This is a genomic window from Ligilactobacillus sp. LYQ135 (assembly GCF_053711055.1).
The window spans coordinates 1-99,274 of the sequence record NZ_JBSJYT010000006.1 but is presented as its reverse complement, the minus strand read 5'-3'; the positions used below and the strand labels follow the sequence as shown (position 1 = coordinate 99,274).

Below are 99,274 nucleotides of genomic sequence, written 5' to 3'. Positions count from 1 at the left end.
TTTAAAAAGTTTTGTGACTCATTTACTAGCGAATTGACTTCGCAAATATGTTTGCATTTCATTTTCATGAATTGCCCTGCACATTTGTTTATCGAAACGTTATTCAGTTTTCAAAGATCTACAATTATCTGTTTCAAAGACAACTATTTAATTATATCATCAACTGATAAAGCTGTCAATAATTTTTTTATCGCTCATCAATAATTTATTAATCATCACTTGCGAACAAGTTATATATTACCAGGATTAAAAGTATTGGTCAATGCTTTTTTCAAAAAAATTTAATAAATTACAATTTTAGGTCATCCTATTAAATTTAATTAACATAAAAAAGAAACTGTAACTTATATTACAATTTCTTTTCCATAACTGTTATTTTTCTTTAGTAATTTTCTCTAGTCCATTCATGTATGGTCGTAATGCTTCTGGAACTGTAACACTTCCATCTTCATTTTGATAATTTTCTAAAATAGCAGCAACCGTTCTTCCTACTGCTAATCCTGAACCATTCAAAGTATGAACAAATTGCAACTTACCATCTTCATCACGATATTGAATATGTGCGCGGCGTGCTTGGAATGCTTCACAATTTGAACAACTTGAAATTTCTCTATATTTATTTTGAGCTGGCATCCATACCTCTAAGTCATGAGTCATTGCTGCACTAAAGCCCATATCTCCAGTTGATAATGTAATTACGTGATATGGCAATCCTAATTTTTCAAGAATATCACATGCATTGTTTGTCATTTTTTCTAATTCGTCATATGAAGTTTCCGGCTTTACATATTTAACCATTTCTACTTTGTTAAATTGGTGCATTCGAATTAAACCACGAGTATCTCTTCCGGCACTTCCTGCTTCAGAACGAAATGATGGTGATAGTGCAGTAAAGTACACTGGTAATTTCTCTGTTGGAATGACTTCATCACGATAATAGTTAGTTAATGGCACTTCTGCTGTTGGAATTAATGTCATGTCCTCTCCATTTACTTGATATACATCTTCTTTAAATTTAGGGAATTGTCCAGTCCCATACATAGAATTAGCATTTACAATATATGGTGGGATAACTTCTGTGTATCCTTCTTTAGCGTGTTGATCTAACATAAAGTTATAAACTGCTCGTTCTAATTTTGCACCGACACCAACATAATAAACAAAACGTGCACCTGAAACTTTAGCTGCTCTTTCAAAGTCTAAAATCCCTAAATTTTCACCAATTTCCCAGTGATTTTTAGGTTCAAAACTAAATTTTTTAGGAGTACCAACTCTACGTAACTCTACATTTTCTTTTTCATCTTCTCCAACTGGAATTGTAGGATTTGGAAGATTAGGTAAGCGTGAAGCCATATCATTTTCTTCAGCTTCTACTCGATTTAAATCTTCATCTAAAGTCTTAATTTTTGCACCTACTTCGCGCATTTTTACAATTTGTTCAGTTGCATCTTCTTTATTCCGTTTTGCTTGTGCAATTTTTGCTGAAACTTCATTCCGTTGTTTCTTTAATGATTCAGCTTCAACTAATAAGTCACGACGTTCCTTGTCCTTTTCTAATAATACATCAATTTGTTCAGGCTTAACTCCCCGAGTTCCTAAACGTTTTTTATATTCATCAGGATTTTTTCTAATATCACGAATATCTAACATATCCTTGCCTCCTACTATATTTTTTAAAATAATTAAAAAAATAGCCTTTCATCCCCTCTGGGACGAAAGACTATTTCGCGGTACCACCCAAATTTACACAAAAATTGTGTACACTTTAAAATGATAACGGTCAAATCCCGTGCAGCATTACCTGCCCATTCAACAAATCGCTGGAGTTTCAGCAACGGTTTACACCACCCACCGCTTCTCTTAATGCTTACTTATGGCGATCTATGCTGTTTAATTATTTCATTAATATTTTAATCTTTTCCACTTTATTCTGCAAGTCATTTTAATGATCTTCAATTAAAGTTTGGTCTTCTTCATCAAAATCATTTTTAATATCAACTGTCGATAAATTAACTTCTTCTAATGGAATCAAGTGAGTATGATGTTTAATTTTATAATAGCAAAATAGAATTAATACAAGTGGAATTGACATGTAAGTAACTAGCATTGCCTTCCAATCAAAATTAGCAACTGCTTGTAAATCTTGACCAATAATAACTAAAATACATAAAATCAATGCCAAAATTGGGCCTAATGGGAACCATTTCGCTTTATAAACAAGGTCATCTAGACTTTTACCTTGAGCAAGATATGCTTTTCTAAAACGATAATGTGAAACGGCAATCCCAATCCAAGCAATAAAGCCAGTCAAACCACTAGCAGCTACTAACCATTGATATAGTTGATTTCCGAAAATACTTGTTAAAAATGTTAATAATCCAACAAAGGTTGTTCCTAATAAAGCTGCAAAAGGAACTCCTCTTTTATTGACTTTCCCAAAAATTTTAGGAGCATCTCCATCTTGTGCCATTGAATAAAGCATCCGGGTAGAAGCATACATTCCAGAATTAGCAGAGGATAATACCGATGTTAAAATAACCGCATTCATTACACTAGCTGCCGCCGCTAACCCGGCTCTTTTGAAAACTAAAGTAAATGGACTAATTGCTACATCGGTTGCACTTGATCCTAAAAGATACTTGCTAGTATATGGAATAATTGCGGCAATCACAAAGATTGAACAAATATAAAAAAGTAAAATCCGCCAAAAAACTTGTTTAATTGCTTTAGGAACACTTTCAGCCGGATTTTCAGATTCACCGGCTGTAACACCAACTAATTCAGTTCCTTGAAATGAAAACCCAGCCACAACAAAAACGCTCAAAATTGCCGGAATTCCACCTACAAAAGGCGCCTTTTTATACGTAAAGTTTTCTAAATAAACTGCATGACCACCTAAAATTCCAAAAATTGTTAACACTCCAACTGCCAAAAAGATAATGACAGTAATAATTTTAATTAATGATAACCAGTATTCTGTTTCGCCAAAAGATTTAACTGAAATTGCGTTAATTAAAAAAACAAGTCCCAATGCAAATAAACTAAAAATCCAACTTGGAATATGTGGAAACCAAAATTTCAAAACCAATGCACATGTTGATACATCAACTGCAACTGTAATTGCCCAGTTAAACCAATAGTTCCATCCCATTGCAAATCCTAATGCAGGATCAACAAACTTCCGTGCATAAGTTGCAAATGAACCTGATACAGGCATGTAAGTTGCCATTTCACCAAGTGAAGTCATTAAAAAATATACCATTGCGCCAATTCCGATATAAGCAATAATTGCTCCTCCCGGACCGGCTTTAGCAATTGCTGATCCACTTGCAACAAATAACCCCGTTCCAATACTTCCACCTAAGGCAATCATCGATAAGTGCCGTGTTTTCAATGATCGCTTAATTTGATTGTCTTCTGCCATAATTCAGACCTCCTAATTTTTCGATCAAAGAGCACAACTCAAATCACTACAAAGCAAAATAAAAAGCACACCATATAAAGTGCGCTATTGAAATTCTACTAAGATAATTGTTAGATTAAATGATATCTTTCAAAAAATAATAGACTCTCGATAGCGCTCCGCAATGTTTTAACTGCGACAGTCCATGATCTCTTAAATCATGTCCCAGAAATGATCTTCTAAAGCAAATCACTTCTTCGGCGAATCACCCTTTCGCTAAATTTCCTTGCTACTTTAGTAGCTCCATTTAGTTACTATTGATCTTCGCGACCTCTCTTCGATATTATCTATTATCACGTTTATTACTCAAAAAAGCAAGTTCATTTTTATCGATTACGATTATTATAATCTTTTACATCAAATGTATATGGGTTATTATCTAAATTTGGACCTAAAAGACAAATCAAACAAAGCATTATTGAACCAAACGGAATCAATATTAATAACATTATCCAATTTGGTAAGTTAATATCATGAATTCGTCGCCAAATGGCTGTCGTCAAAATAAAGTTATAAGCAACTGCAATAACCATTGCAATTGCTGTCAAGTGTTTCATTGTCAAGTGAAGCCCACTAATTGCAATTATTTCTCCTGTAGCTATTGATGTGGCAATCATAATTAAAGTTAATCCGGCTACACCCCACCAAAAGTCATTGATTCCAAGCCGTTTATTAATTTTAAACATATCCTTAAAGATTAACTTAGTTGAGACAATTAATCCTGGGTGAGCATTTTCATTTCGATCCTTAGTTTTTTCAACCTTATATTTTATACCTGCATCTGTTAATTGCTTTAAAAATTCTCCTAACTGTTCTTGATCATTAAGAAATTGTTTTTGAGCTTCTTTTTGTTGTGCAGTTAAATTTTCAGCATTATTATGATCGGTTTCTTCGTCGTCATTTTTTACTGAAAGATCTTTATTTAAATCTAAAATTGCCTGATCAGTACCACAATATGGGCAAAAATTGGCATTTACATAAATTTTTTTCCCACATTTTTTACATGACTTAGTTTCATAATCATCTGATGTTAGCCGTTTTTGAACTGCTCCGCAAAATGAACAAACCTTTTGATTTTCGTCAATTTTATGACCACATTTTTCGCAATAATAAGTCATTTAATCCTTCATCCCTTCTCTGATTCGATTGTATCATTTTTATAACAATTTATAAATTTTTTTAGGATTGAAGGAATACTTTTACGTTTGTTCCACACTAATGCAAGTTGAGTTTTCCACGCCTCATGTGCAATTGGAATTAATTTTACACCTTTATCGGCGTAACTTTGAGCACAAGTTTGGGGAACAAGTGCTACCCCCATATTCTTTTGTGCCCAATTAATACATGTTCTGCCATCATCACATTCCATCGCAATAAATGGTTGAATACCTCGATGTTCAAATGAATCTGTAATAATGACTTTAAATCTTCGATATACAATTAATGGCAAATGACTTAATTTTTCAATATTTAAACTCGTTAATCCAACTACTTCGTTTTGCCATGCACTTGGCACTACTGCCACCATTGGTTCTGAATCAAAATAACGCACTTGTAATTCTTCAGTATTAAATGGAGTTCTTACAACTGCAATATCAATTAAATGTTGATGCAATAAATCAAGTAATTCATACGTATTTCCTTCTTGAATTTCAAAACGTACATTGGGATATGAAGCCGTTAATTCCGGCAAACTTTTATTTGGAATAACTCCTCCACTTGTTGAGGTCATCCCAATTCTTAATAGTCCTAAATAACCGTCATTAACTTGCTTAACTTTTTGTTCTGTAATTTTGGTTAAGTCTAAAATTTGATGTGCGTATTTTTCAAGAGTAGTTCCTGCTGGAGTCAATCGAATTCCATGAGAAGTTCGCTGAATCAATTGTACTCCCAGTTCTTTTTCCAACTGTTTAAGTTGGTAACTTAATGGTGGTTGGGCAATATCTAATCGCTTCGCTGCGGCCGTAATTTGCTTTTCTTCAGCAACAGTTGCAAAGTATTTTAATTGTTTTAAATTCATAACATATCTCCAAATATTATTTTTTACCTCTCCATTTTACTTATATAATTTTTGAATAACACTTTCAATGAATTAATATTTTTCTTTGCGAAAATTTAATGTTACGATTTACTTATAATAATTGAGGGAAGGATTTTTATGTATACTGCTTTGTTGATGCTCCTTGTTGGTTTATTTGCCGGCACAATGGGAGCTATTTTAGGAATTGGTGGAGGAATGATTATTACACCAATTATTACCTTAGGAATGGGACTAAATATTAAATATGCAATTGGAGCAAGTATTATTGCAGTTATTGCAACTAGTTCAGGCTCTACAATTGCCTTTTTAAAAGATGATGTTTTAAATTTACGCGTTGCCATGTTTCTTGAAATTGCAACAAGTATTGGAGCAATCGTAGGTGCTTTGCTTACAGGTGTTTTCAATCCAGCAGTTTTATACTTTTTATTTGGCTGTTTACTTTTATTTTCAAGTTTCAATATGATTCGCAAATTACGTAGCGGACAAGAGGTACTCCATCGAGCAGCACCTGACAAATGGGCACAAAAATTAAATTTGAATAGTTCTTACTATGATAAAAATTTACATCAACAAATTGATTATGAAGTTGAAAATATTCCTGGAGGCGTAGCCATCATGTTTGGTGCCGGGTTAGCTTCTGGACTACTTGGAATTGGTTCGGGTGCATTTAAAGTCATGGCCTTAGATAATGCCATGAAAATGCCTTTGAAACCTTCAAGTGCAACAAGTAATTTAATGATGGGAGTAACTGCGGCTGCAAGTGCCACTATTTACTTTTTTAATGGCTCAATTCGGCCTGAAATTGCAGTTCCGCTTTCTCTTGGAATTATCGTAGGTTCAGCAATTGGAAGTCGAATTATGCAACACTTACCGTCTCGTTGGATTAGAATTATTTTTATTCCAATTTTACTTTATTTAGGATTACAAATGGCACTTAAAGCGTTTGGGGTGACAATATAATGAATAATAAAATTGACAAATCTGCTACAAAACAAGAAATTGATCATCTAGAAATTGCAATCGGTAAAATTATGCGCATTGGAGTAGCAATTGCCGCAATTGTTATGTTGATTGGATACATTTTACTTTTTGTAACCCACTCTACGGGATATTCTGGCAATACTTTTCCAACTACATTAACCGCAATTTTTCATGGGATGCTTCAACTTAGGCCGTATGCTTTTATGATGGGAGGAATCTTCCTTTTAATTTTGACACCGGTACTACGAATAGCCACTTCAATATATGCTTTTTTTAAGGCAAATGACCGTTTCTATACTTTGATTACAACAATTGTTTTAGTAATCTTACTAGTTAGCTTTTTCTTAGGACATGCTGATCACTAAAAATTAACAATATTGCGAAAGGAAACACAAATGAAAAGAGCCCAACACGAAGAATTCGAAAGTGAAGAGTTTCAACCAAATCAAGTCAGCGATGAGCATTCAAAAAAGAAAACCATTTTCTTTTGGACCTTATTAACTGTAATTATCTTTTTGTGTGTTGGTGGTAATTATGTGTATAAACGTTATGTTAAAGCACGCAAAGCCGCTGATACTGTTTATGCTCCTAATTCAGTCAAAAAAACACGTGATGTGGAAGAATTATTAAAAAAAGGAAAACCTATTTCTATTTTATTAATGGGAACTGATACTGGTGCTTTGGGGCGAACCTTTAAGGGAAGAACAGATACAATGATGGTAGCCGTTTTAAACCCACAAGATAAAACCATGACACTTGTAAGTTTACCTCGGGATGCACTTGTAGCTGTCAATGGTTATGAACAATACTATCCAAGTAAATTGAACTCTGCGTATTCTTATGGCGGTTCAGCAACCGCGGTTAAAACCGTTGAAAAATATTTAAATGTTCCCATTGATTTTTATGCCACAATCAATATGGGCGGACTTGAAGGTTTAATTAACGCTGTAGGTGGGTTAGATGTTAAACCATTACTTAGTTTTTCATATGGAGGCTATAGTTTTACTAAAGATAAAGAAACCCATATGAATGGTAAAATGGCACTTCAATATTGTCGTATGCGTGATGACGATCCAGCAGGAGATTATGGCCGCCAAAATCGTCAGCGACAAATCATTATGACATTAGCATTTAAAGGCATTAAAGTTCAAAGTTTAATGAATGATACTTTTTTAAATTCTCTTTCAAAACAACTTAAAACGGACTTATCCTTTAATGACTTGATTTTATTAAATATGAAATATCGGGTTGCTACTCATCATATGAAATCTACGCATCTTCAAGGAACTACTAAAAAAATTGGTGATTCTGATTTTGAAGTTGTTAGTTACGATGAAAAGCAAAAAATTACGAATACTTTGCGCTCAGCATTAGATTTGCCTAAAGCTGAAACTGGCAATACTTTAAGTGGAATTACCAATAGTTCTCCTCAATATTCTAGTTCAAATTCTTATAATTACGGATACTAAAAAAGCTGCAGTTATGCAGCTTTTTTATGTGCTTTTTTGTTTAAATTTTTTTCTAATTTTAAAATACATTCGCGTAATCATTTCAGCTAAGAAAAAGCCCATGGCAATTGCACCAGCAATCATTGCAACTTGAACTAAATAATGTAGTGCAACGCTATTTCTTCCAAATGCGAAATTATAAATAGCCTTATAAGATTGACTTCCAGGAACCAGTGGAACCATTCCCGGAACGTTAAACAAGATCATTGGCATTTTTTTCACTCGTGCCATAATCGCTGCCCCCAAGCCAACTACTAAGGCCCCACTTAAATTAGATAACATCGTTCCTAAATGAAAGTTATAAATTAAAATATATGTCATCCATCCAATACTGCCAACCGCACCGCAAGCAACTAACGCATTGCGCGGAATGTTAATTAAAATTCCAAATCCCATCGTAGCTAAATAACTAAAAATAAAGTTGACTAAAATATTGGTAGGAGTAATTGGTAACATATTCATCTTTTTCTCCTAACTAAATCGTAAAACAAGTGCAATTCCCATTCCAAGCGCACACGCCGTCATAAACCCTTCAATAATTCGGGCAGCTCCACTTAAAATGTGTCCTGCAAGTAGATCTCTCACTGCATTTGTAAGCAATACTCCAGGAACCAATGGCATAATTCCACCAATTATAATCATTCCCATCCGTGTTCCTAAATGTATTTTAGTAACTATCAGTGCACAAATCCCAATAATTACTGCCGCCACAAACTCACTTGCAAATTCAGTATGAAAAAATCGATTTAATGCATAGTAACTTGCATATCCAATTCCACTAATGACTATTGTTGGCAGCATATCAGACCACAAACCACCATAAACAACTTCCAAGGTTCCCCCAATTAAGGCAGCCGCAATAATCTTGAGAAATGGCCCAAAATCACGAGTGGTTTGATCAATAATTTGTAATTTTTCATGCATTTCTGTTAATGTAATTTTCTTTGCTTGAAATGCACGTGAAGCATCATTTACGCGCGAAATCCTTTCAAGATCAATTCGCCGTTTATTAATTGATTCTACTTGGGCATTTTTTTCACCTTGAATTGACATCATTATTCCCGTTGTGGTTTCAAAAATTCTCGGTTTCTCAATCCCTGCATTGCGCGCAATTCGACATAAAGTATCATCAACCCGCGACATATTAGCACCATTTTCAATCATAATTTTTCCTGCTAATAAAACGGTGTCAATGATTAAGTCACTTCTTTCCAAGATTATCACCTCTTTATTGTCTTAACATAAAATATAGCCGAGGAAAGATGCACTTTCAACCCAGCTATATAGAATTAGTATTCAAAATTATTTTACAAAAATATAATGTGCAGCTTTATAGCCAATTTCCATTTTTTCGCCAGTATTCTCAACTTGAATTTCAATTGGTCCTTCAAATGGTTGGTGAGATAATACTTTAATTTTTTCACCTAATTTTAATTCCACACCTGCTAAATAAATAAGTAAATCATGATTATCAATAAAACGATCAACTTCAACTGTGGAACCATCTGGCACATCTACTAAAATATCATGACTATCTTCTTCATAGTCACCATTTTTGCTTGGGATAATTCCCCCATGAGGACATCTTTTAGGATGCCCTAAAAAATCATCTAAATGATCCATTAAATTATCACTTGTAGTATGTTCAAGAATTTCAGCATCTTCATGCACATCTTGTAAAGAATAATTTAACTTAGTTACTAAAAATGTTTCCCACAAGCGGTGCCGTCGAATTAATCCCTCAGCAATTTTCACCCCATTAGCAGTTAATGAAATGCCCGCATAGGGTGCATGGTGAACTAAGCCACCCCGAACTAATTTACGTACCATTTCAGTTACAGAACCAGCTGCGACATTTAGGCTCATCGAAATTTGTTTATTAGAGATCTTCTTTTTACGACCGCCTAGTTCAAAGATGATTTTTAAATAGTCTTCTTTTTTAGGTGTCATTTATTTCACCTCATTTTTTTGATACGACTACATTATATCAGAAATTTAATCAAAATGAACTCTAATTTTTAGTTATCCTAAATTAAATTTTAATTCGTTTAGAACTGTTCTAAAATCAGATGGCATCTTTGCCTTAAAAGTTTGCAATTCTGCTGTAAAAGGATTAAAAAGACTAACTTGATAAGCATGAAGCATTTGCCGCTGAATAAAGTCAGTCGAACCTCCATACAACTGATCACCAACTAATGGATGTCCAAGATGAGCAAAATGGGCTCGAATTTGATGAGTTCTTCCTGTATGCAACTGGATCTTTACCAAACTTTTTTGCAGATTGCTTTGAACTACCCAATATTCCGTTTGGGCAGTTTTGCCAGTTGGTTTCACCACTCTTTTTGCACTTTCAAAACTTTCTTTTTCTAATGGCAAATCAATTATTTTATGCTCATTAGGAGGCAAAAATCCTTCTACTAATGCAATGTATTCTTTTTTCATCGTATGATTAGTAATTTGTTCTTGAATCATACTTTGAACAAAATTACTTTTAGCAAACAAAACTACTCCGCTAGTATCATAGTCTAACCGAGTTAATATATGGGGCACAAAAACCTCTTTTTGTTTTTGGCCATAACCTAATGCACGGTTAGCTAAAGTTGTTTGTTGATTTTTGGGTCCCGGAACACTTGATAAATTTCCAGGCTTATTAACAGCTAAAAAATAATCATTTTCTGCAATAATATCAATTGGCAGATCACTTTGAAAAACATTTGGATCAGTTTTTTCAGGAAACAGATTTAAGGTAACCCTTGCCTTTTTGATTTTTTGATTCTGATTTGCCTTGCATCCATTTATTAATATTTGTCCTTGCCCTTGCCTGATTTTTTTTAAAGTTCTTCCACTAATTTGTTTACTTCGCAAAAAATCACTGATTTTCATTTGAGTAGAATCTTTTTTTTCCCATGTAATTTGCATTTTTTTATCCTCAATTATTTAATAATTTCATCATAATTCAAAGATTAGTAAAAAAACAACTAATTTTAAAAAAATTTTGGCAATAAAATGGTAATATAGAACATGTACATTTGAATATCGCTGTAGAGGTGAGAAATTTGAACATAAAAGAAAATAAGAACCGGCCAATCTGGGCTTCAGTATATGCAATTCTTTTTCTTTTACTATTTATTTTAGTAAAAATTAACAGTCCAATTGTACAAGGAATCGACAACTTTGTACGTTCATTAGTTCTTCCAATTACTAATGAACATCTAACCGTAATTATCAGCATCTTAACTAATTTAGGTGCTCCTAAGGCATGTTTAATTCTTTCATGTTTGGTAATTGCATTTGTATTCTTAAAAAGAGAATATGCCACTGCCATTTGGGGCTTTGGAACGTTAATTGTTGGAAATGGATTAGCATATGTTTTTAAACACTTAGCTGCTCGTCCTCGTCCAGCTTTCTCTGAAAGACTTGCTCTTGCTGATGGTTACAGTTTCCCAAGTGGTCATACTTTTGGAACAGCATTATTAGCATTATTTGTTGTTTATTTAATTGTTCCAAGAATTAAAAATCAAACTGCACAAATTGTGATTAAAGTACTTGCCGTTTTGTGGGTAATTATCATTATGCTTTCACGGATTTATTTACGCGTGCATTATCCAACAGACACATTTGGCAGCTTACTTCTCGCTGGTGCAGTATGGGAATTTGCTTTAATGATTTGGTTGCGTTTCTTTAAAGGAAAAGATCCTGTTCAAAATTAATTTTACAAATAAAAAAGCTATGATATACATCATAGCTTTTTTATTATGCAATCTGTGCTTATTTTTCTGACATTGGTGGTTTAGGAGTTTTATGAGGATGACTTGCCATATACTGATCATTGGCCTTTTTTAAGTCTTGAACTTTTTGTCGAATTGAATTATAGTACGTTTCGTTGATTTTTGAATACTCTAAAATTGGTAATAGTTTATCATTTGATTCAACATACTGTTCTTTTTCATTCAACTTAACTGCTTGTTGATACAGTTGGTTAAATGAATCAAGTTGACTCGTAACTTCTTCCAATTTCGTTTGGTATGAACTTGCTCTGCGAACTAAAGTACTTAAGCCGTTATCAACGTTTGCAACTTCTGCAAATTTTTTTTTAGCTTCAGCATAATTACCATTTTTTAATTGTTTTTTAGCTTCCTGATACTTTTTCACTTGTTTTAAATCGCATGAAGCCTGCGAATCTTCTTGTTTCTTTTTTAAAGCATCTTGAAAATCAATTTCTGCTTTTGCATATTTACATTGTTCAACTGCTTTAATTCCTCTATTCATTGCTCTTTGGTAATCCTTATTAACTTCTAGATTCTTAGTAAAACCAAACCCAATAAAAATAATTGCGATAATACAGATTACTAATCCGGTTAAAATGTTCTTTTTCAACCTATTTCCTCACTTTTTAAAAGTTTTCATTCAACCATTCTTTCAATAATTTTGGCCAAATTTGTAATGCTGGAACAATTTGTGCATTAGTTTTGGCAGTTTCTTTAGTTGCTAAACTATGACCATGTTGTCCATGCGGGAAAACATGAAATTCAAAATTAATGCCATTTTTACGTAATGCTTCCACCATCATTAAACTGTTTTCCATTGGAACCACTGTATCTTCAGTTGTAGTCCAAATAAAGGTCATTGGAGTATCTTTTGAAACTAATTTTTGCAATGAAAGCTTTTCACGTTCTGCTTGTGAAGCATCTTCACCCAATAAATGATCAAATGATCCTTGATGACCAAATTGTTTATCAGCAGTCACTACAGAGTAACCCATAATCAATCCATTTGGTTGGATTTCTTTTGGATCGTATTCTAAATCAATTAAGGTTTTTGAGTTCCACATAGTTGCAAGCATTCCTGCTAAATGACCACCAGCAGAAGTTCCCATTACAATAATTTTGTTTGGATCAACATGCCATTTATTCGCATTTTGACGAATTAATCGTACTGAACTAGCTAATTCTGCTAATTGAGCGGGGTGATGAATTGGAGTAACTGAATAGTTTAATACAAAAGCATGTACTCCCATTGCTAAAAATTGTACCGCAATTGGTTCACCTTCACGTTCAGAAACCATCTTATAACCACCACCAGGACAAATTACCACAGCTGGACGTACTCTATTTTCATCAATTTCTGGAGTATTATCCAAAACATAGCCTGTTAATTGTGCATCATTTGTGAGTGGCGTTTGAATTTTCTCTTTTAAATATTGCATTGCCAAAACCTTCTTTATTCGTAAAATCTATTATTATTATACAACAAAAGCCACTGTAAAATCTGAGATAAACCTCTCAAAATACAGTGGCATAAATATTAAGCAGGAATTGCAATTGATAAAAGTGCAACCGCTGCTAATCCTAAAATTACTGAAAGTCCCATTGAACGAGACTTGTAAGCAACAATCATTACAATAACTGCTGCCAGCACTTTTGCAAGATGACCTAAGCCAACAAAAACATAGGTATTAGAATTAATAAATAAATCTTTGACAACTAACGCGGTAAATAAAGATACCGGAACATATTTCATCCATTCATTAAACCATTCTGGAATCTTCCGTGTAGTAAAGAATTTCATTGGCAACAACCGTGGTCCCAATGCAACTAACATCGATAAAATGATCAAAATAAAATGATCCATACTAGACATATGCATAATTTAATGTTCTCCTACTTATTTTGCTTCTTTACTGTTTATTTGGTTTTATTTTCTTTAATAAAAATCCTTTTTCACGACCATGTTTACGTAAATAATCTTCAATTGCAAAACCTGTGAAAGATGCAATTAAAGTCGCAACAACTAAGCCCATTGTACTTTTTATTAAACACATGAAAAAGACTGCCAAACATCCTGAAAAAATACTAATAACAATTGTTAATTTATTTCGTACTTGCATTACAATCATGTATAAGAACAATGATGTAAGCGCAAAATCAACAATTTCTAAATTAATTTTTGGCAGTATTCCACCAATTAAACTCCCAATAATATTGGCAACTGTCCAAAAAAGTAACGAGTAATGTTCAACCATTAATGCATCTTCTGGAGTCCAATTTTTATCGGTTGCAAATTTTAAATAGTTAACCGCATAGTTTTCATCGTTCAAAGAAATTGCGAAGAAATAAATAAATTTCTTACTTGTTCCGCGAACATATTGTGATAGACTTGAACCTAATAACGCATAACGAAGTTCAAGGAAAAACAGCATAATTAAAATCGTATGCATTGGCGCATTTGCCGTTAACATGGATGCAATCAAAAACTGCGCTCCACCTGAAAAAACTAGTAACGAAACTAGCCCTGTCAAAAGTGTGGTAAATCCAGCCGCATGTAGTAACACACCACATGCTAATCCGATTGGAATATAACTAAGACAAAGAGGAAGTGCTACCTTTAGTACTTCCAGCCAACGTGGTTGTTTTTTAGTCACAATAAACCTCCATTTATAAAAGTACTTACTTTGAAAGTGTAACACAATTAATGAGATTATTTGTAATTAAACTCCTAAAATATCTTGATTTGTTTAATTACTTAATTAAAAATGCCAGTTATTTTACGCCACATAAGCTGAAAAAGATTAGCTTTTTCAGTATTTTGAGCAGATTGAGCGATTACTTGGCATCCTTTATCATCAAAAATTGTTGGCACTTTTTGACCATTTACTTCAAAAGTTAATTTACCAATAACTTTATTTTTCTTAACTGGAGCTTTTAAAGCTCCTTTTTCTGTAGCATTTTTATTAAGAGCAATCTTTGCTTTAATTTCTTTTTGAGATTGATCTTTTTTAATCCACAAACCAATTTGCTTGGCAGACTTAACATTCACTTTTTCTGCTTTCCCCTGATAAACTGAAACTTTCGCTAGATTGGTCCCTTTGTCTAAAGTGACATACTTATATGTATCATAAACATATGACATCATTTTTTGAGTTTGAATGAAACGGGAATTATCTTCATCATTTTTATGCTGTGCACCTAAAACAACTGTGATAATTCGATGACCATCCTTATTAGTAGTCCCCACAAAACAAGCTTGAGCAGCATCTGAAGTTCCGGTTTTAAGCCCATCAACAGGTAAATTTGCATAAGAGCTAGATCCGCCTGGAAGCATCCAATTCCAATTTTGCATCTCTGTTTCGCCATTACCATTATTAAAGTTCAATTTTTTAATACTGGTTGTTTTCAATACTTCTGGATATTTTTGCAATAACTTACTTGCAATAAGCGCAACATCTTTAGCAGAAAATTTATTTTCCGCATTATCTGCTGCTCCTGGATAAGCATCATTCTTAACTTGTGAATTAGTTAATCCACAAGTTGTATAAATTTGAGCATCCTTAATTCCAAACTTTTCAGCCTGTTTTTTCATTAAATCCACAAAGACTTTTTGACTTCCAGCAACTGCTTGAGCTAATGCCATCGTAGCGCCATTAGCAGAGTAAATCAACATTGCTTCATACAGTGATTTAACTGTATATTGCTTATCTGCACTTAAAGGTACATTACTTAACGATGTATCTTGACTGACATTTACAATATTTTGTGTAGGAGTTATTTTTTGGTCCCATGATAACTTACCACTTTTAATTGCATCCAATATAATATATGTGGTGAGTAATTTTGTAACTGATGCTACTGGTAAAGGTTGATTCGCATTTTGTTGAAATAAAATCTGTCCTGTTTTTTCATCAACTGCAATTCCACCTTTAATGTCCAGTTGCAATTGTTGATTTTTAGTTTGAGTCAATTTACTTGTAGAAACTGATGCAGATGAAGAATTATCAGCTGAAATAATGCTTGAACTTACACCAGCAAAAAGAGTGATTGCTGTTACACTTGCAACCATAATTTTTTTAATCTTCTTCGAAAATTCCATCTTGATATCTCCTTAAATTTTGATATCCTCTGTTTCCTTTATATCTTCCGTTTTGGCAGGCTGTTCAATTGGAAAATGCATAATAAAACTGGTTAGTTCATTATCTGACCTAACTTTAATATTTCCATGATGCAAATCAACAATGCGTTGCGTAATTGCCAATCCTAAGCCAGTTCCTCCTGTTTTTGTGTTTCTAGATTTTTCAACCCGATAAAAGCGATCAAAAATTTGTGGTAATGAATCTTGCGGAATCGGCTCACCATCGTTAGCAACTTGAATTTCAATTTCATCATTACTAACTTTATGTGCTTCAAGATAAATATGCTTAGCACCTTTCCCGTATTTAATTGCATTAGTAATCAAGTTGTTAAAAATCCGGGCAAATTTTTCAGGATCAACTTCAATCATAATATCTTCCGCTGGCATTTTAGTTATAATTTTCATTCCTTTTTGCCGAGTTTCAAGTTCAAAACTAGTTTCAAGCTGTTCAAATAATGAAGCAATTGAAACTTCCATTAAATTTAATGGTGTATCGATTTGGCGTACTTTAGTATATTCAAACAAATCATCAACTAAAGATTTCATTTGATTAGATTTTAAATATGCAATATGTGCATACTTAATTAAATCATCCTCACTTCGATACTGATGATTTTCAATTAATCCTAAATATCCAATAATTGAAGTCAAGGGTGTGCGAATGTCATGACTGACATTTGTAATTAATTCATCTTTTGATTTTTCAATTGCTCGTTCTTCTTCCATTGCTTGAATTGTACTATCTACCAAAGTATTAATGCTTTCAATTACTCGTTGCATTTGTCCTGAAACTGTAAAAGGAATTCGATGATCAAAATGTCCTGCTGCAATATAATGTAGTTCAGCAATCACATGAAGTAATTGGATTTGGTGATAATGACGAACAAAACGCCAATAAATAACAAAACTATCAATCACGCATGATAAAAAGACAAATAAAATCCCCCAATTCCCAACCTGAAGATCATTGGGACCTAATGCCAATGACATCTTCACTTGGAAGATTCCTTCACTAAATCCTGGATTTTGTTTGATCCATTCATTAATCAAGATAAAAATAGCGATGTTTGAAGTTACTAACAAAATTAACGTCAGAAAACCTTCAATTAATAAATCTCTTTTCTCACGTGTCGTTAGCTTTAATTTCATCATCGCTCGCCTTCTTTACGTTGATCAAAATTAGTGAGTTTCAATTTTATATCCTACGCCCCACACAGTTTGGATAACTTTTTCTCCATTAGTAGCTTCTTCAATTTTATCGCGCAAATGACTTACGTGAACCATAACTGTTTTAGCTGAAACAACTGATTCTTGTTGCCATACACGTTCAAAAATTTCATCTGCTGAAAATACTCGGTTGGGATGACTGGCAAGTAAGTATAAAATACCAAATTCTAAAGCTGTTAATTGAATTGGTTTTCCATCTGAAGTTGTAACTTCATGTGAATCTTTTTTAATTACAAGTGGTCCAATTTCAATTTGATCTGGTTCAACATTCCGCACTTCATGTTGAGAACGACGTAACAATGATTTAACACGTGCCATTACTTCAAGTGGATTAAATGGTTTAGTAACATAATCGTCTGCTCCTTGGATTAATCCTTGAATTTTATCTAAATCATCAGTTTTAGCCGAAAGCATCAACACTGGAATTTGTGAGTCTTTACGAACTTCACGCAATACTGCTAACCCATCCATTTGAGGCATCATGATATCTAAAATCATCAAGCTGATGTCTGGATTTGTGTTAAGTTTAGTAATTGCTTCTTTCCCATTATATGCTTTTTCAACATCATATCCTTCATTCGTGATATAAATACTCATCAATTCAACAATGTCTTTATCATCATCTACGATTAAGATTTTCATGTCGCATCTTTCTCCTATTCTTACCGAAAATATTTAGGTAATTTTACAAAGTTTCTTGCTAGATATTCCAGCCCACTGTATCTATTTTAACAAAAATTTTAGCATAAACGAATAAAATATGTACATAATCATAATAAAATCATTATTTTCCTAAGGAATTTATTTTAAAAATTTTGAAATTTAGCATAAAATAAAGATATATGATTATTAAGGAGGCTTTTTGATGCTAGTCAAAGACTTTATCGATGATACTTTAACATCTGAAAATTTTAATAAAATGGTTATAAATTTAATCGGGCATTTCGGATCAATGGTTAAAGAAATCGAGCATAACCGCCCAGGATTTAGCCAGATCATGGAAAGTCATCTTTTATGGACCCATGATAATGCTATTTTGGGAGCAAAAGATTTTCCTGCTAAGTACAATCCAACTTACAAAATGTACTTTTCGACTGAAGTTGTTGAAGATAATCCCACTTTCTTAGCATTTAAAGAAAAACTAACTCAATTTCAAGAAGCGGTTAAACAACTTCCTAATGAAATTGATGAAACTGAACACCAACTATTAGATAACTCTACTTTGCGTAATCTTTTTCCTGTTGAAAAAGAAAATGACAATGTTGAAGTCCCTCAATTGTTTATTGATCAAAATAGTAATGTTCAAATTTTAACTCAAGAAGATTATGGCTTTAATGGTAAACGTGATTTAGACTTTTACAATATGTTTAATACTGGAGTTTACTCATTTGAAGAAATTGCATACTATGAGTTAAATAAAGCAGATGGAAGTACCTTCACTAAAGCTGATTTCAACGACTACGATACTAATGTTGTATTAGGACATATTCTCGTATTCATGACTCGCTATGGTTATACTGAAAATGATTTTGAAAACTTTGTAGAACATTTTGATATTATTAGTTAATAATCAGTAATAAAAAATAAGGGATTGTGATTTAAATCACAATCCCTTATTTTTTAACGTACTGTAAAGACTTCATCTCTAATAAAGTCAAATGGTCGGTGATTACAATTTAACATAAATGGTTTAGTTAATTGCGCTTCTTCCCAAAACTTAGCAGAATTAGTTGCACCATTAGGTTCACCAATCACAATAAAATTTCCTTGAAAGTTGCTACGACGCAATTCTTTTAAAATTTTCCAATCAATTTCATCATGATCAGGTGACCATGCCATAATAATATTGTCTACATACATCGAATATTTTTGAACTGCCTTTAATGCATCAATTTGCTCAATTTGAGTCCATGGATGAGGCTTTTCAACATCTTGACCATGCCAGTTTAAATTATCAGTCGCAATTGTATGAGGAAGAAATGTACTAATAACTGCATTGCCAGCCATAATTTCAACATTATGACTATTCTTTCCACAAAAAATTTTTAAATCTTCAATCCAAGTTTTGGAAAAGATATGCCAAATACCAAAATTTTCAATTACAATTTGACGAAAATTTTCTAAAATTCCAGAATCTTCCATTAATCCTGGATAATCAATCAAATGATCATAAATAAATTGATTACTCATTCCTAATTTGGGTAATGGATATTTAGGTAAGTCGTGTTTTTGTAACCGACTTAATGTGTCTAGAACTGCATTGATTTGAATTCTAAACTCCCCTAGATTCTCATATTGGTCAGCCATAACTTCCAATTTATCCGTATATTTATATAAATCCATTAATAATTACTCCCACTTCTCCTTGAATCTTTGTATAATTAGATTATACCAATACATATTTTTTTACAAAAGGAATTTATTTTATGAAATTGCCCACAATTAATTCATCAAAAAATCACTGGACTATTCACGATGTTATTTTATTATCACTAATTGCAATTTTTTTTGGTATTATCTATCAAGTTTGGAACTATGCATATTATGCACTCGCTGCAACTCCGTTTAAACCTTATGCTAATGATTTAACGCTTGGAGTATGGTTAATGGCTGGCCCATTATCTGCACTTTTATTAAAAAAAAGAAATGCTTGCTTTATTGGAGAAATTTTAGCAGCAATTATTGAAATGTTTATTTTTTCAAGTTGGGGAGTCAATGCAATTTTAGCTGGTGCAATTCAAGGATTAGGATCAGAAATTGGTTTTGCATTATGTAAGTACCATCATTTTGATAAATTTGGATTATTTATTTCTACAATTACTGCTACCATTGTTACCTTTACTTGGGATTTATTTCAAAGTGGCTATGCAAATTATCCATTAAAAATGCTTGAAATTTTATTTTTAATCCGTTTTATTTCCATTGGAATTTTCGCTGCAATTTTAGTTGCATTGATTCAACGACTCTTAATTAGAACGAAGGTGCTACAATAATGCTTTCATATGAAATAAAAAATGTATCTTTCGCGTACCATTCATCGACTCGTTTGCTTGATAATATTTCTTTTAACTTAAATTCAAATTCAACTTTTCTTTTGCAAGGAGAAAATGGGAGTGGAAAATCAACACTTTTAAAATTAATGGCGGGATTAATTTCTCCAACTAAAGGGCAGGTTTTACTTAATAACCAATCAATTTCACAAATTGTACCTGCTGTCCGTACAAAATATGTGGCTTATCTTCCACAAAATGTTCGTCATTTTTTTACTTTTTCCACGGGAAAACAACAGTTTGAATTTGTTTTTGCAAATCTTGGTTTATCTCCTACTGATATTCATAAAGTTTATCACCAAACTGTTACTCGGTTTAAATTAACAAATATCATCACTACTCCCATTCAACTTTTGTCTGGTGGAGAATTGCAACGCATGGCACTAGCATTAATTTTAAGCATTGATGCTGAATACCTATTTTTAGATGAACCTTTTGCTAATTTAGATACTCAAAACCGTCAATTTTTCATTGAACAACTCCTGCAGTTAAAGCAACATAAAACAATTTTTTTTATTGAACATAATCTTACTGGCTTAAATTCACTCGTGGATAACGTTTTTTATTTAAATCAAAATGGAAAAATTATCCACAATGAAACTACATCATTATCTCAAGTTAAAACTAAAGTTTCACGTGTAACTGCTTCTTTATCTGGGGATAACTTACCAACTAAATTTCAAATGCACGCATTAACACTTAAATTTACCAACAAATTATTAGTAAATAATCAAAGTTTTGCTTTTCCTGCCGGGAAAATGGGATTGATTTGTGGAAAAAATGGTATTGGTAAAACAACTTTATTTAACTCATTCACAAAACAGCAGTCTTATTGTGGAGAAGTTTTTTTCAACCATTTAGAAGAAAAGTCTCTTTCAACTAAAAAATGGTTTTGCTATGTTAATCTTGGATTTCAAAATGCAGAAGATCAATTTATAAAAACTACTGTTAAGGCTGAACTAAATTCTGCTCAAAAAGTTTCACATCATCCTGAATTTTGGACAAATCAAGTTATCCACCACTGGTGTGATAAACTTAATCTGTTATCTGTTTTAAATGAAAGTCCCTACTATATTTCAGGAGGACAACAAAAAAAAGTGCAACTATTAATCTTAGCGATTATTAGTGCACCTGTAATTCTACTTGATGAAACTTTTACTGGATTAGATCAGGCCTCGCTTACTAGTAGTTTTGAATTAATTGAAACTTTAAAAAAATTCAACATTACAATTTTAGTAATTGATCATGACTTAACCCAATTAAATCACTTTGATTATGTACTTCAACTTCAAAATCAAGCTTTAACACTACTAAAGAAAGGAACCAATGTGCATGACTACTAAAAAGCTTAATCCTTCAATTGCCATCATTCTTATGCTTATTTGTGGATTAATCATGACTTTTGCACATAAAATTTGGTTAAACTTACTTATTTTTAGCATTTGTCTACTCTATTTAAGTTATCAACATGTGAATTGGAAAAAAATGGGGATTGCTTTGCTCATTGCTTTTCCATTTGCACTTGGAAGTTGGCTTTCCTTTGCCACTTTTAGCCATAACTATACTGCTGCTTGGTTATATAGTACGCGGATTTATGTTTACTTCGCACTTGGAGCACTCGTTACTTTAATGTATCCACTATCTCAAATCTTATTTAGTTTACATCAGCACTTTCATTTACCAAACACCTTTGTGTATGGCATTTTAACTGCAAGTAAAATGTTTGCGAACGTTAATGCTCAAATTAAAAAAATCCGAATTTCAGCTAATATGCGTCAAAAAAGTTTATATTGGTGGAACCCAATGCTTTATTTAAAAATCATTGTGAGCTGCTTAAACTGGTCCAATGATTTGTCCACAAGTTTAATTGCTCAAGGTTTTTCTGATAATTATCCCCGTACATCATTATATGCTGATTCAATCTCCCAAACAGAGTGGCTTATTTGCATTAGTATTATTTTACTTGTAGGACTACTCGCTATCATTTAATAATTTATTGATGAGTTCCCAATCATACTGAATTGCTGACGTTAAACTGCGATTATAAAAAACAGCAGCCGGATGAAACGTAGGAACTACTCGATAATTTTTTTCTCCCAAAATATATCCATCTTTGGTTTGATTTAATTGCTGAATTGGACCATCAAACACTTTGCCATGAGCCTTACCAACGCTAAACTTAGGTCCTAATAATCGTTGTAAACTTATATTTCCAACTGTTACGATCATTTTAGGATTAACTTGTGCTAACTCCCAATCAAATAATGGTGCATATGCTAAGACTTCTTTTTTACTTGGAGTTCGATTAGGTGTCTTGACCTCAAGTTCACCTGTTTTTTTATTTTTGACTTGTTTTATAGAATAAGGTCGACTACGCACAACACTTGTGATATACACATCATCACGTTTTAATCCTGTAATGGCTAATGATTTCATTAATTCCTGTCCTGATTGTCCAGAAAATGGAATATGTTGAGTAATTTCTTTTCTTCCAGGAGCTTCTCCTACAATCATAATTGGTGGATTAAGCTTTCCTTGCCCAGATAAAAATCCTTCCAGTTTATAACCTTTTGCTCTTTTTTTCACCATATCAACTAAATTTTGTGGATATTCCATTCAAACACCTTCTTAAATAATCAACTCGTAAGCAAAGCGCGTTGGATCCATCAGTTCATCTACTTTAATTATGCCACGTTTTTCAAATCCTTATTTTTCAGCTAAATGTTGCATAATTTTATTTTGAGGATGAGTATCACACCGAATAACATTAAATCCCTTATCAAGTGCAAGGGTAATTAAATTTGACATAAAAAATGCTGATAAATTTTTGCCACGAAAATCTGCAGATACTGCCAAGCGATGTAATGTTGCATATGATTTTGAACTTTTCCACGCTCCTTTTTCAATCACACTATATGTTGACTCAGGAGTGGTTTGCAAAACTGCATAACCCACGATTTGGTTATCATAAATTAGGACATAACCGTTTTGATTATTAAGATCTGTTTGAATATCTTTTCTTGCTGGATATTCATCTTGCCATTGTGGAACGTGATTTTTATGAAGAAAAATGCGTGCCTCGTCAATAATTATCATGATCTTATCAAGATCATTGGTGGTTGCTTTTCGTACATATATCATCATTATATGATATGCTACTCCCTTCAACTAAAAAAGTCTGTTAGACCTCAAAAGAGCCTAACAGACCTAAAATAATCGTTATGTAGGATTATTTTTCAAGTACTGAATCAAGAACTTCTTTAAGTTCTGAAGCTGATTTGTGTAAACCAGCTTTTTCTTCATCAGTGATGTTCATTTCAACAATGCGTTGTACACCGTTTTCTGTAACGATTGCTGGGATACCTGTAAAGATATCTTTCAAGCCATATTCACCGTTAAAGTATGCTGAAACTGGTAAGATTGAGTGTTCGTCGTTTAAGATTGCACGAACAACACGTGCTGTACTTAAACCAATACCCCAGTTTGTGATTTGCTTACGATCAATGATGTAGTAAGCAGCGTCACGAACATCTTGGCGGATGCTTTCAAGTTCGTCTTCTTTAATAGCACCTTCATCACCATCTTTGATCCAGTCCATTAATGGCTTACCACCAATTGTAGCTTGTGACCATAATGGTTGTTCTGAATCACCGTGTTCACCAACAATGTATGCTGAAATATCATGTGGGTCAACACCTGTGCGTTTTGATAATTGCATACGTAAACGAGTTGAGTCAAGTGATGTACCTGTACCGATAACGCGATTTTGTGGTAAACCTGATTCATCCCATGCAACATATGTTAAAACGTCAACTGGGTTTGATACGATTACTAAGTTGCCATCGAAACCTGAAGCCATAACTTCTTTAACGATTGAACGCATGATCTTAGCGTTTGTACCAACTAATTCCAAACGTGATTGACCTGGTTTTTGGTTGATACCAGCTGTAATGATTACCATTTGAGCATCTTTACAATCTGAGTAGTCACCATGGTATACTTTGCAGTTTTCTCTAGCGTATGTAACCCCATCCATTAAGTCGCGTGCTTCACCATCTGCTTTGTCGCTCGCAACGTCAATTAATACCATTTCATCTAAAAGACCTTGGTTTAAGATTGAGTATGCACAACCCATACCTACACCACCGACACCGACAATAGCAGCTTTTCTTGCTGTTTTTGTAGACATTTAAAATCACCTCTTAAATAATTTAGAAAAGATCTTAATAATTTAAGACCCTCAACGTTTTATATTTTACCAAAACAATGGCATAAATGAAAACATTTACTATAGAAAATTTACATAATTACTTAATTTATTTTTTTATTTCCATTACCAAAACTTATCAAGTATTCTCATAATCATGTACAAATTCATTTATTTTCCCTTTTAAATTGCCATATGATCTTTGATATATGTTAAAAAGCGAATGATTGCATCTAATTCTACTTCTGAAAATTCAGTGCTAATTTTATCTTGTAATTCCCAATAAAGATTTTTATCCATTTCTTGGTGCAATTTTGCTAATTTTATTCCTTTATTAGTGAGCTTATAATAAATATTTTTCTTATTATCATCATGTTGGGTAGTAATAAGCAACTCTTGAATAAGCATTTTTTGTGCCGCACGGGTAATGGTACTGCGAGTAACTCCTAGTTTTTGAGCAATTTTGGCGCCAGTTAATTCAGTTTGTTCATCTAAAAGATCTAACATATGGAATCCAACAACTGTTAATGTTGGAATAATTTGCTTTAACTTTGAATCATCTACATGCTCACTCATCCAAGTTTGAGCAGTGGTTAACTTACTGGTGCGTGCATTTTGAATTTGTGAAACCAGAATTGTAATTTGATTAATTTTGCTATCCATAATTAAAATTCCTTTGCAATTTTAGCGGCATCATACATTGCATCTGCTTTAATTTGTTGTCTTTGATTAAAATGTTGATCAACACCTTCAATATAAAGACTTGTAAAATCGGTTATTCCAAAAAGTTGCAATGCTAATTTCAAATAATTTCCTCCAAAATCAAATTTTTCTAAATCCGTTCCGTGATAAACGCTTCCCGCTGATTGAATATGCAAAGCTTTCCTATTCTCTAAAAGTCCAACTGGACCATTTTCTGTGTATTTAAAAGTCTTTCTTGGAACTGCAATAATATCAAGATATTGTTTCATTTCCGCAGGGATAAAGAAATTATACATTGGATTAACAAATACATATTTATCGGCTCCCAAAAATTCATTTAACCACTGATTGTGTTTTTCCAAAATATCCTTTTCTCCATCTGAAAGTGGTTGACCGTTTCTTTGATGTTTCCAAGCTTGCATCGTCAAATCATTTAAAGGCGGAACTTTTTCACTAAATAAATCGTGAATAATAATCTCATCTTCAGGATGAAGTTTTTGATATTCCTCAATAAAATAATCACTTACGCTAATCGAAATACTTTCCTCAACGTGAGGATGAGCTTTAATCATTAATACTTTTGCCATAATAATTACCTCCAAAATTAATTTCAATAATTATTATAATCATTTTTGTTGTCCACGCAACAAAAATAGATTTAATATATTTCAATTAACTTTTAAAGACAAAAAAAGGTTACGTTATAACCGCAACCTTTATCCATATTAATTAAGCTTTGTAGCGTGACTTTCCATCAAGATATGTTTCACTTAATGTCATATCAGGATTTAAAATTAAGAAATCCGCATCTGCTCCTGGAATAATGGAACCAACTTGATTTTCCATATTCATACTTTTAGCAGGAATTAAACTTCCCATTTTAACTGCTTCTTCTGGAGTAGCAACTTCCCAGTCAACTACATTTTTCAAAGCATCCTTCATTAATAAAATACTTCCTGCTAAGTTGTTACCTTCTTTTAAGCGAGCCATACCATCTTGAACATAAACTTCAAGTTCACCAAGCATATAATCACCGTCAGGCATTAAACCTGCACGCATACAGTCTGTTACCAATTCAACATTGTCAGTTGTTTTTTGATCGATTAATACTCGAACGACTGCAGGAACATTGTGATGCCCATCACAAATAATTTCACAATATGTATCATCCATTGTGTAAGCTGCACCAACCATTCCTGGTTCCCGATGTCCCATGTCACTCATTCCATTATATGTATGAGTAAACATAGTTGCACCGGCTTCAATACATCTTTTAGCTTGTTCATAAGTAGCACTACTATGTCCAATCGATACTACAACGCCATCTTGAACAGCTTGCTTAGTAAATTCAGCTGCACCCTTACGTTCTGGAGCAATTGAGATTTTATTCAACAATCCATTCGCTGATTCTTCCCATTTACGGAATTCTTTAATATCTGGATCGCGTAAATATTTAGGATCTTGAGCGCCTTTATGTTCTTCAGTAAAGTAAGGTCCTTCAAAATGAATTCCCCGAATTTTAGCACCGGTTTCTTGTCCTTTATGATTCCCAATTACTTTGCATACTGCATCTAGTTGATCAAATGAAGCGGTTACTGTAGTTGGAAGCCATGAAGTTACTCCTGCTTTAAGTAATCCTTCTGACATTTCATTAATTGCATCCCAATCTCCATCAGTAACATCATGTCCTAACAAACCATGAATATGAGTATCAAATAATCCTGGGGCTACCCACTTATCACCATATTCCACAATTTTTCCTGTTGGTTTATTATTTTCTGGAATATATGTACCAAACTTGCCATCATCTGTGATCTCTAAATAACCATTGTTTTCAGTCGTATTCTTTAAAAAGAATTTTGCTGCATGAATATAGTAACTCATTTTAAGTCTCCTTCTATACCATAACATAATTGATCTACCAAAATTGGAATAGACCATTTCTAATTACTATTCTTTCATATTTTGTTATCGCTTGCAAATATTTTTTCTATTATTAAAAAACTTTAATCAAGTCGTTTATTTAATTGCAAATAATTTTTCTAAAGTTACTAATACGCCTTCATCTTCATTTGAAGGACAAACGTTTTTAGCAGCGTTTTTAACTTTTGTTGAAGCATTTTCCATAGCATAGCTATGGGTACAAAATTCAAGCATTTCAATATCATTTTCGCCGTCTCCAAATGCAGCACATTGTTCTGGAATAATATTCCAAAGTTGAACCAATCGTTTCAATGCAGCTGCTTTATGACATCCAGGCATAATTAAATCAATTGCACCAAAACCACTTGAAGTTGGCTCAACTTTCCCAGAAAATTCCGTTTTAAACTTCGCTAAATATTCTTCAGTTTCCTTAGGAGGCACATTAGAAGCAAACTTCAAAATCTGATCATCAACATCATTAAAATCATCAACCCACTCTAAGTGATGATAGTAAAAGTTAGTTAACTTGAAGAAATCATCATCAACCCTATTACGTTCACAATAAGCACTTTTAGCACCACACATTACCATTTTGATTTCAGAATGTGCATGCGCAAAAGCAATCATTTCTTTAACAATTGATTTAGGCATCTCATTTATATAAATCATTTCACCATGACTTTCAACTAGTGCACCATTTTCTGAAATAAAAGTTAGTTGATCAGCACATTGAGCAAATAAATCACGTAACGTAAAATATTGACTTCCACTTGCAACTACAAAGTTAGCGCCTTGTTTATTCATTTCTGTTAAAATTTTTTGAAAACGTTCAACATTATATTGATGTTTATCATCCGTAAATGTGCCATCAATATCTGTTGCTACAAGTTTAATGTCATTTTTCATTTATAAGCCTACTTTCATTTTCAAGTTATAATGCTACTCCCAACTATTATTTTATTATACTTAAGTCATTCAGCCTATCTTTTTTGAAAAGTATTTAATAACTGATAATACTAAAAAAGCGCCAATCAAATTGACGCTTTTTACTTTATTTTTCTACTGTTAACTTTTTAAATCCTGGAAGTAAGTTCATAACAATAAAACTAATAATATAAAGTCCTGAAAGAAACATCATTGTTACTGTTAAGTTAAAATACTGCATTAATAATCCAATCACAACCGATGAAAATCCTCCAATTGCCCGACCAACATTCATAATTAAGTTGTTTGCAGTTGAGCGGATTTCAGTTGGATATAAGCGACTAATGACTGCTCCATATCCTCCAAACATTCCATTTGAAAAGAAACCGATAAGCATTCCAGCTAAAATCATTGTAAATGCAGTTGTCGCTTTTAAAATTACAAATAATACACATGCAGAGCCAATTAGAAAAATGCTAAATGCTACTTTGACACCAAATTTATCCATGATATATCCAAATACAACCATTCCACAGCTCATCCCAACAATTGTTGCAATCATCCAAATTGATGACTTAGAAACTGAAAGTCCTTGTTGTTTTTGAACAATTGAAGGTAACCAGTTCATTAAACCAAAGTAACCGGCAATTTGCACAATCGTCATCACCATTAATCCTAATGTTTGGAAGCAAAGGTACGGCGTTTCAAATAACCGTTTAAATGAAATTTTAGTTTTATTTGCTTTAACTGCTTGTTTAGTTTGTAAAAACTCATCACTTTCATGTAAATGCCGCCGAATAAAATAAGCTAAAATCACTGGAATAATTCCTACTAAGAATAATGTATTCCAGCCAAATCGTGGAATAATAAATGAAGCACTTAATGCTGCTAAAATTGCTCCAATTTGACCGCCAATGGCTGCAATTGAAGTCATTTTACCAACTTGAGACGTTTTGAAATTTTCAGCAATCAATGCCATTCCTACTCCATACTCACCACCTGCACCAATTCCAGCAATAAAGCGTAATAAGTAAATTACTGGAAGTGAATGGGCTAAGTACATTAATCCAGTCGCAAATGCAAAAATAAAAACAGTGTGGGTAAAAGTTTTTACACGGCCAATTTTATCACCTAAGATACCAAAAATCGCACCGCCAACAAGCATCCCCAGATTAGTAATTGTTCCAATGAAACCCGCTTGTCCTTGTGAAATATGTAAACTTGAAATCATTGGTGTTAATGCAAATGATAAAAACATTACATCCATATTTTCCAAAGCAAACCCTGCAGATGTTGAAGCAATTACTTGTTTTTGATCCTTCGACAACTTTGTGACAGTACGCATCTGTGTATTTTCCATATTCAATTCCTCCAAAATTGATGCTCACAGGCATCATTTATTTCTTACATAGCATTTTACACTTTTAAACAAGTTTTAACAAGATAAGGTACAGAAGCTGGCAAAAAATAAGAGACTGGAACTTACGTCCCAGTCTCCTATCTTCTAATTAATTATTTATGAGTCTTTTCAAATGCTTTTTCAAAAAGGGCATAACTGAAATCATCTGTTGTTGGTACAATCACATCAGCTTTAGCTAATTCGGTTGGATCCCCAACAGCTACGGCTGTCATTCCTGCATCTTTAATTGCTTGAACCCCAGCAACTGCATCTTCAACCCCAACACATTGTGATGGTTTCAAATCAACTGCAGCTGCACCAGCTAAGAAAATATCTGGAGCTGGCTTACCATGAGCAACTTTTGATGGATCAGCAATTGCATCAAAGGCTTCAAATAACCCTAATTTCTTCAAAATTGCAGGTGCATTCTTTGAAGCTGATGCTAATGACATCTTAACACTGTGTTCTTTTAATTGTTTAATTAATTCTGGAATACCAGGTAAAATATCTTTTTCAGTTAATCCTTCAATTGCTTTCAAGTAGTAGCCATTTTTTTCAGCTGCTAACTTTTCAATATCTTCGTCAGTATATTGATCTAACAAGTTACCATATTCTAAAATGCGTTTTAATGAATCAATTCGGCTAACCCCTTTTAATTCAACTTCAAACTTAGCAGGTAAATCTAAGTTTAACTTTTCTTTTGCTAATTGACGCCATGCATCAAAGTGATATTTAGCTGTATCTGTGATTACACCATCTAAATCAAAAACAGCACCTTGCATTGTTTCCATATCTCGTTTTTCCTCCATTTTCCTTATGTACACCAAAACGCCAAAGGTTTCCCTCGGCGTTTTAGTTTCTAATCAAATCTTATTTGATTTCTGTATCTTCACCATTAAGCTTAATTGTTAATGGTTCACCCTTCAACAATTTAACTTCTGTGTTTTCTTTTGTAACGTTAATTTCCAATAAACGATCACGGAAGTATAAGCGGAACTTGTAGCCATTCCAAGCTTTTGGTACAAATGGCTTGAATTGTAATTGGTCATCATTTACACGCATACCTGCAAAACCTTCAACAATTGCTAACCAACCACCTGACATTGCAGTGATGTGTAAGCCATCTTCTGTATCGTTGTTGTAGTTATCTAAGTCTAAACGAGCTGTCCGTTCATATAATTCAACTGATTTTTCTTCGTAACGTAAATCAGCAGCCATGATTGCGTAAATTGAAGCTGATAAACTTGATTCATGAACTGTCAATGGTTCGTAGAAGTCAAAGTTGCGTTTCTTTTGTTCTTCTGTAAAGTCATCCATGAAGTACCACATTGCTTGTAATACATCAGCTTGTTTTACGTATGGAGAACGTAAAATCTTATCCCATGACCAGTTTTGGTTAATTGGTAATTCATCAGCTGGAATTGTGTTAATTGGGTTATTGTTTTCATCTAATGTGATGTCTTTATCTAAGAAACCATCATGTTGTACGAAAATTCCCAATTCTTTATCTTCTGGTAAGTACATCTTATCAACGATATCTTGCCACTTAGCTTTTTCATCATCTGTAACGTTTAACTTAGCAGCTTGTTCGCTTGAAACTTCTTTTAAGATATCTAATGTGTATTGTAATTCCCACTTAGCTGTAACGTTTGTGTACCAGTTATTGTCAACGTTATTTTCATATTCATCCGCACCAGTTACACCGTGAATCATGTATTGACCATGACGTTGTGAGAAATGTACTCGATCTGCCCAGAAACGTGCAATCGCTACTAATACTTCACTACCTTCGTTTAATACATAACTCTTGTCGCCAGTTGTCTTTGTGTAGTTGTAAATTGCATATGCAATATCACTGTTACGGTGAATTTCTTCGAATGTAATTTCCCATTCGTTATGGCATTCAACCCCATTAAATGTAACCATTGGGTATAATGCACCCTTTAAGCCTTGTTGTTGAGCATTATGGAATGCACCATCTAATTGGTTATGACGATATTTCAACAAGTTCTTTGGAACTTGTGGATCACTTGTACCTAAGTATACTGGTAAGCAGAATGCTTCTGTATCCCAGTATGTAGCACCACCGTATTTTTCACCAGTGAATCCTTTAGGACCAATGTTTAGGCGTGCATCGTTACCATAGTATGTTGAGAATAATTGGAATAAGTTAAAACGAATTCCTTGTTGTGCAGCTTCATCACCGTCAATTGTGATGTCTGATTTTTCCCAACGTTTTGCCCATGCGTTTGCTTGAGCTTCTACTAATTGGTCATATGTTTGTTCGCCTGCTTTATTCATCAATTCTGTTGTAGCAGCGTCTAAATCTTCGCGAGTTTCATAGTCACGAGATGTTGTTACAATTACACGTTTTTCAAATGAAACTGTTTTGTCTGGATCAAGTGTGCCTTCAAAGTTATTAGCAACTGCTTTTTCCATATTTTCTGACTTAGCTGCTTCTAATTGTGTTTCATGGCTCATTACCATTTCAACTGTAAAGCGTGGGATGTCGAAGTTATTTTCAGCTGTTTTACCAACTAAACGACCAGTCTTGTCAGCAACTTCCTTATCCAATACACCCCAGAATTGTTCACCATAGTTTGAATCTTCATTATAAACATCAGCGTTAATCAATGATTGTACTTCGATCTTAACTGGTTCATCACTCAAGTTTGTGAATGTTAATTTGTTTGCATATAATTCCTTGAAATCAATGCTTACAAAGCGTTCTGATGTAACTTGAATCTTGTGACCATCTTTTTCAACAATAAATGAACGATCTAAAACGCCACGTTTCATGTCTAAGCAAAGTTCAAAGTCTGTGTATGAATCTTTTGCTAAGTCAATTGATTCGCCATTGATTTTAATATCAAGACTTACAAAGTCAATCGCATTTGGAATTTTACCAAAGTATTCTGGGTAACCATTTTTCCACCAACCAACACGTGTTTTATCTGGATACCAAACTCCACCTAAGTAAATACCTTGATGTGTATCGCCAGAATATTTTTCTTCAAACATTCCACGCATACCCATGTATTCGTTACCGATACTTGTCATACTTTCTTGGAGACGTTTATCTTCAGGATTTAATTCATGAGTGATAACTTTCCAAGGATCAATTTCAAATGTTCTTTTCATGTGTTTCACCTCTATATTTAATAAGTTTCAACTTGGTAAGCAATTTTAATGCTTTTATGTTCGCCAGCCATTAACCGAACATTTCCAAATTCATCATGATGCAATGCATCAGGTAATGTCTGCACTTCAGTGGCCAGCGAGTTAAATACGCCTTGTTGATCATTTTCACTATTTTTAGGATCAGCAGTAAAGATTACTAAACCATTGCGATCACTGAAAACTCTAATTTTTACATGTGATTCTTTTTCGTCAATTTCGACCACTGGTTCAGTTAAACTTTCTTGTACTTGATATGCTGTATCAAAGCCTTTTTGATTTTCACTTGAACGTAACTTTTCAACTGCATCTGCTAAATTTTGTGCTGTTGTAAAATCATATGCAGTTTGTTTTACATCTAATAGTTTTCCAGTTGGGATCTTTTCTTCATCAACATCTAAAATTTGTGAACCATTGATTTTAATGGTTGTATCTTTTAAGCCTGTTGGTAAAGCCCAGTAAATGTGAATTGTAGGATCATAAACTGTGTTGCTTTTAGCAACAATATCATATGTGACATCTAAGCGGTTATCATCATGTAATAAATAATCGATTTGCAATGTCATTTCTCCTGGAAAACCATCCATTGGATAATCAAGATTTAAACTTAAAATGACTTCATTATCTGCTACTTGGTAACCGTCAAATACTTGCGTACCAATTCCGTTATCTCCACCGTGTAAAGTATTGTGATTTTCGTTAATTGGTACTTGAATTTCTTGACCAGCTAATTCAAAGCGACCATCATGGATGCGCCCAGCAATCCGGCCAATTTGTTTACAAATTTGATATGGATTATCAACATAATCTTGTGCATTTTCAAAATTCACAACTGTATTTTGACGTTTGCCATCATTTAAGATCGAAAACTCTTGAATAATTCCACCTAAAGTCAATACTGTAACTTTAGTTTGTTGTTGATTTGTTAAGGTAAAGCGTTCAACTTTTTTTCCCTGAATAACTTCTTTTTTCATAGTTTCACCTACTTAAATTAGATTTCACCATCAGTTTCATCGGGTTGAACTGGACCTTCTGCACTTGTTTCTTTAATTGCAAATACTGAAAGTGCACCAATTGCCATTGCAATTCCAGCTAAAAGAAGCATGTGAGTTTGTTGCCCACCTAACATTGGGAAGATAACGAAACTTGCTAATGAAGCCACGATTTGTGGTAAGCAAATTGAACCGTTGAATAATCCCAAGTATGTTCCCATGTGCTTTCCTGATAAAGCATTTGTAACAATTGTTAATGGATAAGTATTCATTGCAGCCCATGCCATTCCAACTAATGTGAATGAAACAATTAATACCCATTTGCTGTGAACAAAGAAAATTGAAGCAAAACCAGCTGCACCTAATAATAAACTACCAGCATAACCAACACGGTGGTATTTGTTTGGCATCTTAGCTAATACATATGACCAAATTACAGCAGCAATTGATTGTACCGCTGATAATACTCCATACCAGTTACCAGCAGCTTGGAAACCTTTTGAAGCTGCATCTGTTGTGTGCCATACGTTAACAGCAATTGCACCATTTGAGTATGTCCATAAGTATTGGAAAGCAAACCAACAGAAGAATTGAACTAATGTAACAGTCCAAAATGCTTTTGGAGCTTTCTTCAATAATGTGAACATTCCAACTTTTTCTTCATTGTCTTCTTCAGAAATTCCATGATATTGTGCATATGTTTTAGGATCATATTCATGAACACGGAAAACTGTAAATAAACTTGTAATAATTAAAACAATTGCACCAATGTAAAATGCCCACTTAACTGAATCAGGAACTTCACCTTTAATAGCTTCGTTATGAACACCAATCCATGTAAGTAAGAATGGAAAAATAGCCGCTAAAACGGCACCTGTATTTGATAAGAAACTTTGAATACCATATGCATAACTTTTTTGTTCATCATTAACCATATCACCAATCATCATTTTGAATGGTTGCATTGCAATGTTTGAAGATAAGTCAAGAAATGCAACAGTTATTGCTGCAAAAATCATCGCAGCCATTGAAGCATATCCTAAGCCTAAGTTACCTGAGTTAGGTAATAAACACATTACGATTACGGCAATGGTTGCACCTAATAAAAGATATGGTAACCGCCGTCCACCTAATTTTGGTGCCCATGTTCGATCTGAAAAGTAACCTACTAAAGGTTGTACAATTAAACCAGCTAATGGTGGTAAAATGAAGAACCAACCTAAACTATTAGGATCTGCCCCGATTGTTTGAAAAATTCGACTCATTTGCGAACTTTGCAATGTAAATGCCATTTGAACTCCTAAAAAGCCAAAGTTAATCATCCAGATTGTACTTGGTTTTAAATTAGGAAGTCCAGATTTTGGTTTGTTATTATCCATAACACGAATCCTCCTAAGTATGTAAATCGCTTACGCGCTCCTAAATATACCGTTTAATCAATGTAAACGATTTCGTAATCTATCACACTTATGAGTATACCGCTATCACGAAAATTGTGCAACCGGTTGCACAAAGTTTTTATTACAAATTAGGTTTCAAAATAATTATTTTAATCTTTTTGATACAAAACGAAACCTTTATTTGCTAGCGTTTGACCATCAAATTTACTTTGGATTAAAACATTATTTTTATCTAAATTTAATTTGAATTCTTTTTTACCAGTATTAAAAATTGCATGAATAGAATCAAATGATAATTCAATTTGACCTTTATTATCATCAACAATTTCCCACTTCAAGTCTTTTACATTTAATTTATCAGCAATTTGTTTGCGAACTTCAATTAATTTTTGCATAAATTGGTAAAAATCATGATCTTGTAATTTTTCATCCCAAACCATTGGCTTACGATCATCCGGATCATTTTCACCAGTCATTCCATATTCAGTTCCATAATAAATACTTGGAGTTCCAGGTTGAATAAATGTAAATGCAAAAATTTGCTTTACCAAATCCATATCATCATGTGCAAGGGTTTTAATTCTGGCAGTATCATGTGAATCGAGTACATTAAACATCATTGAATCAGCTAAATCATTATATAGCATTAGTTGTTGATTTAGTTCATTTTTCATTTGAGTAGCACTAATTTGTTTTTCAATAAAATGTCCTTTAATCGCTTCAGTATAAGCATAATTCATTACACCTGTAAATTGATCGCCTTGAAGCCATGGTTGTGAAGTATGCCAAATTTCGCCTAGAATATAAAAATCTGGTTTTAAGGCATAGGTTGCATCATGAAATGCACGCCAGAAATGATGATCAATTTCATTAGCAACGTCTAATCTCCATGCATCAATATCAAATTCTTTAATCCAATATGTTGCAATTGAAAGTAAATATTTTTGTACTTCTGGATTAGCAGTATTTAATTTAGGCATATGTGGTGTATAGTCAAAAGTTTCATAGTTAGCATCATTAGCAAACTCAAAATTATCTGTTGGAGTATAGTGCACTGGAAAATCATTAATATGGAACCAACTTGCATATTTAGAATTAGCACCATTTTTGATTACATCTTGCCATTGAGGAGATTTGTCTCCCATATGATTAAAGACTGCATCTAACATGACCTTAATTCCACGCTTATGTGCTTCTTGTACTAATTTTTTAAAAAGTTCTTTTGTTCCAAAATGAGGATCAATTTCAAAGTAATCTTCAGTATCATATTTATGATTTGAAGGTGCCTTGAAAATTGGGTTAAAGTAAATTCCATTAACACCTAAATCAACTAAGTGATCTAAATGATCCAAAATCCCTTGTAAATCTCCACCATAAAAGTCTTGTCGTCCAGGATGAACAGTTGAATCCCACTCTTTTGCTCCTTCTGGATTTAAGGAAGGATCGCCATTAGCAAATCGTTCTGGAAAAATTTGATACCATACTGTATTTCGCACCCATTCAGGAGCTTTAAACATATCAATTTTTTGAAAGAATGGCATTCTAAAATAATTATTTTCATTTTTTAAGTATGCTTCGGAATAGTTTAGTTGAATTCCTTGATCATTATAAAGAACTTGATTTCCTTCATGATCAGTAAGGTAAAAACCATATGCTAAACGATGTTTAGGTTCTTTTACAGAAATTGTCCAGTAATCATAAACATCGGTACTTAATCCTTTGTTCATTGGAATTTTTTTAACATACCAATCACTGTTCAATGAACGAATTGCATATGGATCTCCATAAACAATTTCAACTTTATCAACGTCATTTTTAGCTGTCCTTAAGCGAATATGCATGGTTTCACTATCTAATAAAAATGCATATTCACTTTCAGGACGATGATAAATTCCTGCAAAATTCATTTTTTTCCTTCTTTCTTTTTTCAATTAAAGTCGCATCAAAAGATGCGACTTTAATCTTAAATAATTATTCGTTTGTGTCTAAGTTAGCAGCCTCTAAAGTTTCAGTTTCAATATCTTTAGGACCTTTATTTGCCTTAGTTTCTTTAACAATCCAAACTGCAAATGCGCCAATTACAAAGCAAGCTGCACCGAAAAGAATCATCATTGATGAACCATTTCCATGACTTAATTTTGTTAACCATGGATATAATGCAAAACTTGCAATTGAAGCAACAATTTGTGGTAAACAAATCCAGCAGTTAAATAAACCAATGTATGTGCCATCATGTTTTCCGTCTAAAGCACTTGTTAAAATTGTAAATGGAATTGAATTAATTGTTACCCAACCAATTCCGATGAAAATAAATGCGAAAATTGACATTCCTTTTGTTTGACAGAAAGCTAACATTGCAAATCCAACTGCAGCAGCAATCATTCCTGCTGAATAGAAAGGTTTTCTTGTCTTATCATTTAAGTGAGATAATACGTAACCATAAAGAATAGATGCAACGGTTTGAACAGCAGATAATACTCCATACCAGTTACCAGCAGCTTGGAAACCTGCTGAAGTTGCATTTGTTGTGTGCCAAATATTAGCTGATAGTGCACCAGGAGCATATGTCCAGAGATATTGGAAACTTGCCCAACTAAAGAATTCTACAATTCCTAATGTCCAAAATACTTTAGGTGCATTTTTTAAAATGTCTTTAATTGATGTTTTTTCTTGCTTTTGGGCTTCAGGATCAATTCCATGGTATTCATTGTATGTTTCTGGATCATATTCATGAACTTTAAATACTGTGAAAAATGCTGTGATTCCTAAAATAATAGCTCCGATATAAAATGAATAACGTACAGAATCTGGAACAACACCTTTTGCAGCAACATTAGCAACTCCTAATGCTGAAAGTCCAAATGGAAATAAGTAAGCAGCGAAACTACCAATGTTTGACCAAATTGTTTGCCATGCCCATGCCTTATCTTTTTGATTATCATTAACCATATCACCAATCATCATTTTAAATGGTTGCATTGACATGTTAGACATTAAATCCATAAATAAAATTGAAATTGCTCCAAACCATAATGCAGCCATTGAAGCATAACCAAAACCAAATGAACCTGCATTAGGTAATAAGAACATTACAATCATTGCCACAACTGAACCAACAATTAAGTATGGTAAGCGCCGACCTAATTTAGGAATCCAAGTATGATCTGAAAACCATCCTACTAAAGGTTGGACAACCATTCCCGCTAATGGTGGCAAAATAAAGAAGAAACCTAATTTTGTAGGATCGGCTCCGATTGTTTGAAAGATCCGACTCATTTGTGAGCTTTGTAATGAAAATGCCATTGATGTTCCTAAATTACCAAAGGTCATCAACATCAAAACACTCATCGTTAAATTAGGCATCGGTTTATGTTTTTTCTTTGTTGAATTATCCATAATCGTAACTCCTCCTAAAATGTAGTTTTAAAGAAATAAAATATTTCTCCTTTTCACCTATCTATTGATGCAAACGCTTGCATCAGCCTTACATTTAAGAGTATACCTTTACCTTACTGTTTTTGCAACCGTTTTCACAAAATTTATTTGATTTTTTTATAAAAAATTAAATATAAGTTTTTAGCTTTAGCTTGTAATCAAAAAAGATTGCATTGATTTGCAATCTTTTTTGAGATATTAACTTAATTTTTGGTTGATTCACGTTCAATAATTTTATGTGGAATAATTACTCGTGAAGTTGTTGCTCGTAATTTTTCAAAATCTTCATCCCCAGTATTTAAAATTAAAACGGCCGCTTCCATGCCTAAAGAACTTGGAAAAATTTCTACTGAAGAAAGTGTTGGATGAGTAGCACGGGCAAAAATCGAATTATTAAAACTAATAATTCCATATTGAGGAACTTGTTTCCCTAAAACTGTTAACATATTTTGCAATGTTACTGCCATGATGTCATCACTTACAACAAAAGAATCCACTGAATGATTTGCTTTGAAAAAATCAACTAATCGATTAATTGAATGCTGTTTATCCAATTTAAATCCAATTGATTCTTCACCTATCTTTTGGACTGCTTGTGAATATCCAACATAACGATCACGTTGAACCATTTCAGCTAAATCATCATAAACAAATGCTGGATGATGATACTTTGATTTTAATAAAAAGTTAGTTGCATCGCGTCCACTTTGAATGTTGTCGTTATTAACATAAAGCGTTTCGTTAGCATTTTTAGTTGGTTCTCCGATCAACGCAAACTCTACTTGTTGTTTATTCAAGAAATTTAACACCTGATCACTTTTTTGAGAATATGTAACAATAAACTTGTCAACTTTACCTTGAGTAATCATCGTTTTAATGTTTGCAATTAATTCTTCATCATTTTTTCCAGTTGCAATCGCGACCATGTACGATTGCTGATTACATACCGATGAAATTCCTTGAAGAATTTGTGAAAAAAACGGATTATTAGCAATCGATTCTTTATTAGGAGGCAAAATTACCCCGACAATATTAGATGAACTATTTGCTAAATTTTGAGCAGCAAAATTGGGCGAATAGTTTAACTCTTGCATTGCATCTTTAATTTTTTTCTTAGTTTCGTCACTGATTAAAGAACTATTATGTAATGCTCGTGAAACGGTTGATGGCGATACCCCTGCTTTTTTCGCCACATCCTTAATTGTAGCCATATTCAAAATCCCTCTTTTTATAGTTAATAAATATAATTATATTGTAATTTTAGCTAAAAGAAAAACAATACTTTTAACTAATTTGTATCACTATTTAATTCGCTTTGATAACATTTTTCTGTTTTGGAATCATAACACATAAACGTTACGTTTAAATTATAGTCAAGATGTTTTGCAATCCACTCTTTAACAGTTTTAACTGCAATTTTAGTAGCTTGTTTCACTGGATAATGGTAAACTCCAATTGAAATTGCCGGAAATGCGATTGTGTGAATATTATTTTTTAAAGCAACATTCAGTGAATTGACGTAACATTGAGCTAACTTAACTGGATCGCTTGGACTATTGCTATAAATTGGACCTACAGTATGAATTACATATTTTGCTGACAATAAATATCCCTTAGTAATTTTAGCTTCACCTGTTTTGCATCCATGTAAAGTTTTACATTCTGCTAATAATTGTGCCCCTGCCGCTTGATGAATAGCACCATCAACGCCACCGCCGCCTAATAATGTTTTATTAGCTGCATTTACAATCGCATCTCCGTTAAATTTAGTAATATCCCCTAATTTAATTCTTATAGTTGACATTTTTATCTTCCTTTCTTTAAGAATAAAAGAGGCAAGCTGCCTCTTTTCAAATTATTCAAATGGATAGCGCATTCCCCAATCACTTCTAATATCATCTAAAAGATGCACAATGTCACGACTAAATTCCAATTCGCCCTTATCGTGACCTTCTTTAACATATTTTTCCATATCAAGAACTTCATATTGCAAAGCCATTTCTTCATCTCCAGCTTCAAGTTCTCCAGTTACTGACGTATGTGCATCAGCAGTATATGTCACTTGCGCTTTAGTTGCACGCGGATAGTTATTAATTTCAACATATCCTTTAGTTCCTGAAATCACACCGCGTTTAGGCTGTTTTGCTCTAAAAGATAAACTCATCACTGCCATTTGTTCTTGTGGATTTTTCAAAATAATCCCAGACATTTCATCCACACCAGTTTCATAAAATTTAACTGTAGTTTGAGCAACATGCAATTTTTCTAAAAACATTCTTACAAAAGCAGTCGCATAGCCTCCGATATCTAACAAAGCTCCTCCTGCAAGTGCTTTGCTAAAATACCGTTTAGTTGGATCAGAATCCTTTAAACTTCCAAAATTAACTTGCACCATTTTAATTTCGCCGAGTTTACCTTGAGCAATCATTTCGCGTACCTTTTGATAAATTGGCATATGATATAGTGTAAATCCTTCCATCAAAATCAAGTTCTTTTGGTGCGCCAATTGTTCAATTTCATCAAATTGAACTGCATTAACAGTAATTGCTTTTTCACATAAAACATGTTTATTAGCATTTAATGCTTGTTTGATATACTCATAATGATTCATATGGGAAGTGGCAATATATACAATGTCAACTTTAGGATCTTTAAGTATCGTTTCATAATCATAAAATGTATGTTTCACATTAAATTTTCGAACAAACTCATCTGCATGCTCTTTATGCGGATTTACAACTGCATAGATTTCACCTTGGGCCATTTAATGCTTGTGCAAAATCGCTTGCTGCCCAGCCTGTTCCTACAACCGTCCAATTATATTCTGTCATTATTTTTCCTCCAAATTTTTATTTAATACTATTATAAATGTATTTTCTACATAAAGACAGCGTTTTCAAAAAATCTCAAAATTAAAAGCGATTAAATCGCCTTTGGATTTAACCGCTTCTATTGCTTATAAGGATTTAGTTTTGTAAAAATTAATAAAATTTTATGTTAGGAATTTTTTATTAGCCACGCTTACGTAATAAGAATGCACCTGCAGCAGCCATAGCTAATGCACCGATACCAGCAATCACGCCTACTTTACTTGATTGTTCTCCAGTTTGAGGCATTGATTTAGCTTCTTTTGTAAGTTGCTTAGTTGAAACTTTTGCTGGTTTTTGTGAAGTTGTTTTTGAAGTTGATGATTTCACCGATTGTTTTGCTGCAGTTTGAGTACTTGTACTATTTGATTTTGTTGAAGAAATAACCGTTGTGGTTTGTTCATTCATCAAATTAATTAATTCATTGTAAGCAGCTTTTAATGCATTTAATTCATCTTGCATAATTGCACGTACTGTAGGGTCTTTTTCATCAGCAATTGCTTTTTCTAATTCCTTAATTCTATTTTGGAATTCTGTAAGTACTTTTTGAGTATCAGCTTTAGTTGCCTTGCCTTGCATATAATCATTTACCACATCAGCAATCTTATCAGCTGTATTAACTGCATCAACTAAAGCATTGTAGACATCTTCATTATCTGTGTCGCCATATTTTTCTGCATCGTCGGCGATTTTATCAATGTATGGTTGTAATTTATCAACTACTTCATGTGATTTTTCGGGAGTAACATTTGGTTTGTTATTTGTTGAAGTCGCTGAACTTTTACTTTCAGTATTTGATGTTACTGCTGATGAAGAAACTGTAGATGAAACTTGTGAATCTTCTTTACTTGATGAAGTTGCTGATGTTTGAGATGAACTTGAAGATGTAGATGAACTAATCCCTTGTGACAAAATTGCACGTGCTTGTTTGTAAGCATTTAATTCATCTTGCATGATACTACGAACTGTTTCATTATCAGTTTGTGAAATTAATTTTTCAAGAGTTGCCATTTGTTCATCAATATTAGCTAAATCTTTTTGTACTTCTTCTTGAGTTGTTAATCCACTTAAATAGTTATTGATATAACTTGTCACCAAACTAGAAGTCATTTCAGCTCCAACTAATTCAGTTTGAACAGCTGGAGTGCTATCATTTTGATGTTTTTGAATATCATCTGATAATTTATCAATGTATGATTGCATTTGATCTAAGTCTGCTTGTGATACATTTGGTGTTACTTTAGAAGAATCTGCTGCTTTAGCTTGCTTTGATGAAGCTTTTGCAGAACTTTTAGTTTCTGATTTTTGTGAAGAAGCTTTGGATGTGGATGATTTGCTAGTTGAAGATTTTGAACTTGAAGCTTCAACTGATGAACTTGAGGCCTTTGAAGAAGCCTTTGAGGATGATTTCAAAGTTACTTCACTACTTGATTTAGCTTTTTGTGAAGAACTTGAAACTGTTGCTGAAATGCTTGAACTTGATGCTGGAGTAACTGAACTTGAATTAACATTATCAGCGTTAACAATTGCCCCTGCACCTAAAGTTGCTGCTGCCATACTTGAAACAGCAATTGCTTTTTGTAATTTATTATGTGCCATAATTATACTCACTCCTAAATAGTACTAAATTACAAAAGAAAATATATCATACTTTGTTTTTTATTGTCTATCCTTTTTCTAAAAAAATTTGTATAAACAAAAAAATACTTTTCATAATGAATGATTTATGTTACTAAATATTAGTCATTTGTGAATTATAGTATAATAACTTTAAGTTTTATCTTAGGAGGTTAAGTATGCACAAAGTTGGGGGTTGCTTTGCCGCAAGCTCCTCCTGAATATTAATTGATAATAAAATACTTTTTATATTCAGGAGGAAAAACAATGGTAGAAGCAATTAATTTAAAAAAAGCATGACTTTCACTAGAGATGGTAAATTAATTAAAGTTCTTGAAAATAACCATCACAAACCTGGTAAGGATAATACAGTTATACAAATGAAGTTAAGAGATGTTCGCACTGGTTCAATTGTTCAAACAACAATGCGCCCTAACGAAAAAGTTGAGTTAGCGATGGTTGGGTGATAAGTCAATCTTCATGGACATGGAAACTTATGAACAATATAAAATCGATAACAGTCAAATTAAAGAAGAACGTAAATTCTTTATTCCTAATTTAGATGTTCAACTTGACTTTGTTGGTTCAAAACTAATTGGAACTGAACTGCCTGCTACTGTTGAATTAAAAGTTGAAAGCACTGAACCAATGATTAAAGGTGCAACTGCAACTGGTAGTAGTAAGCCAGCTACAATGGAAACTGGTTTAGTTGTAACTGTTCCAGATTTCATTCAAGAAGGCGAAATTTTAATCATCACTACTGCTAACAGCGAATACAAATCGCGTACATAGTTAAAAACACTTGAAAAGTTAATTCAATTATTTTAAAATTACACTAAATCATTAAGGAGGTGGCGCCGTTGAAAATTTGGGCATAAAGTTTTGCAAACAACCATAATTAATGGGAGTTTTTTGTACTTTTTTGCTCAAATTTCAATGTAGTGCTGCTCATTTTATATTTTTATCTACTAGGAGTCTACACTTTTTTGAGCAAGTTGCAGGCTCCTTTTTTGAAGGGATGAAAATATATGACTAATATTTCAATTAAAAATTTAACCTTTAACTATGACAATCAATTAGTACCATTATTTGATAATGCCACTGTTGAAATTGATTCTTCTTGGAAAACCGGATTAGTTGGCCGCAATGGCGATGGAAAGACTACCTTGATGAACTTACTTTGCGGAAAGTTATCGTCTTACAAAGGAAATATTGTAACAGCACTTTCCTTTAGCTACTTTCCCTTATCACTTAAAACTCCAAATGAATTAACTTTTTATACACTCCAATCTCAAGTTCAAATTGAAGAATGGCGGTTAAAAAAAGAACTTGCATCACTTTGTAAAAATCCAAGTAATTTGTTATGGAGTCCATTTAATCAATTAAGTGGCGGAGAGCAAACTAAAGTCTTGCTGGCATGTGCATTTGCTCAAAAAGATTATTTTCCCTTACTTGATGAACCAACTAATAATCTTGACCATAAAACTCGCGCTCAAGTTGCTAATTACTTGCACCATAAAAAAAGTGGGTTTATTCTTACTAGTCATGATCGAATTTTTTTAAATCATGTTATTGATCATGTAGTTGCAATTGAACAAAAGAAATTAATTGTATCCCATGGAAATTATGATACGTATTCAAGAAACAAGCAGTTAAAAGCAAACTTTGAACAGGCTCAAAATCAAAAACTCAAAAATGAAATCTCAAGATTACAGAATACCGCAACTATAAAGTCTAATTGGGCAAATCAAATTGAACAACGTAAGATACATTCTCCACATGCAAAAGTTTCTAGCGAAGAAAGAAACATTAGCACTGGAGCTATTGGAAAGGCATCTGCGAAAATGATGAAACGCGCTAAAACAATCGAAAAACGAATTACACAAAAAATCGATGCTAAATCGACTGCCTTAGCTGAAGTTGATTCAATTGATGAAATCACACTTAATTATCATCCACTTAACGTCAACCATCTCCTAGTAGTTGAGGAGCTTAGGATTAAATATCCACACATGAATCATGCACTTTTTGATTCACTTTCTTTTGATTTGCATCCGCAAGAACGCATTGCATTCTTGGGAAATAATGGAGTTGGCAAATCTGCACTCCTTCAAACACTTTTAAATATTGGTGACACGCAAACTTTAAGTGGTAAAATTTATGCCGATTCACACTTAAAAATTAGTTATTTGAGTCAGCAGTCTAATTCTTATCAAGGAACATTAAAACAATTTGCTCATCACTATAATCTAGATTACTCACTTTTATTGAGCCACCTTCGTAAATTAGGCATGACGCGTCAAGTTTTCAATACTCGAATTGAACACATGAGTAAAGGCCAACAAAAACGCGTAGCACTTGCAAAATCCTTAATAGAACCTGCTAATTTATATATTTGGGATGAACCTTTAAATTACCTCGATATTGATAATCAACAACAAATTTTAAATGCAATTAAAAAAGTTAATCCTACAATGCTTTTAGTTGAGCACGATCAATATTTTATTAAGCAAATTGCAACTAATACTTTCAATTTAAAGCATTAAAAATAGAGGCTTAAAGCCTCTATTTTATAATCCTAATTTTTGTAAATCCGTTTCTTCTAAAATAATAAATTGCACCTTAAACCAATTATTTTGCTCAGTATAATTAACTAGTAAATTAGAGTACTCTCCACTAATTTCTTCAATATTAGCAAGACCAAAACCTGAATGCCCTTTTTTAGAAGTTACTCCTTCTTGTTTAATTTTTTGAATATCTTTCTTTTCAGCAATTGGATTTAAAATATTAATTTCAAGTTGACCATCATTTTGATAAAGCATCACGTTAACTTTTTTATGCTCCTTATCAAGATTTTTAACTTCCTCAATTGCATTATCACAAGCAATTGCAATAATTCGAACCAAATCATATGGTTGCATGTCCACTTCTTTAACCTCGTATTTACATTCGAAGTGCACATCAATTCCCATATCAACGGCTTGCGAGGTTTTATTAATTAATACACTCTTAAGATATGGTGCCTTAATATTTTCAAAATCGTTAAACATCCACAAACTGTTTTCGCTAATATACTGATCACTATATTTTTTGAATGTATCAATATACTCATGAATTTCTTTTGAATCTTCTTTACGTAAGGTTTCTTCTAAACTAAGCATCATGTTTTGATAATCGTGCTTAAATTTTCTAAGTTTACGTTGTTCTTGTTCTAAGTGATTCGTATAACTTTTTAAATTATCTAATCGTTCTTTATTGATTTCATTTTGAATGCGATCTTTTTCACGTTTATTAAACATAAAATAAAGAATCCAAAACATCGTCAACTGAACAACTACAAAAATTAAGAAAATATCAATATTATTGTATAACCTTTGAGTAAATGTAAAATAACATAATAATCCCCATGTAAATATAAATAAAATCACCACAAGTGTTAATACTGTTTCATTTAAATGTTGAGTATTAATTTTTTCAATACTATACAATTTGGCAAAAACGATACCAACAATAACTCCTAAAATCGCTTCAATAATTTTATGGACAATAATAACCCATAACATTGGAGATAGCATAGTAGCATGTGCAAATGCCACGGTTAAGTAACGATCCAAATAAGCAGTAATAAGTTGAACCGTAATAAACCCACTCATTCCAAGAAACAAATTAATTTTTAGTAATATATCGCGCTCATTCCCTTGTTTTAAGGAAAAATAAGTGATAATTAATAAAAAGATTAAAGTTACCATATTAGTGCAAAAAAAATATAATATTGTTTTTCTGGCAAAAACTTCTATTATAATTTGCACAAATAATATCACGAAAACCGCTATTATTAAATTCACATAATTGCGACGTTTCTCTCTTCCTTTTAACAATTGATGATTTTGTGCAAAAAACATTAAATAGTAGCACAATACATGTAATGGCTCAATTAGTAACGATAATGCTCCAACCATATTAAACTTCCTACTCCCTACTCAATTTACTTACACATCGATTATACAGATAAAATTGTTTAGATAAAACCTCTAAAATATGTTCTTCATAATTTTTAACCTTTACTTTAGAATTTTTTTGTTCATTATCTAAAAAAAAGTATGACAACTTCCATTATTGCCATACCTTTTTTAGATAATCTATTTCACATTACTTTTTAGATTTTTTAAACTAATTGTTAATCCTATTACGATCGATCCTACTCCAAGAAGTACGATTATAATTGGTGCTACCTTTTCTCCAGTTTGAGGTAAACCTTGCTGAGCGGATTTTTGGCTTGCACTTCTAACGCTGTTGTTAATTTCACTTTCATTTTCTTTAGTTGATTCTTTTCCTTGTCTTCCATTTTCAGAATTATTAATTGCTTTTTCACTTGCAATTGGTTCTGTTAGTCCATTGTTTTGACTACTTTCACTTGAACTTACGCTTGACGAAATTACAGGTGTATGCCCAACTATTTCAAGTGAATTTTTAGCAGTTTCCTTACTTGAATTTTGAACGATTCCTTGATTTGAAGAAAGCGAAAACATTCTTTGGCTTGAAAAACCTGATTGAATCTTTGCAGAGGTACGTTCTGGTTTCATTGCCGATTGACTACTTGAATTGGTCAAACTTGATGAACTTGACGTCAGTGTTGAACTAGTTGAATTCAAATAACTTGAAACAATTCCATTAGTATTTGAACTTTTCGCTATGTTACTTGAAGTACTTGAAGTTGGTATTACTGATATTGCCGAGCTGCTTATATTCAGTAAGCTTGACGTAGTTGCTGTTGAACTACTTGAAGTAACTGGAACAGCTGATGAACGAACACTACTTGGAATTTTTGAACTTGTTTGACTTGAACTAGCTGAGTTTGAACTCATCAAACTACTTGATGAACTTGAAACATTATCACCTGTCATTGAACCCTTACCAGAATAAGAAATTTGAGCACTGTTATTTGCAGTGGTTGTATTTCCTTGACTGTTTGTCATTGATACAGTTGCTAGGTTATGCAAAATCCCACTTTGATCAGTTTTAGTATTATAAACAATTTGAATTGCTGAATCTACGTTAGTAAAGTGGAAGGTAATTTGATTTCCATTAATCGTATAGTTAGTTGGATTAGTGTCTTCTTTATCAATCACAAATTGTCCTTGAGAATTATAGTGTCCATATTCAATCACAATTGAACCCGGAACAATCGTTTGTCCATTTGACATTGTATCAGTAATTGTTAATGAGCTGTACTTCTTACATTGTGGATTAACCACTACGTTCCATGTAGGTTGATTAGCTGAATTTACCCAACCAACCTTATTAATATCCCAATCATAGCTAGTTGCATTATCATTTTCAGTCCCATTTGCTTCAATTGAAATTACACCATGCCGATTAGTTTCGGAATGATCTTGCAAATAACTATTGAAGGTAAGTGTTCCTGTATTTGAACCTTTATTAATCGTAAATGTTCCAATTACTGGGCCATTAGGACCTTGTGTTACGTTAAATGTAATATTAGATTCAACTTGAACATTACTTGGCAATGTAAATGTGATTGTATCGCCAGCTTTAATTTGTTCTCCGTTTGGAATTGACCAATTCCAAGTTACATTATAACTTTTATATTTATTTAATTTAGCACTATGGCTGACTACATTCCCATTTGAATCAGTAATGGTTGCAGATGAAGCTGTGTTCCCAGTAACTCCACTTACAGCATTAGACGTAGTTGCATAGTTATCACTTTGGTTACCACTAAATAAATAACCATATCCATGATAATCCATCGATGAAATTTTTTGTGATGTATTTCCATCTTCAGTTACTGTAGTTGCATTTGAAAGTAATCCGGTCTGATGAGCTGATGTTTTATAAGTAATTTGAATTGGTAAATCAATATTACTTAATTTAAAAGTTACCTTATTGCCGGAAATTGTATAATCTTTAAAACCACTAATTGTTTTATCAGTTACAAACTTTCCATTTGTCATGTGGCCTTCTTCAACTTGAATCGTTTGTGGAATGATGCTTTGTCTTCCTGATAAAGTTACATCTACTTCCACATTATTATAATGTTTGCTTGTTGTATTAACTGCCGTTGACCATGTTAGCAAATTTTCATTATTATCTAATGCTGTTGCTGTTGTTACATCTGTAGTACTGGCTGCATGAACTGGAAAAAAATTAAGCATTAGTATCCCAATAAATGAAAGAAATACCAACATCAATATATTGCGTCTAACTTTCATTTTTAAGCCTCCTTACTTACCTTTATTTAATTTCATTTTATCCTCCCACCAGTTTCATCATAGCATAATTGGATTTTAAACATAAAAAAAACAAATTACAATGCTTTGATCTTAAATCAATCGTAATAAAGCAACGTAATTTGTTTGCGTTAATCTTAAATTTTTTCTTTTTTATAAACCAAAATTAAAATACCAATCGAAATTAGCGAAATAATTATTCCAAGATTAAGTAGAGGTGGCCAAAATGAAAATGTTACTTTATGTTGTCCCTCGCTTAAAGGTACTGCAATAAAAGTATCAAATGCTTCTTTGGGTTCAACGCTTTGTCCATCAACCTTAATATGCCATCCTTTATTATATGGAATTGTTGTCATTAAAACTTCATTATCCTTAGAAATATTAATTGTTCCACTAACTTTTAACTTTCCAAGATGACTAATCTTAAATTCGTTTTCTTTAACCTTATAAACAGCCTTTTGAAGTTTATTTAAATCAAGCTCATATACTTTAATACTATTTAAAGAAATTGTTTGTCCATTATTCGGTACAATCTTGATAGTAACTGTAGTACCAGGAACATTAGCAGCTACATTTACCAAGGCCGGTTGTGAAATATTTCCTACTGCTGGAAGCGGATGATCATTCACTGTAATTGAAGCATTCCAAAAAATATTTGAATCCATTTGCACATAATATGGGTTAACTGAAATATTACGCAAAATAATACTGTAACTTGCTGGTTGATTCTCATCAATTGTTACTAAGTTACCATTTGCGCCACCTTCAAGTTTGCAGTTAACTGCTTCAATCGAATAACCGACTTCATTAAAGTATTGTTGCGGATCATTTGTAATGGCATTCATTACCGCTTCTTGATTAGCAACTGTTTGAGTAGGACTCATTTGTGGCATTGAAAGAACATGACTGCTTGCTGCAAATCCCAGCCCCATTGCTAGTGGATTATCATATACTGTCGTTTTTCCAACATTAATTTTTGAATAATACGATATATCTGGTCGGTATGAGGATGCTGGAGTAACATTACTTCCAAGCAAATTATTAAATTGATCAGCTGGAGATAAATAATACCGTACATCAAGTAAAGCATCAGTTAATGGTGTTCCTTTAGTGTAATTTTCTTTTCCTGTAAATGTTGGTTGACCCATCATACTCATAAAATGCGTTACGGATGCTCTTTGAGTAGAACTAAAGCTGGAAACACCATTAAATCCTGCTTGGAGTGAATCATTTTCACTGCGTTGATATGTTTTACCAATACGGTAAAATTGGTTTTTGTCTGTATTTTTTTGAATCCACTTAACATTTTTATCCAAGTCAGTAACAAATTTAGCGTAATATTTTTGTGTGGTCCATTGAAAAGCCTTTAAAGTCAACTGTGCATTGGTGCCCATTTCAACCACCGCCATTCCAATTAATCCTAAGGTAGCAATCAATCCAATTGAAAGATTTTTAACTCTAATACTTCCCTGTAAAAGAATGATTGCTGTCAATAAATAAATCACTCCAAAAAAGACTGCCGACCAAAGTAACTTATTGGCTGATAAAAACTTAAATTTATTCAAATTAAGTGCAACTAAACTCCAACAACTCACTGGAATTACTAATGCAATTGCCAATTGCCACCATTTAGGCACTTGAATTTTAACTAACCCACGCACTCCTAAAATCGTCATCCAAATACCAACTACAAAACTAAAGCGGTATGGATAAAAGACGGGATATTGAAAAATATGCCAAAATAAATTTAATGGAGCCCAACAAATCGAAAGTACCAAGAAAAATGTAATTATTGCAGAAGTAATTTTTTCACGTAAACTAATTTTTTTAGCAGTGAAATATAGAACGAAACCAATAATTACTAACGATCCAATAAATAAATTAGGTAATCCATTTTGAATTTGATTATCATTCAAAGCTCCTACAATAAATTTACTTAAAAAGTGCCATGGGGTATATTCCATTTTAAGTGGCAAACTTTCCATCATAAATTGTCCCTTACTTTGCTTAATATCATAATATGTTGGACAAAGTAAGAATGCCACTGTAGTAGCACTTAAAATTCCACTAATTGCAAATCTAACAAAACGCTTGCCAAAATTTTTCCAACCATTCCAATTGCAAATAGCTGTCCATATAAAATACAAGCATGCAAAAATACATACCATGTATCCCATATAAAAGTTAACAAATAGTAATAGGGCTAAAAATAAAATGAAATATAAACTTTTCTCTTCATTAACCAGTTTATCAATCCCATGTAAAATAAATGGCAGAATTATCAATACATCAAGCCACATAATATTAAACTGATTAGCAATGGCCCATCCCATTAAAGCATATGACACTGCAATTGTGGGTAACCATTTTCTTATTGTTTTTTCTTGATAAACATGTTCAAAATAATATCCAATCGCAAAACCTGCAAAGCCATACTTCAATAAAGTCATAATTAAGACACCTAAAGGCATCCATTTTTCAGGTGTGATCAATAAAATTAAGTTAAATGGACTTAATAAATAATATGCCCATAAGCCAATCGTTTCTCCACCTAGTCCATTATTAAATGAATAAAAGAATTGAGATGGATGATGCAAAATTGTATCTCGATAAAATGCAAAAAAATCAATATATTGCTCGTTTAAGTCATATGTTAATAACGTATTTTTCCCCAACGGAAACATTTGTTGTAATGCAAATACAACTACCATTACTATAATGGGCAATCCAAAATATATTCCATAACGCAGCCATCTTTCCTGCGAATGTTTTTCATGTGTATGTTTCATCTTTTTCCTCTTACTTTTTTATTTATGTTTTTCATTTTAACATTTTTATCAAAAAAAATAGTTAAATATCAAAATTCTTAATATAAATGTTTACTACTTCGGTTTGTACAAAAAATTGTTGTATACAACGCAATTCGTGTATTAAGATTCGTCAAAGATGATTAAATCAACGTTTTAAAACTAAATTTTAAAAATTTTAATCAATATATTTAAATGTATATCATTGACTATCAATTTATTTCAATTTATTATAAGACTTGAGGGCTTTAAAAATGCTTACCGGGCGTATAAAAGCTCTTTTTACTTATAAAGACTGGCTTTATGCCGGTCTTTTTTGTTATTCTGCTTGATTTAATGCTTTAACAAAGTCAATTACTTGTTGAGCAGAAATCACTTGCGAATTCCCTTCCCACAAAGCAACAAGTTGTCCTGTTGATGATACTTTAGATTGATATGACTTCCCATTATTACTTAGAGTTTTTCCATCCAATTCATTATAATTTTTAGGATTATTTTGCCAGAAATTTTGAATAAAGCGCTGCACTTCCATTTGATTATTCAAATTATTCATCATGAAATAATTATAATCACTATTGGCATTAATTAATGGATGTTGCTTTAATTCATTTACGGTAGCACGTTGTTTTACTCGTTTTTTATTAACTTCTTGATTACTACTATTACCAGATTGAGACCAATATGCGACTGTAATATTATCATTTAATTTATTTTTCTTTTCTAAATTATCATTCCATACAATCGTTTTATATCCCTGTTTATTTTCAAATTTATTCAACTGATTAAAATAGCTTACTAATTGTTTATTATTAGCAATACCACCTGCAACTTCATCTCCACCAATCATCAAATAACGATTAGATTGATCCTTAAATGCCTGATTAACTTCCTGATATATTTTCTTAACAAAATCAATAGTCGCTTTTTTCGAAAAATCTAATGTATTTTGATTACTAATAATTTTTTTAGCAATTTTAGGGTGATTTTTCTGCATTAATTTAATTAATGCCTCACAATGACCAGGAGTATCAAAATCAGGTACAATCATAATTTGACGCTCTTTTGCATAACTAACAATTTCCTTAATATCATTTGCTGATAATACATTTGGATCATCTTGATTTCCTAAAATTTTAGATTGAAAAGCAACATGTTGATCATCATTTAAATGTAAGATTAAGTAACTAAATTTTTGTGGATTCATTTGATCAATTACTTGCTTAATTGCCACTTTATCCATTGGATAACGGGCAATATCTAGTAAAATTCCATTTCGCTGACTAATCTTTCTGCTTTTAGCTTGATCATTTTGTTGAACGGTTTGTGAATTAGTATCAGCTAAAACCGTCATTGTACTTGAAAACATCAATAAACTCGCAATTATCCCAATTATAATTTTTTTCATAAAGTTCTCCTTGTATAGAAAACAAGGAGGCTCTTTTACAAAGCCTCCTTACTTTATTAAAATCTACTATTTCTTTTTGTCTTTATAAAGCATTGTCCCTGAAAAAACTGCCATTGTCAAACCAGCAAGTGTAAGTAACATCATTTTTACTGGACTATCACTACCTGTTTTAGGCAATGGTTCATCTTTAATTTTAAATGATGAACTGTTTTTCAAATTTTGACTATGTTTATTTGACTTTTGTTTAGCATTAGATGTCCGACTAGTTTGCTTTTCACTATTTGAAGAATTACTTAGTACTATACTTGGGATAAAACTTGAGTTATTGGAAATAATTAAACTTTCTTTAGTCTTATTTAAACTTTTTTGACCATTTGCATTATTTATTTCTGAGATAGCCATAGATTTATTTAAACTCATATTTGAGTTTAATTCTAAGTCAGATGAACTATCCAATATTGACGATTCATTTGAATTTGGTTTAGATGAACTACTTATAACTATTGATTCATCTTTATCTGTATTTGATGAACTTCCATGATTCCCCACTGGTTCACTTGCACTCAAACTAGATGAACTATCTAATATTGACGATTCATTTGAATTTGGTTTAGATGAACTACTTATAACTATTGATTCATCTTTATCTGTATTTGATGAACTTCCTTGATTCCCTACTGGTTCACTTGCACTCAAACTAGATGAACTATTCGTTAAAATTCCATCACTAGTCGAACTACTACTGATACCTCCTGAACCTGTAGCTGCTACAGCAATACCGTAAAAAATAAAAGTTCCTGATTCAATGGCCTTTCCATCTATGTTTTCATTAAACGTAATAGTAACATCTGACTTTGTAATTTCAGCAGATCCTACCGTTAGTGTTGATCCCTCTGAATCTTTAGCAATTACTGACGCACTTGACACTGGTATCCCTTGAATTCCCATTGTTGTTTCTGTTGGATTTGGAAATTCAAGATAAATAGTATCATATGCATGAATAATAAAATTTGGATTACCAAATTTTAAAGTATATCTAATTTTTTGCCCTGGTCTTACATCCAAACTACTAGGAGTAATTGATGTAACCATTGATTGAGTAATATTATTGGCTTTAATAACATTAATTTGACCGAAAAATGGAATAGCAATAGTCATTACTAAAACAGTAACGATTGTCAAAAATTTTCGTAAGCTCTTCCTAATGTGCTCCATTTATATACCTCTTTCTTAAAAGAATATTGCTCTTCCTACACTCACTTATATTTAACAGTACACTTTATTAACCAATAAGTCCAGCTTTTAAAAAGTTATCCTTGGAAATTTTATCTTCTTTTATATCATTCATGATATTTTATTAAACAATCATTTCACTTAAGCTATTCAAAAATAACTACCTGTCAACTTATTATTAATATGTAATAATTTAGTTATCAGGAGATCTATTGTATGCTTAAAGAAATTGGAAAAATTATACGTGAACAAAGAAGATCTTTAGGCTATAGTATTGAGCAGCTAGCTGAGTATTCTGAAACATCATTTAGCACCATTTCGCGTATTGAACTTGGAAAAATCGAAGACATCCACCTTTCAACTTTATTGAAAATTCTAAATGCCTTGCAATTACAAATGGATGTTTATTATAAAAATTCACAAACATCCGTTGAAACAATTCAGTTACTTAATTTTTTAAGTAACTTGCCTCAAAAAAGACAAGAAAAAACTGCTAAATTATTGCTTGAACTTTTAAAATTAAATTCGAAGTAACCAGACTATTCCAATTAGAATAGTCTTTTTTTATTGACATTTTCAAAATTCCTCCTTAACATAAATGTAGCATACTACATTTATGTTAAGGAGGAATTTATTAATGGATAAAACACATTTAATTGGACCTAAACTCAAAATTCTTAATAATTTAACTGAAAAAAATTTGAATAATACTGCTAAAAAATACTTTCCTGAATTGACGGGAACTCAAATTGCAATTCTAGACTATATTAGTTCTCACCCCGAAATCACACAACGAGAATTAGAAAAGGTATTTTTTATCAGTCATCCCACTTTAAGAAGAATTATCCTATCCCTAACTCAAAAAGGATATATTCAAAATCGGCGTGACTCTAAAGATAAAAGACAAGTTGTTTTATCTTTAGATGAGAAAGGCAAACAATTTATTACTAATAATCAAGTAAAAATGAATGAAAGCTTATTGCAAACGGAAAAAATGATTACTCACTCTTTGTCAGAAGAAGAAATAAAGCAATTCAATGAATTATTAAAGAAAGCAATTATTAATTTTCCACAAGAATAATTAGGAAGGATATACTCAATGAAAAATAATCAATTGTCAAATTTTAACCGCAATATGATGCTTTTGACATTATTATTAGGTTCATTTTTAATGCTTTTATCTGAAACTTTTTTAAATAATGGATTACCTGCAATTATGGCAGAGCTTCATGTTTCACAGGAAAATGTCCAATGGCTAAGTACGGGGTACTATATGGTAACAGGATTGATGATTCCACTTTCTGGATGGATGTTCAATCGCTTCCCTATTCGTAAAACCTATATTACGTTATTATTTATCTTTTTAATAGGATCGGCTCTTGCATGTTTTTCATCTAATTTTCCATTACTATTACTTGGTCGCTTAATTCAGGCAATTTCCGTTGGCGCAGTTATACCATTAGTTCAAAATATCGTTTTAATTTTATTTCCTAAAGAAAAACGTGGTTTAATTTTAGGAATAACTGGGATTATTATTGCATTTGCACCTGCAATTGGTCCAACTCTATCAGGTTATATCATCGATACATCTGGTTGGCGTAGTCTTTTCTTACTTCTAATTCCAATTACAGTTTTGATTTTATTAAGTGCTTTTTTTGTCGTTCATAATATTAATCCTACTTCTAAAAAACGAGTTGATAGTCTATCATTTTTTTACTCATTAATTGGATTTGGTTCGCTACTATATAGTTTGTCGCTTATTAGTAATACTGGTAACCCTTCAATACTATCAATTATTTTTCTTATTATTGGTTGCATTTTTATTTGGATTTTTGCTCAACGCCAATTTAAAGTTAAAAATCCATTAATTAACTTATCCGTCTTTACAAATAAAACATTTACTTTAACCACGCTTTTAAGCGGAATTAGTAACGTTGCCTTACTTGGAGTTGAATTGGTCATTCCACTTTATTTGCAAGATGTTCATCAAGTTTCTGCTTTTGTTTCTGGACTAATATTGATGCCCGGTGCAATTCTTATGGGAATCTTAAATCCAATTACCGGAAATTTATATGATAAATGGGGAATTAAAAAAATGTCAATCATTGGATATGCAATTTTATCAATTGGAACTTTACCAATGATCTGGTTTACTCCCACAACTAATTTAGTTTTCATAACTATAGTTTATGCCATTAGAATCTTAGGGATTGCCTTTGTCTTAATGCCAACATTTACTGCAGCAATAAATTCATTACATGATGATTTAGCTATTCATGGAAATGCTGCTTCTTCTACATTTAGACAAGTATTTGGCTCATTAGGAACTGCGATTTTAATGATGATTGTTACTTTAGTTACTTCTAATTCTTCTCATAACCATATTCTTTCTTTAAATCGTGGTTATCAGGCCGCATTTATTTTTTCTTTTATCATGGCCGTTATAGGACTAGTTTTAAGTTTTGCACTTAAAAAAGAAAAATAAACAAATAGAGGTTGGATTTATCCAACCTCTATTTTAATAGTTTAATTCAATTGTATGCGAAGTCACATCAATGTCATGATTTGCTAAACATTCAATACAATCAGAACTTGAAGCCATTTTACGAACCCATCCTAAAGACATAATTGCATCTTTTTTACTAACACAGATTTGGGAAATGATCATTTGTTCTCGTGCACGTTTTCCATAACCTGCATCAGCTGCTAAAATCACATATTTTCCATCACTTCCCTTAACTAAGGTAATTACCATTCCAACTGAATGTCCAGGTGCAAATACATTAATTATGCTTCCATCACCAAATAAATCATCTTTTGTTTATTAGCTTGGATTAATTCTTTCTTCGAAACCATAATTTTTTAGCATTCTTTACTAATTGAAAACCACTAGCATGATCGCTCATTAAAACATAATCTAAATCAGTTGTCTTATATCTTAGACGTTCTAATTGTTCATCAATTTCATCTCCTGCTGGTAAATATCCGGTATCAGCTATACTTTGAAATCTTAATTCTTTCCAATTGCTTTCACGAATCACTTTATTCCAACCCGTATCAACTAAAATTAATCCTTTAGGATGTTCAATTAAGTATGCTGAAACTGGCAATAAAATTTTATTTTTTCTGATCTAAATAGTCCTGTAAAGGCTAATGGATTTCATGGAGTTCCATAATATGGCAATGCCTTATCAGCTTTTACAAATCCAGTATGCAATACGTGTACTTTAAATTTACTCATATTAAAACCTCCGATAAAATAGGTATGAAATTATTTTTAGTGAGGTTAGTTATGAATTAAAATGCCCATATTCCCTTTACTTTAGTATCAGCGCGTGCTCTTTTTGAAATGGAAGAAGCAATTAATAAATTAGCGCTAACGCAACCTCAAATTGGATTTAATGGTGGACTAATTTTTCAAAAAGATAATGATCACTATAAAATCATTAAAGAAAAAACCATCGATTCAGCAATTGCATTAAAAATTATCCAATTAATTGAAAATGAATTTCCTCAAATCACTTTATGTGTCTATGATGAAAAATATTGGTATGCCGCTAAAATTGATCGCGGTACGCAACTTGAAACTCAACTAACTGGATTTGAACCTAACATTACTAATTTAGAGGAACTTTGCACGCCTTCACGAAAAATCTTTAAATTAATGATGCTTATTTTTGAAGAAAAGTTACTTCAACAAGTAACTGATACTTTACAACAACATTTTGGAAAAAATGTAATGATTCAACGTTCAGGTGAATATTGGCTTGAAATTACCAGCAATCAAGCAAAAAAATCAAGTGGAATTCAATATATTATGGATCTTGAAAAATTATCTAAAAATGAAACTGCTGCTTTTGGCGATGGACGTAATGACATTCCTATGTTTCAATCAGTTGGATTGCCAATTGCGATGACCAATGCATCCACCGAAATTAAGCAATATGCTCAAAAAATTACTGACTCCAATGATTTAAATGGTGTAGGTACTGGAGTTCATAAATACTTAATGCACTAAAAAAGGCTGCAAATTGCAGCCTTTTTATTATTCAAAGTAAAATTGATTAAATGAATATTTAAATGTCCGATAAGTTAAGTAGCTCTTACCATGATATTCAAATGAGCGAATTAAATTACCATCGTTAGTATATTCACCAAAGTAGTTCTTTTGTCCAGATGCTACAATGATATGTCCTTGATATTCTTGCACATCACTTACATATGGTGAATATGGAACCTTAAATGATTTTATTAACTTATAAGTTCCTTTCCTTTCATCTACAAGATACTTATAGTACATTGAAACTTTTGAATTAACATTAATTCCATTACGATCTATTTTTTCAAATGCAGACCAATCAAAGTTTTTCCGTGAATCCATAATTTTAGCGTTGTTATTAAACATGTAAATGTAGTATTGCCCTTTTTTCAACTTGCTACTTGTTTGATATATAATACTGTGTTGACCGCTTTGACTCGTAAAGTTACCTAATTTCTTCAATAATAGTTTAGAGAAATCACCAACTCCTTTCCAAACACTTTTATCTCCAATAAAATATGAAAGTTTTGGTGATGAATTAATTTTTGAAATCTTCATGATCGTTGACGTTTCACGTGAACTAACTAGAATAGTATTGTCATTCATCATTTGAATTGCATTTAGGTGCACAACATCTTTTTTACCTTTGTTGTTACTATGCTTTTCGATGCCGGTTGCTCTCTTATACAATGCTGGTAAAAGTTTTTGCATTTGAATTACTTTAGTAATCTTACCAGTCTTAGAATCAATCTTAATGATTTGATCTTCTACATAATTTTTCTTCTTTTCACGGTTAATGCTTGTTGCTAATGCCCAAATATTACCATCACTATCGGTTGTATAATCATGATGGAGCGTATAGCCTTGTTCTTCTACATTAATAACCTGGGTTATTTTACCTAAACGATTCATCTTAGCAATTTCTCCGGCACCAGCCACGAAATACATTTGCTTATCATCAGTCATAATAAAACGCTCAGAGTTATAGCTGATTAATGGAATTTCACCACGGACAACTCCATTATTATCAACATAGTACGTTGAGCGCACAGTTGTTGATGCCTGATTACCAATCACTGCAAATAATCCACTGGTCATTTTTTGTTTTGATTTTCCATTCTTCACTTTATAAGTGTTTGAAACCGTTGATTGTAACTTCGGTGCAGTATATGTAAATGTTTTGGTTGTTTTCTTTCCATCTTTAGTAGTTGCGGTTAAAGTAATGGTATTCTTCACACCGCCAACCGCACCAATAATTTGATATTCATGCTCTTTAGCATAAGTTCCATTAGGGTTATACAATGTATTTGAATAAGTAGCATATCCCTTTGCTTTAATTGTATATGAAACTTTTACATCTTCATTAGTTTTAAAGTAAACGTATAATCCAGTTGTATTAGTTAAATATGGATTTGAAACCACCAATGGATTTTCTAAAGAATATGCTTGTTTACTTTTTAAATCCGTTAATTGTTGTTCAATTTTAGATTGAACCTCTGTGTTGTAAATATTTGAAATATTTTTGAGATTCAATTCATCATAATTAAGTTTTTGTACAATTCCATCGGCTTTGACTAAATTTTCAATATTCCACTTCTTATTTTTTAGTGTTTTACTACTAGAAGCTTCCGTTCGACCTTGAAACGCAATCCATCCTCCAATCACCAAAAGTACTGTAAAAATAAGCCGTAATTTGTTTTTCCTCAATTCGATCTCTCCTTGCCCATATGTGAAAAAATCACTGTCTAAAATAATACCGGAGAGTTTTAGCCAAAAAATGAAAAACAACGGCGATTTATGAATGTTTCATGAGAAACTTTCAACTATTAACGCAAAATTTATCTAATTTTATTGATTGGTTTATTCACATTTTTCAAATTCAGTTAACAATTCTTCCATAATATAAATAATTAATGCTGTAATAAAAAAGCTGAAAGTAACATCTGAAGTAAAGTGAGCTCCAATAATTATACGACTAATTCCCATTAAAATTCCGTAAATGATTCCACCAATCCATAATATTTTTCTTTTGTTTCCTGTTGCAAACCATGAAAACATAATTCCAACTGTCGCTGCCATAGTATGCCCTGAAGGAAATGACTTATGCCCATTATCACCATTGATTGTTAACCAATTAGTAAAATGCTCTTTTGCGGAAAGTTCATATGGACGTACTCTTCCCCACGTAGTTTTTAAAGCTTGATTAACTTGAAGTGCAAACCATGCTGTTAAGGTCACAAATACTGAAATTCGCATATACTTTTTTAACTGTGCATCACTTTTATTGTTTAGCCACCATTGCGCTAAACCTGTAATTATCACAACAGTAACTGCCCACACAATCCAAATCGTTCCTTGTGAAAAATTACGAGTTGCTTCATCACTATTAGCCAATCCGATTGCTTTATGATGTGCAATATTATTACAAATCGATGCAATGTAACCTAATACTTCATTTACATATTCCTTAGTTTGCCAAGCAACAAGTCCCAGACCGCCTCCAAATAAACTCCATGTAAATAATTTATTATCAATACAAAAGGCATATTTCATCGCTACTTGTCCTGAAACTACAAATAACATGTATAGCGGAAATTCTCCAAATGTCTGAAAAAGTGTTCCATACCAACTATTATAATTAATTAACCGTTGACTAATTGTCAGATCAGCATAGTATGCAATTGTTAAAATTACTACACAAATACATGTTGCAATAAAAAATAGCTTCTTTTGATCTTTTTGTAACATTACCATCCCTCCATATATGTAATGGTAATGTTGGAATATAAATTTATAACTAAGTTGTTGTTAACTTCATGTAAAATTTTTATTTAGTGCTTGTTTCACTCACACTTTGAACAAAATCTTTACGAATATAGTAGGAAATAAACATTGCAATAATATCAATCACGATAAAAGCAAAAATAGTTACTGAATAAGTATTTAAAATTTGATGAGTAACTGATAATAAGATTGGTCCTACTAATCCGGCCATTGCCCATGCTGTTAATGAATATCCATGAATTGCACCTAATTCCTTAGTTCCAAAAACATCTCCTAAATAAGCTGGAATCACTGAAAAGCCCGCACCATAGCATGAAAGCAATAAGCATAATGCCACCGTAAAAATGATTGGTAATTTAAAGACTAACATTAGTGCCAACATCAAAATACTTGTAATAAAAATTGTTGAAAATGTATTAGGTCTACCAATGTAATCAGACAAAGTTGCCCATATAAGGCGACCAAAACCATTAAATAGCCCGATTATTCCTACCATTAAAGTCGCTTGTGCAACAGTCATATCAGTCATTGATTGGGCCATTGGAGAAGCTGCAGAAACTAACCCAATCCCACAAGTAATGTTGATGAAAAACATTAACCATAAAAGTTTAAATGAACGTGTTTTTAAAGCTTGGTCAGCAGTATATTGTTTGTTTAAATAAGTTGAATGAACCGTTGTCTTCTTATCTAACACTTGAGGAATTTCATTTTCTTTTGGTTTTTTAATAAATTGTGCTGAAATTAACATTACAATAAAGTATGTCAATCCTAGAATGTAAAATGTTTTCTCTAATCCAACTGTACTCATTAAAAAGCGTGCTACTGGACTAACTAATAATGAAGCAAAGCCAAATCCCATAATTGCTAAGCCCGCTGCTAATCCACGTCTATCAGGAAACCATTTAACAATAGTAGAAACTGGAGTAACATAACCTGCTCCTAAACCAATTCCACCAATCACACCATATCCAAGATAAAGTAATAAAATTGAATGAAAATGAATTGCCAATCCCGTCATAGCAATTCCGGCACCAAAAAATACACTTGCAAAAGTACCAGTGGCAGTTGGACCAAACTTTTCAACTGCCTTTCCCATAAATGCTGCTGACATTCCTAAGAAAAAGATTGCTAAACTAAACGCAAATGAAACGGCCGTTTCACTCCAGTTAGTTTGACTAATAATCGGATTCGTAAAGACACTCCATGCATATACAGAACCGATCATTAAATGAAAAACTACTCCTGCTAAGGCAACAATATTTCTCTTCTTAAGCATAATAACCATCCTCTTTCTATCCAATAATTACTCTTTTAGTATATCATGAACTATAAGGTAAATTAACCCCTAAATATACGTTAAATAATGAAAATTAACTTCGTAAATTCATTTTATATTAATAAAAAATCTGAACTGATTGATATTTCAGTTCAGATTCATTCATATTTTATGTTATTGGCAATATTATAATCATTTTTTACTTCCCTCTGTAAATAAACTCCTAATTTCTCTGCATTCTTTTACTTCCTATAATTAATAAGTTAAATGCCTTTAATTCATCCCTTCTTAATTGGAATAGGTTCATGCATGATTTTAGTTAACTTGAATTATATTATAAAGTTAACTATGTAAGTTGTAAATATTTTTTAGGACATTTTACTGAATTTATGCAAAAAAATAAGGTTACGTTTTAAAACGCAACCTTATCAATAACTGAAAACTATTTAACATTCAACAATCTTATCGCCAGAACCATTTTCGCTTGTAACTTGGACTTTATGGATATTCACATCATCAAACCAGTTATAATAGTAAGTTTGAGTTTCTTGAGAATAGCAAGCACTATACATTGTGTATTCTTTTTGCCCTTCATCATTAACAACACTTCCAAGTGGCATTGAGACACTCTTGAGAATGTTAAACATTCTTGAAACTCCCTTAAGTTCTGTATCAGTTGTTGGATAAGTAGCATTTAAGTATGCAGCCTTAATGAAACGTGACTGAGGTGTGCTATCCCCTGGTAACCCAAATGCTCCCGTTCCAACACCTTGAGGACGAACTTTATGATTTCCCCACTTAGTTTTTGAACGATCATTTGGAGTCAATCCAATGTAATTGTTTAAGTTTTGTAAATGCCATGGAAATTCCGGATTGTTTGTTAATGTATTGATATCATTATCATAAACATGAATTCCATCTTTAGTTTGTTCTACAACAATTGTTTTTTCTTTATCTGAAATCATCCAATGTAGTGGTGACGGTTGTAATTTTGGACTAAAGGCGTCACTAACAATATTTACTTTATTTGCAATTACATCTTTAACCTCATCAACTGAGGTATAGTTTTCCAGTACCCATGGAATAAATTCAAACGAAGTTATATTGTACTTTCCTTCCACAATTTCAGGTTCATAATAAGCATTATTTGGAAACATTAATCCCGCCATACATAGTTCAGTTGTATTACCTTCAAAAAATAATGGATAATTACCAACATTTAAGCCCATTCCAACAATTGATCTTGTAAATTTTTGTTTTGGCAAATGCCGATAATTAATTTCATACCCTGCAGGTGCAATAATTGGACGTTCACCGAAGTTAATCCCATAATCTAAGTTACGTCCAAAAAACATATTACCTTTATTACCATCAAATTTTATGCCTGTACACATATTGATCACTCCCATTGTTTGCGATTACATAAAAAATTGTATCATTTTTTTACAAAAAATATGTAATATAATGCTTAAAAAATTTTCGATTTAGTGTTACCATTCTCAATGATCAAATTAAGTAAAGGTGATATTTATTATGAGTTTTTATCAACTACTACAGCTTGGACCTATTCAATTGAAACAAAAAATTTTGCAAGAAAAAAACTATAAACGTCGAAATTACTTGCGCTTTGTTCTTTTTTTCCGGAGTTTTTTAATTGTTTGTTTTGCTTTAGCATTTGTAATTGGAGCTACTTTATTGTTTGGTAAAGGAAACTCAAGTGTAGCAGTAGGATTCTTTTGTTTATTATTACAATCTCGGTTTGTTAATTATGGTTACAATGTTTTTTCAAGTATTGCGAATCTTTTTATTATTAGTGTCATTGTAGCTTTTGATAGTTTACTTGCGCCACAGGTTAATCCGTTTTTGGGATTCATTATAAACTTTGCGTTCTTAATGTTTATTCTTGTCGTTACGTGTGACAATCCACGCTTAGGAAATGTGGCTGTATATGTGGATACTTACTTGTTTTCAACATTTCTTCCGCCTCAAAACATGACTGAGGTTCACTTACGTTTTATTGAAACTGCTTTAGGATTTATTTTATGTAGTCTTATTTTCTACAAGTATCATCATGACAAAAACAAAGATGTTAAGTTTAGAGATGTGTTAAAGCATTTCTCTCTTAAAAATAAAGTTTCTCAGTGGCAATTACGGTTAGCGTTTGGCATTAGCACCGCTTTGTTCATTGGTCAATTCTTTAAATTGCCACGTTATTTTTGGCTAGGAATTTCGGCATTGTCGATTTTATCAATCTATGAACCTGAAAATCGCAATGTTCGGCATGAAAATATTAATAAACGTGTTTTAGAAAGAATTTTAGGGATCGTAATTGGCTCACTTTTGTTTGGTGCCATCTATCATATCGTTCCACCAAAATTTGATTTCTTTATTGGACCAATTGGTGGATTGTTCGTTGGATTTTCTGCAACATACAGATGGTCAACTGTATTTAACTGTTTAGGAGCATTAATGATGGCTACCTCCCTTTATGGTGCAAATACAAGTGTAATCTTGCGAATCTTCAATAATATTTTAGGGTGTGTTGTTACCGTTATTTTCATGATTCTACTACGTGAAGCTGTTTTATTACGTAAAAAAATCGTTCAACATAATAACTAAAAATTAAACCTCATAGTTAACTATGAGGTTATTTTTTTAGTCTAAATTCGACAAATTTTATATAATAATGTCATATATTTTAATTAAGGAGGTGGCTTACATGTTACTTTCAATTATTGTTCCAATTTATAATACTGCGTCTTATTTGGAAAAATGCCTTCGTTCAATTCAAGTACAAACATTTACCAATTTTGAATGTTTGCTAATTGATGATGGTTCTGTTGATGATTCAGTCAAAATTGCACAATCAATGATCAAAAATGACCACCGTTTTAAACTATTTCAAAATAAGCATCATGGATTGGCTTACTCATTAAATCAAGCACTTAGTGAAGCTCAAGGCGATTATATTACATTTTGTGATAGTGATGACTATATTAGTTCAGATGCATATGCTCACTTGCTTCCTTTAATTGAAACACATCCTGATTTGATTATTAGTAATTTGTACTTCAACTATACTAATCAAAAAATTAATAATACTAACTATGACTTTTCGTCTGTACATTCACCGATGGCCATCATCAATGCATTTCCACAAATGTATCATCAAAAAATGATGTACTACAATGTGAATAAAATTTATGCTAAGCATGTTATCGATAATCTTCGTTTTCAGGATTTAACAGTTGGTTTAGATACTATTTTTAACTACCAAGTATTTGTGAACTGCCAACAAATTTTATTTAGTCCACATGCTTACTATTATTACTTACAACGTCCTGGTTCTTTAGTTAATCACTTTGATGAGAAGCGTTTAATGATTCGTGAAAAAGAAACTAATGCCCTATCAGACCTTTTAAGTCAGTGGCATTGTTCCTATACTTCCAGTCTCATTAATGAAGATTGGTTTAATACATTAGAAAACACTACTCGCAATGTGTACATGCCAACTAAAGACAATCAGTTTTTAAGTTCTCAAAAACGACTTTTTTATTTAAAACGCAATCTTAATGACTGCCTAAAAAATTTAAATATCAAACTATTAACTGCTAAGCAACTTGACTTCATTAATTTAATTGAAAGCTGTATTGATCACAATGATGATCAGAAGTTACTTCAAATGATGCGGTAAATCAAAAAGCTACAATCTTAAAATCAAGATTGTAGCTTTTTGATTTTTTAAAATGGGTTATAGATTTGGTAATTTAACTTATGTCCAATTTCATTCATTTTATTATTTAATTCTTTTTTCATCAATTTTACCGTTTTTTTATCAACTCTATTAGTTAAATTATATGATTTATCACAATAATAACTACTTCCATCAATAAATATAATAGTTTTTTTTATTTTTTTATCGTATGCATTCCAATAGCCACCATCTGATATTCTAAAATCAAAATGCTTAGTTGATAAAAACATTGTACTCTGCTTTGCCTTTAAGAAACCTTCATCTATATATTCAACTTTTACATTATTATTTCTTAAAACAGTAATATTTTTTTGAGGAAAACCATATGAAAAATACCAAGGATCAGATAAATAAGTAATCTTTTCGTCCAACGAATAGGTATGATTATAATCATATAATCGTTTCCCACCTAAAAATAATTCTATTGCAATCCCTAATAATATTAGACATAAAATAACTATAATTGTTGTTTTTATAAATTTATATATTTTCTTTATCATAACTGATTGAATAATAACTCGATTCTTTTTCGTGCACTTTACTTTGAACTAATACTTTAAAATAGATTATAAATTTGTAAATTCATTTTATGCCCTATCTCGTCTAACTTTGAACCTAATTCTTCGTTAATTTGATATGTTGTTTCTTTATCAACCAAATTCTTTGCCTCACCATATTGATCTGTATAGTAATATCTACCAGTCCCATATGCAATAACTTGTTTACTTTTTTTATCATGAATAGTTCCATACAAATAAGGTCCTTCATTTAACTCCAATTCAAAATTATAATTTTTTGTTGAAAAACATAAAGTATATCCATCAGGTTCTGGAAAGCTTTCAAAATCTTTTACTTTCATATTACTCTCTCTCAAAATTTTGAGGTTATTTTTAGGAAATCCATATTCACAGTAATCTGATAGATACTCTAATCGTTCATTTATAGAATATTTATGATTATAGTTATAAATACGTTTTTCACCCCAAAATGTTACAAATAAAAATATCAATAATATTATTATCATTAATATTTTTATAAATTTGCATATTTTCTTTATCATAACTAATTAAGTAACGACTCGCTCCTTTTCATGTGCTCCGATTTGAACTGATACTTTAAAAAGGATAATTCCACCCAAACCAAAGAAGATTAAGCAAATCAAATTTACTAGTTAACCCATATCAAACGACAAACCAATCAATACAAATCCTAAACATAATAAAAGAATCATCATTCATATAAAAATTGATTGTTTTGGTTCAATCTTATCTTTTTTTCATTTATAGTCAACACTCCATATACTATATTTTAATTAAATAACGATCGAAATATTAAATTATTCAATATTATACGTTTAAACATTTATTGATATTATAATACATTTTATTTTAGAATAAATATCTTTCTATTAATGGTTTTAAAAGAATTGAATTATTTTTTTAACTTCTTATCTGAAATTGAAATTTATGCTGAATTTAAGTTATAATTTCCCTAGTAATTTTCAATTAACATCATTAAGGGAGACTCACCATGGAAAAAGCAAAAGAAACACTAACAGTTACAGATGGCAAAAGTTTGCCAAATGAAATTGCAGTCAAGAATGAAGACTTACTCCAAATCAAATCAAAATTAACATCTGAACAACTTGTTCAGGCTCAAAACTATGCTATTACACTCCGAGACTCACGCCAAAATACCATTACTGATTATGGCAAAGAAGTCCAAGCCGAAATGTCGCAATTCACTGACCAAATTATTGGAAATGTCAAAAGCAAAGAAGTTGGTGAAATCGGCGATACGCTTCAAAGCTTAGTTACTAGTTTAAATAGTGCTGATCCTAAAAAACTTGCTGATGATAACAGACCTAAAATTTTCCGTTTATTCAAAAAAATTAAAGACTCTGTATTTGAAATGACTGCAAAATATCAAGAAATCAGTGTTCAAATTGAGAAAATTGCAACTAAACTTGAAAACCAAGAAAATAACTTGCTTAAAAACAACGATATTCTTGATGAGATGTATATTGCTAACCAAAAATATTTTCAGCAATTAAACACGTTAATCGTTGGAGGTCAAATTCGTCAAGAAGAATTAAATAAAGAAATTATTGATCTTCAAGCAAGCATTAACAATGGTAATGCTGATCAAATGGATACACAAAAGTTTCAAGATATACAAGCTCAAGCAGATCGGTTAAACCATCGTTTATCTGATTTGATGCTTACACGTGAAATCACGATTCAACAAGCGCCTCAAATTCGCTTAATTCAAAATAATAACTCTATTTTAAGCGAAAAAATTCAGTCATCAATCACAACTGCCATCCCATTATGGAAGAATCAAGTAGCAATCTCAATTTCATTATTAAGTCAAAAAGATGCTATTAAGGCTCAAGATGCAGTTGTTAACACTACAAATGAGTTATTGAAAAAAAATAGTGAAATGTTGCATGAATCAGCCATCGATGTGGCCAAAGCATCACAACGAGGATTTGTTGATGTCGAAACACTTAAGGAAACTCAAGATAATTTAATTTCAACAATTCAAGAAGTCATGCAAATTCAAACTGAGGGTACTAAGGAACGGCAAGTTATTGAAAGCCAATTAGCTCAAATGGAAAAACATCTAAAAACTACCTTGATTCCAATAGACTCAAAGGAGAAAAAATAAGCACATGAAAAGAAAATATCAAAATGTCGTCAATTATAAAGAAAACGATATAATAGACGTTGCTCTTGGAGTTTCTATTTTCATTTTTATTATGGGACTTGCATCATTGTTAGTGACTATCAATCTAGGAAAATTAGATTTCTCTCAAAGTTGGTATCGTAGATGTATTATCGCAATTGCGATGATCATGATTTTCTTTATTATTTGGGAATTAGGTATTTCCTATAAAAACTCTAAACAAAATAATATAGCATTTGCAATTGATAGTAATGAACAAGGAATTTGGATCAACTCAAAATGGAAACGTCGAATGATATATGTTCCGTTTTCATTTATCAATGCATCTTATAATAGCGGAATTGTCACTTTCAATTATGAAAAAGCGTTTTATTATAACAAAAGATCCCAACTCCGCTTATATTCTTTAGGGAAAGAACAATTTAGAATTACTTCGATCAATAAAAATCAATTTGATAAATTTTCTTCACATTTTAATCGCTTAGTAGGCACTGATAAGAAAATCAAATTCCAAAAAAATAATAAAGAAATGCTCTTTGTCCGAGAAGCAACTTGCTTTATCCTTTTTTTCCTTGGTTTAATTTTTACAGTTGGTTGTAATAAACATAATTTTAGTAAAAATATGACTAGTTCAATAAATTCAAAATATGTAAAAAAAGAAAAGCTACGTTTTAATCATGAATATTCGACTTCAAAATTTAATTTCACTATTAATAAAGGTTATCGTGCTAGATCATCACAAGGAAAACCAGTTGTGATTTTCAATATCTCATTAACCGCCAAAGATAATTTTATTTCATTCGAAAATGGGGACCTTTATATTACTACTGATAAAAATATTTTTAATGATGGTCAAGACTACGCAGAGAATCCATTAGATTCAAGTTCAATCTTAATTGATGGTAAATCAACTCCTGTAATTAATCAATTAAACAGTGATTCTGGATATGGCGATCCATCATCAGCCGAAGATAAAAAATTAACATATAATGTTGTTTTTGAACTTCAAAGTTTAAGAAAAACAAATTATTTTATCTATAATGACTTTTACTTAAACAAAACTCCTGATTCAAAAGAAGAAAGTGTGCCATCATACGTTTTAAACTTCAACCCTCAAAAATTGGAGGTTCTTAAATAATGAAAAAAATACTCTTTATTTTTTCAGCATTAATCACAATGTTATTTTTTACAGAAACTGTTGGACCCATTAGTTCTGCTAGTAGTCCAGATCAAATAAGTAAACATAGTAAAAATAATTTTTATGCATTTCATCCAGTCAATAAAACTATTACTGATGAAAATAGCATTAAATATACGGTCCTTGGTTATCAATATCTTAAAGACCCAATTCCACCAAATCATCAAGCACGTTTCCTTTTAATTAAATGTCAAATTAATACTGATGATTTAGACCCTGACATGTCACCAAGTCTTTATAACGATTTTGCAAAAGTCTATGATAACCATGTTAAAGCAATGAACGCAAGCAATATATTATCAGAAAAACGGATGAAACGTTCACCATTTAAACCTACTTATGACGACAATACCTATATTACTGCAAAGCCAAATAAAACATATAAATTTAACATTTGTGTGGTCGTATATCCATATGATGATATTGAACTTCAACTTCATTCTGAATATGATCATAAACAGCAAACAATTGCTATCCATAAAGTGAAGAGTTCGAATGGAATTACAATGAACGATAAAGACTCACTAAAAGACTATAATAAGGAGAACAAAACAAATGCGTCAAATAATTGATAATTTTCGACCAGTCCGATTAAGTATTGCTCTGGTATTAATGATCTTTTCTTTTCTTAACGGAGGAAACGGAAGCATTTACCAAATTTATACGACAGCTCTTTTAGGAAGTTTATTCTTCTTTAGTATTTTCAAATCATACTTTATAGTCGCACCAACACTGACAATCGTTAGCTCATTGATTGCTTTCAAAGGGTCTTTAGACTCAAATCTAGGGGATGACTATCTAGTACTTGATTTAATAATGCTCTTCTTAGTATTAATTGTTGGTTTAATCTTAATGGGACTTAATCGTATTAGACTACTTTACGCTTTACAAAAATATCCTGAAATCAGTAATAGTCTTTCAGATGACAAGCTTTACTTTAATGATAAAAAGCTTCGGGAATCTAAACTCCCTGCCAGTGACTTAGCATTTTTCAAGTCTAAAATGAGAAAGTACTATAAAGATTATCGTTATCTTCAATCTGTTAAAAGTATAATGGATTCTCAAATTGATTCATATGATACAGATCTGGCAATTATTCATGCTATTTTTAATGAACTAGTAGCCTCACCTCGAATGTTATTAAAAATGGATAGTTTCTTATATTCCCATTTAAAAGACTACGTTGACAAAGTTAAAGCAATTATAGCATTAGAGAATAACATCATTAAATCAGATGAAGATCTTGAGCTAATTGAAAAAGCAAAAAAAGATTTGGCTAAACTTTCACGTCAATTTCGCAACGACTTTATTCAAGTAACTGAAGATGAACGGAATGCATTAAAAAAATAAAATTAATTTCTAGTTTAAATTTGAGATTTTCTCATACTAAAAGAACTCCCTTTTGAATTAATAGTTTCAAAAAGGAGTTCTTTTTAGCTATACATTTTCTATTTAGCTTCTTCATTTATTTTAGAATAAAAAATCCTAACTAATTTTATGCCAAGTTTTGACATAATAGCAAAATTGCGTCGAATTAAATATTCTATATCTTAGTTTATTTTGTGTGAAAATCTTTAAAAAATAAGTTTTTTCAAACTCATCCAATAAAATTTTATGCAATGTTCTCATATTTTTAATTGCTATCTTTTTCTGGCTTCTTTTTTCACTCGATTAATTACCATTTGGAGTTCTTTTTGACTATCTTTTTTTATGTAAAATAAGTTTACAGTTAAAGAATAATGATTACCTAATTGACTATTAAAAATACTTTTACGGGGTCTCTTAGTTTTTACTCTAAGGAATCTTAATTTAGAATCAATCAATCTATTGGGGTTTGTAGAAGCTCTATATTCTAGCAAATCAATATCTTTAATATCATCAAAAGCAATCATTTCTGTTTCTGGCCCCCATAATTTAGGATTAGAAATTATAATAATTCGGCGATCAAAACAAATTTCAACAACATGATGACTCAGAGTCCAGCGAAATTCTTTAACAAACATGATTAACATAACTGAAATAAACAATGTACATATTATTAAATAAGTCTCAGTCGTTTGTGTAATGATACCCCAAAGCATAAACCCTTCTAAAAATACAAGCATAAAAATACAAGCACCCCAAGCAATCTTTGATTGTTGATCTACATATTTGCTATTTTTCAATAAAAATTCTCCTTAAAAATAAAATACTCTTAAGAGGTTATCACTTTTAAGAGACGATACTATTTAAAATAATGATAGCCTATTAGAAATCATATACAATTCATCCGATCTCATTGCTAAACATTATAATATAAAAACCTAACTATTAGCTAACAATATATTATAACATAATGTAGGACTATTATTAGCTTTTTTTGTATCTTAGAGGTGATTATATATTTTGTTGAAGAATATTTGATGATACTACTAAAATGTCAAAAAAATTAACTGATATGCAAAAGAAATATTCAGTTTCGCATCCTAAATACAATACCAATTTCAAGCGCCACGAAAGTGACAAAATCGCAATTTGTTAAATTATATTTCTAATATAAGAATACTAAAAAAGCTCCTGTTGATTTCTCAACAAGAGCTACTCTTTTATTTAGTTTTTTGGCATCATTTTGGCATTTTTTAATCAATATCAGCTATAATTTCGCCTAATGATCAAAATCACAGTGAATGCCTACTTTACCTAACCTTAGTAAATCAACGTTTTACTTTTTAGTGATACCCGCAACTATTCGTATTCAACTATATAAATTTACTTGGATCTAATAACGACCTAGATTTGAAACTTCTTGGCATCATTTTAGAATTTTTAACCTAACTGACTAGACAGGCGCAGTTAGGTCGGAAACCATATGGTTTTATATTAACTTCTTATTGCAAAACATTATTGCACCACTACTTGTCGGATGCGGAACAACGTTATTTACGTGGTAGATTAACAAGTGATAACGATTTGCTATCAATCACGCGTATATAAGTAGTCGTATGGTAAACTCAGAAACTTGCTAAACGTATTCTTTATAAAATTATATAACTTTGTAATATTTTTAATTATTAGATTCAACAATTACTCTATAGAACTTGAAGTTATGCAAAGTGCAGCGACCTCTTTTATTAACGGAATTTCATAATTAAGTGATCTAACATGTTTGTATTCTTGTGGTTGATAGCTGTTCTTATCATTTTGTTTATTATGTACTAGAGCATTTCTGACTTTATATATTCTATTCGCCATTGAATTATACACTTTATCCTTATCTACAGAATTTATATCAAAAAATATAGAATTATCGCTTTCGTTTAAAAAAACAGGCCTTTTTTCTATATCATTATAAAAATCACATCTGTCTTCTAACTTATAAGATAATTTATCTAAATCTACATAATCTTTTAATACTCTTTTTAACATTTGACGTTCGTTTTCTTTATTTTTAAGGAATTTCTTCATAACTCCCTCCAATGCACTCAAATCAACTTTGTTTTCCAAGGAAAAATCTACTGCATAAAGTTTCTGTTCTAATTCTTCACGTAAATCGTCGTTATACGCTTTTCCAAAAAAGTATTCAATAACCTGGTAATACTCAATAAATTTAGTAAATGGATTACTTGATGCATTGGCTTCTCCAAACATTTTAATTAAATCTACATTATAAGATTTTAAAGGAGGTGCTACTTTAATTTCCTTATCACAACTAGAAGATGGTCTTATTTTCCCATTTAGCCTATCTTCCTCCACAATTCTATACTGTTTTCCTAAATCTAGTAATTTAAAATAATACGTCATCAAAAGATTTTTTCTAGTTTCAATATCTGTGTATTTCTCCTGTAATAACTTTGATTTTAATACTAAATATCTCCCTCTAACACAAAAAAAATCTTTCAATTCATCATTTTGCGATTTGTTTTTAAATTCATCCCAATTAATTTCCAAATACATCATTCTTGGTCTAAAAATGGGCTGTTCCATTTCATTTAGAATTTTTAAATAAACTTCAAGAGGGACGGTTTCAATTGAATATTCAAATTTATTATTCTCTGTTTTATACTCATCAAATCCATGACTGAGACTGAATCTATCGCTAGCCTCAATTAACAGATATAAAACTTTATTATCATAAATAAAAAAGCTATCTTCTTTTTCTACTAATGATAATTTTTCATCAAAAAATTCTTTTAACTGTTTAATCTTATACTCTTTTTTTATTTTTCCACAATTTTCTTTTTCTGCCTCTATACTCAATTTATCATCATCGTCAAGTTCATCAACTCTCTTATTACCTACTATACCCCATCCATGTCTATTATTTCTCAAAAAGGTTCGTAAAATATATTTAAATACATCTTCTTTTAAAAATTCCATTTTTAATCTTCTCCTATCTTTGTATTCATTATTTTTCTGCAATACTCCCTATCATCAAACTTTTTAATATTACCGAAGTAATCTTTATCACCAAAAACATCTTCAACAAATTCATTTGATGTTTTCTTATAGATTGTTTCGGTAGGTTTCATCTCTGTAAATGAAAAGTCACCTTTTAGATTTAATTGCCCCAATGATTTAATAACTTTAGGATAAAAGGCCATATTTTTATCGCTTTTTGATTGAACACCTATATTTTGTAATAAAGTATGTCCCTCATCATCTTTACTATTTTTTATAATCAAATTTTTAAATTCGCCTGTTTTCTTGTTTCTAATTAGCGGAATAAAACTTTCTTCAGAATCTCCAATAACTAAATATAAATCATTAACTCCTTTACTATTATGGACTGGACCCAAATACATATCATTTGAAAGTCCTTGAGAATTAACACCGTTATCAGATTTAAGCTTTTCATATCTTGTAACTTTGCTGTCATCAACTTTGCGAACAAATGCAGGATAATGATACTTTAAAATAATATTTTCTATATCTAAGTTACTTATGTGAAAATCCTTATCTATTTTACTGAACATATCCTCAGCTAAATCCTTACAATTTTTCTTTATGAAATAATCACCTTTATCTAGCTTAATTAAATTTTCATTATTCTCGATATTTTTATTTTTAAGTTTTCTATCGATTTTAATGATTTGTTTTGCTTTTATAACAGTATCAACTATAAATTTTTCTCTATTCTTACCTTGGGGGAGCAACAAAAACGAGATAGGTTTCCTCATCATCTAATCCACTCTTAGGCTTTTCACCGTTATTATCATAATAAAATTTATTAATAAAATTATGTGCATGGCAAAAAGAATACATCCAATTTTTATACCAAATAAATGGATCTTGATTTGAAGCAGAATATCCTTTCTCCCTAGCCGGGTCAGTATAAAAACTATAATTTACTCCACTATTTTTATCCTTTACGTAATGTTCTTCTCTTTTAGGATGACCTATAACAGCGTATGTTGTCATAACCTTTTCTCCTTTAACTCAAAAAAGCCTTAATAAATTAAGACTTCTTATTTTTTTATTATTATAGCATTTTTTATTCGTGACGTTTACGCTTTGCTAAACCTAATGTAGCCAATACATCTGCCACTACTAATGAGATTTCTCCCCAAAGTGTTGCCTTTGAGTTATCATCACCCATTTGTGGCATTGTATTTTGTTTAGCTTTTTTCTTAACACTACTTTGTGGTGCTTCACTTGTGAAGTAAATTACATTTGAGTTTTTATCACTCTTCACTGTTGTAGCTTGTGCTGCTTTTACTTCACTTACTGTATCTGCATATACTGTATTGCTTGCCTTTACCGTATTATTTTCACTTACTGTTGAACTTACAGTATTGACAGCAGGCATTGTCACTGTACTAGAAGTGTTTTGGTGTGAACTACTTAAAACTACTTTATTACCCATTTCGGCTGTCGTATGTGGGTGTTTGATCCATTGTACATCTACTGTTGTTACAGTCTTTTCATCATTCTTCAAAATTGTTTCAAGTTCGTTCAACTTGTTTTGAGCATCAATATAAGCTTGTTGTGCCTTAGCTAAGGTATCACTATCAGCGTTCATTTGACTTTGAGCATCATTCAAAGCTTTCACTGCGTTGTTATATGCATCTTGTGCTTCTTGCAAAGCTTTATCCGCATTAGCATATTCATTACCAAGTTCTTGAAGTTGTTGTAACTTAGCTTGATCATTAGCTAATTGTTGTTTCAATTGATTGAGTTTAGCAACTGAGTCATTGTAAGTCTTAGTTGCTTGATCAAGAGTAGCTTGCTTATTAGCTAAATCTTGGTTAGCACTATCTAAAGTTGCTTTTGTTGAATTGACTTTATCTTGTGCCTTTTGCAAGTAAGCTTGAGGATCAGATAATGCTTGTTGTAATTCAGTAAGTTTATCTTGATCTTGAGATAATTTTTCTTGATCCATAGCCAAAGTATTTTGTAATTGATTTAATTTAGCTTGATCTTCAGATAATTTCTTTTGATCTTGTTCAAGTTTTTGTTGCAATGCAGTTGGAGTATCATTTTTGATTTGTTCCTTATCTGCAGCAATTTGATTTTGAAGATCTTGAATTGTTTATTTATCTTGTTCAACTTGTTGTTTTTGTTGGTTAAGTTGATTTTCCAAGTTATTCTTTTGTTGTAATGCAGATACATTAGGTAAGTTAATGTTTTGATCTTCAAAGTTTGTTGTATTTTGCAATTGATAACTTTGATCTACATTTTCATAATGTAAGTTACCATATTTATCCCAAGAAATACCCATTAGTGTATTTGACATACCATTAGGTTCATCATAGAACACATTATCAAAGTGAGCTTTATCACTCATAAAGTTTAAGATACCTTTTACAACTGCAACTTTTAAGTCATATATTGTACTACCTGAGTATTGATCCCAGTTGCTTGTTAAGTCTTCATAGTAATTACCGTTTCCAGTTTCATCATATACAAGACCTTGAGCTTTAGCTGCGTTGTTAATGATTTGAGTAGCATGACCAAAATCATGACTATCATAGTAGTTACTACTATCAATTTCATCAGCAATTTGATTTGCCATATCAATCATATTCCAATTTGGTTTAACCGAGGTCTTTCCAATTTGTGTACGAACATCATTAACTACACTAGCAGCAAATTCATTGATTTCTTGTTGTTGATCCTTTGTTAAGTTGGTTGGATCAATTTTAACGTTATCTGCTGTTGTATGCTGAATTGAATTAATTAAATTTTCTTGATACTTATCTTGTTGATCCCAAATATCTTGAGCAGTTGATCCAGATGGAACTTTAGTCATATCAGAAGATAAGTAATCTTTAAGAGCTTGTCCCATATCAGCATGAACTGTGTTTGATAATTGATCATTTACCTTATCGATTTGACCTTGAGTATCATTAACCTTATTTTGATCATTTTGTTGTGTTTGTTGCGCTTGATCTAACTTGTTTTGATCTTGATCCAACTTAGCTTGATCATCTTTGACCTTTTGACTAGCATTATCAATATTTTGTTGATCTTGAGTAATATTAGCTTGATCATTCTTAATATCGTTTTGAGTATTGCTAATATCTTGTTTATCTTGATCAACTTGAGATTGATCTTTATTTACTTGATTTTGTTGGTTGTTAATTGCTTGTTGAGCATTGTTTACATCATTTTGTGCTTGTTGTTGATCTTTAACTGCTTGATCATAGTTGTCTTGAGCAGTTTGTTGATTTTGTTTTGCTTGATCAACGTCTGATTGAGCGTTATCCATATTTTCCTTATTTTGATCAACAACTTGTTCTTGTGAACTAATTGAAGATTGATCTTGGTTGATCTTATCTTGTGTTGAAGATTGATCTTGCTTGTTTTGTTCAATATTATCAGGAGTTGCTTGATCTTTATTGCTTTGTGCTTTATCTAAAGCGTCTTTGGCACTATCAACATTGTTTTGTGCATCATTGACTTTGTCCTTGTTAGCATTAACAGTGCTTTGTGCTTGATCCATTTCATTTTTTGTTTGATCGACAACTTTTTGTTGATCTTGAATAGCTTGTTTATCTTTTTCAATCTTATCTTGACTTACTTCTGTCTTTGTCGTTGTTGTTGTGATCTTTGTTTGATCCCCAATTTCTTCTTTTGTTACGGTTACAGTATCCGCATTTACACTTGTTGCCATTCCAGTAGCTACTGTTGCAGCTCCTAAAGCAATTGCTGTTAGAGTTTTCTTTTTCATCTCTAACCCACTCTCCTTTATATGTATAAATAATCCTGCTTACTTATTTAAGCGTTTAATTAAAGACTTTTTCAACTTTACATTAATATCTCATCACAAAACGCGTATTTTTCTACATGTTTATTATACATTTTAATATTTTCTATTCTATGTTAACTATTAATCAATTCTTGTAACCTTATTTATAGAGGTGCTATTATGAACTTAAAACAAATTGGAATTAGAGTTCGAAAAAGACGTAAGGAATTACATATTACTATTGAAAAATTAGCAGAACTTTCTGAAATTTCTGTAAGTTCTATCTCTTTATTAGAACGTGGTAGATTAACAGATATTCACTTTAATAATTTATGTAATATTGCCAATGCCCTTGAAGTTGATTTATTCTATCTAATTTCAAATAATGATAATACCAGTCTAGAGCTCAGAAAATTAAATAACGTCATTTCTAAATATTCAAAAGAAAAACAACACGATATTATTCAGGCTATTTTATGTTTACTTAATACAAAATAATCCCCAATCAGAAATTCTGACTGGGGATCTTTTAACTTACTTTTACATTTTGATTGCCTGTAAACTTAACCTGCTTCTCTTTTGCTGTTTTTACCTGAATTCCCTTATCTAACTGCTGAGCTAGTAATTCATCACTTCCTGTCCACATATGCGCATAATGCTTCAATGTAATGTCTGGACTTGAATGCCCTAACCTTTTACTAATTATCAAAATATTTGCGTGAATTTCATTAATTAGATAACTGACATGAGAATGTCGTAATCCTTTCCCATTAATTTCAGGTACTCCTGCTAACTTTGCATACCTTTTAATTATACGATTCACGGTTGATCGTGGTACTGGATCCTCCTTATATGAAAGTATGAATTCTGTCTGGCAATGTTCTTCTTCTTGTTCTTTCTTCCATTCTTTCAAATACTTAATCGTTGTCTTATCTAACTTTATCACTCTTTGTCCACTTTGCGTCTTTGTATATGGCTTTATCTGATAATTATGCTTATTCTTAAAATCTAACGTATGATATATCTTGACAGTTTCATTCTTGAAATCAATATCTTTCCATTGTAATGCTAGTCCTTCACTCACACGCACTCCTGTCATATAATAAAACCAAATCAACATAAACTCATACTTTGAATAGTAATCATTTAAATTTATTTGTCCTATCACTTTTTCAAAATCATTCTTGGTCCACACCTCTGAATGTGTTTTCCCCTTATTCACGGCTTTTGTCTGCATGGCTACATTCTTTTGTAATAACTCCATGCGTACTGCATATCCTAATGACTGCCGAAAACCACTATATATTAAACTTGCATAATTTTGTGAAAAACCACTTTTCCCTAATAACCATGTTCTAAACTTTTCACAATCCCGTGTTTTGATATCTTCCAATTTTTGCTTTCCAAAAAAATTTATGGCTTTTCTAAATGCATTAATATGTGAATTATATGTGCTTTCTTCTACATTGGCTTTATAATATGGAAGAAAATTCTGTTCCATAAACATCTTATATGTTAAACAATAATTTGCCTTTCCTATCTTCGCCTTATATTCTTGACGCACTCGTTCACGTTCTTCATATGCCTCTTTTATACTTTCAAATGGTTTTCCATTTCGATTATATCGACTTTTCTTAGAATGATTTTTTCCTTGCTTGTCTTTCCCTAAATTAATTTGATAAAACGGACATCCTTTAACGTCAAGATAAACGCCTGTATAACGCGTTTTTTGAACTGTTTTTGCCATTAATAACACCTCTTTTTCATCTTATCAACACGAACATAAGTTTGCAACAATAACAATTTTATTCTTCAAATAATTGATCAAGATCTATATTATCTAAAATTCCTTTTTTATCATCTTCATCACGTTCCTTATCACCATTAGTCTTATCACCAGAAACATTATCATCTTTACTATCTGGAAATACGCCTTTAGGTAATGATACTTTTTCAAAAGATATCGTTCCGTCATCTCCTTTTGACATATAAATTTTTGGTTCTTCATAACCTGTTACTTCTGTTGAATCTGTGTCATATTCTGGCAAATCTCTAGCTTTCTTATTAAAGTTGTTTTTTAATAATTGATCAGTGGCGTGGTAAAAATCTTCGATTGATTTTCCAATTAAATTATCAATACTATCTATAGGTGTAATTTTTTCTTTAATGTTCCAATTCGACCCTATCGTATTCGCTCTTATATGTTCGACCTTTATTTTATCTTTTTCAAAATGAACAATCATGTTAATTCGACGTGCTAATTGATCATAAGTATCTTCTCCACATAATCCCATTTGTTTATAAAATTCCACCGGATTATATGGACACGTAACAATATATAGCTCTCCTTGTAATTCTTTATTATGATAACGTGAACTAACACTTACTTCTACTTTGTACGGATCAAGCATTTTTAATAACTCATTATAATCCATCACACTTACTCGAAAATCATCAATTAAAATTCCATGTTCATTACTATAATTTTCAAAAATATCACGATTACCGCCAGTTTCAAAAAATTTGTTACCATATTTATTTTTTAGAATATGGTTTGCTTCACTTGTCTTTCCCGTGCCTGCATTACCATAAAACCATAATACATATTTTTTATGTTTCTTTTGTTTCCATTGATAATTACTATCTAAATTTTTGGATTCCTCTATTTTATCCAAAAACTGAATTTTCTTTGCTGTTAATAATGAATCAACTTTTCGCATCTCATGAACAGTTTCTTCTCGTCCTATTTCATCATCTGCAAATTGTTTCAATATTTTATCAATTTGCTCTCCTTTAGATTCTTTTGACTGCTTTTGTTCTGATCTTGAGTTCTTTAATTCAATCTTTTTGAGGTGTTTACAATAATCAAAATTAGCCGTTACTTTTTCTGGATCATACTGATGTTTACCTTCTTTTTTTGCATTCTTAGTCTTATGTGTTAAGTATGCTAAAACATTATCTTCGCATTGTTTTACTGATTTTCCTCTCTTAGTCATAATCTCAAATTGAGCTTGATTAGGTTCATTTAAGTCTTTAGCTAATTTAGTAATTGAAACCTTATTATCAAATCTGAATACTACATGAACATGTGGCTTTGCCTCCTTATCCTTGTCATGAGTAATAACTGCATATCGTTTTACGTAATCTAGATTCTTAATTCTTCTTATTAACGCCTCCTTACTTTCAAATGGTAATTTATCACATTGTTGAACGTACATAATGACCTTTGATGATGCGTACTTTTTAGATTTATTGGATTTATTGGATTTTTTTGCCATATATATTGACCTCCCTTAAATTTTTTGTCATTATACATAATTTTGAAATTGCAAATTTGAACTTAAAATGGACTTTTAGAGATTTAACGAATTTTTTATTCATTTATTCCCTACATTTTTCATAGATGTGTTATCATTTATCACTAAAATGATTTACTTAATAAGGACTTTAAGTATTTATTTAATTTAATTAAGTTTTTCATATTTTTTTACCCCTTGAAACCTTACCAGTCTTTTATTCTTATTAAATTTTTTTATTCATCGCTATTTGAAAACAAGCCCTTCAAATAGTGATGTAGAGGCATTCTTCTTTCATTTTTTTATTCATTTTAAAAAATAAACTTTCCTTTTGCAAACGCTTGCATAAAACGCCAACATCAATTATAATTAATATTGTTGATACAGATGAACTGCTTTTCAGGGGTGAAAACTTCGTTTTGTATCACGAAAATATATTTACTTTTACATATATTTCAATTAACTACCTAACTTACATAGAAAAAGATTTGTTAAACTTGTGGGCGGTCTTTAACAAATCTTTTTTATTGCAAAGAAACGGTCACCATAATTTTTCCAAAAATTATTTGGTGACCGTTCTTTGCTAACGAATATAAAAATTTATTTTTTTACTATCATGTCAATTGCATCTGACAACTTTTTTTGTTGTACTTGATCATCCTTTTCTGGATGCTCAACTATATTCTTTAAATTTTCAGTCATTACTACTCCCATTAAATTATTCATGGCTGACCTAACAGCCGTCATTTGATTTATCACTGATTTACAATCCGCTTCTCCATCAGAAATCATCCTTTGAATTCCCCTAACTTGTCCTTCGATACGCTTCAATCTATTAATTAAATTAGTAGTATTGCAATTATTCATTTCTATGACCTCCTACTTCATAATATCATTCTTTCCCTTTACATACCATACGGGGTATGGTATAAAATAAATACTAATTATTTTATCAAAGGAGACTAACGTTGTGTCAAAAAATATATTTAAATCTATAGTTATTCTAGGGCTATCTTTTGTACTTGCTATACTTTTAGTTAAACCTATCGGTGTATCAACTGAATATTCAACAACTGCTGGGATCATTGAGAAAATATTCGATCCTACTATCGTTTCAAAGAAAAAAGATAGTAAAATTCAAACTAATAATAAGTACTATAAAGATAACCCTAAAATTGCAGAGAATATTGAACATCCTCTCTCTTATAGCATGTTATTTGTAGCATCCATTCCATTTGGCGCACTTTTAGCTTCGCTAATTTTCAAAAAGAAAAATCAATTATTGACTAAAGAAAAAAATAATCGTATCTTGAACAATCCTTTAATACTGTTTCTAGGAGGATTTCTCCTGCTTTTTGGAGCCCGATGGGCTGGAGGATGTACAAGTGGTCATATGATGAGTGGTATTATGCAGTCTAGTATCAGTGGTGTAGTTTTCGCACTATCCGTTTTCTTTACTGGAATAATAACCGCCATTTTAACATTTAAATTTGCTAGAAAGGATAATAAAAAGTGATATTATTAGCAATTCCACTAGGTATGTTTTTTGGATTTTCTTTATACTACGTAGGAGCAACAAATTCTTCAAAAATAATTGATATGCTTCGTCTAAAAGACCTATCACTAGCTAAAATTATTTTAGGAGCGATTGGTGTAGGAAGTTTAACTATTGGTGTTATCGGGTTACTAAATCTTTTCCCTACCTCTCATTTTGAAATTAAACCCCTAAATATTGGAGTTTTACTAGGAGGATTGGTTTTCGGAATCGGTTTTGGACTCGTTGGTTCTTGCCCAGGAACAGCTATGGCATCATTATTCACTAATTTCAAACACGCCATTTGGGTTATTTTAGGTGGTATTACTGGTGCATTAACATTTTCAAATTCATACAGTTACATGAAAGAATTAGGACTTGTAAGCAAGTTTAACTTTGGAAAATTAACACTATTTGATATATCATCTAAAAGTTTCTCTCTCTCTCATTTAGGAATTTCTGGATTAATCATTTGGGGAGCAATTCTCATAATTATAGCTATTATAATTCCTAAAACCTTATCCCAAATAAAAAACAAGAATTAATATATATATTAAAAACGGTCATCTTAATTTCCAAAAATTATTTGATGACCGTTCTTTGCTAACGAATATTTTTATTGATTGCTTTAATTAAATCAGTTTGAATTAACGGAGCCTTAAAAGGACTTACTGGACCATCATCAATACTGATTAAACCTTGTCCTACTGCATTGCCTAACGGCACTTCAATAATACAATCTTCAAATAAAAACTTTCTTGCACTTGGTGTACTATTTCCTAATAAGATCTTTATCCCCATTTGTTCTCGAATTTCAGTCGAAATATTATTTGCATTAGCCTGTTGTATTCCAACAACTAAATGAAATTTTGCTTGTCTCCCCAGTAACGCAATTTGCTTTAAATCATCTAAAAGTTGTTGCTGTTGTTTTCGATCTAACATTGCTTTTAATGCTGCTAATTCATCAACTACCACTAAATGTGGGGTTAGCTTAATTGATGAGTCTTCTTTGTATGCCCGCTGTGCATTTTGCATTTCTTCAACTGTCTCATGTAACAAATCAAGCATCGATTCTTTTTCATCAGCTACTGCAATTTGACCAGTATCTTTAATTTTAGCTAAATCCGATTGCTTAGGATCTAAAATGCGAATATCCCAATGGCTTTCTTTTGCTTGAGCAATCAAATATTCAATCAACATTGTTTTTCCGGAACCTGTGGTTCCACTAATTACTGCATGATATTCCTTTTCCCAATCAATAAGATGATTTTGATCTAGAACTACTTTGTTATTAACATTTCTTAAATCTGACCGACTTAAAATTTCAATTTGATTATCAACATTCAAATCTTCTAATTCAAAAATTATGGTATTCCCTGTTGGTGAAAATCTTTTTCCTGTTACAACATATTTATCATTTAAATATTTTAATTGGCTTGTTAATTGAGTACAGATTGCTCCATTATTTAAAAAGTCATCAAATTCTGGCAAAAATTCTATTTCAATGTATCCTTTGAATCCTTGACGATGATCTACATAAACATTTACATATGGAACTCTTATCTGTTTTCCACGCTCATATTGATAAATTCCAACTATTCGATTGACTTCGTCATTTAATAATTTTTTTACCTGATATAAAATCAAGAAACGTTGCATCAAATCTCTTATATTACTATATTTATTGATTTGTAATTCTTCATTAATATTAATCAGGTGGTCAATTTCTAAGATTGACCACAACGCAACTAAGGTTGCGGGCCTCCACCACCCACCAACCATAATTATTATTAATGATCCAATCACACCTAACATTAATTTTAAATTTAAATGATTATTATTATCGGTATAGTAAATTTTTTTATATCTTAAAAATTCTTTATTCATAATTTTCGTCTCCTTTTAATAAATTCTCACCCTCGCTTACCCTTTATTATTAGTAATCTAAATGACTAATTACTTCACAAGTCGTTGCTTTTACCGAATAAGATACAAAACTTTTATCCTTAAAACTGTATGGTGTAACTGATAATTCAGTAAATTCCACAATATCATCAACCTTAATATCTTGATCAAATTCAAGCGGTAATTTAATATCAATTGTTCCATCAAATCTTGCAAATCCTTCCAATAGACCTTTAGGTCTTATCTTCAAGATCTTATATTCTGGATCTTTTGTTTGATACTTATTTTTGATTTGTAAATCTCTAACAACTACACCCTTTAATTCAATTGTTCTTCCATTTTTTAAATACATTTTTGACATATTTTATGTCTCCTTTCTGTTGATATATAAGTTATAATCAGTTAATTTGCTAACCTTGTTTTCTATATACTTTTTCTCTCCTTTTTTGATATATAAATTATAATCAGTCAATTTATTAATTCTGTTCATTTATTATTTTTCACATACAAAAAAAGTCCTAGTCGATTTTTCAACTAGAACTTTTCTGGCATTATTTAGAACTATATTTTCTATAAAAGTTAATTTTCAAATATTAATTGCTCAACATTTGATAACCCGCAACTATTCGTATTCGATCGTAGCAGGTGGCTTAGAAGTAATGTCGTACATTACACGATTTACATGCTCTACTTCGTTAACGATTCGTACTGAGATCTTTTGTAAAATGTCCCATGGAATTTGTGCAAAGTCAGCAGTCATTCCATCAATTGAAGTTACGGCACGAATGGCAACTGCATAATCATATGTGCGGCCATCTCCCATTACCCCAACTGAACGAATTCCTGGTAATGCAACAAAGTATTGCCAAATTTCACGATCTAAACCAGCATTAGCAATTTCTTCACGTAAAATTGCATCCGCATCACGCACAATTTGAAGTTTTTCTTCAGTTACTTCACCAATTACCCGAATTGCCAACCCTGGACCTGGGAATGGTTGACGCCATACTAAGTTATGTGGCATCCCAAGTTTTTCACCGAGTTCACGAACTTCGTCTTTGAATAAAGTCCGTAATGGTTCAATTAACTTAAAGTCCATGTCTTCTGGTAATCCACCTACATTATGATGTGACTTAATTGTTTGTGCGGTGTCTGTTCCTGATTCAATTACATCAGTATAAAGTGTTCCTTGTGCAAGGAATTTAATGCCATCAAGTTTTTGAGCTTCATCGTTAAATACTTCGATAAATTCATTTCCAATGATTTTCCGTTTCTTTTCAGGATCAGTTACACCTTTTAACTTATCCAAGAAACGCTTTTGCGCATCAACTTTAATGATGTTTAAGCCAAATTTACCAGCTAAACTATCCATAACTTGTTGGGCTTCATTTTTCCGTAATAAACCGTGGTCAACGAAAATGCTTGTTAATTGATTGCCAATTGCTTTGTGAAGTAATACTCCTACAACTGATGAGTCTACTCCACCTGATAATGCAAGTAAGACCTTCTTATCGCCAACTGTTTCGCGAATCTTCTTCACTTGCATATCAATGAAATCTTCCATTGTCCAGTTTGCTTCAGCCTTGCAAACATCAAATGCAAATCGACGTAAAATATCATTACCATATTCGGTATTGCGTACTTCTGGATGGAATTGCAAACCATAAAACTTCTTATCATCGTTTGCCATCGCAGAAATTGGACAGTTTGCACTTGTAGCCACTGCCTTAAAACCATCTGGTACTTGTGTTACTAAGTCACCATGACTCATCCATACAGTTTGTTTTTCAGGTAAACCTTTAAACATTACTGCATCTTTATCAGCTACGGTAATCTCTGCTTTTCCATATTCTTTATTGTCTGCTGTTTCCACTTTACCACCAGGTAATGTGTGTGCCATCAATTGCATTCCATAACAAATTCCTAATACTGGAATTCCTAAATTAAAGATTTCAGGATCAACTTTGAAAGCATCTTTACCATATACACTGTTAGGACCACCAGAAAAAATGATCCCTTTAGGTGCCATTTGCTTGATTTCGTCTGCAGTGATCTTATGTGAAAGCAATTCTGAATAAATGCCAAATTCACGAATTCGCCGTGTAATCAATTGGTTATATTGACTACCAAAATCAAGTACGATAATTTTGTCAAAATTATTCATTTCGTTGGCCACGTTTTGTTCACCTCATTACTAAATATTAGAATCTATTTTACATGGAGAGATCGAATAATGTCAATCTAGTTCGGCTTATTTCAATAATTTAGCAGTTCTTTTTAGAATTTACGTAATAATAGTTCGTTTACTACGTGATTACTTTCTTTTTTCATGATCAAATCAGCCCGATTTTTAGTGGGTAAAATATACTTATGCAGGTTTGGATGATTGACTTTTTCCCAAGTGTTTTTAGCAATCTTAAAGGCTTTTTCACGATTACCTTCTTGCGCCAATGAATAATAGTAATTATGGGGATCATTAAAAGCTCCATCAAGTAACATACCAAAGCGCTCTAAGTACCACCGCCGAATATCTGCTTCTTTGGCATCCACGTAAATTGAAAAATCAAAGTAATCACTCACATAAATTTGTTGATTTGAAGGCAACTGCAAGACATTGATGCCTTCAACGATCAAAATATCAGGATTATCTACTACATCAAAACGCTCTGGAATAATGTCGTAACTTTGATGTGAGTAAACTGGAGCTTGTGCTTTTTTGCGGTTCTTAACATTATCCAAAAAGCTAATTAATTTTTCCATGTCATAACTTTCAGGAAAACCTTTGCGATTCATTAAGTCATGACTAGCTAAATACTTATTAGGATATAAAAAACCATCAGTTGTAATTAACTGCACACTTTTCCCGGGAAATGCTTGCTTTAATAAAATTTTCAACAAGCGCGCCGTTGTACTCTTCCCGACTGCAACCGAACCAGCAATTCCAATAATAAACGGAACATTTTCGAGTTGTTTATTTAAAAATAACGCCGTTTGTTCTTCCTTGTATTGTTGTACATTCAATTGCATTTGAAGATAGTAAACCAAGGGCATGTAAATTTCTTGCACATCTTTTAGGGAAATGCGGTCATTTAATGACTTAATTCGTTCAAGCTCCGTATTCGTTAAGGGAACTACATTTTTTTCATAATATTCGCGCCACTTTTTTCGTGGAATTTTATAGTAATTTAATGCCTCTTCCATATTTTTTCTCCCTTTATATTTTTAAGTTCGATCGCTTAACTTATAAGTATCTTTTTTAACCGTATCAAATAATGGTGATAGCTGTTTTTCAGCAAAAATATCTAATCGATGCATCGCACGGGAGCAAATTGTGTACACTAATTGGCGTTCATCTTCATCATGGTAGTTTTCCTTAGTAGCATTCCACATAATAATTGCATCAAATTCCAATCCTTTAGCTAAGTATGCAGGAATGACCAAGGTGCCTTCCACTAACCGTTGATTTTCTGTTTTAATCAAAGTCACATGTTCACCACGCGCTTTAAGTTCATCAGTTAATTTTGCACATTCTGCAAGAGTTTTGCCGATAATTGCCGTCGTCATTTTATCAGCTTCATTTTGATGCAATTTTGCAATCACATCCGCAATCATTTTGTCATTGGATTGGTCAACTGTGATTGTTGGTAAATCTCCGTTACGGTTAAAAGCAGTTACTTTTTCGCCATTCACTAGCACACCTTTAGTAAAATCAGTGATTTGCTTCGTTGAGCGGTATGATTGGGTTAACTGCACTACTTTTGTTTTACTTGGATCAAACATTGTTGATAACTCACTTAATAAGCTATGACTATTTTCTTTCGTGAAAATTGCCTGATTCAAATCACCTAACATGGTGAATTTTGCTCGTGGAAAATCAGTTTTAAGGTAAGCTAATTGATAAGCAGTATAATCTTGAATTTCATCAATGAAAACTTGCTTAATATCAGCATTACCACGCTTACCTGTAATGAGATCATATAAGTATAGGTAAGCCGTTGTATCTGTCATTTCAAGTTTACGGTTAATTAAGTTTTGTTTGATCTTTTCAACATTTGCATTCCACTCATCATTTTCGATGTGATATGACTTTAAATTCATCATTTGGGGAATTGCCTTTAAAAAGTCATAATATTGCTTATTAATATTAATGAAGCGATTATGAATAATTGTTTGGCGAATCTTTTGAAAATGTTTCATCACATAGTTTTTAGCAAGGTACATTAACTCCGCTTCGCCACTATCAAAGCTATCCCGATTTTTATCACCATATAAGGCATTCAATTCCTCTTGTCCTAAATCTTGAACTGCCTTTTGAACTTTATCTGTTTTAGCTACTTGATTTAATTTCCGGTGTAAAAGTTTTAATAACTCATCTTTAGTAGCACTCAGTCTATTTCGTAAATGATAGTTAGCATTGAAACTATAGTAAATTTCACGAATTTTTTCACGACTGAAAACGACTTTTCCTTGATACTTAATATCTTTAAAGTCCATATCAGCTTTTTCCAAATGCTTTGCATAGCACGTGGTTGCATTGAAAAATGCTAAGCTATCTTTGAGTGCCTTAATTTTCTTGTTTAATCCATGACTATTTTCTTCAAACCGTTCTTGCAAAGTTTCTACATGAATTCGTGGCACTCGCCGTTGAGTATATTGATAGAACGTCATTTGTACCATGTTTTGTTCTCCTAATTCTGGCAAAACGCGATCAATATAATCATTGAATAACTGGTTTGGTGAAAATAACAAAATTTGGCTTGAATTTAAATTTCCCCGGTAACGATATAAAAGATATGCTACCCGTTGTAAAACCGCTGAAGTTTTTCCTGATCCAGCCGCTCCTTGTACAAACAATAAATCTGATTGAGTATCACGGATGATTTTATTTTGTTCCTTTTGAATCGTTGTTACGATACTCTTCATTTTAATATCAGATGATTCATCCAAAACTTCAAGTAACATCTGATCGCCAACCGTTTCATCGGTGTCAAATAACGAAATAATTTTCCCATTTTCTACCATAAATTGACGTTTCAAAGTTAAATTAACAGTTTGTTTGCCATCGGGAGTATCATACTCAACTTTTCCTAAACCACCATCATAGTAAATACTTGAGATTGGTGCTCGCCAATCATACACCAAAAAATGATCTGGAGTATCTGAAAAACTTGCCAATCCAATATATACTGATTCTGTTTTACTTTCGCCTTCTTCTTGAAAATCAATCCGGGCAAAGTAAGGCTTCTTTTCTAATTTTTCTAAAATTTTCAATTCGCGACTTGCTTGACGCCAATTATTTTCGCGTTCTTGAAGCATTTGTTGTTGCTGCCGAACTGAAAGGGCTGTGTCCATCATTCCTGAATATGTCGATGTTTTGATGCGCACATTGTTTTTGAAATCAGCTTGAATTGCACGTTCGTCTGCTTCCGCATTTGCAATATTTTGTTGATTTTTCTTTTCTGCATCCTTAATCTTATCAACGACCATATCCATTCTTTGTTGCTCTTGCTTTTTAATCCTATCAACACTCATATTAGTGGCCCCTTTCTTTTCAAAATACAAGTTATACTATTATAGCATATTAGCCCTTTCGTGCGAATTGAAGATGCATTTGCGGGTATTGAAATTTCAGGATTTTTTCACATTCTCTTCCATTAAATTAAGATTATGCAAATCAAGGCATAACCTTTTCTAATCTCCTTCACATCGCAGTAAAATACTTAATAGATATAAATTACTGAAAGTAGGTAAATGGGATGACACATCTTTTATATATTCTTTTGCATTTTAAAGAATACTTGTTTCCATTGATTCAATCTCTTGGAATATGGTCATATGCATTAATTTTTGCAGTGATCTTCATGGAAACAGGTTTGGTTGTATTTCCATTTCTTCCGGGAGAATCATTAATCTTCTTTACAAGTACCATTGCAGCTGTAAAAGGATCAATTTTGAACATCAAAATCCTGCTTTTAGTTTTCTTTCTTGCTGCCTTGATCGGTGATAGTGTCAATTTTGAAATTGGGCGTCACTTGAAACAACTTCCTTTTTTTGAAAAGCATCTTACTGAAAGTCGCCTAAATGCAGGAATTAATTTTTATCAACGTCATGGTGGGAAGACAGTTATTTTCGGACGTTTCATCCCTTTTATTCGGACTTTTGTCCCGTTAATTTCGGGAACAATTGGAATGATACCAACGCGCTTTGCCTTTTTTAATGCCATCGGAGTTTTACTGTGGGTTGTGGCAGGATCTTTTATTGGTTACTTTTTTGGCCGAGTTCCGTTTGTCCAACAACATTTTTCCATCATATTTATCGCCATTGCTTTTTGCGCAGTGATTCCTGCTTTATTAATGACAATCTTTAACTTTATTAAGCAAAATCTAAGTAATCAACTTCATTCATAGTAAAGATTTTTAAAACTGTCTTAGAAAACTAGACTATATAGCACCCTCTTTATATAATGGAACTGTATATTTTAAACGAAAGAGGAATTTTATTTTTATGACACTTTCTTTAGTAATCGTAACGTTTGCAATTTTTGCAACGCCTATGATTCTATCCAATTACAAAATTTCAGTTATTCCGACTTCCGTAGCTGAAGTTATTGTAGGGATCATTTTGGGAAAAAGTTTCTTAAATATAGTTCACATGGATAATGTTTTGAACTATCTTTCAACATTAGGGGTTATCTTTTTAATGTTTTTAAGTGGGATGGAAATTGACTTTTCACTGTTTAAAAAGAATAGTAAAAGCCAAATGACACCACTTGAAATTAAGCAAGAAAATGAAAAGCCTAAAACTTCACCACTAAAAACCGCAATTTTAGCATATGGTTTTACAGTCGTAACTGCGGTCGTTTTAGCGATACTCTTTAAAGTTTCGGGGCTATTTTCAAACTTCATGCTTGCAACCATTTTATTTGCAACGGTTTCACTTGGAGTTGTGATTTCACTGTTAAAGGAAAAAGAACTTTTAAGTACGCCTTTTGGTCAAACTTTACTTTTATTCGCAGTCTTAGGTGAAGTTGTGCCGCTTTTGGCATTAACTGTATATTCATCAATTTATTCTGGTAAAGGTGAAACTTTATGGTTAATCTCCTTGATTTTCATTGTAGCTGCGATCTTTTTCCGACGCTTTCGTAAATTTTTCACCTTCTTTGATAAAATCAACAAAGCCACTACTCAACTTGATGTTCGCTTAGCTTTCTTGATTATCATTACCTTGGTAGTTTTATCTGAAAAAGTTGGTGCAGAAAATATTTTAGGAGCCTTCGTTGCTGGAATCGTTGTTAAATTACTTCAACCAGCTAAAGAAACTCAACGTAAATTAGATTCAATCGGATATGGAATTTTTATTCCGTTCTTCTTTGTTATCACCGGGGTTAAGTTAAATATTCCATCACTTTTAACTTCGCCTGATACGGTAATTTTAATTCCATTGTTCTTCCTAGCATTTATGCTAGTTAAAGTACCTGCATATTTTGGTTTTAAAACCAGTTTTTCTAAACGAAATTCACGCGCTGGAGTAATGCTTTCATCAACAACCATTACACTTGTTTTAGCAACATTAGCGGTTGCTGAACAACTTAAAGCAATTACTTCACAACAATCTGGAGCATTTATTTTAGCAGGAATCTTAACATGTATTTTCGGTCCAATGCTCTTTAATCGCATGTATAAACCAGAACCGGAAGATGTACGCAAAACAACTGTTAGCATCATTGGGGCTAATTTCTTAACCGTTCCAGCAGCACAACAAGTTGCTAAAGACTGGTATGATGTCACTATTTATACTGATAAAGAAACCGATTATACTACTTACAAATCACGAGCAAATGTAAAACTGGTTGATTCGCTTAATCCAAAGGCATTAATCAAAAATGAAGTCTTTGATACTGATATTTTAGTCCTTGCATATAATACGTTAACTAACTATAACTTAGCGATGAATGCTAAAAAATATGGAGTTAAAGAGGTCATTTCATATATTGAAACCCGCGATCCAGCCGATACAATGGAAAAAGAACTGGATGAAGCTGGAATTGATACAATCAATAAATTTAGTATGGACGTTAATGTTTTACGAACTGCAATTGAATCACCATCAATGCTTCAAGTTCTTTCAAATGGTGGAAATGCTCGTATTTACGAAGTTACAGTTACAAATGCCCGTTATGCTGGACTTGAAATTCACAAATTGCCATTTATTAAAGACATTACAATCAGTCGAATCTTCCGGAATAGACGTGCCATTGCTCCACATGGGGATACACGGATTCAATTAAACGACCATATCATCTTCTCCGGCGAACGCGATGTGGTTGAAAAACTCCGGAAATCACTTGGAAGATTAAATGAATAGGATAATATTAATAGATTGGGATTTTTAAAATGAGAACAGTTATTATTGGTGGGATTGAAAATGAACAACCCAACTTCGATTATACAATGACTGAACTTGCTAATTTAGCGGCAGCTGATCATATGGATGTGGTCAGCGAAGTGCGCCAAAATATTGAGCGCCCCGTTTCAGCCACTTATTTTGGAAAAGGAAAAGTTGAAGAAATTCGTGAAAAAGGTGCAATGTTCAATGCCGATGCGCTTGTCGTTAATGATGAATTATTGCCAACACAAATTCGTAATTTAGAAGAGGAAACTGGATTAGATATTATTGATCGGACTGCTTTGATCCTTGATATTTTTGCTTCGCGTGCCCATACTCGCATTGCTAAGCTCCAAGTTAAAATTGCGCAACTTCAATATCAACTTCCACGCATTCGAACCGCAAGTATTAATAAACTTGATCAACAAACTGCGGGTGGTAACACTGGTGGTGGTTTTACTAACCGTGGAAGTGGTGAAACCCAAATCGAATTAAATCGACGGGTCATTCAAAAACAAATTGCTAGTTTACGCAAAGAACTTAAGGCAATTCAACAAGATACCGCTGTTCAACGTAAAAAACGGCAAAAGTCCGATTTAAAATCAGTTGCATTAGTTGGTTATACCAATGCTGGTAAATCAACTACAATGAACCATATTTTAGATTATTTGCACATTAATTCAAGTAAACGTGTTTTTGAAAAAGACATGCTATTTGCGACCCTTGATACTTATGTGCGTAAAATCACTTTACCTAATAATAACCGGTTTATTTTAAGTGATACTGTTGGCTTCGTATCTAAGTTGCCTCATCAACTAGTCGAAGCTTTTAAATCCACTTTACTAGAAGCTGCTGAAGCGGATCTATTAATTCAAGTTATTGATATTTCTGATCCCAACTACCGGCAAATGATTAAAACCACCGAGCAAACACTAGCAGAAATTGGCATTGATGATATTCCAATGATTTATGCTTTTAATAAAGCAGACAAGGCTCACCTTCCTTATCCAAGCATTGAAGGCAATCAATTGACATATTGTGCACGTGATGAAAAGTCAATTCAAATGTTGCTAACACTTTTACAAAAAGAACTTTTTAAGGATTATGAAACCAAAACATATTTAATTCCTTTTGCTCAAGGTCATTATGTTGATCTTTTAAACAAGGAAGCTAACGTGCTTGAAACTACTTATCAAGCCGATGGAACCTTAATTAAGGCTCGCGTTGCTCCCAGATTAAAACAGCATTTTCAATCATTTGAAGTACAAGACTAATAAAAAAGCCGTGATTAAACATCACGGCTTTTTTATTAATGTTTATTTGTACGCTTCCAACGCTTGCTTCGCGGAATCATTTCTTCGAAAGATTCATGTTGTGTCCGTCTTAAAGGTTGATCTGTTTGACCTTCATCATTTGTATTAAAAGTATCAAACTCAACTTCACTGGCCATTTTTGAACGACGAGATCGTAATGAAGCTGAAGAGCTTGATTCATTTTTGTTAATGGTAGTTGTTGTTGATTGTGCATCTTTTTTACGGTATGCAACTTGAACTTCTACTTGATATGGTAGATTTTTTTCAATCACGCCGGTACGTCCAGCAATTTCTTCCGGACCACCTGTAATTACAGCAGTTGCTAAGTATAATTCATATCTTTTAACCGCTTCTTTTGCAGTTAATAAACCAACTTCCTTGATTGTCGCAACTTCTTTTCGTTCTATTTGATTGATTCCACCTAAAACGACTAAAGAATTACCTTTACGACTAAGTTCAAAGTATGGTAAAGCAACTGGATTAGCTAAAGCTTTAACCGGTTGATTTGTTTGATGAATTTTTTCCAGAACTTCATCTTCATTTAATCCTCGGTAGTCAACTTTCATGTAATCCATTCGAATTAACTGACTAGCTAGTTCTTGAATATTTTTTTGTTGCTCAAAAGTGTGTACTACTGTAGCGGGCAAAAAGTCTTCATCCGTAAAAATTCCATTAGTTTGAACATATCCTGGAGCAATTTGCCGCCGTTCTTCTTCTGCTGCTGTCATTGGATCCTTACTTTCAATGTGCAAAGTCTTTTCGATCCAAGGTGAAATATCGATCTTTGATTTTTTATCTTTAGTAAAATAATATAATAAGTTAAGGTAAGAGAAGTATAAAATTGCTAAAAACGCTGCTAAGAAAAGCGTTCCACGTCCCCAATACCCATTAATATAAAATTTAATTGCAACATATAAAAGATAAAAATTACCGATGGAAGCAATAATTGTATAAATTCGGTTCTTTAAAACCATGCTTAAATTAACATAGTTTAAAGAAGTGCGAATCATATCTAAAAAAGTAAACATTTATTCGACTCCTTTACTCCTGATTGTTATTAGCCTGGTTTGTTTGGTTATTATTATTTTGATTAGTATTAGTTCCACCCACATTGCGTGCAGTTGCAGTTTGACTAGTGTTGTTTGCTGTATCACCATCAGTTGTTGTATCCGTATTGGCATTGTTGGTGTTATCAGTATTATTAGTTGCTTGATCACCAGTTTGATTATCGTTAGTAGTTGTACTTGTATTATTTTGATTCTGTTGATTTTGTGCATTAGTTGGCACTGAAGAATCATTTGCATCAACTGAGTTAATTGATGCGTCATCACTTGAAGGCCGTTTTGCAGACACTTTTATAGCACTACTTTTAACAGTTGCCGTAGTTGATTTGGCTACAGTTGAAGACTGTGATACTTTTTCAGTTTTGGGCTTGCCTTCTGAAGTATGAGTTACTGTATTAACTGCCACATTCGTAGCTCCTAATGCCAGTACTGCTGAAAAAATCGCAAACGGCGTAATAAATGGCGCTGTTCTTTTCATTTAATCTACTCCTTTCAACTCTTCTTTGCTCTCTTAAATTATTTTAAATATTATTTATGATAAATCTGCTAACTATTTTTGAATTTTCCCAAACAGTCCGCACAAATTCCGTAAATTTCAAACTTATGTCCACTGATTTTGCATCCTGGAAGTTGCTTTTCAAATTGCTCCATGGGACATTTTTCAAGTTCTTGAACCTTACCACAGCTTGTACAAATGAAATGATGATGGTGAACATGATCAAAATCACACTGATATTTCACTTGTAATACACCGTGTTTAGTTTGAAGTTCAACAATTCCAAGCTCATTAAAGTCACGAATGTTGCGATAAATCGTATTATGACTCATTTTAGGATAAAGTTGGTGCATATATTCATCAACTTTTGAAACATTCATATACTCTTCTTGGCATGTATTTAAATAGGTCAATAGATCTTTGCGTTGCTTGGTTAATTTATAGTTATTTTGTTTTAAAATTTGAAGCGCACTGTCAATCATCATTTCACCCTTTCATTAAATTTACCAATTCGCATTTAATTTACCACCAGAATTTATGAAAGACAATACCTTTTTGATTATTTTTTGCATTTAATTTTTTGAATAATTGTGTCGACTGATCGCTTGGTATCATCCCAATTATCATTGTTCACAATATACGAATATGGCTTTAAAATTTCAGGGATTTGCCTGTCGCGTTGGCTTTCCTTACTGTTGATTCTTTTTTCAATAATCGCTAATTGATCGCCACGTTTCAGCATCCTTTTTTTCAACTTGGTTATATCTTGCACTTGTACATGTAAAACTGCAACTTTTTTGCCCAATTGTTTTACATATTTGATTGCTCCTGCAGTATCTACCACTAAGGTTACAAAATCATGCTTTTCCCATGCCTTTACAAGTGCTTCTTTAGAAGAGCCATATTTTTTTCCATCATAATTTACTGATTCAAAATAATGATTTTTTGCAAAACTTTCATCGGTTTCAAAATAATAATCCACGCCATTTTGTTCTCCGCGACGCATCGCACGCGTAGTGTGAGTAATCACTCGTGGCATTTGATACCGTTCTTTTAAATAGTTTTGAATTGTTGTTTTTCCTGTGCCAGATGCACCGCATAAAATAATCAAGCGTTTCATTATTTTTCCTCTTTCATTCAAAATGTTATTGCAACAATACCAATAATATAATATACTTACTAGGTAGTAAATGCCACTTTAGCTCAGTAGGTAGAGCATCACCATGGTAAGGTGGGGGTCGTCGGTTCAAACCCGATAAGTGGCTTAATTGAAACTCTTTTATTTTTTAAACTACAATTTTAGGAGTCAAATAGTACTGACATGACAGGCTTTATGCCTGTTTTTTAATACAATGATTTTTGTCTCACTCCTTTTAGTTTGATTGACATTTACCCCAATGATAAAATTTTTATAATTAAAATTAAGCCATACCGACACAAGCCATATATGATTGCAAGTGAAGGATTCACTTCTAAAGGAGTCTATACTAGATATAGGAATTCTGCTGTAAAAGCAACTAAAGAAATTGAAAATATTCTAAAAACTTCACCTTATCATGTTCGAAAATTACTATCGATTCTTATCTAGAAAGGGAAAGTCAAAAAATAGGTAATTTTGTTAATACTCAATATGAAGCGTTAAAGACATTTCTTGAAATAATGGTTAGATACTTTAAGGTACTAATAAAGATAAAGTTTCTTCGTTAGTACCTTTTTCTTTTACTTAAATAAAAAAACAGTTCCACATAAAAAAGAAATTGCCTCATTTGTAACTTTTTTATCATAATTCAACTAAAAAATTAATTATTATTTCTAGTTTATCAAACACTTCTTTTTAGCCTGTCATGGTAATAACTCCATTAAATGAACTGAAGTTAACATACCTCATTTTCCATCCTAATATAACTGATTACAATCAAATCTAATCATAGGAAATGAGGTTTAAAAATGACAGAAGAGCAAGCGTACAATCTCGTTGAGTATGATTTTACTAAAGGTGAATGCGAAAAAGATTTGTTAACCACTTATAACCAATATTTTCCAATGGTACTACGCTTATGTAGAAAATATTATTTCGCACTATATGATAGAGAGGATCTCCACCAAGAAGCACTATTGGTTTGCTTTACTTCGATGAAGACATTTGATGAACAGTATAATGTTCCTTTTGGTGCTTTTTACAAAAATAATTTAGAACGTCATTTTTGTACTTTATTACGCCAAGAAAAAAGTGCAAAAAGAATTATTAACGAAATGACTGTTCCATATGATGAAACCACTGCAGCAAATGATCACAAGATTACAGAACTATCAAACTTAAGATATAATGCTGAGTCGATTTATTTATCAAAAATGGAATTAACTACCACAATTAGTCGATTAGATGACTTTGAAAAGAAAATTTTATATTTCCACCTATTTTCACGTAAAACTCCTAAAGAAATTGCAAAACATCTTAATATTAAAACATCCAAAGTTTATGAAATTTTATCCACAATAAAGACGCTTTTAAAAAGCCGATTATCTCTTAAATAGTAAATTTTACCTTTAGTAAAAATAGGTTGCGATTTTTTATCACAACCTATTTTCTATTTAGATTAGTTATTTTACAGTTTAGGCATAAAAAAATCGCAACAAAATTGTTGCGATCGCAGAAGTATCAAGCGGAAGACGGGATTCGAACCCGCGACCCCCACCATGGCAAGGTGGTGTTCTACCACTGAACTACTTCCGCAAAATTGCACGGCGACTTCCTACCCTTGCAAGAGGCGTTCCTCTAACTACTCTCGGCGTTTTGAAGCTTAACTGCTGTGTTCGGAATGGGAACAGGTGTATCCTTCAAGCCATCATCACCGCACTAT

90 protein-coding genes, 2 tRNA genes, 1 rRNA gene, 2 pseudogenes and 1 riboswitch are annotated in these 99,274 nt (G+C 32.0%); of the genes and pseudogenes, 28 read left to right on the top strand and 67 right to left on the bottom strand.

The window, feature by feature from the left end:
• Positions 1-372: 372 nt before the first annotated feature.
• From serS to ACWCL1_RS06345, 4 genes are all read right to left on the bottom strand, one after another.
• Positions 373-1,650: a serine--tRNA ligase gene (serS, locus tag ACWCL1_RS06360; protein WP_454546067.1), complete on the bottom strand. Its 1,278-nt coding sequence runs from the start codon at positions 1,648-1,650 to the stop codon at positions 373-375.
• A gap of 292 nt (positions 1,651-1,942) precedes the next feature.
• Positions 1,943-3,424: an amino acid permease gene (locus ACWCL1_RS06355; RefSeq protein ID WP_454546066.1), complete on the bottom strand. Its 1,482-nt coding sequence runs from the start codon at positions 3,422-3,424 to the stop codon at positions 1,943-1,945.
• A gap of 143 nt (positions 3,425-3,567) precedes the next feature.
• Positions 3,568-3,748: riboswitch (Lysine riboswitch) on the bottom strand.
• A gap of 41 nt (positions 3,749-3,789) precedes the next feature.
• Positions 3,790-4,581, bottom strand: coding sequence for a zinc-ribbon domain-containing protein (locus ACWCL1_RS06350; RefSeq protein WP_454546065.1), 792 nt, complete (start codon positions 4,579-4,581; stop codon positions 3,790-3,792).
• 8 nt (positions 4,582-4,589) lie between these two features.
• The gene (locus tag ACWCL1_RS06345) at positions 4,590-5,483 is read right to left on the bottom strand and encodes a LysR family transcriptional regulator (RefSeq protein ID WP_454546064.1); all 894 of its coding nucleotides are present in this window, start codon (positions 5,481-5,483) and stop codon (positions 4,590-4,592) included.
• 138 nt (positions 5,484-5,621) lie between these two features.
• Here ACWCL1_RS06345 and ACWCL1_RS06340 point away from each other — a divergent pair, with 138 nt between their 5' ends.
• From ACWCL1_RS06340 to ACWCL1_RS06330, 3 genes are read left to right on the top strand one after another with little or no spacing between them, the layout of a single operon-like run.
• Positions 5,622-6,464 carry a sulfite exporter TauE/SafE family protein gene (locus tag ACWCL1_RS06340; protein ID WP_454546063.1) on the top strand — a complete coding sequence of 281 codons (843 nt, stop codon included), beginning with the start codon at positions 5,622-5,624 and terminating at the stop codon, positions 6,462-6,464.
• 11 nt (positions 6,465-6,475) lie between these two features.
• Positions 6,476-6,850, top strand: coding sequence for a DUF1634 domain-containing protein (locus ACWCL1_RS06335; protein ID WP_454546072.1), 375 nt, complete (start codon positions 6,476-6,478; stop codon positions 6,848-6,850).
• A gap of 30 nt (positions 6,851-6,880) precedes the next feature.
• Positions 6,881-7,954 carry an LCP family glycopolymer transferase gene (locus ACWCL1_RS06330; RefSeq protein WP_454546062.1) on the top strand — a complete coding sequence of 358 codons (1,074 nt, stop codon included), beginning with the start codon at positions 6,881-6,883 and terminating at the stop codon, positions 7,952-7,954.
• A 24-nt stretch (positions 7,955-7,978) separates the two neighbouring features.
• On the opposite strand, the gene ACWCL1_RS06325 is transcribed toward ACWCL1_RS06330, so the two are convergent.
• The 4 genes from ACWCL1_RS06325 to ACWCL1_RS06310 form a co-directional block, all read right to left on the bottom strand.
• Positions 7,979-8,455 carry a threonine/serine exporter family protein gene (locus ACWCL1_RS06325; RefSeq protein ID WP_454546061.1) on the bottom strand — a complete coding sequence of 159 codons (477 nt, stop codon included), beginning with the start codon at positions 8,453-8,455 and terminating at the stop codon, positions 7,979-7,981.
• 9 nt (positions 8,456-8,464) lie between these two features.
• Positions 8,465-9,208: a threonine/serine exporter family protein gene (locus tag ACWCL1_RS06320; protein WP_454546060.1), complete on the bottom strand. Its 744-nt coding sequence runs from the start codon at positions 9,206-9,208 to the stop codon at positions 8,465-8,467.
• Between the two features lie 87 nt (positions 9,209-9,295).
• On the bottom strand, positions 9,296-9,943 hold the full coding sequence (locus ACWCL1_RS06315) for a metal-dependent transcriptional regulator (RefSeq protein WP_454546059.1): 648 nt from the start codon (positions 9,941-9,943) through the stop codon (positions 9,296-9,298).
• Between the two features lie 72 nt (positions 9,944-10,015).
• On the bottom strand, positions 10,016-10,912 hold the full coding sequence (locus ACWCL1_RS06310) for an RluA family pseudouridine synthase (protein WP_454546058.1): 897 nt from the start codon (positions 10,910-10,912) through the stop codon (positions 10,016-10,018).
• 137 nt (positions 10,913-11,049) lie between these two features.
• On the opposite strand from ACWCL1_RS06310, the gene ACWCL1_RS06305 reads away from it, so the two are divergent.
• Positions 11,050-11,703: a phosphatase PAP2 family protein gene (locus tag ACWCL1_RS06305; RefSeq protein WP_454546057.1), complete on the top strand. Its 654-nt coding sequence runs from the start codon at positions 11,050-11,052 to the stop codon at positions 11,701-11,703.
• A 58-nt stretch (positions 11,704-11,761) separates the two neighbouring features.
• Here ACWCL1_RS06305 and ACWCL1_RS06300 read toward each other — a convergent pair whose 3' ends face one another.
• The 7 genes from ACWCL1_RS06300 to ACWCL1_RS06270 form a co-directional block, all read right to left on the bottom strand.
• The gene (locus ACWCL1_RS06300) at positions 11,762-12,370 is read right to left on the bottom strand and encodes a hypothetical protein (protein WP_454546056.1); all 609 of its coding nucleotides are present in this window, start codon (positions 12,368-12,370) and stop codon (positions 11,762-11,764) included.
• A 16-nt stretch (positions 12,371-12,386) separates the two neighbouring features.
• On the bottom strand, positions 12,387-13,199 hold the full coding sequence (locus ACWCL1_RS06295) for an alpha/beta hydrolase (RefSeq protein WP_454546055.1): 813 nt from the start codon (positions 13,197-13,199) through the stop codon (positions 12,387-12,389).
• A 98-nt stretch (positions 13,200-13,297) separates the two neighbouring features.
• On the bottom strand, positions 13,298-13,639 hold the full coding sequence (locus ACWCL1_RS06290; RefSeq protein ID WP_454546054.1) for an AzlD domain-containing protein: 342 nt from the start codon (positions 13,637-13,639) through the stop codon (positions 13,298-13,300).
• Between the two features lie 31 nt (positions 13,640-13,670).
• Positions 13,671-14,414, bottom strand: coding sequence for an AzlC family ABC transporter permease (locus tag ACWCL1_RS06285; RefSeq protein ID WP_454546053.1), 744 nt, complete (start codon positions 14,412-14,414; stop codon positions 13,671-13,673).
• 101 nt (positions 14,415-14,515) lie between these two features.
• Entirely contained in the window at positions 14,516-15,859 is a 1,344-nt protein-coding gene (locus ACWCL1_RS06280; protein WP_454546052.1) for a serine hydrolase, read from the bottom strand.
• Positions 15,860-15,871: 12 nt separating this feature from the next.
• Positions 15,872-17,047, bottom strand: a complete 1,176-nt coding sequence (locus ACWCL1_RS06275; protein ID WP_454546051.1) for a sensor histidine kinase — start codon at positions 17,045-17,047, stop codon at positions 15,872-15,874.
• Positions 17,048-17,077: 30 nt separating this feature from the next.
• Positions 17,078-17,767 (bottom strand): response regulator transcription factor, encoded by a 690-nt coding sequence (locus ACWCL1_RS06270; RefSeq protein WP_454546050.1) that lies wholly within the window; start codon positions 17,765-17,767, stop codon positions 17,078-17,080.
• 223 nt (positions 17,768-17,990) lie between these two features.
• On the opposite strand from ACWCL1_RS06270, the gene ACWCL1_RS06265 reads away from it, so the two are divergent.
• Positions 17,991-18,692, top strand: a complete 702-nt coding sequence (locus ACWCL1_RS06265) for a hypothetical protein (RefSeq protein WP_454546049.1) — start codon at positions 17,991-17,993, stop codon at positions 18,690-18,692.
• A 53-nt stretch (positions 18,693-18,745) separates the two neighbouring features.
• Here the strand turns inward: ACWCL1_RS06265 and ACWCL1_RS06260 are convergent, their stop codons facing one another.
• Positions 18,746-19,468: an SAM-dependent methyltransferase gene (locus tag ACWCL1_RS06260; RefSeq protein ID WP_454546048.1), complete on the bottom strand. Its 723-nt coding sequence runs from the start codon at positions 19,466-19,468 to the stop codon at positions 18,746-18,748.
• Positions 19,469-19,551: 83 nt separating this feature from the next.
• On the opposite strand from ACWCL1_RS06260, the gene ACWCL1_RS06255 reads away from it, so the two are divergent.
• From ACWCL1_RS06255 to ACWCL1_RS06245, 3 genes are read left to right on the top strand one after another with little or no spacing between them, the layout of a single operon-like run.
• Positions 19,552-20,118, top strand: a complete 567-nt coding sequence (locus ACWCL1_RS06255; RefSeq protein ID WP_454546047.1) for an ECF transporter S component — start codon at positions 19,552-19,554, stop codon at positions 20,116-20,118.
• Entirely contained in the window at positions 20,118-21,518 is a 1,401-nt protein-coding gene (locus ACWCL1_RS06250) for an ATP-binding cassette domain-containing protein (protein WP_454546046.1), read from the top strand. The genes ACWCL1_RS06255 and ACWCL1_RS06250 overlap by 1 nt, the downstream gene beginning before the upstream one ends.
• Positions 21,508-22,164 (top strand): energy-coupling factor transporter transmembrane component T family protein, encoded by a 657-nt coding sequence (locus ACWCL1_RS06245; RefSeq protein WP_454546045.1) that lies wholly within the window; start codon positions 21,508-21,510, stop codon positions 22,162-22,164. The genes ACWCL1_RS06250 and ACWCL1_RS06245 overlap by 11 nt, the downstream gene beginning before the upstream one ends.
• Here ACWCL1_RS06245 and ACWCL1_RS06240 read toward each other — a convergent pair.
• The 18 genes and pseudogenes from ACWCL1_RS06240 to ACWCL1_RS06155 form a co-directional block, all read right to left on the bottom strand.
• Positions 22,147-22,791, bottom strand: a complete 645-nt coding sequence (locus ACWCL1_RS06240) for a uracil-DNA glycosylase (RefSeq protein ID WP_454546044.1) — start codon at positions 22,789-22,791, stop codon at positions 22,147-22,149. The genes ACWCL1_RS06245 and ACWCL1_RS06240 overlap by 18 nt on opposite strands.
• Positions 22,792-22,881: 90 nt before the next feature.
• Positions 22,882-23,319 (bottom strand): GNAT family N-acetyltransferase, encoded by a 438-nt coding sequence (locus tag ACWCL1_RS06235; RefSeq protein WP_454546043.1) that lies wholly within the window; start codon positions 23,317-23,319, stop codon positions 22,882-22,884.
• An 85-nt stretch (positions 23,320-23,404) separates the two neighbouring features.
• A complete protein-coding gene (locus ACWCL1_RS06230; RefSeq protein WP_454546042.1) occupies positions 23,405-24,364 on the bottom strand; it encodes an L-lactate dehydrogenase in 960 nt (319 codons plus the stop codon).
• Positions 24,365-24,565: 201 nt separating this feature from the next.
• Positions 24,566-25,045, bottom strand: a complete 480-nt coding sequence (locus ACWCL1_RS06225) for a MarR family winged helix-turn-helix transcriptional regulator (RefSeq protein ID WP_454546041.1) — start codon at positions 25,043-25,045, stop codon at positions 24,566-24,568.
• Between the two features lie 2 nt (positions 25,046-25,047).
• Positions 25,048-25,671, bottom strand: a complete 624-nt coding sequence (locus ACWCL1_RS06220; RefSeq protein ID WP_454546040.1) for an FMN-dependent NADH-azoreductase — start codon at positions 25,669-25,671, stop codon at positions 25,048-25,050.
• A 142-nt stretch (positions 25,672-25,813) separates the two neighbouring features.
• Positions 25,814-26,968 (bottom strand): N-acetylglucosamine-6-phosphate deacetylase, encoded by a 1,155-nt coding sequence (gene nagA, locus ACWCL1_RS06215; RefSeq protein WP_454546039.1) that lies wholly within the window; start codon positions 26,966-26,968, stop codon positions 25,814-25,816.
• Positions 26,969-27,103: 135 nt separating this feature from the next.
• Positions 27,104-27,913 carry a Cof-type HAD-IIB family hydrolase gene (locus ACWCL1_RS06210; RefSeq protein ID WP_454546038.1) on the bottom strand — a complete coding sequence of 270 codons (810 nt, stop codon included), beginning with the start codon at positions 27,911-27,913 and terminating at the stop codon, positions 27,104-27,106.
• 145 nt (positions 27,914-28,058) lie between these two features.
• The gene (locus ACWCL1_RS06205) at positions 28,059-29,276 is read right to left on the bottom strand and encodes an MFS transporter (RefSeq protein WP_454546071.1); all 1,218 of its coding nucleotides are present in this window, start codon (positions 29,274-29,276) and stop codon (positions 28,059-28,061) included.
• Between the two features lie 167 nt (positions 29,277-29,443).
• The gene (gene pgmB, locus ACWCL1_RS06200; protein ID WP_454546070.1) at positions 29,444-30,112 is read right to left on the bottom strand and encodes a beta-phosphoglucomutase; all 669 of its coding nucleotides are present in this window, start codon (positions 30,110-30,112) and stop codon (positions 29,444-29,446) included.
• A gap of 88 nt (positions 30,113-30,200) precedes the next feature.
• The gene (locus ACWCL1_RS06195; RefSeq protein WP_454546037.1) at positions 30,201-32,471 is read right to left on the bottom strand and encodes a glycoside hydrolase family 65 protein; all 2,271 of its coding nucleotides are present in this window, start codon (positions 32,469-32,471) and stop codon (positions 30,201-30,203) included.
• Positions 32,472-32,488: 17 nt separating this feature from the next.
• Positions 32,489-33,481, bottom strand: coding sequence for an aldose epimerase family protein (locus ACWCL1_RS06190; RefSeq protein WP_454546036.1), 993 nt, complete (start codon positions 33,479-33,481; stop codon positions 32,489-32,491).
• A 17-nt stretch (positions 33,482-33,498) separates the two neighbouring features.
• Positions 33,499-34,878, bottom strand: coding sequence for an SLC45 family MFS transporter (locus tag ACWCL1_RS06185; RefSeq protein WP_454546035.1), 1,380 nt, complete (start codon positions 34,876-34,878; stop codon positions 33,499-33,501).
• 170 nt (positions 34,879-35,048) lie between these two features.
• On the bottom strand, positions 35,049-36,806 hold the full coding sequence (locus ACWCL1_RS06180) for a glycoside hydrolase family 13 protein (protein WP_454546034.1): 1,758 nt from the start codon (positions 36,804-36,806) through the stop codon (positions 35,049-35,051).
• 64 nt (positions 36,807-36,870) lie between these two features.
• Positions 36,871-38,295 carry an SLC45 family MFS transporter gene (locus ACWCL1_RS06175; RefSeq protein WP_454546033.1) on the bottom strand — a complete coding sequence of 475 codons (1,425 nt, stop codon included), beginning with the start codon at positions 38,293-38,295 and terminating at the stop codon, positions 36,871-36,873.
• Between the two features lie 242 nt (positions 38,296-38,537).
• Complete coding sequence (locus tag ACWCL1_RS06170) at positions 38,538-39,545, bottom strand: LacI family DNA-binding transcriptional regulator (protein ID WP_454546032.1); 1,008 nt, start codon at positions 39,543-39,545, stop codon at positions 38,538-38,540.
• Positions 39,546-39,622: 77 nt separating this feature from the next.
• Positions 39,623-40,138 (bottom strand): O-acetyl-ADP-ribose deacetylase, encoded by a 516-nt coding sequence (locus tag ACWCL1_RS06165; protein WP_454546031.1) that lies wholly within the window; start codon positions 40,136-40,138, stop codon positions 39,623-39,625.
• 51 nt (positions 40,139-40,189) lie between these two features.
• Positions 40,190-41,165, bottom strand: a pseudogene (locus tag ACWCL1_RS06160) (Gfo/Idh/MocA family protein).
• A gap of 180 nt (positions 41,166-41,345) precedes the next feature.
• Positions 41,346-42,800: an LPXTG cell wall anchor domain-containing protein gene (locus tag ACWCL1_RS06155; RefSeq protein ID WP_454546030.1), complete on the bottom strand. Its 1,455-nt coding sequence runs from the start codon at positions 42,798-42,800 to the stop codon at positions 41,346-41,348.
• A 285-nt stretch (positions 42,801-43,085) separates the two neighbouring features.
• Here ACWCL1_RS06155 and ACWCL1_RS06150 point away from each other — a divergent pair.
• Positions 43,086-43,610: pseudogene (locus ACWCL1_RS06150) on the top strand (elongation factor P).
• 236 nt (positions 43,611-43,846) lie between these two features.
• The gene (gene abc-f, locus ACWCL1_RS06145; RefSeq protein ID WP_454546029.1) at positions 43,847-45,364 is read left to right on the top strand and encodes a ribosomal protection-like ABC-F family protein; all 1,518 of its coding nucleotides are present in this window, start codon (positions 43,847-43,849) and stop codon (positions 45,362-45,364) included.
• A gap of 24 nt (positions 45,365-45,388) precedes the next feature.
• On the opposite strand, the gene ACWCL1_RS06140 is transcribed toward abc-f, so the two are convergent.
• The 5 genes from ACWCL1_RS06140 to ACWCL1_RS06120 form a co-directional block, all read right to left on the bottom strand.
• Positions 45,389-46,777, bottom strand: coding sequence for a sensor histidine kinase (locus ACWCL1_RS06140; RefSeq protein WP_454546028.1), 1,389 nt, complete (start codon positions 46,775-46,777; stop codon positions 45,389-45,391).
• A 180-nt stretch (positions 46,778-46,957) separates the two neighbouring features.
• Positions 46,958-49,051 carry an Ig-like domain-containing protein gene (locus tag ACWCL1_RS06135; protein WP_454546027.1) on the bottom strand — a complete coding sequence of 698 codons (2,094 nt, stop codon included), beginning with the start codon at positions 49,049-49,051 and terminating at the stop codon, positions 46,958-46,960.
• A 155-nt stretch (positions 49,052-49,206) separates the two neighbouring features.
• A complete protein-coding gene (locus ACWCL1_RS06130; RefSeq protein WP_454546026.1) occupies positions 49,207-51,858 on the bottom strand; it encodes a YfhO family protein in 2,652 nt (883 codons plus the stop codon).
• 337 nt (positions 51,859-52,195) lie between these two features.
• Positions 52,196-53,281 carry a family 20 glycosylhydrolase gene (locus ACWCL1_RS06125; RefSeq protein ID WP_454546025.1) on the bottom strand — a complete coding sequence of 362 codons (1,086 nt, stop codon included), beginning with the start codon at positions 53,279-53,281 and terminating at the stop codon, positions 52,196-52,198.
• Between the two features lie 66 nt (positions 53,282-53,347).
• Positions 53,348-54,496, bottom strand: a complete 1,149-nt coding sequence (locus tag ACWCL1_RS06120; protein WP_454546024.1) for a hypothetical protein — start codon at positions 54,494-54,496, stop codon at positions 53,348-53,350.
• Positions 54,497-54,730: 234 nt separating this feature from the next.
• On the opposite strand from ACWCL1_RS06120, the gene ACWCL1_RS06115 reads away from it, so the two are divergent.
• The 3 genes from ACWCL1_RS06115 to ACWCL1_RS06105 all read left to right on the top strand — a co-directional run bounded on the left by ACWCL1_RS06115 (position 54,731) and on the right by ACWCL1_RS06105 (position 56,999).
• Entirely contained in the window at positions 54,731-55,048 is a 318-nt protein-coding gene (locus ACWCL1_RS06115) for a helix-turn-helix domain-containing protein (RefSeq protein ID WP_454546023.1), read from the top strand.
• Positions 55,049-55,151: 103 nt separating this feature from the next.
• Complete coding sequence (locus ACWCL1_RS06110) at positions 55,152-55,595, top strand: MarR family winged helix-turn-helix transcriptional regulator (RefSeq protein WP_454546022.1); 444 nt, start codon at positions 55,152-55,154, stop codon at positions 55,593-55,595.
• Between the two features lie 18 nt (positions 55,596-55,613).
• On the top strand, positions 55,614-56,999 hold the full coding sequence (locus ACWCL1_RS06105) for an MDR family MFS transporter (protein WP_454546021.1): 1,386 nt from the start codon (positions 55,614-55,616) through the stop codon (positions 56,997-56,999).
• Positions 57,000-57,032: 33 nt separating this feature from the next.
• Here the strand turns inward: ACWCL1_RS06105 and ACWCL1_RS06100 are convergent, their stop codons facing one another.
• Together ACWCL1_RS06100 and ACWCL1_RS06095 are read right to left on the bottom strand one after the other, a co-directional pair.
• Entirely contained in the window at positions 57,033-57,269 is a 237-nt protein-coding gene (locus tag ACWCL1_RS06100) for a hypothetical protein (RefSeq protein WP_454546020.1), read from the bottom strand.
• 79 nt (positions 57,270-57,348) lie between these two features.
• Positions 57,349-57,624, bottom strand: a complete 276-nt coding sequence (locus ACWCL1_RS06095; protein ID WP_454546019.1) for a hypothetical protein — start codon at positions 57,622-57,624, stop codon at positions 57,349-57,351.
• A 200-nt stretch (positions 57,625-57,824) separates the two neighbouring features.
• Between ACWCL1_RS06095 and ACWCL1_RS06090 the strand changes: the two genes are divergently transcribed.
• On the top strand, positions 57,825-58,532 hold the full coding sequence (locus tag ACWCL1_RS06090; RefSeq protein ID WP_454546069.1) for an HAD family hydrolase: 708 nt from the start codon (positions 57,825-57,827) through the stop codon (positions 58,530-58,532).
• Positions 58,533-58,559: 27 nt separating this feature from the next.
• Here the strand turns inward: ACWCL1_RS06090 and ACWCL1_RS06085 are convergent, their stop codons facing one another.
• The 4 genes from ACWCL1_RS06085 to bsh form a co-directional block, all read right to left on the bottom strand.
• Positions 58,560-60,260 (bottom strand): aryl-sulfate sulfotransferase, encoded by a 1,701-nt coding sequence (locus ACWCL1_RS06085; RefSeq protein WP_454546018.1) that lies wholly within the window; start codon positions 60,258-60,260, stop codon positions 58,560-58,562.
• A 153-nt stretch (positions 60,261-60,413) separates the two neighbouring features.
• Complete coding sequence (locus tag ACWCL1_RS06080; protein WP_454546017.1) at positions 60,414-61,301, bottom strand: phosphatase PAP2 family protein; 888 nt, start codon at positions 61,299-61,301, stop codon at positions 60,414-60,416.
• A 79-nt stretch (positions 61,302-61,380) separates the two neighbouring features.
• On the bottom strand, positions 61,381-62,613 hold the full coding sequence (locus tag ACWCL1_RS06075) for an L-lactate MFS transporter (protein WP_454546016.1): 1,233 nt from the start codon (positions 62,611-62,613) through the stop codon (positions 61,381-61,383).
• A 446-nt stretch (positions 62,614-63,059) separates the two neighbouring features.
• Positions 63,060-64,007, bottom strand: coding sequence for a choloylglycine hydrolase (bsh, locus tag ACWCL1_RS06070; RefSeq protein WP_454546015.1), 948 nt, complete (start codon positions 64,005-64,007; stop codon positions 63,060-63,062).
• Positions 64,008-64,146: 139 nt separating this feature from the next.
• On the opposite strand from bsh, the gene ACWCL1_RS06065 reads away from it, so the two are divergent.
• Entirely contained in the window at positions 64,147-65,232 is a 1,086-nt protein-coding gene (locus tag ACWCL1_RS06065) for an FUSC family protein (RefSeq protein WP_454546014.1), read from the top strand.
• Positions 65,233-65,332: 100 nt separating this feature from the next.
• The gene (locus ACWCL1_RS06060; RefSeq protein WP_454546013.1) at positions 65,333-66,307 is read left to right on the top strand and encodes a glycosyltransferase family 2 protein; all 975 of its coding nucleotides are present in this window, start codon (positions 65,333-65,335) and stop codon (positions 66,305-66,307) included.
• A gap of 47 nt (positions 66,308-66,354) precedes the next feature.
• Here the strand turns inward: ACWCL1_RS06060 and ACWCL1_RS06055 are convergent, their stop codons facing one another.
• Together ACWCL1_RS06055 and ACWCL1_RS06050 are read right to left on the bottom strand one after the other, a co-directional pair.
• Positions 66,355-66,867 carry a hypothetical protein gene (locus tag ACWCL1_RS06055; protein ID WP_454546012.1) on the bottom strand — a complete coding sequence of 171 codons (513 nt, stop codon included), beginning with the start codon at positions 66,865-66,867 and terminating at the stop codon, positions 66,355-66,357.
• 56 nt (positions 66,868-66,923) lie between these two features.
• A complete protein-coding gene (locus tag ACWCL1_RS06050) occupies positions 66,924-67,226 on the bottom strand; it encodes a hypothetical protein (RefSeq protein ID WP_454546011.1) in 303 nt (100 codons plus the stop codon).
• 671 nt (positions 67,227-67,897) lie between these two features.
• On the opposite strand from ACWCL1_RS06050, the gene ACWCL1_RS06045 reads away from it, so the two are divergent.
• Genes ACWCL1_RS06045 through ACWCL1_RS06030 form a run of 4 tightly spaced genes read left to right on the top strand, consistent with a single transcriptional unit; the run spans position 67,898 to position 71,603 of the window.
• Positions 67,898-69,037 carry a toxic anion resistance protein gene (locus ACWCL1_RS06045; RefSeq protein ID WP_454546010.1) on the top strand — a complete coding sequence of 380 codons (1,140 nt, stop codon included), beginning with the start codon at positions 67,898-67,900 and terminating at the stop codon, positions 69,035-69,037.
• Between the two features lie 4 nt (positions 69,038-69,041).
• The gene (locus ACWCL1_RS06040) at positions 69,042-70,193 is read left to right on the top strand and encodes a hypothetical protein (RefSeq protein WP_454546009.1); all 1,152 of its coding nucleotides are present in this window, start codon (positions 69,042-69,044) and stop codon (positions 70,191-70,193) included.
• On the top strand, positions 70,193-70,825 hold the full coding sequence (locus ACWCL1_RS06035; RefSeq protein ID WP_454546008.1) for a hypothetical protein: 633 nt from the start codon (positions 70,193-70,195) through the stop codon (positions 70,823-70,825). The genes ACWCL1_RS06040 and ACWCL1_RS06035 overlap by 1 nt, the downstream gene beginning before the upstream one ends.
• Complete coding sequence (locus ACWCL1_RS06030; RefSeq protein WP_454546007.1) at positions 70,809-71,603, top strand: 5-bromo-4-chloroindolyl phosphate hydrolysis family protein; 795 nt, start codon at positions 70,809-70,811, stop codon at positions 71,601-71,603. Before ACWCL1_RS06035 ends, ACWCL1_RS06030 begins: the two co-directional genes overlap by 17 nt.
• Before the next feature lie 290 nt (positions 71,604-71,893).
• Here ACWCL1_RS06030 and ACWCL1_RS06025 read toward each other — a convergent pair whose 3' ends face one another.
• The 6 genes from ACWCL1_RS06025 to ACWCL1_RS06000 form a co-directional block, all read right to left on the bottom strand.
• On the bottom strand, positions 71,894-72,418 hold the full coding sequence (locus tag ACWCL1_RS06025) for a hypothetical protein (protein ID WP_454546006.1): 525 nt from the start codon (positions 72,416-72,418) through the stop codon (positions 71,894-71,896).
• Between the two features lie 898 nt (positions 72,419-73,316).
• Positions 73,317-74,609: a hypothetical protein gene (locus ACWCL1_RS06020; RefSeq protein WP_454546005.1), complete on the bottom strand. Its 1,293-nt coding sequence runs from the start codon at positions 74,607-74,609 to the stop codon at positions 73,317-73,319.
• A 2-nt stretch (positions 74,610-74,611) separates the two neighbouring features.
• Positions 74,612-75,412 carry a hypothetical protein gene (locus tag ACWCL1_RS06015; protein ID WP_454546004.1) on the bottom strand — a complete coding sequence of 267 codons (801 nt, stop codon included), beginning with the start codon at positions 75,410-75,412 and terminating at the stop codon, positions 74,612-74,614.
• Positions 75,369-75,650, bottom strand: a complete 282-nt coding sequence (locus ACWCL1_RS06010) for a hypothetical protein (protein WP_454546003.1) — start codon at positions 75,648-75,650, stop codon at positions 75,369-75,371. The genes ACWCL1_RS06015 and ACWCL1_RS06010 overlap by 44 nt, the downstream gene beginning before the upstream one ends.
• 73 nt (positions 75,651-75,723) lie before the next feature.
• On the bottom strand, positions 75,724-76,692 hold the full coding sequence (locus ACWCL1_RS06005; RefSeq protein ID WP_454546002.1) for a hypothetical protein: 969 nt from the start codon (positions 76,690-76,692) through the stop codon (positions 75,724-75,726).
• Positions 76,693-76,761: 69 nt separating this feature from the next.
• A complete protein-coding gene (locus ACWCL1_RS06000) occupies positions 76,762-78,402 on the bottom strand; it encodes an SEC10/PgrA surface exclusion domain-containing protein (protein WP_454546001.1) in 1,641 nt (546 codons plus the stop codon).
• A 198-nt stretch (positions 78,403-78,600) separates the two neighbouring features.
• Here ACWCL1_RS06000 and ACWCL1_RS05995 point away from each other — a divergent pair, with 198 nt between their 5' ends.
• Positions 78,601-78,918: a helix-turn-helix domain-containing protein gene (locus tag ACWCL1_RS05995; protein WP_454546000.1), complete on the top strand. Its 318-nt coding sequence runs from the start codon at positions 78,601-78,603 to the stop codon at positions 78,916-78,918.
• A 31-nt stretch (positions 78,919-78,949) separates the two neighbouring features.
• Here ACWCL1_RS05995 and ACWCL1_RS05990 read toward each other — a convergent pair whose 3' ends face one another.
• The 3 genes from ACWCL1_RS05990 to ACWCL1_RS05980 all read right to left on the bottom strand — a co-directional run bounded on the left by ACWCL1_RS05990 (position 78,950) and on the right by ACWCL1_RS05980 (position 82,583).
• Complete coding sequence (locus tag ACWCL1_RS05990) at positions 78,950-80,167, bottom strand: tyrosine-type recombinase/integrase (RefSeq protein WP_454545999.1); 1,218 nt, start codon at positions 80,165-80,167, stop codon at positions 78,950-78,952.
• A 58-nt stretch (positions 80,168-80,225) separates the two neighbouring features.
• Positions 80,226-81,698, bottom strand: coding sequence for a Rep family protein (locus ACWCL1_RS05985; RefSeq protein ID WP_454545998.1), 1,473 nt, complete (start codon positions 81,696-81,698; stop codon positions 80,226-80,228).
• A gap of 618 nt (positions 81,699-82,316) precedes the next feature.
• Positions 82,317-82,583: a metal-sensing transcriptional repressor gene (locus ACWCL1_RS05980; protein WP_454545997.1), complete on the bottom strand. Its 267-nt coding sequence runs from the start codon at positions 82,581-82,583 to the stop codon at positions 82,317-82,319.
• A gap of 103 nt (positions 82,584-82,686) precedes the next feature.
• Between ACWCL1_RS05980 and ACWCL1_RS05975 the strand changes: the two genes are divergently transcribed.
• Positions 82,687-83,232: a YeeE/YedE thiosulfate transporter family protein gene (locus ACWCL1_RS05975; protein ID WP_454545996.1), complete on the top strand. Its 546-nt coding sequence runs from the start codon at positions 82,687-82,689 to the stop codon at positions 83,230-83,232.
• Positions 83,229-83,795: a DUF6691 family protein gene (locus tag ACWCL1_RS05970; RefSeq protein WP_454545995.1), complete on the top strand. Its 567-nt coding sequence runs from the start codon at positions 83,229-83,231 to the stop codon at positions 83,793-83,795. The genes ACWCL1_RS05975 and ACWCL1_RS05970 overlap by 4 nt, the downstream gene beginning before the upstream one ends.
• A 58-nt stretch (positions 83,796-83,853) precedes the next feature.
• Here ACWCL1_RS05970 and ACWCL1_RS05965 read toward each other — a convergent pair whose 3' ends face one another.
• The 5 genes from ACWCL1_RS05965 to helD all read right to left on the bottom strand — a co-directional run bounded on the left by ACWCL1_RS05965 (position 83,854) and on the right by helD (position 90,687).
• Positions 83,854-85,137 (bottom strand): FtsK/SpoIIIE domain-containing protein, encoded by a 1,284-nt coding sequence (locus ACWCL1_RS05965; RefSeq protein ID WP_454545994.1) that lies wholly within the window; start codon positions 85,135-85,137, stop codon positions 83,854-83,856.
• Positions 85,138-85,186: 49 nt separating this feature from the next.
• A complete protein-coding gene (locus tag ACWCL1_RS05960; protein ID WP_454545993.1) occupies positions 85,187-85,516 on the bottom strand; it encodes a hypothetical protein in 330 nt (109 codons plus the stop codon).
• Between the two features lie 261 nt (positions 85,517-85,777).
• Complete coding sequence (guaA, locus tag ACWCL1_RS05955) at positions 85,778-87,319, bottom strand: glutamine-hydrolyzing GMP synthase (protein WP_454546068.1); 1,542 nt, start codon at positions 87,317-87,319, stop codon at positions 85,778-85,780.
• A gap of 113 nt (positions 87,320-87,432) precedes the next feature.
• On the bottom strand, positions 87,433-88,356 hold the full coding sequence (gene coaA / locus ACWCL1_RS05950) for a type I pantothenate kinase (RefSeq protein WP_454545992.1): 924 nt from the start codon (positions 88,354-88,356) through the stop codon (positions 87,433-87,435).
• 21 nt (positions 88,357-88,377) lie between these two features.
• Complete coding sequence (gene helD / locus ACWCL1_RS05945; RefSeq protein WP_454545991.1) at positions 88,378-90,687, bottom strand: RNA polymerase recycling motor HelD; 2,310 nt, start codon at positions 90,685-90,687, stop codon at positions 88,378-88,380.
• Between the two features lie 224 nt (positions 90,688-90,911).
• Here helD and ACWCL1_RS05940 point away from each other — a divergent pair, with 224 nt between their 5' ends.
• The 3 genes from ACWCL1_RS05940 (at position 90,912) to hflX (ending at position 94,814) form a co-directional block, all read left to right on the top strand.
• On the top strand, positions 90,912-91,562 hold the full coding sequence (locus ACWCL1_RS05940; protein ID WP_454545990.1) for a VTT domain-containing protein: 651 nt from the start codon (positions 90,912-90,914) through the stop codon (positions 91,560-91,562).
• Between the two features lie 97 nt (positions 91,563-91,659).
• On the top strand, positions 91,660-93,519 hold the full coding sequence (locus ACWCL1_RS05935) for a monovalent cation:proton antiporter family protein (RefSeq protein ID WP_454545989.1): 1,860 nt from the start codon (positions 91,660-91,662) through the stop codon (positions 93,517-93,519).
• Between the two features lie 29 nt (positions 93,520-93,548).
• The gene (hflX, locus tag ACWCL1_RS05930; protein WP_454545988.1) at positions 93,549-94,814 is read left to right on the top strand and encodes a GTPase HflX; all 1,266 of its coding nucleotides are present in this window, start codon (positions 93,549-93,551) and stop codon (positions 94,812-94,814) included.
• Between the two features lie 35 nt (positions 94,815-94,849).
• Here the strand turns inward: hflX and ACWCL1_RS05925 are convergent, their stop codons facing one another.
• The 4 genes from ACWCL1_RS05925 to ACWCL1_RS05910 form a co-directional block, all read right to left on the bottom strand.
• Entirely contained in the window at positions 94,850-95,881 is a 1,032-nt protein-coding gene (locus ACWCL1_RS05925) for a DUF6681 family protein (RefSeq protein WP_454545987.1), read from the bottom strand.
• Positions 95,882-95,894: 13 nt separating this feature from the next.
• Positions 95,895-96,395 (bottom strand): hypothetical protein, encoded by a 501-nt coding sequence (locus tag ACWCL1_RS05920; RefSeq protein WP_454545986.1) that lies wholly within the window; start codon positions 96,393-96,395, stop codon positions 95,895-95,897.
• A 68-nt stretch (positions 96,396-96,463) separates the two neighbouring features.
• Complete coding sequence (locus ACWCL1_RS05915) at positions 96,464-96,895, bottom strand: Fur family transcriptional regulator (protein ID WP_454545985.1); 432 nt, start codon at positions 96,893-96,895, stop codon at positions 96,464-96,466.
• Positions 96,896-96,972: 77 nt separating this feature from the next.
• Complete coding sequence (locus ACWCL1_RS05910; RefSeq protein WP_454545984.1) at positions 96,973-97,533, bottom strand: guanylate kinase; 561 nt, start codon at positions 97,531-97,533, stop codon at positions 96,973-96,975.
• A gap of 72 nt (positions 97,534-97,605) precedes the next feature.
• On the opposite strand from ACWCL1_RS05910, the gene ACWCL1_RS05905 reads away from it, so the two are divergent.
• Positions 97,606-97,678, top strand: a tRNA-Thr gene (locus ACWCL1_RS05905).
• Between the two features lie 682 nt (positions 97,679-98,360).
• Positions 98,361-98,948, top strand: coding sequence for a sigma-70 family RNA polymerase sigma factor (locus ACWCL1_RS05900; protein ID WP_454545983.1), 588 nt, complete (start codon positions 98,361-98,363; stop codon positions 98,946-98,948).
• Positions 98,949-99,075: 127 nt separating this feature from the next.
• On the opposite strand, the gene ACWCL1_RS05895 is transcribed toward ACWCL1_RS05900, so the two are convergent.
• Positions 99,076-99,147, bottom strand: a tRNA-Gly gene (locus ACWCL1_RS05895).
• Between the two features lie 6 nt (positions 99,148-99,153).
• Positions 99,154-99,270 (bottom strand): 5S ribosomal RNA (gene rrf / locus ACWCL1_RS05890).
• Positions 99,271-99,274 lie beyond the last annotated feature (4 nt).

Excerpts from the sequence above, each read along its gene's own strand:
- serS (WP_454546067.1), bottom strand. The coding sequence starts at position 1,650 with ATGTTAGATATTCGTGATATTAGAAAAAATCCTGATGAATATAAAAAA.
- ACWCL1_RS06355 (WP_454546066.1), bottom strand. The coding sequence starts at position 3,424 with ATGGCAGAAGACAATCAAATTAAGCGATCATTGAAAACACGGCACTTA.
- ACWCL1_RS06350 (WP_454546065.1), bottom strand. The coding sequence starts at position 4,581 with ATGACTTATTATTGCGAAAAATGTGGTCATAAAATTGACGAAAATCAA.
- ACWCL1_RS06345 (WP_454546064.1), bottom strand. The coding sequence starts at position 5,483 with ATGAATTTAAAACAATTAAAATACTTTGCAACTGTTGCTGAAGAAAAG.
- ACWCL1_RS06340 (WP_454546063.1), top strand. The coding sequence starts at position 5,622 with ATGTATACTGCTTTGTTGATGCTCCTTGTTGGTTTATTTGCCGGCACA.
- ACWCL1_RS06330 (WP_454546062.1), top strand. The coding sequence starts at position 6,881 with ATGAAAAGAGCCCAACACGAAGAATTCGAAAGTGAAGAGTTTCAACCA.
- ACWCL1_RS06325 (WP_454546061.1), bottom strand. The coding sequence starts at position 8,455 with ATGAATATGTTACCAATTACTCCTACCAATATTTTAGTCAACTTTATT.
- ACWCL1_RS06315 (WP_454546059.1), bottom strand. The coding sequence starts at position 9,943 with ATGACACCTAAAAAAGAAGACTATTTAAAAATCATCTTTGAACTAGGC.
- ACWCL1_RS06310 (WP_454546058.1), bottom strand. The coding sequence starts at position 10,912 with ATGCAAATTACATGGGAAAAAAAAGATTCTACTCAAATGAAAATCAGT.
- ACWCL1_RS06295 (WP_454546055.1), bottom strand. The coding sequence starts at position 13,199 with ATGCAATATTTAAAAGAGAAAATTCAAACGCCACTCACAAATGATGCA.
- ACWCL1_RS06290 (WP_454546054.1), bottom strand. The coding sequence starts at position 13,639 with ATGCATATGTCTAGTATGGATCATTTTATTTTGATCATTTTATCGATG.
- ACWCL1_RS06280 (WP_454546052.1), bottom strand. The coding sequence starts at position 15,859 with ATGGAATTTTCGAAGAAGATTAAAAAAATTATGGTTGCAAGTGTAACA.
- ACWCL1_RS06275 (WP_454546051.1), bottom strand. The coding sequence starts at position 17,047 with ATGAAATTAAAGCTAACGACACGTGAGAAAAGAGATTTATTAATTGAA.
- ACWCL1_RS06270 (WP_454546050.1), bottom strand. The coding sequence starts at position 17,767 with ATGAAAATCTTAATCGTAGATGATGATAAAGACATTGTTGAATTGATG.
- ACWCL1_RS06265 (WP_454546049.1), top strand. The coding sequence starts at position 17,991 with ATGCTAGTCAAAGACTTTATCGATGATACTTTAACATCTGAAAATTTT.
- ACWCL1_RS06260 (WP_454546048.1), bottom strand. The coding sequence starts at position 19,468 with ATGGATTTATATAAATATACGGATAAATTGGAAGTTATGGCTGACCAA.
- ACWCL1_RS06255 (WP_454546047.1), top strand. The coding sequence starts at position 19,552 with ATGAAATTGCCCACAATTAATTCATCAAAAAATCACTGGACTATTCAC.
- ACWCL1_RS06250 (WP_454546046.1), top strand. The coding sequence starts at position 20,118 with ATGCTTTCATATGAAATAAAAAATGTATCTTTCGCGTACCATTCATCG.
- ACWCL1_RS06245 (WP_454546045.1), top strand. The coding sequence starts at position 21,508 with ATGACTACTAAAAAGCTTAATCCTTCAATTGCCATCATTCTTATGCTT.
- ACWCL1_RS06240 (WP_454546044.1), bottom strand. The coding sequence starts at position 22,791 with ATGGAATATCCACAAAATTTAGTTGATATGGTGAAAAAAAGAGCAAAA.
- ACWCL1_RS06235 (WP_454546043.1), bottom strand. The coding sequence starts at position 23,319 with ATGATGATATATGTACGAAAAGCAACCACCAATGATCTTGATAAGATC.
- ACWCL1_RS06230 (WP_454546042.1), bottom strand. The coding sequence starts at position 24,364 with ATGTCTACAAAAACAGCAAGAAAAGCTGCTATTGTCGGTGTCGGTGGT.
- ACWCL1_RS06225 (WP_454546041.1), bottom strand. The coding sequence starts at position 25,045 with ATGGATAGCAAAATTAATCAAATTACAATTCTGGTTTCACAAATTCAA.
- ACWCL1_RS06220 (WP_454546040.1), bottom strand. The coding sequence starts at position 25,671 with ATGGCAAAAGTATTAATGATTAAAGCTCATCCTCACGTTGAGGAAAGT.
- nagA (WP_454546039.1), bottom strand. The coding sequence starts at position 26,968 with ATGAGTTACTATATTCATGCAGCAAAATTCTTTTTAAAGAATACGACT.
- ACWCL1_RS06210 (WP_454546038.1), bottom strand. The coding sequence starts at position 27,913 with ATGAAAAATGACATTAAACTTGTAGCAACAGATATTGATGGCACATTT.
- ACWCL1_RS06205 (WP_454546071.1), bottom strand. The coding sequence starts at position 29,276 with ATGCGTACTGTCACAAAGTTGTCGAAGGATCAAAAACAAGTAATTGCT.
- pgmB (WP_454546070.1), bottom strand. The coding sequence starts at position 30,112 with ATGCAAGGTGCTGTTTTTGATTTAGATGGTGTAATCACAGATACAGCT.
- ACWCL1_RS06195 (WP_454546037.1), bottom strand. The coding sequence starts at position 32,471 with ATGAAAAGAACATTTGAAATTGATCCTTGGAAAGTTATCACTCATGAA.
- ACWCL1_RS06190 (WP_454546036.1), bottom strand. The coding sequence starts at position 33,481 with ATGAAAAAAGAAGTTATTCAGGGAAAAAAAGTTGAACGCTTTACCTTA.
- ACWCL1_RS06185 (WP_454546035.1), bottom strand. The coding sequence starts at position 34,878 with ATGGATAATAACAAACCAAAATCTGGACTTCCTAATTTAAAACCAAGT.
- ACWCL1_RS06180 (WP_454546034.1), bottom strand. The coding sequence starts at position 36,806 with ATGAATTTTGCAGGAATTTATCATCGTCCTGAAAGTGAATATGCATTT.
- ACWCL1_RS06175 (WP_454546033.1), bottom strand. The coding sequence starts at position 38,295 with ATGGATAATTCAACAAAGAAAAAACATAAACCGATGCCTAATTTAACG.
- ACWCL1_RS06170 (WP_454546032.1), bottom strand. The coding sequence starts at position 39,545 with ATGGCTACAATTAAGGATGTGGCGAAAAAAGCAGGGGTATCGCCATCA.
- ACWCL1_RS06165 (WP_454546031.1), bottom strand. The coding sequence starts at position 40,138 with ATGTCAACTATAAGAATTAAATTAGGGGATATTACTAAATTTAACGGA.
- ACWCL1_RS06155 (WP_454546030.1), bottom strand. The coding sequence starts at position 42,800 with ATGGCACATAATAAATTACAAAAAGCAATTGCTGTTTCAAGTATGGCA.
- abc-f (WP_454546029.1), top strand. The coding sequence starts at position 43,847 with ATGACTAATATTTCAATTAAAAATTTAACCTTTAACTATGACAATCAA.
- ACWCL1_RS06140 (WP_454546028.1), bottom strand. The coding sequence starts at position 46,777 with ATGGTTGGAGCATTATCGTTACTAATTGAGCCATTACATGTATTGTGC.
- ACWCL1_RS06135 (WP_454546027.1), bottom strand. The coding sequence starts at position 49,051 with ATGAAAGTTAGACGCAATATATTGATGTTGGTATTTCTTTCATTTATT.
- ACWCL1_RS06130 (WP_454546026.1), bottom strand. The coding sequence starts at position 51,858 with ATGAAACATACACATGAAAAACATTCGCAGGAAAGATGGCTGCGTTAT.
- ACWCL1_RS06125 (WP_454546025.1), bottom strand. The coding sequence starts at position 53,281 with ATGAAAAAAATTATAATTGGGATAATTGCGAGTTTATTGATGTTTTCA.
- ACWCL1_RS06120 (WP_454546024.1), bottom strand. The coding sequence starts at position 54,496 with ATGGAGCACATTAGGAAGAGCTTACGAAAATTTTTGACAATCGTTACT.
- ACWCL1_RS06115 (WP_454546023.1), top strand. The coding sequence starts at position 54,731 with ATGCTTAAAGAAATTGGAAAAATTATACGTGAACAAAGAAGATCTTTA.
- ACWCL1_RS06110 (WP_454546022.1), top strand. The coding sequence starts at position 55,152 with ATGGATAAAACACATTTAATTGGACCTAAACTCAAAATTCTTAATAAT.
- ACWCL1_RS06105 (WP_454546021.1), top strand. The coding sequence starts at position 55,614 with ATGAAAAATAATCAATTGTCAAATTTTAACCGCAATATGATGCTTTTG.
- ACWCL1_RS06100 (WP_454546020.1), bottom strand. The coding sequence starts at position 57,269 with ATGGTAATTACCTTAGTTAAGGGAAGTGATGGAAAATATGTGATTTTA.
- ACWCL1_RS06080 (WP_454546017.1), bottom strand. The coding sequence starts at position 61,301 with ATGTTACAAAAAGATCAAAAGAAGCTATTTTTTATTGCAACATGTATT.
- ACWCL1_RS06075 (WP_454546016.1), bottom strand. The coding sequence starts at position 62,613 with ATGCTTAAGAAGAGAAATATTGTTGCCTTAGCAGGAGTAGTTTTTCAT.
- bsh (WP_454546015.1), bottom strand. The coding sequence starts at position 64,007 with ATGTGTACAGGCATAAAATTTGATGGTAATAAAGGTAATATGTTTTTT.
- ACWCL1_RS06065 (WP_454546014.1), top strand. The coding sequence starts at position 64,147 with ATGAGTTTTTATCAACTACTACAGCTTGGACCTATTCAATTGAAACAA.
- ACWCL1_RS06060 (WP_454546013.1), top strand. The coding sequence starts at position 65,333 with ATGTTACTTTCAATTATTGTTCCAATTTATAATACTGCGTCTTATTTG.
- ACWCL1_RS06055 (WP_454546012.1), bottom strand. The coding sequence starts at position 66,867 with ATGATAAAGAAAATATATAAATTTATAAAAACAACAATTATAGTTATT.
- ACWCL1_RS06050 (WP_454546011.1), bottom strand. The coding sequence starts at position 67,226 with ATGAAAGTAAAAGATTTTGAAAGCTTTCCAGAACCTGATGGATATACT.
- ACWCL1_RS06045 (WP_454546010.1), top strand. The coding sequence starts at position 67,898 with ATGGAAAAAGCAAAAGAAACACTAACAGTTACAGATGGCAAAAGTTTG.
- ACWCL1_RS06040 (WP_454546009.1), top strand. The coding sequence starts at position 69,042 with ATGAAAAGAAAATATCAAAATGTCGTCAATTATAAAGAAAACGATATA.
- ACWCL1_RS06035 (WP_454546008.1), top strand. The coding sequence starts at position 70,193 with ATGAAAAAAATACTCTTTATTTTTTCAGCATTAATCACAATGTTATTT.
- ACWCL1_RS06030 (WP_454546007.1), top strand. The coding sequence starts at position 70,809 with ATGCGTCAAATAATTGATAATTTTCGACCAGTCCGATTAAGTATTGCT.
- ACWCL1_RS06020 (WP_454546005.1), bottom strand. The coding sequence starts at position 74,609 with ATGGAATTTTTAAAAGAAGATGTATTTAAATATATTTTACGAACCTTT.
- ACWCL1_RS06015 (WP_454546004.1), bottom strand. The coding sequence starts at position 75,412 with ATGATGAGGAAACCTATCTCGTTTTTGTTGCTCCCCCAAGGTAAGAAT.
- ACWCL1_RS06010 (WP_454546003.1), bottom strand. The coding sequence starts at position 75,650 with ATGACAACATACGCTGTTATAGGTCATCCTAAAAGAGAAGAACATTAC.
- ACWCL1_RS06000 (WP_454546001.1), bottom strand. The coding sequence starts at position 78,402 with ATGAAAAAGAAAACTCTAACAGCAATTGCTTTAGGAGCTGCAACAGTA.
- ACWCL1_RS05995 (WP_454546000.1), top strand. The coding sequence starts at position 78,601 with ATGAACTTAAAACAAATTGGAATTAGAGTTCGAAAAAGACGTAAGGAA.
- ACWCL1_RS05990 (WP_454545999.1), bottom strand. The coding sequence starts at position 80,167 with ATGGCAAAAACAGTTCAAAAAACGCGTTATACAGGCGTTTATCTTGAC.
- ACWCL1_RS05985 (WP_454545998.1), bottom strand. The coding sequence starts at position 81,698 with ATGGCAAAAAAATCCAATAAATCCAATAAATCTAAAAAGTACGCATCA.
- ACWCL1_RS05980 (WP_454545997.1), bottom strand. The coding sequence starts at position 82,583 with ATGAATAATTGCAATACTACTAATTTAATTAATAGATTGAAGCGTATC.
- ACWCL1_RS05965 (WP_454545994.1), bottom strand. The coding sequence starts at position 85,137 with ATGAATAAAGAATTTTTAAGATATAAAAAAATTTACTATACCGATAAT.
- ACWCL1_RS05960 (WP_454545993.1), bottom strand. The coding sequence starts at position 85,516 with ATGTCAAAAATGTATTTAAAAAATGGAAGAACAATTGAATTAAAGGGT.
- guaA (WP_454546068.1), bottom strand. The coding sequence starts at position 87,319 with ATGAATAATTTTGACAAAATTATCGTACTTGATTTTGGTAGTCAATAT.
- coaA (WP_454545992.1), bottom strand. The coding sequence starts at position 88,356 with ATGGAAGAGGCATTAAATTACTATAAAATTCCACGAAAAAAGTGGCGC.
- helD (WP_454545991.1), bottom strand. The coding sequence starts at position 90,687 with ATGAGTGTTGATAGGATTAAAAAGCAAGAGCAACAAAGAATGGATATG.
- ACWCL1_RS05940 (WP_454545990.1), top strand. The coding sequence starts at position 90,912 with ATGACACATCTTTTATATATTCTTTTGCATTTTAAAGAATACTTGTTT.
- ACWCL1_RS05935 (WP_454545989.1), top strand. The coding sequence starts at position 91,660 with ATGACACTTTCTTTAGTAATCGTAACGTTTGCAATTTTTGCAACGCCT.
- hflX (WP_454545988.1), top strand. The coding sequence starts at position 93,549 with ATGAGAACAGTTATTATTGGTGGGATTGAAAATGAACAACCCAACTTC.
- ACWCL1_RS05925 (WP_454545987.1), bottom strand. The coding sequence starts at position 95,881 with ATGTTTACTTTTTTAGATATGATTCGCACTTCTTTAAACTATGTTAAT.
- ACWCL1_RS05920 (WP_454545986.1), bottom strand. The coding sequence starts at position 96,395 with ATGAAAAGAACAGCGCCATTTATTACGCCGTTTGCGATTTTTTCAGCA.
- ACWCL1_RS05915 (WP_454545985.1), bottom strand. The coding sequence starts at position 96,895 with ATGATTGACAGTGCGCTTCAAATTTTAAAACAAAATAACTATAAATTA.
- ACWCL1_RS05910 (WP_454545984.1), bottom strand. The coding sequence starts at position 97,533 with ATGAAACGCTTGATTATTTTATGCGGTGCATCTGGCACAGGAAAAACA.
- ACWCL1_RS05900 (WP_454545983.1), top strand. The coding sequence starts at position 98,361 with ATGACAGAAGAGCAAGCGTACAATCTCGTTGAGTATGATTTTACTAAA.